This is a genomic window from Micromonospora coerulea, assembly GCF_016598485.1.
GTDB classification, from domain to species: Bacteria; Actinomycetota; Actinomycetes; order Mycobacteriales; family Micromonosporaceae; genus Micromonospora; species Micromonospora coerulea.
Map to the genome: position 1 here is coordinate 167876 of NZ_JAEMUW010000002.1, position 115343 is coordinate 283218.

At 74.6% G+C, this 115343-nt stretch carries 101 protein-coding genes, 3 pseudogenes and 2 riboswitches (1 of these 106 cut by a window edge); of the genes and pseudogenes, 44 read left to right on the forward strand and 60 right to left on the reverse strand.

The genetic code is table 11. The annotated features are described in order from the left end of the window. The first annotated feature begins 34 nt into the window (after positions 1 to 34). The 5 genes from I8N68_RS03190 to I8N68_RS03210 all read left to right on the forward strand — a co-directional run bounded on the left by I8N68_RS03190 (position 35) and on the right by I8N68_RS03210 (position 4449). Entirely contained in the window at positions 35 to 382 is a 348-nt protein-coding gene (locus I8N68_RS03190; RefSeq protein WP_200207349.1) for a TcmI family type II polyketide cyclase, read from the forward strand. 213 nt (positions 383 to 595) lie between these two features. After that, positions 596 to 1525, forward strand: coding sequence for a helix-hairpin-helix domain-containing protein (locus I8N68_RS03195; RefSeq protein WP_200207351.1), 930 nt, complete (start codon positions 596 to 598; stop codon positions 1523 to 1525). Between the two features lie 250 nt (positions 1526 to 1775). After that, positions 1776 to 2987 carry a low temperature requirement protein A gene (locus I8N68_RS03200; RefSeq protein ID WP_200207353.1) on the forward strand — a complete coding sequence of 404 codons (1212 nt, stop codon included), beginning with the start codon at positions 1776 to 1778 and terminating at the stop codon, positions 2985 to 2987. A 113-nt stretch (positions 2988 to 3100) separates the two neighbouring features. Next, a complete protein-coding gene (locus tag I8N68_RS03205) occupies positions 3101 to 3307 on the forward strand; it encodes a hypothetical protein (protein WP_200207356.1) in 207 nt (68 codons plus the stop codon). A 182-nt stretch (positions 3308 to 3489) separates the two neighbouring features. Next, positions 3490 to 4449 (forward strand): TIGR03557 family F420-dependent LLM class oxidoreductase, encoded by a 960-nt coding sequence (locus I8N68_RS03210; protein ID WP_200207358.1) that lies wholly within the window; start codon positions 3490 to 3492, stop codon positions 4447 to 4449. Positions 4450 to 4530: 81 nt separating this feature from the next. Here the strand turns inward: I8N68_RS03210 and I8N68_RS03215 are convergent, their stop codons facing one another. The 4 genes from I8N68_RS03215 to I8N68_RS03230 form a co-directional block, all read right to left on the reverse strand. After that, positions 4531 to 6636 (reverse strand): APC family permease, encoded by a 2106-nt coding sequence (locus I8N68_RS03215; protein WP_200207360.1) that lies wholly within the window; start codon positions 6634 to 6636, stop codon positions 4531 to 4533. Between the two features lie 127 nt (positions 6637 to 6763). Then, positions 6764 to 7210: a hypothetical protein gene (locus I8N68_RS03220; protein WP_200207362.1), complete on the reverse strand. Its 447-nt coding sequence runs from the start codon at positions 7208 to 7210 to the stop codon at positions 6764 to 6766. Between the two features lie 167 nt (positions 7211 to 7377). Next, the gene (locus I8N68_RS03225) at positions 7378 to 8148 is read right to left on the reverse strand and encodes a DUF5995 family protein (RefSeq protein WP_200207364.1); all 771 of its coding nucleotides are present in this window, start codon (positions 8146 to 8148) and stop codon (positions 7378 to 7380) included. Between the two features lie 109 nt (positions 8149 to 8257). Then, positions 8258 to 11224 (reverse strand): ATP-binding protein, encoded by a 2967-nt coding sequence (locus I8N68_RS03230; RefSeq protein ID WP_200207366.1) that lies wholly within the window; start codon positions 11222 to 11224, stop codon positions 8258 to 8260. Between the two features lie 247 nt (positions 11225 to 11471). Here I8N68_RS03230 and I8N68_RS33500 point away from each other — a divergent pair, with 247 nt between their 5' ends. Continuing rightward, complete coding sequence (locus I8N68_RS33500) at positions 11472 to 13859, forward strand: AAA family ATPase (RefSeq protein WP_307812542.1); 2388 nt, start codon at positions 11472 to 11474, stop codon at positions 13857 to 13859. A 115-nt stretch (positions 13860 to 13974) separates the two neighbouring features. Here I8N68_RS33500 and I8N68_RS03240 read toward each other — a convergent pair whose 3' ends face one another. From I8N68_RS03240 to I8N68_RS03255, 4 genes are all read right to left on the reverse strand, one after another. Further along, positions 13975 to 14541, reverse strand: coding sequence for a dienelactone hydrolase family protein (locus I8N68_RS03240; protein WP_200207368.1), 567 nt, complete (start codon positions 14539 to 14541; stop codon positions 13975 to 13977). Between the two features lie 131 nt (positions 14542 to 14672). Next, a complete protein-coding gene (gene paaI / locus I8N68_RS03245; protein ID WP_200207370.1) occupies positions 14673 to 15092 on the reverse strand; it encodes a hydroxyphenylacetyl-CoA thioesterase PaaI in 420 nt (139 codons plus the stop codon). 1 nt (position 15093) lies between these two features. Beyond that, the gene (gene paaK, locus I8N68_RS03250) at positions 15094 to 16494 is read right to left on the reverse strand and encodes a phenylacetate--CoA ligase PaaK (RefSeq protein WP_443673255.1); all 1401 of its coding nucleotides are present in this window, start codon (positions 16492 to 16494) and stop codon (positions 15094 to 15096) included. A 68-nt stretch (positions 16495 to 16562) separates the two neighbouring features. Further along, positions 16563 to 17006, reverse strand: a complete 444-nt coding sequence (locus I8N68_RS03255; RefSeq protein WP_200207372.1) for a DUF6766 family protein — start codon at positions 17004 to 17006, stop codon at positions 16563 to 16565. A 170-nt stretch (positions 17007 to 17176) separates the two neighbouring features. Between I8N68_RS03255 and I8N68_RS03260 the strand changes: the two genes are divergently transcribed. Both I8N68_RS03260 and crcB read left to right on the forward strand, forming a co-directional pair. Next, positions 17177 to 17695: a FluC/FEX family fluoride channel gene (locus I8N68_RS03260; RefSeq protein WP_200207374.1), complete on the forward strand. Its 519-nt coding sequence runs from the start codon at positions 17177 to 17179 to the stop codon at positions 17693 to 17695. Next, positions 17692 to 18054 (forward strand): fluoride efflux transporter CrcB, encoded by a 363-nt coding sequence (gene crcB, locus I8N68_RS03265; RefSeq protein WP_200207376.1) that lies wholly within the window; start codon positions 17692 to 17694, stop codon positions 18052 to 18054. The genes I8N68_RS03260 and crcB overlap by 4 nt, the downstream gene beginning before the upstream one ends. Here the strand turns inward: crcB and cobA are convergent. From cobA to I8N68_RS03345, 16 genes and pseudogenes are all read right to left on the reverse strand, one after another. Continuing rightward, complete coding sequence (gene cobA, locus I8N68_RS03270) at positions 18024 to 19715, reverse strand: uroporphyrinogen-III C-methyltransferase (RefSeq protein WP_200207378.1); 1692 nt, start codon at positions 19713 to 19715, stop codon at positions 18024 to 18026. The two genes, crcB and cobA, sit on opposite strands and share 31 nt — an antisense overlap. Beyond that, entirely contained in the window at positions 19715 to 20308 is a 594-nt protein-coding gene (locus tag I8N68_RS03275; RefSeq protein WP_200207380.1) for a precorrin-8X methylmutase, read from the reverse strand. Before I8N68_RS03275 ends, cobA begins: the two co-directional genes overlap by 1 nt. Continuing rightward, positions 20305 to 21384: a HoxN/HupN/NixA family nickel/cobalt transporter gene (locus I8N68_RS03280; protein ID WP_372433670.1), complete on the reverse strand. Its 1080-nt coding sequence runs from the start codon at positions 21382 to 21384 to the stop codon at positions 20305 to 20307. Before I8N68_RS03280 ends, I8N68_RS03275 begins: the two co-directional genes overlap by 4 nt. Next, positions 21381 to 21569 (reverse strand): DUF362 domain-containing protein, encoded by a 189-nt coding sequence (locus I8N68_RS03285; protein WP_200207384.1) that lies wholly within the window; start codon positions 21567 to 21569, stop codon positions 21381 to 21383. Before I8N68_RS03285 ends, I8N68_RS03280 begins: the two co-directional genes overlap by 4 nt. Beyond that, on the reverse strand, positions 21557 to 23287 hold the full coding sequence (gene cobJ, locus I8N68_RS03290; RefSeq protein WP_200207387.1) for a precorrin-3B C(17)-methyltransferase: 1731 nt from the start codon (positions 23285 to 23287) through the stop codon (positions 21557 to 21559). The genes I8N68_RS03285 and cobJ overlap by 13 nt, the downstream gene beginning before the upstream one ends. Positions 23288 to 23496: 209 nt before the next feature. Continuing rightward, positions 23497 to 24840, reverse strand: coding sequence for a precorrin-6y C5,15-methyltransferase (decarboxylating) subunit CbiE (gene cbiE / locus I8N68_RS03295; RefSeq protein ID WP_200207389.1), 1344 nt, complete (start codon positions 24838 to 24840; stop codon positions 23497 to 23499). A gap of 143 nt (positions 24841 to 24983) precedes the next feature. Beyond that, positions 24984 to 26129 (reverse strand): cobalt-precorrin-5B (C(1))-methyltransferase, encoded by a 1146-nt coding sequence (locus I8N68_RS03300; RefSeq protein ID WP_200207391.1) that lies wholly within the window; start codon positions 26127 to 26129, stop codon positions 24984 to 24986. Then, on the reverse strand, positions 26126 to 27082 hold the full coding sequence (gene cobM / locus I8N68_RS03305; protein WP_307812543.1) for a precorrin-4 C(11)-methyltransferase: 957 nt from the start codon (positions 27080 to 27082) through the stop codon (positions 26126 to 26128). The genes I8N68_RS03300 and cobM overlap by 4 nt, the downstream gene beginning before the upstream one ends. After that, positions 27079 to 27816 carry a precorrin-2 C(20)-methyltransferase gene (gene cobI / locus I8N68_RS03310; protein WP_200208088.1) on the reverse strand — a complete coding sequence of 246 codons (738 nt, stop codon included), beginning with the start codon at positions 27814 to 27816 and terminating at the stop codon, positions 27079 to 27081. Before cobI ends, cobM begins: the two co-directional genes overlap by 4 nt. A gap of 140 nt (positions 27817 to 27956) precedes the next feature. Next, the gene (locus tag I8N68_RS03315; protein WP_307812544.1) at positions 27957 to 29324 is read right to left on the reverse strand and encodes a cobyrinic acid a,c-diamide synthase CobB; all 1368 of its coding nucleotides are present in this window, start codon (positions 29322 to 29324) and stop codon (positions 27957 to 27959) included. Next, entirely contained in the window at positions 29321 to 29932 is a 612-nt protein-coding gene (cobO, locus tag I8N68_RS03320) for a cob(I)yrinic acid a,c-diamide adenosyltransferase (protein WP_200207393.1), read from the reverse strand. Before cobO ends, I8N68_RS03315 begins: the two co-directional genes overlap by 4 nt. Before the next feature lie 80 nt (positions 29933 to 30012). Beyond that, positions 30013 to 32379: pseudogene (locus I8N68_RS03325) on the reverse strand (VWA domain-containing protein); the annotation flags it as partial. Next, the gene (cobN, locus tag I8N68_RS03330) at positions 32376 to 36101 is read right to left on the reverse strand and encodes a cobaltochelatase subunit CobN (protein WP_372433673.1); all 3726 of its coding nucleotides are present in this window, start codon (positions 36099 to 36101) and stop codon (positions 32376 to 32378) included. The pseudogene I8N68_RS03325 and the gene cobN, both read right to left, overlap by 4 nt. Positions 36102 to 36247: 146 nt before the next feature. Continuing rightward, positions 36248 to 36406, reverse strand: coding sequence for a hypothetical protein (locus I8N68_RS03335; protein ID WP_200207399.1), 159 nt, complete (start codon positions 36404 to 36406; stop codon positions 36248 to 36250). Between the two features lie 26 nt (positions 36407 to 36432). Next, positions 36433 to 36609, reverse strand: a riboswitch (cobalamin riboswitch). A 550-nt stretch (positions 36610 to 37159) separates the two neighbouring features. Beyond that, the gene (locus I8N68_RS03340) at positions 37160 to 37495 is read right to left on the reverse strand and encodes a hypothetical protein (RefSeq protein WP_200207401.1); all 336 of its coding nucleotides are present in this window, start codon (positions 37493 to 37495) and stop codon (positions 37160 to 37162) included. A 155-nt stretch (positions 37496 to 37650) separates the two neighbouring features. Continuing rightward, entirely contained in the window at positions 37651 to 38868 is a 1218-nt protein-coding gene (locus I8N68_RS03345) for an MFS transporter (RefSeq protein WP_200207403.1), read from the reverse strand. Between the two features lie 167 nt (positions 38869 to 39035). Between I8N68_RS03345 and I8N68_RS03350 the strand changes: the two genes are divergently transcribed. Next, positions 39036 to 40025, forward strand: a complete 990-nt coding sequence (locus tag I8N68_RS03350) for a LacI family DNA-binding transcriptional regulator (RefSeq protein ID WP_200207405.1) — start codon at positions 39036 to 39038, stop codon at positions 40023 to 40025. Positions 40026 to 40265: 240 nt separating this feature from the next. After that, positions 40266 to 40958 carry an alpha/beta hydrolase gene (locus I8N68_RS03355; RefSeq protein WP_200207407.1) on the forward strand — a complete coding sequence of 231 codons (693 nt, stop codon included), beginning with the start codon at positions 40266 to 40268 and terminating at the stop codon, positions 40956 to 40958. 6 nt (positions 40959 to 40964) lie between these two features. Here the strand turns inward: I8N68_RS03355 and I8N68_RS03360 are convergent, their stop codons facing one another. Continuing rightward, positions 40965 to 42086, reverse strand: a complete 1122-nt coding sequence (locus I8N68_RS03360; RefSeq protein ID WP_200207409.1) for an FUSC family protein — start codon at positions 42084 to 42086, stop codon at positions 40965 to 40967. A 92-nt stretch (positions 42087 to 42178) separates the two neighbouring features. Next, on the reverse strand, positions 42179 to 42352 hold the full coding sequence (locus I8N68_RS03365; RefSeq protein ID WP_200207412.1) for a hypothetical protein: 174 nt from the start codon (positions 42350 to 42352) through the stop codon (positions 42179 to 42181). Here I8N68_RS03365 and I8N68_RS03370 point away from each other — a divergent pair. After that, positions 42351 to 43288, forward strand: a pseudogene (locus I8N68_RS03370) (AraC family transcriptional regulator). The gene I8N68_RS03365 and the pseudogene I8N68_RS03370 sit on opposite strands and share 2 nt — an antisense overlap. On the opposite strand, the gene I8N68_RS32650 reads toward I8N68_RS03370, so the two are convergent. Next, on the reverse strand, positions 43261 to 43572 hold the full coding sequence (locus I8N68_RS32650) for a TetR/AcrR family transcriptional regulator (protein WP_234038673.1): 312 nt from the start codon (positions 43570 to 43572) through the stop codon (positions 43261 to 43263). The pseudogene I8N68_RS03370 and the gene I8N68_RS32650 overlap by 28 nt on opposite strands. Positions 43573 to 43709: 137 nt before the next feature. Here I8N68_RS32650 and I8N68_RS03380 point away from each other — a divergent pair, with 137 nt between their 5' ends. From I8N68_RS03380 to I8N68_RS03400, 5 genes are all read left to right on the forward strand, one after another. Continuing rightward, the gene (locus tag I8N68_RS03380; RefSeq protein ID WP_234038674.1) at positions 43710 to 44231 is read left to right on the forward strand and encodes a nitroreductase/quinone reductase family protein; all 522 of its coding nucleotides are present in this window, start codon (positions 43710 to 43712) and stop codon (positions 44229 to 44231) included. A 305-nt stretch (positions 44232 to 44536) separates the two neighbouring features. Further along, positions 44537 to 45712 carry a DUF6745 domain-containing protein gene (locus I8N68_RS03385; protein ID WP_200207414.1) on the forward strand — a complete coding sequence of 392 codons (1176 nt, stop codon included), beginning with the start codon at positions 44537 to 44539 and terminating at the stop codon, positions 45710 to 45712. Between the two features lie 10 nt (positions 45713 to 45722). Next, entirely contained in the window at positions 45723 to 46169 is a 447-nt protein-coding gene (locus I8N68_RS03390) for a DUF8820 family protein (RefSeq protein ID WP_200207416.1), read from the forward strand. A 283-nt stretch (positions 46170 to 46452) separates the two neighbouring features. Further along, entirely contained in the window at positions 46453 to 50598 is a 4146-nt protein-coding gene (locus tag I8N68_RS03395) for a SpoIIE family protein phosphatase (RefSeq protein WP_200207424.1), read from the forward strand. Between the two features lie 114 nt (positions 50599 to 50712). Continuing rightward, complete coding sequence (locus I8N68_RS03400) at positions 50713 to 51432, forward strand: HD domain-containing protein (RefSeq protein ID WP_200207432.1); 720 nt, start codon at positions 50713 to 50715, stop codon at positions 51430 to 51432. Positions 51433 to 51601: 169 nt separating this feature from the next. Here the strand turns inward: I8N68_RS03400 and I8N68_RS03405 are convergent, their stop codons facing one another. Continuing rightward, on the reverse strand, positions 51602 to 54511 hold the full coding sequence (locus tag I8N68_RS03405; protein WP_234038675.1) for a M36 family metallopeptidase: 2910 nt from the start codon (positions 54509 to 54511) through the stop codon (positions 51602 to 51604). Between the two features lie 395 nt (positions 54512 to 54906). Between I8N68_RS03405 and I8N68_RS03410 the strand changes: the two genes are divergently transcribed. Both I8N68_RS03410 and I8N68_RS03415 read left to right on the forward strand, forming a co-directional pair. After that, entirely contained in the window at positions 54907 to 55689 is a 783-nt protein-coding gene (locus tag I8N68_RS03410) for a hypothetical protein (RefSeq protein ID WP_200207436.1), read from the forward strand. An 80-nt stretch (positions 55690 to 55769) separates the two neighbouring features. Continuing rightward, positions 55770 to 58550, forward strand: coding sequence for an AAA domain-containing protein (locus I8N68_RS03415; RefSeq protein ID WP_200207438.1), 2781 nt, complete (start codon positions 55770 to 55772; stop codon positions 58548 to 58550). A 6-nt stretch (positions 58551 to 58556) separates the two neighbouring features. On the opposite strand, the gene I8N68_RS03420 is transcribed toward I8N68_RS03415, so the two are convergent. Together I8N68_RS03420 and I8N68_RS03425 are read right to left on the reverse strand one after the other, a co-directional pair. Beyond that, positions 58557 to 59489: an HNH endonuclease gene (locus tag I8N68_RS03420; protein ID WP_307812545.1), complete on the reverse strand. Its 933-nt coding sequence runs from the start codon at positions 59487 to 59489 to the stop codon at positions 58557 to 58559. 105 nt (positions 59490 to 59594) lie between these two features. Next, on the reverse strand, positions 59595 to 59834 hold the full coding sequence (locus I8N68_RS03425; RefSeq protein WP_200207440.1) for a winged helix-turn-helix domain-containing protein: 240 nt from the start codon (positions 59832 to 59834) through the stop codon (positions 59595 to 59597). A 301-nt stretch (positions 59835 to 60135) separates the two neighbouring features. Here I8N68_RS03425 and I8N68_RS03430 point away from each other — a divergent pair, with 301 nt between their 5' ends. Together I8N68_RS03430 and I8N68_RS03435 are read left to right on the forward strand one after the other, a co-directional pair. Beyond that, on the forward strand, positions 60136 to 60381 hold the full coding sequence (locus I8N68_RS03430; protein ID WP_200207442.1) for a DivIVA domain-containing protein: 246 nt from the start codon (positions 60136 to 60138) through the stop codon (positions 60379 to 60381). 2 nt (positions 60382 to 60383) lie between these two features. Continuing rightward, on the forward strand, positions 60384 to 60677 hold the full coding sequence (locus I8N68_RS03435) for a hypothetical protein (RefSeq protein WP_307812546.1): 294 nt from the start codon (positions 60384 to 60386) through the stop codon (positions 60675 to 60677). A gap of 284 nt (positions 60678 to 60961) precedes the next feature. Here I8N68_RS03435 and I8N68_RS03440 read toward each other — a convergent pair whose 3' ends face one another. From I8N68_RS03440 to I8N68_RS03450, 3 genes are all read right to left on the reverse strand, one after another. Further along, positions 60962 to 61414: a VOC family protein gene (locus I8N68_RS03440; protein ID WP_200207444.1), complete on the reverse strand. Its 453-nt coding sequence runs from the start codon at positions 61412 to 61414 to the stop codon at positions 60962 to 60964. A gap of 232 nt (positions 61415 to 61646) precedes the next feature. Next, positions 61647 to 62204 (reverse strand): hypothetical protein, encoded by a 558-nt coding sequence (locus I8N68_RS03445; protein WP_200207446.1) that lies wholly within the window; start codon positions 62202 to 62204, stop codon positions 61647 to 61649. Positions 62205 to 62440: 236 nt separating this feature from the next. Then, entirely contained in the window at positions 62441 to 63127 is a 687-nt protein-coding gene (locus tag I8N68_RS03450) for a VOC family protein (protein WP_200207448.1), read from the reverse strand. Positions 63128 to 63312: 185 nt separating this feature from the next. Between I8N68_RS03450 and I8N68_RS03455 the strand changes: the two genes are divergently transcribed. Beyond that, a complete protein-coding gene (locus I8N68_RS03455; protein WP_200207450.1) occupies positions 63313 to 63789 on the forward strand; it encodes a hypothetical protein in 477 nt (158 codons plus the stop codon). Between the two features lie 90 nt (positions 63790 to 63879). On the opposite strand, the gene I8N68_RS03460 is transcribed toward I8N68_RS03455, so the two are convergent. Further along, entirely contained in the window at positions 63880 to 65673 is a 1794-nt protein-coding gene (locus tag I8N68_RS03460; RefSeq protein ID WP_443673256.1) for an ABC transporter ATP-binding protein, read from the reverse strand. 78 nt (positions 65674 to 65751) lie between these two features. Here I8N68_RS03460 and I8N68_RS03465 point away from each other — a divergent pair, with 78 nt between their 5' ends. Both I8N68_RS03465 and I8N68_RS03470 read left to right on the forward strand, forming a co-directional pair. Beyond that, positions 65752 to 66168 (forward strand): MarR family winged helix-turn-helix transcriptional regulator, encoded by a 417-nt coding sequence (locus I8N68_RS03465; protein ID WP_200207461.1) that lies wholly within the window; start codon positions 65752 to 65754, stop codon positions 66166 to 66168. Positions 66169 to 66311: 143 nt separating this feature from the next. Next, entirely contained in the window at positions 66312 to 66740 is a 429-nt protein-coding gene (locus I8N68_RS03470) for an SRPBCC family protein (RefSeq protein ID WP_200207463.1), read from the forward strand. A 47-nt stretch (positions 66741 to 66787) separates the two neighbouring features. Here I8N68_RS03470 and I8N68_RS03475 read toward each other — a convergent pair whose 3' ends face one another. The 9 genes from I8N68_RS03475 to I8N68_RS03515 form a co-directional block, all read right to left on the reverse strand. Next, complete coding sequence (locus I8N68_RS03475) at positions 66788 to 67414, reverse strand: TetR/AcrR family transcriptional regulator (RefSeq protein WP_200207465.1); 627 nt, start codon at positions 67412 to 67414, stop codon at positions 66788 to 66790. A 174-nt stretch (positions 67415 to 67588) separates the two neighbouring features. Beyond that, positions 67589 to 68860, reverse strand: coding sequence for an ABC transporter substrate-binding protein (locus I8N68_RS03480; RefSeq protein WP_200207467.1), 1272 nt, complete (start codon positions 68858 to 68860; stop codon positions 67589 to 67591). Between the two features lie 53 nt (positions 68861 to 68913). Then, positions 68914 to 70050, reverse strand: coding sequence for a branched-chain amino acid ABC transporter permease (locus I8N68_RS03485; RefSeq protein WP_200207469.1), 1137 nt, complete (start codon positions 70048 to 70050; stop codon positions 68914 to 68916). Further along, the gene (locus tag I8N68_RS03490) at positions 70047 to 70925 is read right to left on the reverse strand and encodes a branched-chain amino acid ABC transporter permease (RefSeq protein ID WP_200207471.1); all 879 of its coding nucleotides are present in this window, start codon (positions 70923 to 70925) and stop codon (positions 70047 to 70049) included. Before I8N68_RS03490 ends, I8N68_RS03485 begins: the two co-directional genes overlap by 4 nt. Before the next feature lie 28 nt (positions 70926 to 70953). Beyond that, a complete protein-coding gene (locus I8N68_RS03495; RefSeq protein ID WP_200207473.1) occupies positions 70954 to 71670 on the reverse strand; it encodes an ABC transporter ATP-binding protein in 717 nt (238 codons plus the stop codon). After that, entirely contained in the window at positions 71667 to 72494 is an 828-nt protein-coding gene (locus I8N68_RS03500) for an ABC transporter ATP-binding protein (protein WP_200207475.1), read from the reverse strand. Before I8N68_RS03500 ends, I8N68_RS03495 begins: the two co-directional genes overlap by 4 nt. Positions 72495 to 72736: 242 nt before the next feature. Further along, positions 72737 to 72949 (reverse strand): hypothetical protein, encoded by a 213-nt coding sequence (locus I8N68_RS03505; protein ID WP_200207477.1) that lies wholly within the window; start codon positions 72947 to 72949, stop codon positions 72737 to 72739. Between the two features lie 36 nt (positions 72950 to 72985). Beyond that, on the reverse strand, positions 72986 to 77602 hold the full coding sequence (locus tag I8N68_RS03510) for a hypothetical protein (protein ID WP_200207479.1): 4617 nt from the start codon (positions 77600 to 77602) through the stop codon (positions 72986 to 72988). 251 nt (positions 77603 to 77853) lie between these two features. Beyond that, positions 77854 to 78606, reverse strand: coding sequence for an SDR family NAD(P)-dependent oxidoreductase (locus tag I8N68_RS03515; protein ID WP_234038676.1), 753 nt, complete (start codon positions 78604 to 78606; stop codon positions 77854 to 77856). Between the two features lie 121 nt (positions 78607 to 78727). Here I8N68_RS03515 and I8N68_RS03520 point away from each other — a divergent pair, with 121 nt between their 5' ends. From I8N68_RS03520 to I8N68_RS03550, 7 genes are all read left to right on the forward strand, one after another. Beyond that, complete coding sequence (locus tag I8N68_RS03520) at positions 78728 to 79942, forward strand: acyl-CoA dehydrogenase family protein (protein ID WP_200207490.1); 1215 nt, start codon at positions 78728 to 78730, stop codon at positions 79940 to 79942. After that, on the forward strand, positions 79939 to 80667 hold the full coding sequence (locus tag I8N68_RS32660) for a TetR/AcrR family transcriptional regulator (RefSeq protein WP_200207492.1): 729 nt from the start codon (positions 79939 to 79941) through the stop codon (positions 80665 to 80667). The genes I8N68_RS03520 and I8N68_RS32660 overlap by 4 nt, the downstream gene beginning before the upstream one ends. Further along, a complete protein-coding gene (locus tag I8N68_RS03530; RefSeq protein ID WP_200207494.1) occupies positions 80664 to 82178 on the forward strand; it encodes an acyl-CoA carboxylase subunit beta in 1515 nt (504 codons plus the stop codon). Before I8N68_RS32660 ends, I8N68_RS03530 begins: the two co-directional genes overlap by 4 nt. 259 nt (positions 82179 to 82437) lie before the next feature. Then, positions 82438 to 83184, forward strand: coding sequence for a lysozyme (locus tag I8N68_RS03535; RefSeq protein WP_200207496.1), 747 nt, complete (start codon positions 82438 to 82440; stop codon positions 83182 to 83184). A gap of 64 nt (positions 83185 to 83248) precedes the next feature. Further along, positions 83249 to 83920, forward strand: coding sequence for a peptidoglycan recognition protein family protein (locus tag I8N68_RS03540; RefSeq protein ID WP_200207501.1), 672 nt, complete (start codon positions 83249 to 83251; stop codon positions 83918 to 83920). A gap of 95 nt (positions 83921 to 84015) precedes the next feature. Next, on the forward strand, positions 84016 to 84378 hold the full coding sequence (locus I8N68_RS03545; RefSeq protein ID WP_200207506.1) for an ArsR/SmtB family transcription factor: 363 nt from the start codon (positions 84016 to 84018) through the stop codon (positions 84376 to 84378). Next, positions 84375 to 85016 carry an SRPBCC family protein gene (locus I8N68_RS03550; RefSeq protein ID WP_200207507.1) on the forward strand — a complete coding sequence of 214 codons (642 nt, stop codon included), beginning with the start codon at positions 84375 to 84377 and terminating at the stop codon, positions 85014 to 85016. The genes I8N68_RS03545 and I8N68_RS03550 overlap by 4 nt, the downstream gene beginning before the upstream one ends. 38 nt (positions 85017 to 85054) lie before the next feature. On the opposite strand, the gene I8N68_RS03555 is transcribed toward I8N68_RS03550, so the two are convergent. Further along, positions 85055 to 85417 carry an ADP-ribosylation/crystallin J1 gene (locus I8N68_RS03555; RefSeq protein WP_200207509.1) on the reverse strand — a complete coding sequence of 121 codons (363 nt, stop codon included), beginning with the start codon at positions 85415 to 85417 and terminating at the stop codon, positions 85055 to 85057. Positions 85418 to 85536: 119 nt separating this feature from the next. Between I8N68_RS03555 and ybiA the strand changes: the two genes are divergently transcribed. From ybiA to I8N68_RS03575, 4 genes are all read left to right on the forward strand, one after another. After that, the gene (ybiA, locus tag I8N68_RS03560; RefSeq protein WP_200207511.1) at positions 85537 to 86103 is read left to right on the forward strand and encodes a riboflavin biosynthesis intermediates N-glycosidase; all 567 of its coding nucleotides are present in this window, start codon (positions 85537 to 85539) and stop codon (positions 86101 to 86103) included. 17 nt (positions 86104 to 86120) lie between these two features. Further along, positions 86121 to 86651 (forward strand): DUF2199 domain-containing protein, encoded by a 531-nt coding sequence (locus I8N68_RS03565; RefSeq protein ID WP_200207513.1) that lies wholly within the window; start codon positions 86121 to 86123, stop codon positions 86649 to 86651. A 40-nt stretch (positions 86652 to 86691) separates the two neighbouring features. Further along, the gene (locus I8N68_RS03570) at positions 86692 to 87207 is read left to right on the forward strand and encodes an NUDIX domain-containing protein (RefSeq protein WP_200207515.1); all 516 of its coding nucleotides are present in this window, start codon (positions 86692 to 86694) and stop codon (positions 87205 to 87207) included. Positions 87208 to 87394: 187 nt separating this feature from the next. Next, complete coding sequence (locus tag I8N68_RS03575; RefSeq protein ID WP_307812553.1) at positions 87395 to 88696, forward strand: sulfite oxidase; 1302 nt, start codon at positions 87395 to 87397, stop codon at positions 88694 to 88696. Between the two features lie 59 nt (positions 88697 to 88755). Here the strand turns inward: I8N68_RS03575 and I8N68_RS03580 are convergent, their stop codons facing one another. The 4 genes from I8N68_RS03580 to I8N68_RS03595 all read right to left on the reverse strand — a co-directional run bounded on the left by I8N68_RS03580 (position 88756) and on the right by I8N68_RS03595 (position 92707). Further along, positions 88756 to 89295: an RNA 2'-phosphotransferase gene (locus tag I8N68_RS03580; RefSeq protein ID WP_200207519.1), complete on the reverse strand. Its 540-nt coding sequence runs from the start codon at positions 89293 to 89295 to the stop codon at positions 88756 to 88758. A 48-nt stretch (positions 89296 to 89343) separates the two neighbouring features. Further along, the gene (locus I8N68_RS03585) at positions 89344 to 89517 is read right to left on the reverse strand and encodes a hypothetical protein (RefSeq protein WP_200207521.1); all 174 of its coding nucleotides are present in this window, start codon (positions 89515 to 89517) and stop codon (positions 89344 to 89346) included. Positions 89518 to 89610: 93 nt separating this feature from the next. Continuing rightward, positions 89611 to 90660 (reverse strand): aldo/keto reductase, encoded by a 1050-nt coding sequence (locus tag I8N68_RS03590; RefSeq protein WP_200207531.1) that lies wholly within the window; start codon positions 90658 to 90660, stop codon positions 89611 to 89613. Between the two features lie 100 nt (positions 90661 to 90760). Next, positions 90761 to 92707, reverse strand: a complete 1947-nt coding sequence (locus I8N68_RS03595) for an ABC transporter ATP-binding protein (protein WP_200207537.1) — start codon at positions 92705 to 92707, stop codon at positions 90761 to 90763. 260 nt (positions 92708 to 92967) lie between these two features. Between I8N68_RS03595 and pgi the strand changes: the two genes are divergently transcribed. After that, positions 92968 to 94602 carry a glucose-6-phosphate isomerase gene (gene pgi / locus I8N68_RS03600; protein ID WP_200208112.1) on the forward strand — a complete coding sequence of 545 codons (1635 nt, stop codon included), beginning with the start codon at positions 92968 to 92970 and terminating at the stop codon, positions 94600 to 94602. Positions 94603 to 94737: 135 nt separating this feature from the next. Here pgi and I8N68_RS03605 read toward each other — a convergent pair whose 3' ends face one another. Next, on the reverse strand, positions 94738 to 95148 hold the full coding sequence (locus I8N68_RS03605; RefSeq protein ID WP_200207539.1) for a type II toxin-antitoxin system Phd/YefM family antitoxin: 411 nt from the start codon (positions 95146 to 95148) through the stop codon (positions 94738 to 94740). Between the two features lie 71 nt (positions 95149 to 95219). Next, positions 95220 to 95762 carry a GNAT family N-acetyltransferase gene (locus tag I8N68_RS03610; RefSeq protein WP_200207541.1) on the reverse strand — a complete coding sequence of 181 codons (543 nt, stop codon included), beginning with the start codon at positions 95760 to 95762 and terminating at the stop codon, positions 95220 to 95222. A 68-nt stretch (positions 95763 to 95830) separates the two neighbouring features. On the opposite strand from I8N68_RS03610, the gene I8N68_RS03615 reads away from it, so the two are divergent. Further along, positions 95831 to 97165, forward strand: a complete 1335-nt coding sequence (locus I8N68_RS03615) for an SWIM zinc finger family protein (protein WP_200207543.1) — start codon at positions 95831 to 95833, stop codon at positions 97163 to 97165. After that, on the forward strand, positions 97162 to 99708 hold the full coding sequence (locus tag I8N68_RS03620; RefSeq protein ID WP_200207545.1) for a hypothetical protein: 2547 nt from the start codon (positions 97162 to 97164) through the stop codon (positions 99706 to 99708). The genes I8N68_RS03615 and I8N68_RS03620 overlap by 4 nt, the downstream gene beginning before the upstream one ends. 144 nt (positions 99709 to 99852) lie before the next feature. On the opposite strand, the gene I8N68_RS03625 is transcribed toward I8N68_RS03620, so the two are convergent. The 3 genes from I8N68_RS03625 to I8N68_RS03635 are packed head-to-tail and all read right to left on the reverse strand — an operon-like array spanning position 99853 to position 103439. Then, positions 99853 to 101574, reverse strand: coding sequence for an acyl-CoA dehydrogenase family protein (locus tag I8N68_RS03625; protein ID WP_200207547.1), 1722 nt, complete (start codon positions 101572 to 101574; stop codon positions 99853 to 99855). Then, positions 101571 to 102146 (reverse strand): PadR family transcriptional regulator, encoded by a 576-nt coding sequence (locus tag I8N68_RS03630; protein ID WP_200207549.1) that lies wholly within the window; start codon positions 102144 to 102146, stop codon positions 101571 to 101573. Before I8N68_RS03630 ends, I8N68_RS03625 begins: the two co-directional genes overlap by 4 nt. A gap of 42 nt (positions 102147 to 102188) precedes the next feature. Continuing rightward, entirely contained in the window at positions 102189 to 103439 is a 1251-nt protein-coding gene (locus I8N68_RS03635; RefSeq protein ID WP_234038678.1) for a hypothetical protein, read from the reverse strand. A gap of 315 nt (positions 103440 to 103754) precedes the next feature. On the opposite strand from I8N68_RS03635, the gene I8N68_RS03640 reads away from it, so the two are divergent. The 5 genes from I8N68_RS03640 (at position 103755) to I8N68_RS03655 (ending at position 108281) form a co-directional block, all read left to right on the forward strand. Continuing rightward, entirely contained in the window at positions 103755 to 105314 is a 1560-nt protein-coding gene (locus I8N68_RS03640; RefSeq protein ID WP_200207551.1) for an NAD(P)/FAD-dependent oxidoreductase, read from the forward strand. A 149-nt stretch (positions 105315 to 105463) separates the two neighbouring features. Then, positions 105464 to 105575, forward strand: a riboswitch (SAM riboswitch). Between the two features lie 32 nt (positions 105576 to 105607). Further along, entirely contained in the window at positions 105608 to 105739 is a 132-nt protein-coding gene (locus I8N68_RS33510; RefSeq protein ID WP_267909502.1) for a hypothetical protein, read from the forward strand. A gap of 101 nt (positions 105740 to 105840) precedes the next feature. After that, positions 105841 to 106698: an ABC transporter substrate-binding protein gene (locus I8N68_RS03645; RefSeq protein ID WP_200207553.1), complete on the forward strand. Its 858-nt coding sequence runs from the start codon at positions 105841 to 105843 to the stop codon at positions 106696 to 106698. A 30-nt stretch (positions 106699 to 106728) separates the two neighbouring features. Further along, entirely contained in the window at positions 106729 to 107532 is an 804-nt protein-coding gene (locus tag I8N68_RS03650) for an amino acid ABC transporter permease (protein ID WP_200207555.1), read from the forward strand. Further along, complete coding sequence (locus I8N68_RS03655) at positions 107529 to 108281, forward strand: amino acid ABC transporter ATP-binding protein (RefSeq protein WP_234038679.1); 753 nt, start codon at positions 107529 to 107531, stop codon at positions 108279 to 108281. The genes I8N68_RS03650 and I8N68_RS03655 overlap by 4 nt, the downstream gene beginning before the upstream one ends. Before the next feature lie 153 nt (positions 108282 to 108434). Here the strand turns inward: I8N68_RS03655 and I8N68_RS03660 are convergent, their stop codons facing one another. The 7 genes from I8N68_RS03660 to I8N68_RS03690 all read right to left on the reverse strand — a co-directional run bounded on the left by I8N68_RS03660 (position 108435) and on the right by I8N68_RS03690 (position 114220). After that, positions 108435 to 109127, reverse strand: a complete 693-nt coding sequence (locus tag I8N68_RS03660; protein WP_200207557.1) for a RibD family protein — start codon at positions 109125 to 109127, stop codon at positions 108435 to 108437. Then, complete coding sequence (locus I8N68_RS03665; protein ID WP_200207559.1) at positions 109124 to 109777, reverse strand: GTP cyclohydrolase II; 654 nt, start codon at positions 109775 to 109777, stop codon at positions 109124 to 109126. Before I8N68_RS03665 ends, I8N68_RS03660 begins: the two co-directional genes overlap by 4 nt. 65 nt (positions 109778 to 109842) lie before the next feature. Then, positions 109843 to 110784, reverse strand: coding sequence for a lysylphosphatidylglycerol synthase domain-containing protein (locus tag I8N68_RS03670; protein ID WP_200208117.1), 942 nt, complete (start codon positions 110782 to 110784; stop codon positions 109843 to 109845). Positions 110785 to 110987: 203 nt separating this feature from the next. Continuing rightward, complete coding sequence (locus tag I8N68_RS03675; RefSeq protein WP_200207561.1) at positions 110988 to 111803, reverse strand: methyltransferase domain-containing protein; 816 nt, start codon at positions 111801 to 111803, stop codon at positions 110988 to 110990. After that, positions 111800 to 112837, reverse strand: a complete 1038-nt coding sequence (locus tag I8N68_RS03680; protein WP_200207563.1) for a glycosyltransferase family 4 protein — start codon at positions 112835 to 112837, stop codon at positions 111800 to 111802. The genes I8N68_RS03675 and I8N68_RS03680 overlap by 4 nt, the downstream gene beginning before the upstream one ends. Before the next feature lie 3 nt (positions 112838 to 112840). Further along, on the reverse strand, positions 112841 to 113239 hold the full coding sequence (locus tag I8N68_RS03685; protein ID WP_200207564.1) for a 6-pyruvoyl trahydropterin synthase family protein: 399 nt from the start codon (positions 113237 to 113239) through the stop codon (positions 112841 to 112843). A 3-nt stretch (positions 113240 to 113242) separates the two neighbouring features. Further along, positions 113243 to 114220 carry a zinc-dependent alcohol dehydrogenase gene (locus tag I8N68_RS03690; protein ID WP_200207566.1) on the reverse strand — a complete coding sequence of 326 codons (978 nt, stop codon included), beginning with the start codon at positions 114218 to 114220 and terminating at the stop codon, positions 113243 to 113245. A 91-nt stretch (positions 114221 to 114311) separates the two neighbouring features. Here I8N68_RS03690 and I8N68_RS03695 point away from each other — a divergent pair. Both I8N68_RS03695 and I8N68_RS03700 read left to right on the forward strand, forming a co-directional pair. After that, positions 114312 to 114882, forward strand: a pseudogene (locus I8N68_RS03695) (CDP-alcohol phosphatidyltransferase family protein); the annotation flags it as partial. 325 nt (positions 114883 to 115207) lie between these two features. Continuing rightward, positions 115208 to 115343, forward strand: the 5' portion of a protein-coding gene (locus tag I8N68_RS03700; RefSeq protein ID WP_200207575.1) for a sulfatase-like hydrolase/transferase. It continues 1577 nt past the right edge of the window; 136 of the gene's 1713 nt are visible here — the first part of the coding sequence; it begins with the start codon at positions 115208 to 115210; its stop codon lies beyond the right edge, outside the window.

The window sequence follows — 115343 nt, forward strand, 5'->3', positions numbered from 1 at the left end:
TGGATCTGGGGCACCACCGGCGAGAGGGGTCCCGATGAGTCGCCTGTTGATCGTCAGCCGCATCGTCCCGGGCGCAGAGGGGCGAGTCGCGCAGATCTTCGCCGAGTCCGACGCCACGGAGCTGCCCGGCCTCACCGGCGTCCGGCACCGGTCGCTGTACTGCCTGCACGACCTGTGCGTACATCTGATGGAGACCGTGGACGTCGACCCGGACGCGGCGACGGGGGTCCGCAACCACCCGCTCTACCGGCAGGTCAACGAGCGGCTCTCCGCCCACACGGCGCCGTACCTGCCGACCTGGGGCTCCCCGCGGGACGCCGTCGCCGGCTGCTTCTACACCTGGGACGCCGCCGACGCACCGGCGTCCGGCCCGGCGCGCTGAGACGGCGTTCCGCAGCCGCACCCGCAGCGCGGTCCCCTACTCCGGTCCGCCCGGACGGCACACGCTGGGTCATCCCGTCACCACCCGCCGGTACGGCGTGTCCCAGCAGGGACTCGAGCCGCCCACCTCCCTGTCGTCGACGACGTACGTGTGCGAAGCTGCCCCCGGTTTTTCTCGCGACTGTCGTTCACGTACATAAGAGGGAGGTTTGCCGTGCCGTCGACTTTCGGGCAATGGCTGATCCTGATCCTGGCCCTGCTGGTGGGCCTCGCGGGCGGGTGGGTGCTGCGCGACCGCCAGGCGGCCGCCAGCCCGACGGCGCCCATCGTGGAGGGTGACCCGGTGGCCGGAGCCGCCGACACTGGTGTCCCGGCGACCGCCACCGTCGACCACGAGCGGCCGGCGGCCGTCGTGGACGACGTTCCCCCGCCCGCCGCGGTCACGGAGGAGCCCGCCCCGGCCGAGTACGACGCTCCCCCGGCCGCCGCCACCCTGGCCGCCAACGCCACCACCCTGCCGGCGGCGGACACCGACACCACCCCCGACGACGCCACCGAGCCCGCGCCGGTCGACACCGCCCCCGCCGCGGCCGACGCCACCCCGGTGGCCGTCGAGCCGACCGGTCCGGCCGTGACCGGTGACGTCGAGCCCGCCCCGGTCGCCGAGACCGAGGCCGAGGTCGAGCCGGCCAAGGACGACGAGCCGGTGGCGCGTCCGGCCACCGTGGTCGCCGACGCCGAGCAGCCGACGCCCGAGGCCGAGCAGGTCGCCGCGCCGGCCGTCGTCCCGGCACCCCGGGCCGCCGTGGAGGACGAGGTCACGACCACCGCGGTCGAGCCGGAGCCCGTAGCCGCGCCCGCCGTCGTGGCGACGAACGGTGCCACTCCCGTGGCTGCCGTGGACGACTTCCGGCGGATCCAGGGCATCGGGCCGAAGCTGGCCGCCGCCCTGCAGACCGCCGGGATCCACACCTACCGCCAGCTCGGCGAGCTGGACGAGGCGGCGCTGCGGGAGACGATCCGGGCCGCCGGCCTGCGCGCCGCGTCCAGCCTGGCGACCTGGCCGCAGCAGGCCAGGGTGCTGGCCGGCGCGCCCGCCGAGGCCGACCGGGTGCTCCCGGCAGGGGCCAGCGAGGACGCCTGAGTCACGTCCCGGGCCGGTGGTGACGATCCGTCGTCGCCACCGGCCCGCGGTCACCGGGCGACGGAAATCGCGTACTCAACCAGCGGTGCGTGGCGGCGGGGGCATCGCCGTGCAATGGAGTTGCCGGGCGGCCGGCGCCACCGCCGGCGAGCGGCGTAGCCCCGAAACCGGGAACACCGTGCGGCCGTCGTCGCTACGGTCGGTGGGGGCCACCGGCCCGCCGCGCCGACCCCGCACCGCAGGAGCAGCCGTGTCCTTCGCCAAGCCGGAGCAGCCCGCGAAGCGGGACCGGCCGCCGATACGCGACCCGGAGTCACCCCGCCGGGTGACGCTGCTGGAACTCTTCTTCGACCTGGTCTACGTCGTCGCGCTGGCGCTCGTCTCGCGCGGCATGGTCGTCGATCTCAACTGGGAACGGGCCCTGCAGTCCCTCATCATCCTGATGGCGCTCTGGTGGACCTGGGCGATCACCACGCTGGTCACCGACATGTACGACCCCGAGCGCCCCGAGATCAAGATGTTGATCATCGCGGTCATGTTCGGGGCGCTGCTGATGACCACCGCCATCCCGGACGCCTTCACCAACCGGGGAATGGTCTTCGCCGCGACGTACGTGGCGATCCATCTCGGTCGCGGGCTCTTCCTCATGCCGACGGTCCGGGGGCACCGGCAGACCCAGCGCCGGGCGGCCCGGATCTTCACCTGGTTCGCCGTCTCGGCGGTGCCGTGGATCATTGGCGGGCTGGTCGCGGGCCGCGCCCGGGAGGCGCTCTGGGCGCTGGCGCTCGCCATCGACTACATCGGCTTCCGGCTCGCGTATCCGGTGCCCGGCCTCGGCGCGGTGCCAGACGCCCAGCGCAACGTGGCCGCGGAACACCTCTCCGAGCGCTACCAGCAGTTCTTCATCATCGCGCTGGGCGACGCCATCCTGACCATCGGCACCATGTTCAGCATGTACCACTCCGAGAAGGAGAACATTGGCGCCTTCACGGTCGCCTTCGTCAGCACCCTGCTGCTGTGGCGGATCTACGTGCACAAGTCCGGGGAACTGCTGCCGCGCGCCATCTCCAGCTCGAAGCAGCCGAGCCGGTTCCTGAACACCGCCCCCTACACCCACCTGCTGATGGTGGCCGGGGTGGTGACCACCGCGGCCGGCTTCGACCTGGTGCTGCACCAGCCGGCGGGGGGGCGGACGCCGCCCGCCTGGGCGGCGGTCATCCTGGGTGGGCCGGCGCTGTTCCTGATGGGCCGGGCCTTGTTCGAGTACGAGGTGTTCAGCCGGGTCTCGCTGTCCCGCCCCGGCGGGCTGCTGGCGCTGCTCACCGTCGTCGCCCCGGTCGCGCTCTTCCTGCCGCCGCTGTTCGCCTCGCTCGGCGCGACGCTGGTGCTGGCCGGGGTGGCGGTCGCCGATTACCTGCGCAGCCGCGGGCGGCCGCCCGAGGACCCGTCACCGCCACACTGAGCCGAATCGGTCGTACCCGGCCGGACGTCCGGTGTTCGACACCGTTAGCCGAAAGCCCGGACTGGGTACAGGGGTGGCACCTCGAAATCACCACACCCCCGTGGAGGCAACCCATGCGCGGCACTTCGATAGTCGGCGTCCTGGTCGTCATCTGGCTGATCATCGGCGCGATCGCTGCCGGTCAGCGCGGCTACTACGGCAACGACGAGACCAACTGCGCCGAGGCGGGCACCATCCTGGTCACCATCGTGGCCGGCCCGCTGAACTACGTCGGCGCCAACCCCAAGGTGGACTGCAAGCTCCCCGAGCCGTCCAAGTAGCCGACCCCGCTCTTCCGGCCCGCGCCTGCTCCCCCGAGGCGCGGGCCTTGTCGTGCCCGGGCCGCTCGGGTCACTATCCGTAAGGCGTCCTAGGAGGCTGGGCTCCCGGGTCGGAGCGTTTGTCGGCGGTCGGGCCGGGAAGGGCCCTGCTCCCAGCGGCGGACGGAACGGGAGAACCGGCGATGCAGATCGGCTACAAGCTGGCCTCGGAGGCCTTCGGGCCGCAGGAGCTCATCCGCCAGGCGGTCCGCGCCGAACAGGCCGGCTTCGACTTCGTGGAGATGAGCGACCACTTCCACCCCTGGCTGGAGGTGCAGGGCCACTCGTCGTTCACCTGGAGCGTGCTCGGCGCGATCGCCGCGAAGACCAACACCCTCGGGCTCGCCACCGGCGTCACCTGCCCCAGCGTGCGCTACCACCCGGCGATCATCGCCCAGGCCGCCGCCACCATGGCGCTGGTCTCCGACGGCCGGTTCACCCTCGGGGTGGGCGCCGGCGAGCGGCTCAACGAGCACGTGGTCGGCCAGGGCTTCCCGAGCGTGCGCGGCCGGCACGAACGGCTCCGCGAGGCCCTGGAGATCATCCGGCTGCTGTGGCAGGGCGGCTACCAGTCGTACGAGGGAAAGCACCTCCAGCTGGAGGACGCCCGCGTCTTCGACCTGCCGCAGAGGTTGCCGGTGATCGCCGTGGCGGCCAGCGGCCGGTCCTCCGCCGCCATGGCGGCCGAGCTGGGCGACGGCCTCTTCGCGACCGAGCCGAAGTCGTCGATCGTGGCGCACTACCGGGAGGCCGGCGGGCAGGGCCCGCGCTACGCGGAGGTGCCGATGGCCTGGGCGCCCGACGAGCAGCAGGCGGTCAACGCGGCCAAGGAGACCAGCCGGTGGGCGGTCACCGGGTGGAAGGTGATGAGCGAGCTGCCCAACCCGGTGAACTTCGACGCCGCCACCACCTGGGTGGAGGACCACCACATCCGCCAGCAGTTCTCGGTCGGCCCGGACCCGGAGGTGCACGTGGCGAAGGTGCGCGCCTACGTCGAGGCGGGCCACGACCACATCGTCCTGCAGAACGCCGGCCCCGACCCGGACGGTTTCCTGGACTTCTGCGCCGGCGACCTCAACGCCCGGCTGCGCGCGCTCGGCTGACCCCGACCGCGTGGACGCTGGTGCGGGCGTACCCGCGAGGCGGCCGGACCGGGGCGGACGGCGGCGCGTCCGGCGCCGACCTCAGCCGCCCACGTGAATCCCGGGGCGGCGGGCGGGATCCCGCTCGGACTTGCGGATGATCTCCCGAACCACCGGCGGCGTGTCGCCGCGGCCGAGGATCAGGTAGCGCAGCAGGTGGGCGAGCGGGTTGCCCTCGGACCACTCGAAGTGCGCGTGCGGACGGAGCCCGGTGGCGTTGCGGAGCGCGAGCAGGATGGCGGCGATGGCGTTCGGGGCGGCCGGGCTGCTGGCCCGCAGGATCCGGTAGCCGCCGACCTCCACGCCGTGCACCCGCAGCACCTGGCTGAACTGGGACGGGTCGACCACGTCGATCTCCAGGAAGAGCACGTCGGCGGCGCCGGGCACCGGGTTCATCCCGCGCTGCGCCCGCTCCTTGAGGCGGTACTCCTTGAGCGAGCCGGTCTGGCGCTTGTTCGCGATCAGGTGCAACCGGCCGTCGTGCGCGATGGAGTCGGCGATGAACCGCCGGGCGGGCTCGTCGAACTCGATCCGCTCGGCCCGCAGCTCGGTGGTGCGGGTGACCCGGGAGATCAGCGAGACGGCGATGATGCCGGCGATGAACAAGCCGGAGATGGTGATGCCGTCCGGCTTCTCGATCACGTTCTCGGTGAGCGCGTAGAGCAGCACCAGGGTCAGCACGGCGAAGCCGGCCCCGGCGAACGGGTGCCGCGCCCGGTACGCCGAGATGGTCACCGCGATGGCGCCGGAGACCATCATCGCCAGGATGCCGGTGGCGTACGCGCCGGCCTGGGCGTTGACGTCGGCGCGGAAGGCGACGGTGATGGCGATGCTGATCAGCGTGTAGACGAGCACCACGGGACGGACGGCCCGGCCCCACTCCGGCGCCATCCCGTACGTCGGCAGGTAGCGGGGCACGATGTTGATCAGGCCGGCCATCGCCGAGGCGCCGGCGAACCAGAGAATCAGCACGCTGCTGATGTCGTAGACCGTGCCGAACCCCTCGCCCAGGCGCTCGTGCGCCAGGAAGGCCAGGGCCCGACCGCTGGCCGCCCCACCCGGCTCGAACTCCTTCGCCGGGATCAGCACGGTGGTGACGAACGTGGTGGCGATCAGGTAGACCGACATGATCAGTGCGGCGGCGGTGAGCAGCTTGCGGGTGTTGCGAACCCGGGCTGCCAGGCGGGCCTGGGGGTCGGTGCCGCCCCCCTTGACCAGCGGCATCATGCTCACCCCGGTCTCGAAGCCGGAGAGCCCCAGCACGAGCAGCGGGAACGCCAGCACCGCCGGGCCGGCCAGCTCGGTGAAGCTGGACCCCCGCTCGGTGAGCCGGGACGTCCAGTCGCCCAGCAGCGCCGGGTCGGCGGCGACCTCCGCCAGCCCGGCGACCACGATCACCGCGTTCAGCCCGAGGAAGACCGCCACCAGCGGGATGGCGACCTGCACCGCCTCGCTGAAGCCCAGCAGGAACACGCCGCCGAGGATGAGCAGCAGGACCACCGTCACCACGACCGCCGCGGTGGTGCCGTGCGGGAACGACGCCGGCAGGATCGGGTTCTCCAGCAGGTGCACGGTGGCGTCGGCGGCGGAGAGGGTGATCGTGATGATCCACGAGGTGGCCACGAAGCCGAGCAGCACCAGGACGAAGACCTTGCCGCGCCAGAACGGCAGCAGTCGCTCCAGCATGGCGACCGAGCCCTGCCCGTGCGGGCTCTCCCGGGCCACCCGCCGGTACATCGGCAGCATCCCGAACAGGGTCAGGGCCACGATCAGCAGGGTCGCCAGCGGCGACAGCGCCCCGGCGGCCACCGCCGCGATGCCGGGCAGGTACGACAGGGTGGAGAAGTAGTCGACGCCGGTCAGGGTCATCACCTGCCACCAGGGGTGCGACTTGGCCTCCGCCTCCCGGGTCTCCGGGCCGACCGGCTGCACCCGGTGCTGGAACAGCCAAAGACTCAGCCCGCTGGCCGGCTCGGGTGGCCGTACCGGGCTCTCCACGGACGCCGGGACGCCCACCGGGCCACGCCCGGCGCGCTCGCCGTGCTCCGGATCGCGGGCGGCACGCAGCGCGCGCTCCGACCCCGACGGCGCCTGCTGGCGCCGCCCCCGCGTACGCCGGGGCTGCGCCCCGTCCCGCCCGTCCGCCATGTGCAACCCTTTCCGGCCCTGACCCGACCGTAGGCGGTACCCACGGCGTCACCCCGCCGAACCGGGCAAGCCGCGAAGATCGTCAGGGCTTGAGGGATGGTACGCCGGGCGGGCGCGACCCACCCGGTCAGCCCGGGCTGGGGGCGCCCAGGGCGCGGACCAGCCCGTCCGGATCGGCGACGGTCACCGTCAGGCCGGGGTGGCGCAGCCGGGCGGTCGGCAGCAGCGCCGGCACCGGGCTCGCGAAGCGGACACAGACCCCGGCCGTCGTGGTGGTGCCGAAGCTCACCCCGCGGTCGACCTGCGAGATGTGCGGCCCGATCACCCGCCACCAGCGGTACGGCCCGGCGCGCTCCACGCCGGTGATGTTGCTGCGGGCGGTGCGCAGCCGCCAGGGGCCGAACCGGACCGTCAGCGTGTCGGCGTCGAGCTCGACCACGGCCGTCCCCGGCCGGACCCCGAGCAGCGCCAGCGGCAGCCGGAACACCGGGTCGAAACGGAACTCGTACCGGCGGGCGGTGTCGCTGCTAATCGGGCGGGCCGGCGCGGGCCGGCCCGGTTGGCTGGTCGTCATGCGCCGGTCGTACCCGTTACGGGAGGACCGACACCCGCCCGCACCGGCGGTCTCCGCGTCGACCGTGTTGCTCGCCAACCAGCCGGACCGGCTGGCGCCCCGCGCCGGGCACGACGATGTCCCCGCGCCCCGCCGTGCGGCGGAACGCGGGGACCCCCCGTCCCCGGCTACTGCAGGAACGCCCCGAGGGGCGAGAGCAGCAGCCGGCCGAGCAGCGCGGCGTTGTCGTCCAGCCGCGTCCGCTCACACTCGCGGGCCTCCGGATCGTGGCGGCAGCGCCAGATCTTCTGCGCGTTGCGCCAGGCCACGTTCCGGGTGTACTCGACCAGTTCGCCCTGGTACCAGTCGTCGATGTCGCCGTTCACCATGTCGATCATGAGCTGCCAGTGGTCCAGGTAGCCGCGGCGCAGCGCCGGGATCCGCTCGGCGAAGATCTGGTTGATCTCCAGGTAGTCGCGGTGCTGGTCGCTCTCGTCGACCGGCTCGGACTCCAGGCTCTCCAGCGTGGTCACCAGCGCGAACGGCAGGTCGAAGTTGATGTGCGCGTTCACCCCGGCGGCGGCCGACGGCAGCGGCCGGGCGTCCGGGCCGCGCATCCGTTCGAACAGGCAGCTCCAGGCCTTCGGCGTGCTCGGGCTGGACTCCGTCCAGAACCGCAGGGCGTCGAAGTAGCGGGCGGCGAACTCGACGTCCAGCCGGGCCAGGAAGGCCGGGTCGGCGAAGCGGTCGTCGTAGAGGCCGTCCAGCACGCTGCTGGTGATGGTCAGGTAGAGCTTGTTGAAGTCCGCGAGGGGACAGCTCGCCTCCAGCGGCGGCAGCCGGACCAGCAGATCCTGCAGCTTGGTGAGGTGGTCGACGACCGCCGGCACGTCGGCCGGATGGTCGGCGAGCAGCCCGACGATGTCGTCGTGCACTGGACCCCAGACCGGTTCGGTCATCTCTCCTCCACTGTGGCCGGTCACCCCCGTGCCGCCGGTGACGTGGGACAGCCTTCCAGCCGCGCGGCGTGGCGGGATCAGTAGAACGACGTATGTCGGGTGGCCGGTCCTACGACTGTTCGCCGCGGTTGCGCAGGAAGATCGCGCTCGCCTGGACCCGGGTCCGCACCTGGAGCTTGTCGAAGATGTGCGAGACGTGCACCCCGATGGTCCGTTCGCTGATGAACAGCCGCTGGCCGATCTCCTTGTTGGTCAGCCCCTCGGCCACCGCGGCCAGCACCTCCCGCTCCCGCGCGGTCAGCACGGCCAGCTCGTCCACGGCCGGCTCGACGGGCGGCGGCGCGGCGGGCCGCTGCCGGGCCGCCGCCGGCCCGGCACCGGCGGGCGCCGGCCGCTCCTCCAGCGTCACCCGGGCCCGCCCGGCCAGGGTACAGATCTCCGAGCTCAGCGGCACCGCGCCGAGGCCCTGCGCCATCTGGTACGCCTGCCGCAGAAGCTTCCCGGCGGTGGCCACCCGGCTGCGCCGGGCCAGCAGCGCCTCGGCCTGCCGCAGCCGCGAGTACGCCGCCGGGTACGGGTGGTGGCGCCGATCCCACTCGGCCGCCGACCGGGCCCACAGCTCCGGGTCGCCCCGGCCGTCGAGGCGGCTCAGCTCGGCCGCGCAGAGCGCGAGAAACCCGTCCACGATGTACCGCACCGGACGCCCGGCGTGTTCGCTCTTGCGGGCCACCCGGTCCACCACCTCGCGCAGCCGGCGGACCGCCGTCTCGTCCACCGCGATGGTGCGGCTCGCGTGCGCCTCCGCCTCGGCCCGCAGGCCGTGCCAGGCCAGCGTGGCCAGCACGATGACGTCGTCGGACCGGCTCTCGGTCAGGCCCCGCTGGACGGCCTGCCGGGCCAGGTCGTGCCGTCCCTCCCACATCGCCAGCCCGGCGCGCAGGATCAGCATCGGCAGCACGTGCCGGGCGCCCCCGCCGGCCAGCACGGTGGCCACCGCCTCCAGGTCCCGGTCCGAGGCCTCGATGTCGCCGTATCCGACGGAGAGCCGGCAGCGGGCCAGCAGCAGCTCGACCGCGTCGGCGCCGGACGGGCGGTGCCGCAGCGCCGCCGCGACCACCTTCTCCGCCTCCGACCACTGCCCCACCCGGAACAGGCCGTTGGTGGCGATGGCCAGCAGCCGCGTCTCCCAGGTGCGGCCCAGCCCCAGCTCGGCCACCCGCTCCGCGCCCCGGCGCGCGACGACGACACCCTCCTCGAGGATGTTCAGCGGGCCGGTCAGCAGCTCCGCCAGGTGCAGGTACGCGCAGGCCACGTCCTCCGGCCGGCCGGACCGTTCGGCGACCTCCACCGCCTCCCGCATCACCGCCAATCCGGCGTCGGGATCCTCCAGGAAGGCCTCGCTGAAGCCCAGCGCGGCGCTGGCCAGCACCACCTCCGAGGTGGAACCGTCGACCGCACCGGCGAGCTGCAACGCCTCCCGGGCCTGCACGCCGGCCTCGGCGTACCGGCCCAGGTGCAGCAGCAGCTCGGCGAGGTGGGCGGCGGCGGTGGCCTGCTCCCGGGGCGTGCAGTCGGCGGCTTCGAGGGCCCGGCGGTACTCCGCCTCGGCCGGCGCGGACCGGCCGGCGGCGGCCAGGTAGCGGGCCCGCCGGATGTGCAGGGCGCAGGTGGCCGGGCCGGCCGGATGCCGGGCCAGTTCCTCCAGCAGCGCCAGCGCCCGGGCGTGCTCGCCGCAGTGGTGTGCCGCCTCGGCGGCGTGTTCGAGCAGCTCGGCGCGGTCCACCTCGACCGGGGTGACCCGATCGGAATCCGGCGGGAGAGCGGCCGGGGCGTCGGCCAGTTGCAGCACCACCGACCAGTGCCGGTGCGCCTCAGCGTAGCCGTGCAGCCGTTCGGCCTCTCGCGCGGCGGCCATCGCGGCCGGCAACGCGCGGGCCGGTTCGCCGGCGAGCCGCCAGTGGTGGGCCAGCCGGGCCTGGTGCAGCTCCGCGGTGGCCGAGGTCAGCGCCTCGGCGTAGCGCCGGTGCAGCGCGGACCGCTCGGCCGGCAGCAGCTCGTGCGCCAGCACCTCGGCGACCAGCCGGTGCCGCAGCCGGTACCCGTCGTCGGCGCCGACCAGCAGCCGGTGCGACACGGCGGCACGGACCGCCTCGATCAGCTCCTCCTCGGGCAGCCGGACGACCTGGGCCAGCAGCCAGTGCTCGACCGGTTCGACCCCGGCCGCGACCGCGTGCACCACCGCGTGCGCGTGCTGCGGCAGGGCGTCGACCCGGGCCAGGAAGATCTCCCGGAGGGTGTCGGAGACGTCGTCGCGCCCCTCGCGCAGATCCCGGGCGAGTTCCTCGACCACGAACGGGTTGCCGCCGCTGCGCTGCCACATCAGCTCGGCCGCCTCGGGCGTCAGCGGCCGGCCGACGATGGCCGCGGCCAACCGGTCGGTGTCCGCGCGGTCCAGCGGGGCCAGGTCCAGCACCCGGACCGACCGCAGCCGGCGCAGCTCGGTGAGGACGCGGCGCAGCGGGTGGGCCCCCTGCAGCGCCTCCCCCCGGATCGCCGCGAGCACCGACAGTTGCAGGTCACCGAGGCCGGCGAGCAGGTAGAGCAGCAGCTGGCGGGTGCTCCGGTCGACCCACTGGAGGTCGTCCAGCACGATCACCAGCGGACGACCGGCGGCGACCAGGTGCAGCCCGCGGGACACCCGCTCCAGCAGCGCGCCCGCGCCGTCCGGCCCCGGAGTCTCGTCGTCGAACATCTGCAGCAGGCCGCGTACCGCCGAGGAGGTGCGGGCCTGCGCGGCGGTCAGCTCGGCGTCGAACCGGCGCAGCGCCTGGCGCAGCGGGTGCAGCGGGGAGGCGTCGCCGATGTCCAGGCAGGTGCCGGTCAGCACCAGCGCGCCCGCGTCCTGCAGCCGGGCGCTGACCTCACCGAGCAGCCGGGTCTTGCCGACCCCGCTCTCCCCGGTCAGGAACACCGCGGCGGTGTGCCCCTGCGCGACGTCGTCGAGCAGCGCCGACCGCAGCGCCGCGAGCTGGTCGGCACGGCCGACCAGCGGTGCGGTGTCCACATCGCTGGCCATGGCTCGCAGCCTAATCACATACTCCCGGACCGTTCTACGGGCTCAGGCCCCTTGTGGTACTCCTCGCGTCGACATTGCGACTAAAGGTTGCGGGTGGCCGACATACGTCGTTCTGCCGATCCCCCGAGAACCCGGTGGTGGAACTCTCCGAAGGTCGTCAGGCACCGGAGCGGGGGGAAGGGTGGGTGCGATGCCAATGTCCACGACGGTGGGACAACGCGATGTCGTCAGTTCGCCACGATGGCCGGTGCCCGAGGAGAGACGCACGGTCACCGTGCTCTTCGCCGACATCGTCGGCTCGACCGGCCTGATGGAACGGCTCGACCCGGAGGACGTACGGGCCCTGCAACGGGCGTATTTCGACACCGTCGCCGCGGTGCTGCGCCGGTGGGACGGCGTGGTGGAGAAGTACATCGGCGACGCGGTGATGGCGCTGTTCGGTGCGCACTCCTCCGACGGCTTCGACGCGTACCGGGCGGTGCGGGCCGGGTTGGAGATCCAACGGGCCGTCGACCGCCGGGTGCCGGCCGGCACCCGGCTGCGCGTCCGGGTCGGCGTGGCGACCGGCGAGGTCCTGGTCGACCTCGCCGCCACCCGGGACGGCGGGCACGGCACGGCCAGCGGCGCGGTGATCACCACCGCGGCCCGGCTCCAGGAGTACGCCCCGCCCGGCGCCGTCGTGGTCTGCGCCGCCACCCGGCGGGCCACCGGCGGACTGGTGGAGCAGCGGCCGCTGGCGACCATGACCGTGGCCGGCAAGGCGGTGCCGCTGGACGTCTGGCGGGTGACCGGGGCGCCCCGCCCGCGCCCCGCCCGGCACCACGGTCCCCTGGTGGGCCGGCGCCGGGAGCTGGCCACCGCGGGCGAGGAGATCACCCGGGCGGTACGGGACCGCCGCCCCCGCTGGATCTCGCTGGCCGGACCGGCCGGCAGCGGGCGCAGCCGGCTGCTGCACGAGCTGACCCGGGCGGTGTCCACGGTGGACGGGACGCCGGTGCGCTGGTGCGTCGCGCACTGCCCGCCGTACGCCCGCGGGGGTGCGGCGCCGCTGGCCGACATGGTCCGCGGGTTCGCCGGGATCCGCGACACCGATCCGGCCCCGGCCGTCCGGCGGCGGCTGGACACGGCGCTCGACCCGGTGCTGCCGCCGGCCCGGCGCGCTCCGGCGGCGCAGGCGCTGGCCGAGCTGCTCGCCGCGCCCGAGGACGCCGCAGGCGCCGAGCGGGGTGCCGAGGCCTGGCGACAGGTGCTGCTGGCGCTGGCCGCGGCGGAACCGGTGGTGGTCGCGGTGGACGACCTGGACCGGGCGGCGCCGGCGGTGAACCGCTTCCTGCACCGGCTCTTCGTCGCGGCGACCGAACGGGGGCTGCCGCTCGCGGTGGTCGCCACCCACGGCCCCGGCTGGGCGGACGTGCTGCCGGGCGCCGGCGACCGGCGGCGGCGGGTGCCCCTGCCGCCGCTCGGCACCGTCGAGACCGGACGGTTGCTGCGGCACCTGCTCGGCCGGGCCGGCCGGCCCGCCGCGCTGGCCCGGGAGCTGCTCGCCCTCGTCGGCGGGAACCCGGCGGTGGCCGAGGCGTACGTGCGGGCGCTCGACGAGGAGTGCGGCGCCCCGGCCGGGCAGGTGCCCGACCCGGTACGGCGCATCGTCGACGCCCGGCTGGACCGGCTCGACGGCGACCACCGCGCGGCCCTGATGGCCGGCGCGGCGCTCGGCACCCGGTTCCCGGCCGGCGCGGTCGAGCGGCTGCTCGGCTGGGCTCCCGGCCGGGCGGAGCCGGTACTGCGCGGCCTGGTCGCCGGCGGCCTGCTGGGGCGGCCGGCCCGCGGCGGGTACGAGGTGGCCGAGCCGGCCGTGGCCCGGGTGGCGCACCGCCGACTGCCCCGCGCGGTCCGGGCCGAGTTCGCCCGCCGGGCCCGGACGGCGTGCGCGCCCGGTGCCGGCTCGCCGCTTCACGGCGGTCCCGGACCCGCGCGCCCGGCCGGCGTCGCCACCGCCGCCCGACCGCTGCGCACCGCCCGGGCGGCCGCTGTGCCGGCCGTCGCCCGCCCCGTACACCGCCCCGCCGGCATGCGACCGGCCACAGTGGCCACCGGTGCCCCCGATGCCGGTTCCTCCCGAGGTGGGCACCCGGTCAGCGACGTGCGCGGAAACCGGCGCCCGGCGGAGGTGCGCGCCCTGCGCGCCGCCGCCGACGTCCGCGCCCGGCCGACGCCGGGCCGCCGGGCCGCGCGCCCGGAGCCCGCCACGCTGTCGTGGACCGGACCCGACCGGGTCGGGGCCGGGCCGGCGCGCGCGACCGGGGAACGCGGAGGTCACCCCGGGTTCGCACCGACGCAGCAGCCCCGCCGGTCCCCGTCCCGGCCCCGGGCGTCCGGCGAGGTGAGCCGGCGCGGCCTCGCGACCGTCGGGCCGCCGACGGCACCGCGCGAGCCGGACGTCGCACCCGGCGGATCGCCGTACTCGACATCGCCGTCCGACCGACCACGCTCCGTCGCCCGATCCGGGGCGCCCACCACGGCGCCGTCCACCGCGGCCGGCCGGGCGGCCGCCCGAAGGCTGGCCGGCGGCACGCCGCTGCCCCGCCGGCCCGGGCCCGCCGAGGGCGTACCGGCCCGCCTCGTCGCCGCCTGACCTCCGCCCGGGCGGCACGGACTCGGGGACCGGAGCACGGCCGGGTGCACGTTCGGCGCGGCGGCGCGGGCGTCGAGCGCGGGGACGGTCCGCGCAGGGCCGGCCGGCGGTCGGCTCAGAGGCGGGCGAGGAACGCCAGCGCGCGGTCCCAGGTCTGCTCGGCGGCGACCGGGTCGTGGTCGGGCAGATCCGGATCGGTGAAGAGGTGCCCGGGCCCCGGGTAGCGGTATACCGACAGGTCGGCACCGGCGGCGGTCATCCCCCGCTGCCACTCGTCCACCTCGTCCTGCGGGTCGTACTCGTCGGGTTCGGCGAGGTGCAACTGCACCGGCAGCCCCGGACGGACCGCGTCCGGCGCGCCACCGGTGCCGTGCAGCAGCAACAGGCCCGCGGCGGCGGGGCGCTCGGCGAGCAGCACCCCGGCCACCCCGGCCCCCAGCGAGAAGCCGGCCAGCACCGTCTCGGGCGGCAGGTCCCGCGCCGCCGCCCGGGCCCGGTCGAGCACCGCGTCCTCGCCGACCTTGCGGAGCAGGGCGAAGCCCTCCTCGACGGTGTCCACGGCCGGCAGGCCGTACAGGTCGGGGGTGACCACCTGGTGCCCGGCGGCACGCAACCGGTCGGCGGCGGCCAGCACGGCGGGGCGCACCCCGTAGACGGAGTGGAAGAGCAGTATCTGTCCCATCCGGCCATCCTGCCCCAGGGCACGCGGGCCGGCGGCAGTACCGGGCCGTGTCGAAACGGCCGGCTCCCAGCCGCGTCCCACTCGGGCCGAGAGGGCCAGCCAGCGTCGCACGCGGGCCGGAAGGGGCCGGCTCAGCCGGCGTCGGCGGAGGGCGCCAGGGTGCGGCTGCGGCCCCGGAACTCGGCGACCACCTCGGTGTCGCGCCAGACGGTGACGTCGTAGATGCCGCTGCGCCCGTAGCGGGTGCGTTCGGTGGCCCGGGCCTCTAGCAGGTCGCCCTCGCGCACCGGCCGGAGGAAGCTGATCTCCCCGCCGGCGGCGACGGTGACCGGCCCGTGGCTGTTGCAGGCCAGCGCGAACGCGGTGTCGGCGAGCAGGAAGACGAAGCCCCCGTGGCCGATGGCGTGGCCGTTGAGCATGGCCGCGGTGACCCGCATCCGGGCCACCGCCGCACCGTCGGCGGCCGAGACCAGTTCGATGCCGAGCGCCTTGGAGGCGACGTCGGCGTCGAACATGTCGTGCGCCGCGTTGCGGCCGTCGGGCTGCCCCATGTCAGCGGCCCCGCCGCTGGTCCACGATCCGGCGCATCTTGCCCATCGACCGTTCCACCCCGTCCGGCTCGACCACCCGCACCGCGATGCTGACCCCGATGGTGTTCTTGACCTGCTCGACCAGCGCCGCCCCGGCCCGCTCGGCCTCGTCCGCGGCCACCCCGACCCGGCGTTCGACCCGGACGGTGAGGGTGTCCATCCGGCCCTGCCGGTCCAGCACGCACTGGAAGTGCGGCGACAGTGCGGGCGTACGCAGGATCAGCTCCTCGATCTGGGTGGGGAAGACGTTCACCCCGCGCACGATCATCATGTCGTCGGTCCGGCCGGTGATCTTCTCGATCCGGCGCATCGACCGGGCGGTGCCGGGCAGCAGCCGGGTCAGGTCGCGGGTGCGGTACCGGACCACCGGCATGGCCTCGCGGGTCAGCGAGGTGAGCACCAGCTCGCCCTGTTCGCCGTCGGGCAGCACCACGCCGGTGACCGGGTCGATCACCTCCGGGTAGAAGTGGTCCTCCCACAGGTGCAGGCCGTCCTTGGTCTCCACGCACTCGACGGCCACGCCCGGCCCCATCACCTCGGACAGGCCGTAGATGTCCACTGCGTGCATGTCGAGCCGCTGTTCCATCTCCCGGCGCATGTCCTCGGTCCACGGCTCGGCGCCGAAGATCCCGACCTGGAGCGCGGTGGACTTCGGGTCGACGCCCTGGCGCTCCATCTCGTCCACGATGGCCAGCATGTAGCTAGGGGTGACCATGATGACGTCGGGCTCGAAATCGCGGATCAGCAGCACCTGCCGCTCGGTCATGCCACCGGAGACCGGGATGACCGTGCAGCCGAGTTCCTCGGCGCCGTAGTGGGCGCCGAGGCCGCCGGTGAACAGGCCGTAGCCGTACGCCACGTGCACCCGGTCGCCGGGGCGGCCGCCGGCGGCGCGGATGGACCGGGCCATCAGGCGGGCCCAGGTGGCCAGGTCGTCGCTGGTGTAGCCGACCACGGTGGGCCGGCCGGTGGTGCCGGACGAGGCGTGCAGCCGGGCGATCCGCTCCCGGGGCACGGCGAACATGCCGAACGGGTAGTTCTCCCGCAGCTCGGCCTTGCCGGTGAACGGGAAGCGGGCCAGGTCGGCCAGCTCCCGGCAGTCGTCGGGGTACACGCCGGCGGCCTCGAAGGCCCGGCGGTAGTGCGGGACGTTGTCGTACGCGTGCCGCAGCGACCAGCGCAGCCGGTCCAGTTGCAGCGCCCGCAGCTCGTCGACGCCGGCCCGCTCGACGGGCTCCAGCTCCTCGGGACGAGGGGTGCGGTCCTGCACGGTGACCTCCTGCGTGACGGTGTCCCGCCACCGCTGCGGCGCCGGGCGCTGCTGCGTACCGTACGCCCGGCACCGGCTGGGTTGCCAGGTCACGGGCCCGGCAGCGGCCGGCGTCGATGGCCGCGCCGACCGCGGCCGGGCCGGCCCGGATCAACCCACCGTCACGGGTTCTCCGGGTCGAGGTCGCGCTCGCGCAGCAGCGCGTCCAGCTTGGCCTCGATGCGCTCGTCGGACTCCCGGGACTGCGACGAGCCCCAGTAGTAGAACAGCGCCAGGCCGGCGGCCTGCCAGATCAGCTGGAGGAACTCCGACTGCCAGTTCTCGAAGGTGCTGGCGAAGAACTGCGGCAGGAAGTCGCTCCAGGCGAAGGACTGCCCGTGCTGGCTGGCCTCGTTGCTCTCCACGGTCATCTGGAAGAAGAACTGGCCGAGCCAGGAGAAGAGGAAGAGCGCGCCGGTGACGAGGGCGAAGGAGTACGCCTTTGGCCACGGCGGCTTGCGGAACGGTGGACCCGCACGGCGTGTCCCGCGCCCCGACCCGGCCTTCTTGTCGGCCGCGCGGGACCTGGACGAACGCGTGCCGGTCGCGGTGCTGTCTCCCGCCATCAGCGACCCCCTCTCCACGGAATTGATCGCTGCGAGATGTGCCCCGGCGCGGGAGGATCGAAACCGACGCCCGGCCCGGGGTTATGCTCGGCGGTGACCGGCGGTGGGGCCCGCCGTCCCGGGGTACGCCGGGAGAACCGCGACAGGCTCGCCAACGGTCCCTGCCAGTGATGCCCGTCCTGGTGGGGAGGCACGTGACACCGCCCGAGTTCCGCGTCGACCCCGACGTCGACCTGCACGTCCCCGCCGACCGGGGTGAGCTGGCCGCCCATCCCACCGCGGTGCTCGGCACCATAGCCGCCGGCGGCGTGCTCGGCGCGCTGGCCCGGGCCGGCGTCCAGGCCGCCTTCCCGCACGCCCCGACCGGCTTCCCGTGGGCCACCTGGGGTGTCAACGTCACCGGCTGCCTGCTGATCGGCGCGCTGATGGCGGTGCTCACCACGCGTCCCACCGGCCCGCTGGTCCGGCCGTTTCTCGGCGTCGGGGTGCTCGGCGGCTTCACCACCTTCTCCGCGTACGCCGTGGACGCGCAGCGGGCGGTCGCGGCAGGGGCGGTCGGCACCGCGCTGGCGTACCTGGCGGCCACCCTGGTCGGCGCGCTGCTCGCCGTCTGGGCCGGGGACGCGGCGACCGGCCGGCTGCTGGCCCGCGCCCGCCGGCGACCCGAGCCCACCGGGGAGGGCCGGTGACCGTCCTGCTGATCGCGCTCGGGGCGGCGCTCGGCGCACCGCTGCGCTACCTGACCGACCGGGCCGTGCAGGCCCGGCACGACTCCCCGTTCCCGTGGGGGACCCTGACCGTCAACGTGGCCGGGTCGCTGCTGCTCGGCGCGATCGCCGCGATCCCGGCCGAGGCCGCGGTGACCGCCCTGGTCGGCACCGGCTTCTGCGGCGCGCTGACCACCTGGTCCACGCTCAGCTACGAGACCCTGCGGCTGACCCGCCAGGGTGCCCGCTGGCACGCGGTGGCCAACGCGCTGGGCAGCGTGGTGGCCGGCCTGGGCGCGGCCACCCTCGGCTACGCCCTGGTCCGGGCCCTGGCCGGCTGACCGGTACGCCCGGTGCGGGCGGCCGGCCCGGCGAGGGCGACCACCGGCCCGAGGACGAAGACCGCCGGCGGCCGGATGCCCTGCCGGACGGCCAGCTCCCCCACCTCGCCGAGGGTGGTCGGCAGGGACCGCTGCGTCGGGTGCCCGGCGTCCTGCACCACCAGGACCGGGGTGTCCGCCGCCCGGCCGTGGGCCACCAGCGTCTCCGCGATCAGGCCGATGGTGTCGACCGCCATCAGCAGCACCACCGTGCCCCGCGATCGAGCCAGCGCCGGCCAGTCCACCAGCGATCCGGGGTGCTCCGGGGGCAGGTGCCCGGAGACGACGGTGACGTCGTGGGCGACGCCGCGGTGGGTGACCGGCACGCCGGCCAGGGCGGGTGCGGCCACCGCGCTGCTCACCCCGGGCACCAGCACCGTGTCGATCCCGGCGGCCGCGCAGGCCTGGACCTCCTCGTGGCCGCGCCCGAAGACGTACGGGTCGCCGCCCTTGAGCCGGACCACCCGCTTGCCGGCGCGGGCGTGCGCGACCAGGGTGTCGTTGATCGTGTCCTGCCCCATCGACGGCCCGCGCGGCACCTTCGCCGCGTCGATCACCAGCACGTCCGGGCGCAGCCCGGCGAGCAGCCCGGTCGGGGCGAGCCGGTCGGCCACCACCACGTCCGCGGCGGCCAGCAGCGCCTTCCCCCGTACGGTGATCAGGTCGTCGGGGCCGGGCCCGCCGCCCACGATGGCGACCTGGCCGGGGCGCAGGCCCGGGTCGTGGTGGTGATCGTGATGGTGGTGGTGGCCGGGACCGCCGGCCGGGTCGTCGGGGTGGTGGTGCGGGGTCTGCGGCCGGCCGACCTTGTCGGCGAAGCCGGGCAGCGCCACCCGGTACGCGCAGGTGTCACAGTTCATCCGGATGTCCCCGCGCCGCGCCTCGGTGTGCCGCTGCAGCACCAGGTCCGCCAGGGCGTCGCAGTCGCCGATCAGGTCGGCCACCCGCACGTCCAGCTCGGGGTGGTCGGCGGCGTACGCGTCGGTCTGCGCGACGATCCGGTCCGGCAGCACGCCGGCGAAGAGGAAGTACGGGGCGACCACGATCCGCCGGGCGCCGAGCCGGCGCAGCCGCTCCAGCACGGCCGGCACGGACGGCTCCGCCAGGGAGATGAACCCCGGCTCGACGCCGGCGTAGCCGCGCCCCTCCCAGAGCAGGCGGGCCACCTTGGCGACCTCGGCGTTGGCGTCCGGGTCGGTGGAGCCGCGCCCGATCAGCGCCACCCAGGTGCCGGCCCGGTCGGCGCCGTCCGCGACGGCGTCGATCCGATCGGCGAGGATGTCGTGCAGCAGCGGGTGCGGCCCGAGCGGCCGGCCGTAGGCGTACCGCAGCCCGAGGTGGCGCTGCCGCTCCCGGGCCAGCGCGGCCGGGATGTCGCCCTTGCCGTGCCCGGCGGCGGCGAGCACCAGGGGCAGCGCCACCAGGTTCCGGTGTCCCCGGCCGGCCAGCGCGCCGACCGCGTCGGTCAGCGGCGGCCGGGACAGCTCGATGAAGCCCCCCTCGACGTCGTCGACGACGCCCCGGCGGCGGATCCGGTCGACCAGCGCGGCGAACTGGGCGACGCCGGCGGCGCTGCGGGTGCCGTGCCCGACGATCAGCAGCGGGGTGCGGTCGGGGGTCATCACGTCTCCTCCAGGTAGAGCAGGGCGTTGAGGGCGGCGGCGGCCACCGCGGAGCCACCCTTCTCGCCCACGTTGGACACCGCGGGCAGGCCGCTGGCCCGCAGCGCGGCCTTGGACTCGGCCGCGCCGACGAAGCCGACCGGCAGCCCGACCACCAGGGCGGGCGCCGCGTCCAGGGCGATCAGCTCGACCAGCGCGGTCGGCGCGCAGCCGACCACCCAGACCGCGCCGGGTCCGACCCGGTCGTACGCGATCCGCACGGCCGCTGCCGAGCGGGTCAGGCCGGTGGCGCGGGCCAGCGCGGCGGCGGTCGGCTCGGCGACCGGGCAGACGATCTCCCGGTCCGCGCGGGTGATGCCGGCGGCGACCATCCACACGTCGGTGACCACCGGCGCGCCGGCGCGCAGCGCGGTCAGGCCACCGGCCAGGGCGGCCTCAGCGCAGACCAGGTCGGTGACGTAGTCAAGGTCGGCGCTTGCGTGCACCACCCGCTCGGTGACCGCCCGGGTCAGCGGCGGCAGGTGCGACAGGTCGACCCGGTCCTGCAGGATCCGGTAGGACTCCTGCTCGATGGGGTGCACCACCCGGCTCACGAATCCACCTGCCCGTAGCGGCGGTCGTAGCCGCGCAGCCGCCAGAGGGCGACCGCGCCGCCCCAGGCGAGCACGAAGAGTGCCACCACGGCGTAGCCGAGCTGCTCGAAGTGGTCGCCGATCGAGGCGTACCCGGCGAGCGCGGTGAGGCCGAACCGGTCGGTGAGCAGCCCGGCCAGGTAGACACTGGCGACCAGCCCGCCGACCACCACGGTCATCGCCGTCGTGGCCAGGTTGTACCAGAGTCGCCGGGCCGGCTGCCGGTAGGCCCACGAGTACGCGCGGGTCATCAGCAGGCTGTCCGCGGTGTCCATGGCGGACATCCCGGCGGCGAAGAGCAGCGGCAGGGTGAGCAGCGCGAACACGGGCAGCTTGCCGGCCGCCGCGGTGCTGGCCGACAGCGCCAGCAGGGTCACCTCGCTGGCCGTCTCCAGGCCGAGACCGAAGAGGAACCCGACCGGAGCCATGTGCCAGGAGGAACGGACCAGCGTCCGGGCGCGGGCGCCGAGGATCCGGTTCAGCAGACCCCGGTTGAGCATCAGCAGGTCCAGCTCCGACTCGTCCAGCGTCCCGCCGCGCAGCCGCCGCCAGAGCCGGGCCAGCCCGGTCAGCACCACGGCGTTGAGCACGGCGACCAGCGCCAGGAACACGGTGGCGGCGACCACGGCGACGGTGGCGCCGACCTCGCGTATCCGGTCCATCCCGGTGCTGGTGAAGTGGGCCGAGGCGAGGCCGACCATCAGGGCCAGCAGCAGCACCACGGTGCTGTGCCCCAGGGCGAAGAAGAAGCCGACGCCGACCGGCCGCCGACCGCGCAGCAGCATCAGCCGGGTGGTGTCGTCGATCGCGGCGATGTGGTCGGCGTCGAAGGCGTGCCGGATGCCGAGCACGTACGCGAGGGTGCCGGCACCGGCGAGGCCGCCGGCCGCCACGGGCTGGTGGTTCCAGTACAGGTAGAGGCTGACGCCGACGATGTGCAGCATGGCTACGGCGCAGACGATGCCGCCGAGGCGTACCCGCTCGGCTCGGCTCCACCGGCCGGCGGGCGGGGCGGTGGCGGTCGGGGTGGCGGTCATCGTTCTCCTCGGGGTTCGGGTTCGACGCGGATGGCGTCCACGGGGCAGATCTCCAGGCATTCCAGGCAGCCGGTGCAGCGGTCGGTGACCCGCAGGCCGCCGGCGGTGGGGCGGATGGCGTGCACGGGGCAGGTGAGCAGGCAGGCGCCGCAGCCCTGGCAGGCGCCGATGGTCACGATCGCCACCGGTACCCCCGTGGGGTGACCATCCGGCCGGCCACGACCCGGGTCTGCGTGCTGCCGACCACGACCACGCTGTACATGTCGACCAGCGCCGGGTCGAGGGTGGCCAGGGTGGCCAGGTGCACCCGTTCACCGGGACGGCTGGCGTTGCGCACCACGCCGACCGGGGTGTCCGGCGGGCGGTGCGCGGCGAAGGTCTCCAGCGCCGCGCCGAGCTGCCAGTCACGGGTGCGGCTGCGCGGGTTGTAGAGCAGGGCCACGAAGTCGCCCCGGGCGGCGGCGGCGACCCGGCGCTCGATCACCGCCCACGGGGTGTGCAGGTCGGACAGGCTCAGGTAGGCGTGGTCGTGCCCGAGCGGCGCGCCGAGCAGCGCGGCCGCGGCGAGGGCGGCGGTCACCCCGGGCACCCCGACCACGTCGATCCGGTCGTCGGCGTGGTCCAGGGCGGGGCTGGCCATCGCGTACACCCCGGCGTCGCCGGAGCCGAGCAGCGCGACGGCGTGCCCGGCGGTGGCCTCGGCGACGGCGGCCCGGGCCCGTTCCTCCTCCGCGCCGAGCCCGCTGGCCAGCACCCGGGTGCCCGGCCGCAGCACGTCGCGGACCTGGTCGACGTACTGGTCCAGGCCGACGACCACGGCGGCCCGGCGCAGCTCGGCCACCGCGCGCGGGGTGCGCAGGTCGGCCGCGCCGGGCCCGAGGCCGACGATCGCCAGCCGGCCGCGCGAGGCGTGCCGGGCGACCGCGACGGTCGCCATCGCCGACGCGGTCTTGGCCACCAGCAGCGCGCCGCCGCCGCGCAACGCGGCGGCCTCCGCGACGCTGGGGGTGCCGACCACGGCCCGGACCACCTCGCTGGGATGCGGCACGTCGATCGCCGCCAGCTCCCCGGCCGGCCAGGTCTCCAGGGGTACGCCGAGGGCGTCGGCGGTCGCCACGATGCCTGCCTCGTCGGCCTTGAGGTCGACGCTGGCCAGGCAGCGCAGGCTCGCCGGGCTCAGGCCGGCGTCGGCGAGGACCCGGTGCAGCAGCTCGGTCACCTCGGCGGTGGGGACGCCACGGCTGGCGCCGATGCCGGCGACCAAAGACGGCGGGCGCAGCACGGCGGTCCGGTCGTCCAGCGGCACGACCCGGTCGGTGACCAGCAACCGGTAGCCCCGGTGCTCCCCGTCGGCACCGGTCGACGGCCGGTCCGGGGCGGCGAGCTGGACGTTCGGCGGCAGGGCGGGCAGCGGCCAGGTGGCGTCGGCGACCAGCCGGACCGGCTCGCCGTCGAGGATGGCGCGGGTCACCGCGGCCATCGCCCCCTCGACGGGCCAGCCGAGGGTGTCCAGCCCGGGCAGGCCGGCCGCGTCGGTGGCGGTGCTGACCACCGGCCGCGCGTCGAGCAGCGCGCCGACCTCGGCGGCGAGGGCGTTCGCGCCGGCGGCGTGCCCGCCGAGCAGGGCGATCGCGTGCCGGGCCGCCTCGTCGACCACCACCACGGCCGGGTCGGTGCGCTTGTCACCGAGCAGCGGGCCGAGGATCCGGACCACCGCCCCGGTGGCGAGGAACGCCACCACCGCGTCGCAGCCCGTCCAGGCGGCGCGCAGCGCGTCGGCGACGGTCTCCCCGTCGACGAGCTGGGCGTGCGGCCAGGCGTCGGCGAGGATCCGGGCGTGCCGCCGCCCGGCGCCGGTGGCCGCGACCAGCCCGACGGACGCCCGACCGTTCGGTGCGGCCACGCTCGTCGGCCGCGTTCGGCCGGTCGGGTCGCCGGGCCAGGTCGGGTCGGTCGGGACAGGGCTGGCCGGCCCGGTCGGGGCGCTGCTTCCCGTCGGGCCGCCGCTCCCGGTCGGAGCGCCGGGTCCGGTCGAGACGGCGGTAGCGGTGGTCGTGGTGGACGGGCCGGTGTGTGGCACGCATGCTCCCGGGCGGAGTTTCCGGTGGTGGGTCACGGTCGCTGTCCGGTGAGGACGACGACGGGATTGGTGGCCGCGAGCCGGATCGACCCGCCGGGCAGGTCGGCGAGCCGCGCGGCGGAGAGCTGGCTGCCCTCGACGGCGTAGCCGGCTTCGCGGAGCAGCCGCACGGCCGGCGCGACCCGGTCCAGCGCGGCCAGGGTCACCACCACCCGCTCCGGGCGGCGGGTCGCCACGGCGGCGAGCACGTCCGCGCCGCCCCCGCCGACGAAGACCGCGTCCGGGTCGGGCAGCCCGTCGAGCGCGGCGGGTGCCCGGCCGGCGACGAGCCGGAGCTCGACACCGTGCCGGGCGGCGTTGGCGCGGATCAGGTCGACCGCCGCCGGGTCCCGTTCGACCGCGACGACGGCCGCGCCGAGCAGGGCGCACTCGATGCCGACCGAGCCGCTACCGGCCCCGATGTCCCAGAGCAGCCGGCCCAGGCGGGGCCGGAGTCGGGCGACGGCGAGGGCGCGTACCTCCGCCTTGGTGATCATCGAGTCGCGGTGCGCGTACGCGGATTCGGGCAGCGCCCACCCGCCGGCGGGCGCGGCGGCCGGCTGGTTGTCCACCCGCATCGGGCCGACCCCCGGCTCGCCGCACTCGGCGGGACCGGCGGCGGCCACCTCCGCGTCCGGGGTGCCGGGGGCGGCGGCCCGGGCCGGATCGGCGGTGGACGCGCCCGGGGCAAGGCTGAGCAGGACGTGCGGGTCGGCCCAGCGGCGTCCGGCGGCCTCCGCCGGCGTGGTCCAGGTGACCCGCTCGTCCGGGGTGCCCAGGTGCTCGGCCACCAGCAGGCGGCGGGACCAGCCGACCAGGCCGGCGCCGAGTTCGGCCGCGCCGGCGCCCGGGGCGGTGAGCACCGCGACTGCGGGCAGCGCCCGGCAGGCGTTCAGCGCCGGACGCGGGTCCCGCCCGTGCGCGGTGACCACCGCCGCCCCGTCCCACGGCAGCCCGGCGCGGGCGAACGCGGCGGCGACGCTGGACACCGCGGGCAGCACCCGCAGCGGCAGCCCGACCGCCCGCAGCCGCCGGACGATGCCGAAGAATCCGGGGTCGCCGCTGGCCAGCACGACGGCCGGGGTGCCCGCCGCGACGGCGCCGGTGAGCCGGTCCAGCGCGGCGGCGAGGGGGCCGAGGGCGACCGTGGCGCAGCCGGGCGGCACCGGCACGGCGGCAAGGTGCCGGGCCGCCCCGACCACCAGCCCCGCGCCGCCCAGCGCCCTCGCCAGGCCGGGATGGGCCGGGCGCCCCGCCGCGTCGATCCCCACCACGGTCACGACCGCTTCGCCGGACCCGGACGGCACTGCGTCGCTGGCCCCGACCATCCCGGCCATGCCCGACGTGCCGGCCGCGCCGGGACCCGGGCCCGATATACCTGTGAGGCATAAATATGCCGGAGAGGTATATCGCTCTCCGGCGGACTGGCCTCCGCCGCCGTCACCGACGGTCATCGCTGGTCCGAACTCGGATGGGGTGCTCACGCGGCCCACCGCCCCGAGGAGGCGACGGTGCGGGAGCCGGCGAAGTCCACCATGGCCACGTCGACCGTGACGGCGTGCCCGGCGAAGCGGAGCAGCACCTGCCGGACCCGGCGGCAGAGCAGGTCGCCCGCGGGGCCGAGCAGGCCGGCGGCCTCCCACAGCTCGTACGCGTGCCGCCCGGTGTTCGCCGCGGTGACCGCCGCGACGAGGTCGGCGTCGCCGCCCGCCTCGGCGGTCACGGCACCGAGCAGGGACAGGTCAACCTTCGACCGGGTGTAGTGGGTCATCAGGACACCAGCGGCCAGCTTCGCAAGCTTGCCCGCCATGCCGACGAACACCACCCCGGTCATCCCGTCCCCCACGGCGGCGGTGATCGCCGCGCCGGTGAAGTCGCCGACCTCGACGAAGCAGACCTCGGGCAGCTCCGGGAGCAGCGCCCGGGCGGCCCGTTCGGTACGGCCACCGGTGCAGAGCACCACCGTCCGCTCCCCCTGGGCCGCCATCACGTGCACCGCCTGGACCACGCTGGCCCGCCAGGAGGCGGTGGAGAACGGCCGGACGATGCCGGTGGTGCCGAGGATCGAGATGCCGCCGAGAATGCCGAGCCGCCGGTTGGTGGTCTTGCGGGCCATCACCTCGCCGCGCGGCACGCTGATCACCACCCGCACGCCCACCTCGGTCAGGTCGACCACCTCGGCAACGGCCTGCCCGATCATCCGGCGCGGGGTCTCGTTGATGGCCGGCCCGCCGACCTCCAGGCCCAGCCCTGGCTTGGTGACGGTGCCGACGCCGGGGCCGCCGTCCAGGCGCAGCCCGGGGCTGTCCCGCCAGTCCACGGTGGCGGTCAGCTCCGCGCCGTGGGTGACGTCCGGGTCGTCCCCGGCGTCCTTGACCACCACCGCCTCGGCCCGCCGCCGCGGCTCCACGTCGCAGCGGGCCACCGGGAAGGTGACCCGGCGGCCGGCCGGCAGCCCGATCTCCACGTCGCCCTGCGGCACGCCGGTGACCAGGGCGGTGACCGCCGCCTTGGCCGCGGCGGTGGCGCAGGCGCCGGTCGTCCAGCCGGTGCGCAGCGCGGTGGGGCGGACCTTCGCGGTACGCGGCAGGTCCGGCTCGCGCAGCGGCGGCTCGGCGTACGTCATCGGGGTCGCCCGTCCCCGGCGGCGTCGGTCGCGGCCGGGCCACCAGCGGCGCCGGACGCGGCGGGCGCGGCGGCGGCGGGCGCGGGCGCGGCGGGTGCGGCGGCGGCGCCGGCGGGCGCGGCAGCGGGCGCGGGCTCGGCGACCCGGTCGGCGCGGACGCGGCGCAGCTCGGCCCGGGCGGTCGGCTCGGCCCGCCGGAAGGTGTGGAAGTGCCCGGGGTGGTAGAGGTGCGAGCGGGTGCCACCGGCGGCCAGCGCCGGGCCGACCAGGAAGAGGGTGTGCTTCCAGAGCCGGTGCTCCTTGACGGTGGCGGCCAGCTCGCCGAGGGTGCAGCGGACCACCAGCTCGTCGGGCCAGGTCGCCTGGTACGCGACCACGACCGGGGTGTCGGCCGGGTAGCCCCCGGCGAGCAGCTCGGCCTGCGCCTGCCCGGAGCGGGCGGCGGACAGGAAGAGCGCCATGGTGGTGCCGTGCCGGGCGAACTCGCGGACCCGCTCCCCCGGCGGCATCGGGGTCTTCCCGCCCTCGAGGCGGGTGAGGATCACCGACTGGGCCACCTCGGGGATGGTCAGCTCCCGACCGACGATGGCGGCCACGGCGGTGAACGACGACACCCCCGGGACGATCTCCACGGCCAGGCCGAGGGCTTGGCACAGGTCGAGCTGCTCCTGCACCGCGCCCCAGAGCGCCGGGTCGCCGGAGTGGATCCGGGCCACCGTCAGCCCGTCGGCGGCGGCCCGCTGATAGAGCGGCAGCACCCCCTCGATGGGCAGCTGCGAGGAGTCGACGAGCTGGGCGTCCGGCCGGGCGTGGGCGAGCACGTCGGCGTGGACCAGGCTGGCCGCCCAGACCACCACGTCGGCCTCGGCGATGACCCGGGCGGCGCGCAGGGTGAGCAGGTCGGCGGCGCCGGGGCCGGCCCCGACGAACCACACCTTTCCGGTGGCGGTCACAGTTTTCCTCCCCGCCGGTCCCGGTAAGCCGGGATCAGCAGCGTCGACAGGTACGGCAGGTCGTCGGCGTCGGCGTCGACCGGCCCGATCCGCTCGCCGGGCAGGCCCAGCGCCCGGCCGAGCACGGCGGCGTCGAGCCGGCCCTGCCGGCGCAGCTCGGCGACGAGTTCGGGGTGCCGCCGCCAGCCCTTGTAGGCCACGACGGTGCCCGGGCCGGCGAGAGCGTCGGCGAAGAGCGCCAGCCCGGCGGTCGCCGGCAGCAGGGTCAGCGGCTCCCGGCCCTCGCAGAGCGGGACGCCGCTGCGCGCGGCCAGCTCCTGCATGGCCGTCACGCCGGGGACGGTCCGTACCTCGACGGCCGGCCGCAGGGCGCGCACGCCATGGGCCAGGTAGCCGAAGGTGGAGTAGACGTTCGGGTCGCCGATGGTGGCGAAGGCGACCGACCGGGCGCCCCCGTCGAAGGCGGCCACGACCGCGCGGGCGGCGGCGTCCCAGGCCCGCTCCCGGCGGGCGGTGATCCCGCCCCGGTCGTCGAGGGCGAACGGCAGCCGGCGCAGCCGGTCCGCGCTCACGTGCGCGGCCACCGTGGCCTCGGCCCGGCCCGGGGCCGCGTCGCCCTCGGCGGCCGGTCGGTCCATCACCGGTACGAAGACCGCGTCGGCCTCGCGCAGCACCCGGACGGCCTTGAGAGTGAGCAGTTCCGGATCACCGGGACCCACGCCGACCCCGGTCAGCGTGACGCCCCCGGTCGGCCCGCTCCCGGCGCCGGCGCGGACCCCGTGCGGGCCGGCGGGGCGGTCCGCCCGCCTGGAGCCATCGGTCACCGGGCCGGCGGCAGCGTCGCGGCCCGCGGACCGGTCCGCGTTCGGCGCGGTCACCGGCTCGCCGCCTCGACCAGCCGGCGGGCGGCGTGCGGGTGGCCCGCCCAGTGGGTGTGCAGGTAGGAGGCGTGCACCCGGCCGGCGACGAAGCCGTGTGCGGCGTCGTCCCAGCGCCAGGCCGGACGATCGCCGTGGCCCGGGTCGGTCGTGGTGCGGTGGAACTCGTGACCGCGTACCGGGTCACCGGCGCGGTGCACCGGGGAGTCGGTGGCGGCGACGGCGTCGCGGTAGCCGAGGGTGAGCCGGCCGGTCATCCGGGCGGTGTGCGGCAGGCGCCCGCACATCGGCACTCCGTCGAGCGCCCGGCCGAGGTAAAGCAGGCCGGCGCACTCGGCGACGATCGGGCCGTCGAAGCCGGCCAGCTCGGCGCGGAGCCCGGTGTTGCCGGCGAGGGCCTCGGCGTGCACCTCGGGGAAGCCACCGCCGATCACCACGGCGCGGGTGCCGGTGGGCAGCGCCGGGTCGCGCAGCGGGTCGACGGTCACCACGTCCGCCCCGGCCGCGGCGAGCAGTTCGGCGGTCTCCGCGTACGAGAAGGTGAAGGCCGGACCGCCGGCGACCGCGACGACCGGGCGGGCCGTGCCAGCGGGGCCGCCGACGGCGCCGGCCGGATCCCAGGCCGGGACGGTCAGCGGCGGGGCGGTCCCGGCCAGGTCGAGCACCGCGTCGAGGTCCACGGTGGACTCGACCAGGTCGGCCAGCGCGGCGACCACGGCGAGCGATTCGGGGGCCCGCTCGGCGACCGGCACCAGCCCCAGGTGGCGCGACGGGGCGGTCACCTCGGCGGCCCGGGTGACCGCCCCGAGCACCGGTACGCCCACCTCGGCCAGCGCGTCGCGAAGCAGGGTCTCGTGCCGGGGCGAGCCGACCCGGTTGAGGATCACCCCGCCGATGCGCACAGCCGGGTCGAAGGCCCGCATGCCGAGCGCGAGGGCGGCGGCGCTGCGGCCCTGGGCGGTGGTGTCGAGGACCAGCAGCACGGGTGCGTCGATGAGCCGGGCGACGTGCGCTGTGGAGGCGTACCCGCGGTGGCCGACCGCGCCGTCGTGCAGCCCCATCACCCCTTCGACCACCGCGATGTCGGCGGGCGTGGGCCGGCTGGCGCCGTGCCGCAGCAGCGGCGCGATCCGCTCCGGTCCGACCAGCCAGGGGTCGAGGTTGCGGCCGGGGCGGCCGGCGGCCAGCGCGTGGTAGCCCGGGTCGATGTAGTCGGGTCCGACCTTGTGCGGGCTGACGGTGCGGCCGCGGCGGCGCAGCGCGGCGAGCAGCCCGGTGGCGACGGTGGTCTTGCCGTGCCCGCTGGCCGGGGCGGCCAGCACCAGCCGGGGCAGCGCCCAGGCGCCGGCCGGGTCGGGGCTCACCACTCGATCCCCTTCTGGCCCTTCTGGCCGGCGTCCATCGGGTGCTTGACCTTGGTCAGCTCGGCGACCAGGTCGGCGACCGCCACCAGGCGCGGGTCGGCGTCCCGGCCGGTGATGACGACGTGCTGGAAGCCCGGCCGGTGGGTCAGGGTGTCGACCACCTCGTCGACGTCCACCCAACCCCACTTCATCGGGTAGGTGAACTCGTCGAGCACGTACAGGCCGTAGCGCTGGGCGGCCAGGTCGCGCTGGATCTGCCGCCAGCCCTCCCGGGCGTCGGCGGCGTGGTCGGCCTCGCCGCCGCGCTGGATCCAGGACCACCCCTCGCCCATCTTGTGCCAGGTGACGGGCGCGCCCTGGCCGGTGCGCGTGTGCACCTCGTCGAGCGCGCGGAAGGCGTTCTCCTCCCCCACCCGCCACTTGGCGCTCTTGACGAACTGGAACACCCCGATCGGCAGCCCGGCGGTCCAGGCCCGCAGCGCCAACCCGAACGCGGCGGTCGACTTCCCCTTCATCTGTCCGGTATGGACCATCGTCAGCGGCCGGTTCCGCCGCTGCCGGGTGCTCAACCCGTCAGCGGGCACGTGCAACGGCTTCCCCTGCGGCATCAGGCAACGCTCCTGTCGGTGGTGGTGGCAGCGATCTTGGAAGGATGAGGCCCCTCCGGGGGCCTGTTCCCGCCAAGATCTCCGGCGGCCCGGCTGCGGGCGGGGTGGTTTCCGGCGAGGTGGGTGAGCGAGTCGGTGGCGACCTCGGACAGGGGGTGGTGAGCGGCGCCGAGTTGGGCGGCGAGGCGGCGGGCCAGGCCGAGCCGGACGGGGCCGCTCTCGCAGTCGACGACGACGCAGGGGGTGCCGGTGGCGGCGAGCACGGCGGCCGCCCGGGCGGCCCGGGCGAGGGGACGCTCCCCGGCGGTGGCCCGCCCATCGGTGACGACGAGGACCAGGGGGCGGCGCTTCGGGTCGCGCAGCCGCTCCACCCGCAGCAGCTCCGCTGCGGTGAGCAGGCCCTCGGCGAGCGGGGTGCGCCCGCCGGTGGGCAGCTCGGCCAGGCGCGTCGAGGCGGCCAGCACCGAGGAGGTGGCCGGCAGCAGGGTCTGCGCGCCGGTACCCCGGAAGGCGATCACCGCGACCTTGTCCCGGCGCTGGTAGGCGTCGGTGAGCAGGGCAAGCACCGCATCCTTGACGGCGGTCATCCGCTGCCGGGCGCCCATCGACCCGCTGGCGTCGACCACGAAGAGGACAAGGTTCCCCTCCCGCCCCTCCCGGACGGCCTCGCGCAGGTCGTCCGGGCGCAGCCGCAGTGGCCCGGCCGCCCGACCCCGGGCGGCCTGATGCGGGGCGGCGGCGCGCAGGGTCGCCGGCAGGTGCAACGGGCCGGGCCGCCCGGCGGGCAGCCGCGCGCCGGTGGTCCGGCCCCGGCCGGTCCGGGCCCGGGACCGCCGGCCCGGCACGCCGTCGCCGATCCCGGGCGCGATGAGCAGCCGGGCCCTCAGGCCCCCTCGGGGTACGGCCACCACCGGTGACCCGGCGGCCCGCCGCTCCCCGGTCGGGCCGCCGTCGGCGTCGCCCCGCCGGCCGGGCGCGCCCGACCGGCCGTCGGGTCCACCGTCGAGGCCGGCGAAGGACCGGTCGGGGAGGCGGTCCGGCCAGCCGTCGTCACCGCGCGCCACCCGGTCGTCGTGGCCGGGTCCCCGGTCGTCGTTCCCGGCTCCCCACCCCGGGTGGCTCCGGGCGCCGTCGGCGCGGGCTGGATCGGACCGGTCGTCGTCGTCCGCCGGGCGGGTCGCCCCGGGGCCGGCGGCGCCGTGCCGCCCGGCGCCGCCGGCCCGGTCGGCACCGTCGGCACGCTCGGTCGGTCCACCGTCGCCGTGCTCGGTCGGTCCGCCGCCGGGTCCGCCGCCATCCGGTCCGGAGCCGTCGGGTCCGGAGCCGTCGGGCCCGCCGGTCGGGTCGCCGTCGGGTGGGTCGTCGTCGGGGTGCTCGTCCCGCGCCCGTTGCAGCGCCTCGTCGAGGCGTTTCTCGTCCAGGCCGGGGCTGTCGAACGGGTCGCGGCGGCGCCGGTGCGGCAGGGCGAGCCGGGCGGCGACCCGGACATCCTCGCCGGTCACCCGGTCCCGGCCCTGCCAGGCGGCGTGCGCGACGGCGGTGCGGGCGGTGACGATGTCGGCGCGCATGCCGTCGACGTCGAACGCGGCGCAGACCTCGGCGATCTGCCGCAGCGCCGGGTCGGGCAGCCGGACCCGGTCCAACCGGTCCCGGGCGGCGGCGACCCGGCGGGCCACGTCCGCGTCGGCCGCCGCCCATCGCCCGGCGAAACCGGCCGGGTCGGCGTCGGCCGCGAGCCGGCGGCGGACCACCTCGACCCGGACGGCGGGGTCGCGGCTGGCCGCCACCTCGACGGTGAGCCCGAACCGGTCGAGCAGCTGCGGGCGCAGCTCGCCCTCCTCCGGGTTCATGGTGCCGACCAGCAGGAACCGGGCGGCGTGGCTGACCGAGACGCCCTCCCGCTCGACGTGGCAGCGGCCCATCGCGGCGGCGTCCAGCAGCAGGTCGACCAGGTGGTCGTGGAGCAGGTTGACCTCGTCGACGTAGAGCACGCCGCGGTGGGCGGCGGCGAGCAGGCCCGGTTCGAAGGCGCGTACCCCTTCGGCGAGCGCCTTCTCCAGGTCGAGCGAGCCGACCACCCGGTCCTCGGCGGCGCCGACCGGCAGCTCGACCAGGCGAGCCGGGCGGCGCTCGGCCACCGACCCGGCCGGGTGCGGGCCGTCCGGGCAGGCCGGGTCGGGCGCGGCCGGGTCGCAGCCGAACCGGCAGCCCGCCACCCGGTCGACGGCGGGCAGCAGCGCGGCGAGCGCCCGGACGGCGGTGGACTTGGCGGTGCCCTTCTCGCCGCGGACGAGCACCCCGCCGATGGCCGGGCTGACCGCGTTGAGCAGCAGGGCGAGGCGCATCTCGTCCATGCCGAGCACCGCGCTGAACGGGTAACTGGTCACTGCGCCGCCTTCGTTCGCGACTGCGGGGCTCGCAATCCGGGGCTCACTCCTCGCGCTCACTGCCGGTCCTCCAGGTCGCCCTCGCTGGCCAGGTACGTCTCGCGGAGCCGGTCGAGGACGGCCGGGTCGGGTTCGGCCCACAGTCCCCGCTCGGCGGCCTCCAGCAGGCGTTCGGTGATCCCGCGCAGCGCCCACGGGTTGGACCGCTCCAGGAAGTCGCGGGTCTCCGGGTCGAACAGGTACGCCTCGGCGAGCCGGGCGTACATCCAGTCGTCGACCACGCCGGCGGTGGCGTCGTAGCCGAACAGGTAGTCCACGGTGGCGGCCAGCTCGAAGGCGCCCTTGTAGCCGTGCCGGCGCATCGCGGCGATCCACTTCGGGTTGACCACCCGGGCCCGGAACACCCGCCGGGTCTCCTCGCCCAGCGTCCGGGTCCGCACGTCGTGCGGCAGCGCCGAGTCGCCCACGTACGCGGCCGGAGTGGCGCCGGTGAGGTGGCGGACCATCGCCACCATCCCGCCGTGGTACTGGAAGTAGTCGTCGGAGTCGACGATGTCGTGCTCCCGGGTGTCCTGGTTCTTCACGGCGACGGCGATCCGGGCGAAGGAGCGTTCCATGTCGACGCGGGCCTCCCGCCCGTCCAGCCCGCGGCCGTAGGCGTACCCGCCCCAGACGGCGTACACCTCGGCGAGGTCGGCGTCGGTGCGCCAGTTCCGGGCGTCGATCAGCGGCAGCAGTCCCGCCCCGTACGCCCCGGGCTTGGAGCCGAAGATCCGGGCGGTGGCCCGCCGCGCGTCGCCGTGCTCGGCCACGTCCGCGGCCACGTGGGCCTTGACGTAGTTGTCGGAGGCCGGCTCGTCGAGGGCGGCGACCCGGCGGACCGCGTCGTCGATGAGCGCGACGACGTGCGGGAAGGCGTCCCGGAAGAAGCCGGAGATGCGCACGGTCACGTCGACCCGGGGGCGGCCCAGCTCCGAAAGCGGCACCACCTCGACGCCGGTGACCCGGCGGGACCGGTCGTCCCAGGTGGGTCGGCAGCCGAGCAGGGCCAGGACCTCCGCGATGTCGTCGCCCTGGGTACGCATGGCGCTGGTGCCCCAGACGGTCAACCCGACGGAGCGGGGGTACGCCCCGGTGTCGGCGACGTGCCGGGCCAGCAGCGAGTCGGCCAGGGCCACCCCGACGTCCCAGGCGTTGCGGCTGGGGATGGCCTTCGGGTCGACGGAGTAGAAGTTCCGGCCGGTGGGCAGCACGTTGACCAGGCCACGGGTGGGCGACCCGGAGGGACCTGGCGGGACGAAACGGCCGTCGAGCGCGCCGAGCAACCGGTCGAGCTCGTCGGTGGTCCGGTCCAGCCGGGGCACCACCTCCCGGGCGGCGAAGCGCAGCACCTCGGCAACGTCGGGAACCGCGCGGCCGGTGACCTCGCCGACGACGGTGTCCGCCGTGGCCTCGTCCCAGCCGAGGGTCTCCATGCCGACGACGAGGCGGCGGGCCACGGCCTCGATCAGGTCGACGGCGTCCGCGGCGGTGGCGGCCGGCCCGTCGACCGCCTCGGTCAGCGCCGCCGGCACGGCCAGCCGTTCTCCCGGCGCGGCGAGCAGCGCCTGCTCGTCCAGGCCGACGCCGGCCGCGAGGGCCTGGCGCAGGCCGGGCAGGACGCGGACGCCGCCCCAGACCTGCGGGGCGCGCAGCACGGCGAGGACCAGGTTGACCCGGGCCTCGCCGGTGGGCGCCTGGGCCAGGACGTGCAGCCCGTCGCGGATCTGCACGTCCTTGACCTCGCAGAGGTACCCGTCGAGGTGCAGCACAAAGTCGTCGAATTCGGCGGCGTCGGGCATCTGCTCGGTGTGCAGGTCGTGGTGCAGTTCGGCGGCGCGCACCAGGTCCCAGATCTGCGCCTGGACGGTCGGGGTCTTGGCCGGGTCCAGCGCCTGCACGGTGGCGTACTCGTCGAGGAGCTGCTCGAGCTTCGCCAGCTCGCCGTACGTCTCGGCGCGGGCCATCGGCGGCACCAGGTGGTCGACCACGACGGCGTGCGCCCGGCGCTTGGCCTGGGTGCCCTCGCCGGGGTCGTTGACGATGAACGGGTACACCAGCGGCAGGTCGCCGAGGACGGCGTCGGGCGCGCAGTCCGCGGCCAGCCCGAGCCCCTTGCCGGGCAACCATTCCAGGGTGCCGTGCTTGCCGAGGTGCACCACCGCGTCGGCGCCGAAGCCGCCCTCGGCGGCGGGCGCGGCGAGCCAGCGGTACGCGGCCAGGTAGTGGTGGCTGGGCGGCAGGTCCGGGTCGTGGTAGATGGCGATCGGGTTCTCCCCGAAGCCGCGCGGCGGCTGGATGAGCAGCACCACGTTGCCGAAGCGCAGCCCGGCGAGGACGAGGTCGCCGCCGTCGGTGTAGAGCTGGCCGGGCGGATCACCCCAGTGGGCGGCCATCCGCGCCCGCAGCTCGGCCGGCACCGTGTGGAACCAGCGCCGGTACGTCTCGCCCGGCACCCGGGCCTCGGCGGCGGCGAGCTGCTCCGGGGTGAGCCACTCGACGTCGTGCCCGCCGGCCGCGATGAGGGCGTGGATCAGCGCGTCCCCGTCGGTGGGTACGGGCGCGTCGCCGAGGTGGTAGCCGGCGTCGGCGAGGGCGGCGAGCAGCCGTACCGCCGAGGCGGGGGTGTCCAGGCCGACGGCGTTGCCGACCCGGGAGTGCTTCGTCGGGTACGAGCTGAGCACCACAGCCACCCGCTTGTCGGCGTTCGGGACGTGCCGCAGCCGGGCCTGGCGGACCGCGATGCCGGCGACCCGGGCCGCCCGCTCCGGGTCGGGTTCGTAGACCGAGAGCCCGTCGGCGTCGATCCGCTTGAACGAGAACGGCACGGTGATGATCCGCCCGTCGAACTCGGGGATGGCCACCTGCATCGCGGCGTCCAGCGGGGACAGGCCGGCGTCGCCGGCCGCCCACTGGTCGCGGGTGCTGGTCAGGCAGAGCGCCTGGATGACCGGTACGTCGAGGGCGGCGAGCGCGCCGACGTCCCAGGCGTCCTCATCGCCTCCGCCGGAGGCGTTCGCGGCGACGGTCCCGCCGGCGGCGAGCATCGTCACGACGAGCGCGTCGCAGCGGGCGAAGAGGTCGAGCGGCCCGGCGCCGGGGGTGAGGCCGCGCAGCGAGCCGCAGAAGATCGGCAGTGGTCGCCCGCCGGCGGCGGTGACCGCGTCGGCCAGGGTCTCGACGAAGCCGGTGTTCCCGGCCAGGGCATGCGCCCGGTAGAAGACGATCCCGACGGTCGGCGCATCGGTATCGGCATCGGCGTCGGCGTCGGCGTCGGCGTCGGCGTCGGCGTCGGCGTCGGCGTCGGCGTCGGCGTCGGCGTCGGCGTCGGCGAGGATGCCGTGCGGCGGGGTGGGCGCGGGCGGAGCGAAGCCCTCGCCGGTGCACAGCACCGTGTCGGAGAGAAAGCGGGCCAGCTCGGCGAGGTTCGCGGGACCGCCCTCGACCAGGTAGGCCAGCGCCCCGGTGGCCAACCCGGCGGCCACGGTGGACGCCGCCATGAGTTCCGCGTCGGGCAGCGCCTCGCCGCCGAGCACCACCGTCGGTACCCCGGAGGCGAGCACCGCGGCGAGCCCGTCCGGCCACGCCTGCCGGCCGCCGAGCAGGCGTACGACGGCCAGGTCGACGCCGTGGAGCAGCGCGGGCACGGCATCGGGGGCGACCCGGGCGGGGTTGGCCAGCCGGTAGTCCGCGCCGCTGGCGCGGGCGGCGAGCAGGTCGGTGTCGGCGGTGGAGAGCAGCAGGATGCGCACGGACAGCTCCGGAGAGTGACGCCCGAGGTCGGCTCGACCGTCGGCGGGCGGGGGTGGGTGCGGCGGTGCGCCGCCCGGCTACCGGCGGCGCGCGGAGACGCGGGCGCGGCCGGCGAAAGGCCGGGGCGGGGCGGTTGTCAGCAGTCGGCGGTGCGCCGGACGGGCCGGGTCAGGCGGTTGGCGACGCGGCGGAGCGGGCGGCCGGGGGCACGCCCGGCGGGGTACGCGGTCGTCGGCGCGTCGGTGCGCGCCGGCCGGATACGACGATCAGCGTCGACGGCGAAAGTGCCGTGCATCGGGTCCTCCTCGGGTGTCCACGCCCTGGGGTCAACTCCCGACGGCCGAAGTATCCTGGCTCCCGGATCGACGCTCTCCCCCGGCCTTCCAACCGCAGACACACGGCCGTGACTCACGAGGGGGGATCGCTCCCCGGTGACAGTGGCGGGACCGCGTCGGAATCGCACCGACTTCCTTCACTGCCGTCAGGCCGCGAATGCTGCCACACCCGCCCGCCGCCGGTCAACGGCGGGCACCGGAGCGCCGCGCCGGCCGGGGGCATGGGTGTGGGTCGATTGCTCCGCCCGCCCCCGCACACCATTCGCAATGACCGCGGCCGATCGCCGGCTACGGATGTTCCCGCTCGCCGGAACGCTTTTCCGCCGCGATTCCCGCGCCCGCGGCGCGGTCCGTCCTTCCCCGTTCGCCCTGACCGGAGGGCCGTGCCGGCGCGGACCGGCCCGCATCAGGGTCCGCATCGGGCCTCCGCCGACCGACTCGTGAGAAATTGCCGCCATCGGCGCTGGCGCACCCCGACATCTCGCCGGCCGGGTCCGACTGGTTCCCGGCCATCCCGACCCGGGCAACACGCGGCCGGGCGTGGCGGTGATCCCCGACGACCGAGGAAGTGTGATCGTCGACGCGGGGCAGAGCCCGGCGCACGCCCGCGAGATCCAGGCCGCGATGCGGGCGGCCGACCTTTCCCCGTGGCTCGCTGGCCGAGGCGCGGGCGGCGCTGGCCGGCTGACCGGGGTACGCCGCCCGGGGCCGGCTCAGCGGGCCCGGCGTTCCGGGTGGGCCCGGTTCCAGGCCCGCATCCGGGCGGGATAGCCAGTCCTGGCGGCTTCGTACAGGGGGACGGCGTGCCGGTTGGCGAGCTTCGCGGCGGCGCGCGGCGAGCCGGTCCGCCGCCGGATCCACTCGCCGTCGTGGGCGATGGCGACCACGGTGGTGTCGGTGGCGGTGGTCTCCGGCTCCAGGTAGAACTCCACGCCCCGGCGGCTGGTCACGAACGCCTCCAGCGCGGCGAGATCCTCGCCGGTCGCCTCGCGGTCGAGCTTGGTCGGGGTCGGGTCGGCGGCCCGGGGCCGTCGGCTGAACCAGCCCATCTCCGGCTCCTCTCCTCGGCGTCCACCCAGTGCAGCACCGTTTCCTGGCAACCGACTGGACGCGGGGTGGGAAGGCGCTGACCGTGCCCGGACCGGCAGGTGGCGGTATCAACCGTGCGCGGACACCACCACCTCGCCGCTCCGACGGGGCGGGCTCAGCGGGCCGGCGGGCGCAGCACCGGGACGAGGGCGAGGGTCGGCAGCAGCAGGATCGGCACGACCAGCAGCGCCCGCAGCGTGCCGACGTGATCGCCGAGCAGGCCGAGCAACGGCGGCCCGGCCAGGAACGCGGTGTACCCGATCACCGCGACCACGCTGACCCGGGCCGGCGCCCGGTCCTCGTCGTCGGCGGCGGCGCTCATCCCGACCGGGAAGCCGAGCGACGCGCCGAGGCCCCAGAGCGCCACGCCGGTGACCGCCAGCGGACCGGAGCCGGCCAGCACCGCCAGCGCGGCCCCGGCGGCGGCGAGGCCGATGGTGCCGAACAGCACCGGCACCCGCCCCCAGCGGTCGATGGCCACCGTCCCGGCGGTCCGGCCGAGGGTCATGCCGATCACGAAGACGCCGAAGACGCCGGCGCCGACCGCCTCGCTGACCCCGTACCCGTCGACGAAGGCGACCGCCAGCCAGTCGTTGGCGCTGCCCTCGGTGAACGCCATCACCAGCACCAGCAGGCCGATGAGCAGGGTGCGCGGCTCCCGCCAGGCGGCCAGCAGCGTTCGCCGCCGGTCGGCCGGCCGCGCCGGGCCGTCGGCCTCCACGGGGGCCGGCAGGAACGACCGGGCGCCGAGCAGCGTGCCGACCAGCACCACCGCGGCCAGCGCGGTCAGGTGCACCCCGACCGGTAGTCCCACCCGCGCCGCCCCCGCACCGATGCCCGCCCCGGCCACCGAGCCGAGGCTCCACGCGGCGTGGAAGCGGGGCAGAATGGTCCGGCCCAGCCGCTTCTCGACGGCCGCACCCTCGATGTTCATCGCCACGTCGCAGGCGCCGGAGCCGTAGCCGAAGGCGAACAGCCCGACGGCGACGCCGGGCAGCGAGCCGGCCAGCCCGGCGGAGAGCCCGATCACCGTCATGCCGACCGCGACCAGCAGGGTGGACGTGGCGACCGTCCGGGCCGGCCCGAGCCGCTGGGTGACCAGGCCGGCGGTCGGCATCGCCAGGAGCGCGCCGGCCGACATGGCGAGCAGCAGCAGGCCGAGCCGGCCGGCGCTCAGCTCGAGGGCCTCCTTGACGGCGGGGACCCGGGAGAACCAGGTGGCCACCGCCAGCCCGTTGAGGGCGAACACGACCGCCACCCCGGTACGGGCGGCCAGGACCGGCCGCGGTACCGCCCGCGGGCCGGCGGTCGGCGTGTCGGTGGTGCTGCTCACAGCGCTGTCGTCCTCTCCCCGGTGATCTGCCTCGACGACGATCGCACACCTGAGAGCGCTACCACCACAAGCCGGATCCGCCCCTTACCGGGGACCGCCCCGACCCGGCATGATGCGGGTGTGGGCCGGACGCGGGGGGCGCGGGGCGTGGACGGGTGGAGGACGAGATGAGCACGCCGACGGCACGCCCGGCCACCCTCGACGACGTCGCCCGGGCCGCCGGGGTGTCCCGGTCGACCGCCTCGCGGGTGATCGCCGGCACCGGGTTCGCCTCACCGGCCGCCCGGGACCGGGTGGGCGCCGCCGCCGACCGGCTCGGGTACGTGCCAAACCCGGCGGCCCGCGCCCTGGTGCGCGGTGCCGGGGTCCGACTGGTGATCGCCGTCTCCGGCGAGGACGCCGGCGTCCTCGACGACCCGTACGTCGACCGGGTGGTCGGGGCCGCCGCCCGGATCTGCGCGCCGCACGGCGTCGGGGTGGCTCTGGAGTGGCTGCCGCTGCGCGGCCCGAACGCCCTGCGGCGGCTCGGCGAGGACCGGGGCGTCTGCGGGGTGGTGCTGGTCAACACCACCCACCCGGTGCTCGACGCGGTGCCGGCGCGCCTGCGCGGTCGGGTCGCCTCGATCGGCATCGGCTCGCCGACCGTGCCCTCCTTCGACGTGGACAACGGCGGGGGTGCCGACGCGGTGCTGCGCCACCTGTACGACTCCGGCCGCCGCCGGATCGCCATGGTCACCGGCCCCCGCTGGCTCACCTGCGCCGGGCGGTCGGTGGCCGCGTACCGGGCGCTGATGCGGTCCGCCGGCCTGCCGGTGCGACTGGTCACCGGCGACTTCAGCGCCGCGCGGGGCGGCCGGGCGGCGCTGGAGACCCTCACCCGGTGGCCGGACACGGACGCCATCTTCGCGGCCAGCGACGCCACCGCGCTGGGCGCGATCTCCGCGCTGCGCGGGCGCGGCATCCGGGTGCCCGGCGACGTCGCGGTGGCCGGCTTCGACGACATCCCGTACGCGGCTGTCAGCACCCCCGCCCTCACCACCGCCACGCATCCGGTGCGCCGGATCGCGGCGGCCGCGGCCACCGCGGTGCTCGACGGCCGCCGGGTACCGCCGGTCACCGCGTTCCCGTCGACGCTGGTCGCCCGCGAGAGTGCCTGACCGGCGCGGCCCACCCGGAGCCGTCGCGGCCCGCCGCGCCCGAACTGACCAGGCGCGGGACCGGCCCGGCAAGGCGCGGGACCGGCCCGGCAAGGCGCGGGACCGGCACCGGGCCGAACGGGCGGAGCGCGGGACCGGCGGAGTGCCGGACCGGCCGGAGTGCCGGACCGGGTGGGCGGTTGACCGGCGGGAAGCGGGGTAAGCGTCGGCGGATCCGCCGACGGGAGGGGGCGAGACGAGGTGACCGAGCCCGCGGCGCCGCACCGGCAGCCCGACGAAGGCCCACGGCACGGCCGGTTGAGCGCCCGGCCGGCCCCACCGGCGGCCCGGGGCGCCACCGGCCTGGTCCCGTTCACCCCGCCGGACGGCGGGCCGCCCGCGCTGGCGTACGCCCCGCCCGGCGACGGGCCGTACCGACTGGTGGTGCTGCTGCACGGGGCGGGCGGGACCGCCCGGCAGGGGCTCGACCTGCTGCTGCCGCTGGCCGACGCGCACCGGCTGCTGCTGCTCGCCCCGCAGGCCACGGCGAGCAGCTGGGACCTGGTCGGCGAGGGGTTCGGTCCCGACGTGCACCGGATCGACGGGCTGCTCGGCACGGTCTTCGCGGCGTACCCGGTGACGGGCGTGGCGATCGGCGGCTTCTCCGACGGCGCGTCGTACGCGCTCTCCCTGGGCCTGACCAACGGCGACCTGGTCGACGCGGTGCTGGCCTTCTCCCCCGGTTTCGCCGCGCCGCTGGTCACCCACGGCCGGCCCCGGGCCTTCGTCTCGCACGGCACCGAGGACCCGGTGCTGCCGATCGACGTGTGCAGCCGGCGGCTGGTCCCCCGGCTGCACTCCCTCGGCTACCCGGTGGAGTACGCCGAGTTCCCGGGCGGCCACGAGGTGCCCACGGAGATCCGGCAGCGGGCGGTGTCCTGGCTCGCCGGCTGACCCGGGTCAGGCCGGCCCGGCGACCGCCGCGTCAACCCGGCCCAGCACGGTGGCGTCGTCGTCGACGCCGACCCCGCGGAGCAGGTCGATCGCGGTGGCCCGGACCTGCCCGATGATCATGGCCAGCGGCAGGGTCTGGCCCGGGGTGAACAGCCGCCCGGCGGCCCGGACCGCGGCCAGCGCCGCCGCATCGGCCCGCTCGGCGTGCCGGTCGGCGAGCTCGTCCTGCCCGCTCAGATCGGCGGCGAGCGCGTCGCCGGCCGCGCGGACCGCCTCGGCCAGGGTGCGGACGGCCGCGCCCAGGTCGGGCGGCGCGCTCGCCGGTCCCCGGACCTGGGTGACCGCCGCCCGGGCGAGCACCCGCACGTTACGCACCGCGTAGTCGATCTGCCGGATCGAGCCCTGCACCGAGCGCAGCCGCCCGATGTGCCGGCGCCGCCGCACGTTGAGCCACAGCGCCTCGCCCGCGGCGAGCACCGCACCGCGCAGCCGCTCCACCCCGGCGTCCGCGTGCCGGGCCCGATCCAGCGCGGCCAGGGCAGCCGCCTCGTCGCCCCGGTCGAGGGCCGCCGCGATCTCGTCGAGGAGCCCGGCCAGCTCCTGGAAGGTCTGCCGGAACTCGGCGACCAGCGGCGCGAGCGGCCGCCGGGCGTCGATGAGCTGACTCGCCACGACGGCCACCGCGCCGCCGATCAGCGCGTCGACGAACCGGAACGGGACCAGCGACTCGGTCGGCGGCGCGACCACCACCAGATAGAGCGCGGAGACGGCGGCCTGCACGACGGAGACCGAGCTGGCGCCGATCGCCACCGCCAGGGCGACGGTCAGCAGGATGACGGTGAAGACCGTCCAGGTGGTCCGCGGGCCGAGCGCCTGGACGACCAGGTCGGCCACGAGCACCCCGGCGGCCACCCCGAGCAGCACCTCGACGGCCCGGCGCAGCCGCTGGCCCCGGGCCTGGCCGAGCACGATCAGCGCGGCGGCCGGGGCGAAGAACGGCTGCGGGTGCCCGACCAGCCGGGTGGCCAGCACCCAGGCGACGGTCGCCGCGAGGGTGGCCTCGACCACCGGCAGCCAGCCCCGCCGCAGTCGCCCCGCGGCCTCCGGGAACCAGCCCTTGCGTGCCATCGCCGCCTCCTCCGCCGGGTCGAACCTCCCCATGGTGCGCCGGCCCGGCCCGGACGACAGCGCCCGCGGCCGCCCTTGTCGGGTGGCGCCGGTCACCTCCGGGCAGCGGTGACGTGGCGGAGTTGCCGGCCCAGCGCCCGCGACACCCCGCCGGTGCCGCCGAGCACCAGGTGGTGCAGCACGCCGACCAACCGCGCCACCCGGGCCGAGACGCCGAGTGGCCGAAGTGCCCTGGGACATGCGCCGGCGTCTACGATCGGCCGCATGGATCCGCTCACCGGGCTGCTGGACGGCCCGCGGGCGCGCGGCGCGTTCCTGCTCCGGTCGCTGCTCGATCCGCCGTTCGCGCTCCGCATCGAGGACCGGGCGCCGATGACCGTGGTCGCGGTGGCGCGCGGCTCGGCCTGGGTCGTCCCGGACGAGGGCGATCCGGTGCCGGTGCGGCCCGGTGACGTGACGGTGCTGCGCGGGCCGGACGCCTACCTGGTGGCCGACGACCCGGCCACGCCGCCGCAGGTGGTGATCCATCCGGGGCAGCGCTGCACCACCCGGTACGGCGAGCCGCTTGCCGAGACGACGGGACTTGGCGTGCGCACCTGGGGCATCGGGCGGCCGGGGTCGACCGTGCTGCTGACCGGGACGTACCCGAAGGCCGGCGAGGTCAGCCGACGGCTGCTCGCCGCGCTGCCGGCGTTGTTGACGGTCCGCGCCGAGGAGTGGCCGACCCCGCTGGTGGGGGTGCTGGCCGACGAGGTCGTGCGGGACTCCCCGGCCAGGCGGCGGTCCTCGACCGGCTGCTCGACCTGGTGCTGATCACCGCGCTGCGCACCTGGTTCGATCGCCCCGGCGCCGCCCCCGCGTGGTACGCGGCGGCCGGCGACCCGGTGGTCGGCCCGGCGTTGCGGCTGCTGCGCAACGACCCGGCCCGACCGTGGACGGTGGCCCGGCTGGCCGCCGAGGTCGGGGTGTCCCGGGCGGCCCTGGCCCGCCGCTTCACCGAGCTGGTCGGCGAGCCACCGATGACCTTCCTCACCGGCTGGCGGCTGGCTCTCGCCGCCGACCTGCTCCGCGAGCCGGACGCGACGCTCGCCGCGGTGGCCCGCCGGGTCGGTTACGGCAGCCCGTTCGCGCTGAGTACGGCGTTCCGACGGGAACGCGGGGTGAGCCCGCGCGCTCACCGGGAACGGTCCACGGTGGCCTGACCCCGTCCCGGCTCAGCCGCCGGTGAACGCCCGCAGCAGGGTACGCAGCCGAGCCGCCCGCCCGGCGCCGGTTCCGCCGTCCGGCCCCCGTCCCGCCCCTGGCCCGTCGCGGCCGGCGGCGGCTCGGTGGGCAGGTCGTGGGTCGCCAGGTCGGCGCGGTCGAGGTCGGCCAGCCGGCGCACCACCGCCTCGATCAGCGCCTGCCGGGTCCGCAGGTACGCCGAGGTGGTGCCGGCGGGCACGCCGGCACGGGCGTCGACCGCACGGTGGGTCAGTGCCCGCATCCCGCCCTCGGAATCCGGCCAACCTACTGCCTGGCGCCCGCCGGCACGGTCCCGGCCGGGCCGGGCCGGTCGGCCCTTCCGCGCGGCGCGCCCGGGGTCACCAATGGAAGGTGGCGGCCGTTCACGAGGAGGTTCCAATGCCAACGACAGGTGGCCCGCACCGCGCCGGGATCTGGCGCCGGCTGGCGCGGTGGATGTACCGGGGCAGCCGGCCGAACGCCCTGGCCCGGCTGCTGAACGGCCTCTCGGCGCGGCAGTACGCGGCCGGGCTGGCGCCCGGGCACTGGGTGACGCTGGAGGTGCCGGGCCGGCGTACCGGCCGGGTCGTCTCCGTCCCCCTGGTGGTGGCCGACCACGACGGCGGGCGGTACCTGGTGGCGATGCTCGGCGAGCGGGCCAACTGGGTGGCCAACGTCCGGGCGGCCGGTGGTCGGGCGGTGCTGCGCCACGGCCGGCGGGAGCCGGTTCGGCTGGTGGAGGTGGCGGTGGCCGACCGGGCGCCGATCCTGCGCCGGCACCTGGCCCTCGCCCCCGGCGCGCGAACGCACGTGCCGGTGGACCGGCACGCCCCGCCGGCCGATTTCGCCCGGGTCGCCGTCGGCTTCCCGGTCTTCCGAATCCTCCCGGACACCCGGTCCGTCGCGGGTCGGACCGACTGAGCCGGCCCGACCCGGGGCGGCCGGCCGGTCGGCCCCCGGCTGACCGGTTCGGCCGACCACGGAGCGGCTCCCGACCTCGGCCTCAAGTCTCCCCGTCCGGCAGCGAGGGAGGTGGCCATGGCAACCTGGCCGGCGTCGCCCGCGGGGCCGGCGTGCACCGGCTCCGGCCCGATACCGCCTTGCGGGAAGGGCGCGGCTCTGCCAGCATCGGGTCCATGATCGAGAGAAAGGGCGTGCGCGCCCTCGCGCGATGAGCGCCAGTAGCCGGCAGCGGGCGAGACGCCGCGCCGGAATCGGCCGGGACCATGCGGCCCACCTCGACCGCTGGCACCGGGCGGCGGAGATCCGCGACGAGTGGTTGCGGGCCGCCCTGCACACCGAACCCGCCGACCGGGAACGCGGAACGGGCCATCACCGGCCTGTACGCCCTGCTCGGCCGGCGCCGCCCCCGCTTCCACTGGGCGGCCAGCCCCCGGCAGGCCGTGGACCTGCTCGACGAACCCCCGCTCCGGCTCGGCGGGCCGGTCGATCCCGCCGCCCCGTGGCACGTGGCCCACCAGCTCGCCGACGCGGCGCACCGGCTCGCCGGCCGGCTCGACGAGCGGGCGGGCCCGGTCGGGACGTTCTGGTGGACCACGGAGCGGATCGTCCGCACCCGGCCGCCGGCCGACGCGCTCGCCGCCGGCGTCAGCCTGGCCGAGCTGCTCGTCGTCGGGGTGCGTAACTCGCTGGGCCGGTCGGTGCACGACGGGCTCCGGACACCGCTGCGGGCCGCGCTCACCGAGGCGGTCGGCGAACCGCCCGGCCTGCGCTGGCACGGGCAGCACGACGCGCCGTGGGTGGCGTACCACGACGTGCGGCGCCGGCTGCGGCCCGGGCTGTTCCACCCGGACGACGACCGGCAGGTCGACCTCTGGGCCGACATCGCCCGCTCCTGCGGCTGGTGGTGGCCGCGGGAGGACGTCTGCGTGGTGACCGAGCGGACCGGCGTGGCGCACACCGAGGCGCTGCCGGGGGCGCTGCACGGCGAGGTCCGGACGCACAACCGGCACGGGCCGGCGGTCGGGTACGCCGACGGGTGGGGCGGCCACTCCTGGCACGGCACCGCCGTACCGGCGTGGGTGATCGAGGAGCCGACCGTGGAGCGGATCGGGGCGGAGCGCAACGTCGAGGTGCGCCGCTGCGCGATCGAACGCCTCGGCTGGGACGCCTACCTCGACCAGGCCCGGTTGACGCTGGTGGCCGAGGCGGCCGACCCCGGCAATCCCGGCTGCCGGCTCCAGCTCTACGACCTGCCGCAGCACGTCTGGGGCACCCCGGCCCGGGTCCTGCTGGCGGTCAACGGCTCCGTCGAACGCGACGGCCACCGCCGCCGGTACGGCCTCAGCGTCCCCGCCGACCTCGACGACCCCGTGGCCGCCGCCGGCTGGTCGTACGGCCTCTCCGGCGAGCAGTACGCCCGACTCCTCCGACGAACCTGAAGGTGATCACATGAGCATGACCCTCGAAGAGCTGACCGACCGCACCGGGCTGACCGTCCTCGACCACCTGGAGCAGCAGGTGCGCATCCCCGTCGTCGACGGACTCCAGGCCCAGGGCGACCTGATCGTCATCCCGCTCGCGGTGCTCGACGACGTCGACGTGCCGGCACGGGCGCGCTGGCGTCCGGTGCCGCCGTCGGGCGTGGAGCTGCTGCGCGGCGCGGCCGGCGGCAACCCGCACACGCTGGTCGCCGAGCCGGGCGCCGCCGAGTGGACCACCGAGGTCCATGACCGGCAGCGGCTCGCCGTCGGCGTGCTGCGGGCGACCCGGCCCGCGTACCTGATCCATTCCGAGCACGGCGGCTCCGGCATCGCGCCGGGGACGTACCTGGTGCGCCGGCAGCGCGAGCGCAGCACCCAGCGCGGCGGCCAGGCCGACTTCCTGGTCGCCGACTGACGGGGGGTCGGGCCGCCGCCGCGACAGCGAGCGTGGCGGCGGCCCGACGAGGTGACCGGTTTATCCGTCGATGGTCACCCCGTCGGGAGGTCCACAGCCCCGCGTCACCCCACCCGACGTCCTCCTGCCCAGCCCGGCAGTGCGGCCCCGCCGACGGGACGGCTGGAACCGGCCGGGTCGAGGAATGAATCGCGGGCCGGCCGGGGACAATAGCCGCCGACGGGAGGGTTACAGCGCGAGCGAGCGCCCAGGCCCAGGGACGTGGACGGGACGGGGGCCGGACGTGGAGGGTGTGAGCGGCGCCGACGAGCTGTTTCCCGGCGACGACCCGACCAGCGCCGCGCACCGGGCGACGGACTGGGCGGCGACCCCGCTGGGGCCGATCGACACCTGGCCGCCCGAGCTGCGGGCCGCCCTCCGCACGCTGATGCCCTCCCGGATCCCGATGCTGCTGTGGTGGAGCCACGAGCTGGTGCAGATCTTCAACGAGGCGTACACGCCACTTCTCGGGGACAAGTTCCCGGCGGCCGTCGGGCAGCGCGCGGCGGACTGCTGGGCGGAGATCTGGGACGTCGTCGGTCCGCTGACCGAGCGGGCGCTCGGCGGGAGCTCCACCTACTCCCACGATCAGCCGCTCTTCATGCTCCGGCACGGCTACCTGGAGGAGACGTACTGGACCTTCTCCTACAGCCCCATCGAGGACACCGCCGGGCGGGTCGGCGGCGTCTTCGTGGCCACCACTGAAGTGACCGGCCGGGTCGTCGGCGACCGCCGGCTGGCGCTGTTGCGCCAACTCGGTGAACTCTCCATCGCCGAGGCGGACAGCGCGACGGACGCGGTCCGGGCGGCCGCCCGGATCCTGGCCGGCGGGCCTGCTGATCTGCCGGCCGGCATGGTCTACCTGCGGGAAGACCAGCTGGCCGACGACGCCGACGGCCCGGCGGGGAACGACGACGACCTGCGCCTGGTGGCGTCGTTCGGCCTCACCGGCGAGGCCGGACCGGTCGCTGCCGCAACGCCGGCCGAGGTGGCGGAAGTGCTCAAGACGGGGCGGCCGCTGCGGATCACCGGCCTGGCCGGGACGACGTGGCCGATGGTGCACGCGGATGGTGCCGGGGTATCGGCCGCCGTCGACGAGGCGGTGGCGCTGCCGCTGCTGGCCACCGGGCGCAGCCGGGCGGTGGGCGTGCTCGTCCTCGGCGTCAGCCCGTTCCGGGCGCTCGACGAGCCGTACCGGCACTTCCTCGACCTGGTGGCCAGCCGGGTCTCCACCGCGCTGACCGACGTGCTGGCGTACGAGGCACAGCGCCGGCGGGCCGCCGCCCTGGCCGAGCTGGACGCGGCCAAGACCGAGTTCTTCACCGACGTCAGCCACGAGCTGCGCACCCCGCTGACCCTGATCGCCGGGCCGGTGCAGGAGAGCCTCGCCGACGAGCGCGAGCCGCTGCCACCCGCCCAGCGGGAACGGCTGGAGTTGGTCCACCGCAACACCGGCCGGCTGCGCAAACTGGTCAACGACATGCTGGACTTCGCCCGGATCGAGGGCGGCCGGCTGGAGGCGGAGCGGGTGCCCACCGACCTGGCGGCCCTCACCCGGGGCGTCGCCGAGTCCTTCGGGTACGCGATCCAGCAGAGCGGGCTGACCTTCGAGGTGGATGTCCGGCCGCTGCCCCGCACCGGCTACGTGGACCGGGACATGTGGGAGAAGGTCGTGGTCAACCTGCTCTCCAACGCGCTGAAGTACACCCTCGAAGGCACCGTCCGGCTCCGGCTCGACGGCGACGAGGAGAGCGTCACCCTCTCGGTCAGCGACACCGGCGTCGGCATCCCGGCCGACCAGCAGCCGCTGCTCTTCCGCCGCTTCCACCGGGTCCGCGGCGGCGGCGGGCGGTCCCAGGAGGGCGCCGGCATCGGGCTGGCCCTGGTTCAGGAACTGGTCCGGCTGCACGGCGGCGACGTCGGCGTACGGTCCGTCGAGGGCGAGGGCTCGACGTTCACCGTACGGATCCCGTACGGCCGCCCCACCGCCGCGCGAGCCGGCGGTGGCGAGCCGACCCCGGGGTCGTACGCCGAACAGGCCCGGCGTTGGGTGCCCGATACCGCACCGGGCCCGACGGCGGCCGACCGGGTCGGCGGCCAGGCCCCGCCGGCGGGCGCACCGACGGTGCTGGTGGTGGAGGACAACGCGGACCTGCGCCAGTTCCTGGTCGGCCTGCTCCGGCCCGCCTACCGGGTGCTCGCCGCCGGGGACGGCCGGGCGGCGCTCGACCTGGTCGCGGCGGAGCTGCCGGACCTGGTGCTCACCGACGTGATGATGCCCCGGATGGACGGCATCGCGCTGCTCGCGGCGCTGCGCGGGGACCGGCGCACGGCCGGCGTACCGGTCATCCTGCTCTCCGCCCGGGCCGGCGAGGAGGCCACGGTGGAGGGGCTGCGGGCCGGCGCGGACGACTACCTGCCCAAGCCGTTCTCCTCGCTCGAACTGCTCGCCCGGGTCCGCGCTCATCTGGAGCTGGCCCGGCTGCGCAACCAGGAGGCGACCTGGCGTACCGCCCTGATCGACTCGCTCCAGGACGCCTTCGTGGTCTACGACGCCGACATCACGGTGCTGGAGGCCAACCACGCCTTCCAGCGGCTGCTCGGCCTCGACCGGCTGGAGCTGCCGGCACGGTCTCCGCATCCCTGGTGGCCGGACCCGCGAGCCGAGCCGGCGGAGTGGCGACAGCTCGATGCCGCGTTGCGGCGGATGCGGTCGGTCGACGGCGGGCGGATGACGGTGCCACTACGGCACGCCGACGGGCATCGGATCTGGGTGGAGGCGGTCTACAACGCGCTCCGGGATCCGGGCACCAACCAGCGGCTGCACGTGGCGACGCTGCGCGACGTCACCACCGAGGTCCGCGCCGCCGCCCGGCAGGCCGCGGTCTCCGCGCTGGCGCGCCGACTGGCCAGCGCCAGCGACATCACCGAGGTGCTGGAGGGCGGCCTCGCCGAGCTGGGCGGGCTGCTCGGCGGGGCGCGGGGCGTCGCCGTCTCCCCCGACCCGGCCGGGACCCCGGTGGTGGTCGGTGCCGGCCTGGAGCTGACCCCGGAGATCCGGCGGATCCTCGACGCGTCGGGGCCGGAGAGCGACCCGTACCTGGCCCGGGACGAGGCCGGCCGGGTGACCGCGGTCGGGGCGCGGATCGGGCCGGGGGTCGGCACTGGCGGGATCTGGCTGGAGCCGAGCGAGCCCCGGCCGATGGCCACGGTGGACGCGCCGCTGGTCCGGCAACTCTGCGCGGCGCTGACCCAGGCGCTGATCCGGGCGCACGCCTACGAGACGCAGCGGGGCGTCGCGCTGGCCATGCAGCGGGCGATGCTCGGGCCGACCGCGCTGCCGGCCGGCTTCGCGGTCCGCTACGAGCCGGCGGTACGCCCCTTGGAGGTGGGCGGTGACTGGTACGACGTGGTGCCGCTCCCCGGCGACCTGGTCGGCGTGGTGGTCGGCGACTGCGTGGGGCGGGGGCTGTCGGCGGCCACGGTGATGGGCCAGCTGCGCAGCGCCTGCCGCGCCCTTCTGTTGCAGGCCAAGAGCCCGGCCGAGGTGCTCTCCGCGCTGGACGGCTTCGCCCGGCTGACCCCGGGTGGCGCCTGCACCACGCTCTTCTGCGCGATCATCGACTGCGCGCAGGGCGAGGTCCGCTACTCCTCCGCCGGGCACCCGCCGGGCATCCTGACGCACCCGGACGGCGTGACCGAACTGCTGGACGGGGCCCGTTCGGTGCCGCTGGCGAGCGTGGCGGTCGACCGGCGCCCGGAGGCGGTCGCCGCGGTGCGGCCCGGCTCCACGCTGCTGCTCTACACCGACGGTCTGGTGGAGCGGCGCCGGGAGCTGATCGACGCGGGCATCGCCCGGGCGGTGAACGTGCTCACCGAGGGCCGGACCGTGTCCGAGGGGGAGTTGGTCGACCGGCTGGTCCGGGACCTGCTGCCCGCCTCGGGTAGCGACGACGCGGCCGTGCTGGTCTACCGGCACCGGGCGCCGACGGTCTTCACCGCCTCGCTGCCCGCCGACCAGGCCCAGCTCGCCCCGGCGCGGGAGCGGCTGCGTCGCTGGCTGCACGACCTCGGCGTGGACGAGTGGGACGTCGAGTCGGTGTTGATCGCCACCGGGGAGGCGTGCGCCAACGCCATCGAGCACGGCTACCGCTTCGCCCCCGGCGCGCTCGCCAGGATTCGTGCCGAGTTGCGCGCGGGCCGGCTGGAGATCGAGGTACGCGACCGGGGCGGCTGGCGGGCGAGCGACCCGTCCGGCGGAGAGGGCGCGGACCGCGGCCGGGGCCGGGGCCGGCTGATCATGGCGCGGGTGATGGACGAGGCCACCATCGTCGGCACGCCCGAGGGGACGACGGTCCGCCTGGTGAAGCGGCTCTCCGGCGAGTCCTGACCGCCGGCCACGCGCGGCGGCCGGCCCGGGCCGGCCGGACGGCCGGTGTCCCGTTCCCGTCGCAAGGCCGACGGCAGGGCCCGGCGGACGGTGAAGATCAGCTATAAGTGACGGATGGACTTTCCCGCGTACCTGGCCACCATGCCGATGCACGCGATCACCGAGATCCACGGCGAACCGGGCCTGCTGGAGCGGTTCCGGTTGGAGATCCGGGCGTTCGACGCGCCCGCGCGGCAGCGGCTGACCGAGGCGCTGGAGCTCGCCGCCGACCTGCACCGCGACGACCGGCGGGTGCGCGAGCCGTACCTCAACCACCTGCTCCGGGTGGCGATCCGGATGATGCACCACTACCAGGTCCGCGACGTCGACGCGATCGTCGCCGGCCTGCTGCACGACGCGGTGGAGGACCACCCGGCGGAGCTGGCCGACCCGGACGCCGCGGGCGACCCGACGGAGGCGGCGCTGGCCGCGCTGGCCGCGCGGTTCGGCCCGCGCGTCGCCCGCCTGGTCGGCGCGGTCACCAACCCGGCGTACGACCCCGCGCGCGACAAGTACGTCCAGTACCGGGAGCACGTCGCGGCGAGCCTGGACCGGGAGCCCTGGGCCCGGGTGATCAAGGTGTCCGACTTCACCGACAACGGCGTCGGCGTGATCCACACCGTCGGGCCGAAAGTCATCCGCTCGGCCACCAAGTACCGCCCGCTCGTGCCGGTCTTCCGGGACCTCATCGCCCGACCCGACACCCCACTGTCCGCACCGGTGAAGCGGCACATCCTCGCCCAGCTCGACCTGGCCGAGGAGCGGTTCAGCGCGATCCTCGACCAGCCAAACTGACCGGTTCAGCGCGGGCACTCAGCCGAATCGGCTGGTGATCCTCGCCGCCGTACCGCCTGCGGCGGAAACTGATCCACAACGCCGACGAACGGTTGCCGATGCCTGGCAGGGCTCGACGAGCGGGTGCGGGTGGGCGGCGTACCCCCCCCCCCCCACCCCGGTCGGTCGCCTACTGGGCGAACGCCTGGAACTCGGCGATCCGGACGTTGTTCGCCTGGACGCTGGCGGTCGCGCAGTCGGTCGCCGCCCGCGGATCGTTGTCCTGCTCACCCGCGTAGTCCGGCGCGCCGGTGCACTGGTTGGTCAGCACCTCGACGCGCAGGTGGGTCGCCGTCGTCCGCGGAATGTCGAACGACCGGATGATCAGCTCCGGCGCCCGAGGCCGGGGCGCCACCGACGGGAAGGCGTCCGCCGCGCTGGTGTAGACCGCGCGGAAGTCACCGGCGTCGGCGCAGGTGACCGCCCCCTCGGCCGTACACGCCAGGACCCGGAACTGCCGAAGCGCGGAGAACCGGCTCTGGGTGCCCGTGTCCGGGTCGTCGGCGACGGGCGGGCGCAGCATCGCGCTGACCTGCACCCGGCGTACCTGCTGGGGGCCGCCGGCCAGGTCGACGGTGACCTGCCGGCCGGCGACCGGGCTGCCGAGCGAGGCCCAGTTGGTGGCCTCGTCGTCGTCCGCGATCCGGGGCAGGTTGACCCCGTCACCGGTGACCGCCGCGCCGGCGGCGGTGGAGGCGAGGTTGACCCCCAGCGACACTGGCAGATCACGCACCTGCCCGGCCTTCACGGTGACCGGACCGACGCGGACATGTCCGTGGCCCGGCGCCCGGACGACGAACTCGTACGTGCCGGGGACCAGGCGCACCTGGTCGGTCAGCGGGGTGGCCTCGTCGGTGTCGGCGACCGGCACGGCCCGGGCCTGGTAGCGGCCCACGAAGAGCTGCGCGCCCGGTACCACCACGTTGTCGACCACCGGCCGGAACGTCAGCGTCGCCTCGTTCGCGTACGGCGAGGTGAAGCCCGGCGTCGGGTTGACGTCGGTGCTGCCGTTGCTGGCCGCGGTCTCGCCGAGGCCGCGGGCGGCGAAGGCGTTCCAGAGCAGATCCTGGTTCGCCCCGCCGAAGCGGATCCGGTCGGCGGCGAGCATCGCGTCCCGGGCGTCCACCATGCTCACCCGGCTGACCGCCATCATCAGGAACGAGTCGAAGACGAGCTGAACCCAGCGCCGGTTGCCCGGGCACGCGGTTACCGGCGTGGCGCCGTTGGCGCAGGACTTCTGCAGCGCCGCGTCGCCCGCGCCGTACCGCCGCATCATCGCGGCCCGGATGTCGACGTTGGTGGCGCTCCACACCTCGCCGGAGGCGTGCACCTGCAGGCCGACGAAGTCGTAGTCGACGCTGCTGTAGTTGAGCGGGCTTTCGCTCATGTTGTAGTTGCGGATGCCGGCGTCCGGGTCACCGGTGGCGTACTCGCCGATGGTGAACCCGGCGCGGCCGGCGGGGGCGTACCCGTGCTCGTAGAGGTACTCCATCGCCAGCTGGTCCGACCAGCTCTCGCTCATCCCCTGCGGGGAGCTGACCCCGGCGTTCGGGCCGGCGATCATTCGGTTGGTGATCGCGTGGGTGTACTCGTGGGCGATCACCGACATGTCATAGTCACCGTCCACGCAGGGCGCGTAGAAGGAGCCGGCGATCGGCTGCCACAGGTACATGTTGGTGATCGGGGCGACGCCGTCGGCCGGGGTGATCTGGTTGGCGTTGTCCCGGGCCTCGAAGTTCGGCGGGCCGCCGCTGACCCCACCGGCCTGGGCGTTGCCCTGCTCCCCGTCGGCGCCGAGACCGCCGCGGCCGAAGTTGTCCTGCTGAAGGTTCCAGGTCGCCTCGGTGAAGCCCAGGTGGTACGACCAGTCGTGCATCCGGTTGTGCATCCCGAACAGGTTGGCCCGGGCCGCGTCGATGTCGTTGGCCTGCGGTGAGGTGAACGTGTCCGGGCTGCACTGCTGCTCGTACCACTGGTTGGTCCACGGATAGGCGTAGGTGCGGTCCGCCCGCGGCGAGGCCGTCTCGGTGCCCACGCTGAACGGGTCGTTGCTGAACCAGTTGTGCACCGCGATGGCGTTGTTGCCGCGGGTGGTCTGCGTCGACGTCCCCGTGGTCGGGTCGACGTCCCAGGGCAGCGGCGACGCCGACGTGCCGACGGTCTCGTCGCAGCCGGCGGCGGACTGGAAGCACCAGCGCGCCCGGGTGTCGGTCGACGAGTGGTCGATGGCCGGGGAGTTGGGGAAGACGTCCCACTCCGGGTTGTCGGCCTCGTGGTCGACCAGGTTCTCGCTGACCAGCACGCTGCCGTTCCGGGCGTCCACGTAGGTGGAGAAGGCGACCGGGTCGGCCCCGCCGAGGTCCGCGCCGAGGATCACCTCGTACGCGGCCCGCGCGCCGCGGTCGACGGTGGGCACCGCGACCAGCGAGGTACGCAGGAACCTCGGGTTCGTGAGACCGGCGTCGGCCGCCGCCGCCCGCTGCGCCTGCGCCGCAGTGAGGGTGGCCGGTGCCGGCGCGGCCCCGTCCCGGGCGAGGGAGGAGCTGACGTGCCAGACCACGCCGTCGCGGACGCCGACCGCGAGGACGCCGTCCACCGCGGCCGGCAGGTCGCCGAAGCGCTGGCGGAACAGGACGGTGGCGCCGTCGCCCATCGGTGCGACGGTCAACTGCTCCAGGGCCGCCGCGCCGCTGGGGGTCAGCCCCAGCAAATCTCGGTTGGCGGCCACGTAGGCCCGCGCCGCGGTGGCCGGGTCGGCGGGCAGGCCGGTGGCCAGCGGCTTGCCCGTCGAGGTGAGCGTGGCGGGTGTGCCGAAGGCGGTCCACCGGGCGCGGGCGCCGAGCGCGGCCGCCCGGTCCCGCTGCCGGTCGGTCGGGGCGATCCGCCCCGTACGGTTGTCGGTGGTCTTGTTGTCGTGGGTGTCACCCGGCAGGTGGCCGGGTGGGGCCTGGGTCGGGGTCTCCCGGGGTGCCGCCTGGCCGCCAGCTCCTGCGGTCAGGACCAGCCCGGCCGCGAGTAGCAGCGCGGTGGTCCCCGTCAACGCACGGGATGGTGTGCGCACGGTCCCTCCTGTCTTCGAACGGCAATGTCCGTCCTGCCATCCGAACAGCTCACAGTGGACGTGTGGATAGGCCGAACATCCACACATGGGCAGGATTCGATCGCCGGCCGGCGCAGAGAAAGGCCATTTGTCCGAATATCCGAACGGCACACGGCGGAGCCGGCGGCGGTGACCGACAAATCGGTCATCCCTGGTTACCGTGGGGCATGGACGGCGGTCTGGCAGCGCCCACCGAAGACGGGGACGAGTCTGTTCGGCGGGACTCCCCCGCCCGGGCGCCAAGCCCGCGCTCGCCGAATGCGGAAGAGCCGACCGACCGGAGTGCATCCAAGCCACCAGAAGCGCCGGGCGACACGACCGACGCCTCCGCCACCATGCCCAGGTCGGACGGCGATCGGTGGCGCCTGGCGGACCGGTCCCGGAAGCTCTGGGAGCAGGCCCTCCCGCTGCGGCAGTGGCTGGCGGCGCTCTGGGAGCAGCTGGTTCGCGCCCTGCAGGACACGGCACCAGTCTCGGCGGCCGACCCGACGGCGCCCACCGCACCCACCACGCCTGGCCCACTGATCGAACGACTGGACACCCCGATGCCGATCCGGGTGTCGGGTCAGGGCCGCAGGTTCAACTTCCACATCCACGCCCGGTGCTTCTGGTCAGCCGAGCAGGTCCCGCGGGAAGTGCTGCTCAGCACCGCGCACTACTGCATGACGTATGCCATCCGACGGCTGACGCAGCTCGCGGCCGAGCACGCTGTCAACTTCGCCGTGTACCAGGCAGCGGAACTGGAGTCCGAGCTGCAACAGGAACTGTCGGAGGCCAGCCCTTGGCGCTACCGGCGAGGTGACACGGTGGTCACGTGCCAGCCCCACGTCTGGGTGGACGTTGACGAGCAGGTGCGGAAGGTCGTCCTGCCGTACCGGGATGAGCTGCTCAAACTCGACTGCGAGTTCGAGGTGGACCGGACAAAGGCCGCGTACGCGGACCAGCTCGGTCGACCGCGGGCGACCAGCGCCGCGAGTGCCACCGACGGCACCGCCGCGGGCGAAGCCGCCCCGGCGACCGGTGCGGACCTGGCCGGCGACGTGCGGCGGGCGGTGGCGGAGCTGAGGGCCACCGCGCAACGGCTCGAAAATTCACTCCACGACGGCGACATCTCCTAGCGGCCGTGCTGCGGGCTGAGCGGCGGCACAGCTTCGGGCCGTCGGCCGGCGCGTCCCCCGTACGGCAGAATCGGCGGGCGATGGAGGCGGCGAGAATCCTCACCGCGCTCGCCGACCTGGCCCCGGCCGGCGCCGAGCGGGTCTTCGACGTGTCCGGGACAGGCCGGCCGCTGGTCTGGCTGCCCGAGCCGGACCGGGGGCCGCGCGGCGCCCGGCTAAACCGGTTGGCGGCGCTGGACGCGCTGCACCGCGACGAGCGGATCCTGCGCCGCGGCCTGGCCTTCGTGGTGGGCGGGGCCGACCTGGACGGTGGACGACGCCGGGTGCGGCTGCCACTGCTGGCCCAGCCGGTACGGCTGGAACGCGCCCGGCGCGGCTACCGGGTCGTCGCGGCCGGGGACCTGGAACTCACCCCGCTGATCGAGGACCGGGAGCTGGCCGCCCGGCTGGAGGCCGCCCCGGGGCTGGCCGGGCCGGGCTGGCTGGCCGCGGCCGGCACCACGGCCTGGCTCACCGCCGCCGCCGAGGCCGCCGGGCTCAAGCTGGACGGGGTGGTCGCGAAGCCGCCCCGCAGCGTCGACGACACCGTCCTCACCGGAGTGGCCGCCGCCGCGATCTTCGTGACCCGCGACGTGCTCGCCGGCCGGCTCCGCGACACCCTGCTGAGCTGGGCGGCCCGCCCCGGCCTGGCGACGACCGCGCTGACCCGGCTCTACGCCGACGCCGCCGGCCGCCGGGACCCGAGGCCCTCTGACGACGACCCGGACCGCCCCGACGGGGATGACGTGCTGTCGCCGCTGCCCCTGAACGCGGCGCAACGGGACGTGGTCCGGCGGACCCGGACGGAACCGGTGGTGGTGGTCTCCGGTGCGCCGGGCAACGGCAAGAGCCACACCCTGGTCGCCGCCGCCCTGGACACGGTGGACCGGGGCGGGTCGGTGCTGGTGGCGACCCAGTCGGTGCACGCCGCCCAGGTCCTCGGCGACCTGCTGGGCCGGCACCCCGGGCCCACCCCGGTGCTCTTCGGCGACGCGGAACGGCGCGCGGCGATCGCCGCCGACCTGGCCGGCGGCGCGGCGGCCGGGGCCGACGACGGCCAACTCCGGGCCGACGCCGCGGCGGTCGAGGCCGCCCGGAGCCGGGTCGCCGCCGTCCGGGCCGGGATCGTCGCCGCCCTCGACGAGGAGCGTATGGCCGCCACGCTGCCCGCTTGGCAACCGCTACTGCCCGCCCTCAGCCATGACGCGCCGGGTGCGTTCGACCCGGACGCCGAGCTCACGGCGATCGGTACCGCGCTGACCGACGCCACCCGGGGCGGCGCCGGATGGTGGCGCCGGTGGCGGCGGGCCCGCGCCGCCGACCGGCTGCGGCGGCTGGCGGGCGCCGGTCCGGACGTACCCGAGGAGCGGTTGCGGGCCGCGGTGGAGGCGGCGACCGCGGTACGGGCGGCGGCGCGGCTCGCCGCGACCGGCGGCACCGACCTGACGCCGGCCTGGCGGGCCCTGGCGGAGGCGGACGCCGCGCTCGCCACCGCCGTCGGCACCGCCATGCGGCACCGGTCGACCAGCGCCCGCCGGTGGAGCGGCGACGCACGGCGGGCCGCCAGCGGTCTCGGCGCGGCGCTACGGGCCGGCCGCAACCGCCGCCGCGAGCTGCTCGCCGGGCTGGACGCCGGGGCGCTGGTCCGGGCGCTGCCCCTCTGGGTGGGCACGGTCGCCGACGTGGAGGACCTGCTGCCGCCGGTGGCCGGCATGTTCGACCTGGTGGTGCTCGACGAGGCCGCGCACATCGACCAGCTCCGGGCCGCCCCGGTGCTGGCCCGGGCGCGGCACGCGCTGGTCGCCGGCGATCCGCGGCAGCTGCGCTTCGTGTCGTTCGTGGCCGACGTGGACGTGACCGCAACGCTGCGCCGACACGGCCTGGACCGCTTCGCCGACCGGCTCGACGTGCGCCGGTCGAGCGCGTTCGACGTGGCGACCGGCGCCGCGCCGGTCACCTGGCTCGGCGAGCACCACCGCTCGGTGCCGCACCTGATCGGCTTCTCCGCCCGCCGGTTCTACGACGACCGGCTGGAGCTGGTGACCCGGCACCCGCGCAACGAACGCGCCGACGTCATCGACGTGGTGACCGTCGCCGACGCGACCGTGGCCGACGGCGTCAACCAGGCCGAGGTGGCTGCGGCGCTCGACCTGGTCCGGACGTTCGCGGCGGACCCGCCCGCGGGCGGGATCGCGGTGGTCAGCCCGTTCCGGGCGCAGGCCGACGCGCTGGAGGCGGCGCTGCTGGCCGCGTACGACGTCGACGAGATCGAACGCCTCCGCCTGCGCTCCGGGACGGTGCACGCGTTCCAGGGCAGCGAAGCGGACGTGGTGATCGCGTCGCTGGGGCTGGTCGACGCCGACCCGCCGACCCGGCACCGGTTCGTGGCCGAGCCGAACCTCTTCAATGTCCTGGTCACCCGGGCCCGGAACCGCCTGACCGTGGTCACCTCGCTGCGGGCGCCGGAGGGCCTGGTCGCGGACTACCTCGCGTACGCCGCCCGGCCACCGGCCGCCGCCCCGGACGCGGGCCGGGCGGTGGGCTGGACCGCCGAGCTGGCCGAGGAGCTGCGCCGACTCGGAGTGCCGGTACGGCCGGAGTACCCGGTCGGCCGCTGGCGGCTCGACCTCTGCGTGGGCGCGGACGCGGACGCGGTCGGGGTGATCTGCGGCGTGCACCCGGACGGCGTCGCGGCGCACGTGGAGCGGCAGCGGACGCTGCTGCGAGCCGGGTGGCGGCTGGTGGACGTCTTCGCCAGCCGCTGGTCGGACGACCCGATCCGGGCGGCCCTCGACCTCACCTCCCGACTCACCCGTCCATGACGTGGTTCACGCAGCCTTGAAGACCGTGTCGAGATGCCACTCCAGGAACTCACCGTTCGGCCGATCACCCCGCCGCTCAGGCACAGCAATCTGAGTTCCCGCCTTGGCGTAGAACTGCTCACCATTGCCGAACTCGCTGCGCAGCCTAGGGCTGACCATCAGACGGTGCTTCGGATCGACACCGAGGTATCCCCGGTCAAAGAGGATGTGCACGTCGGATTTGAGCAGCAGGCCGTTGTCCAACCGGTGCTCACCACCCTGCGGAAGGGGCCGAATGTGAGCAGCCTGCAACACAGGCTGAACCCTGTTACCGGTGATGGCACAGCGCCGACCGTACGCACCGAGCACAACGGCTTTGAACGACTGCTGGCCGAGGCGCTGAGGCACCAGCCGGGGATCGCCGTACGTCGGCCCTGGACGATGCCATGGCGCGCTCAGGTCCAACTCGACGGTCGTACCTATCAGCCGGTGAATCAGGAGCCGGAAGTATTCGGCTGAGCCAGTATCGGAGAGGTCGTAGGTCTTTCCCTGCACGACGTTGGGCGCGAACCCCGGCGGCGGATCGACGGTGGAGTCGTTGGGGAAGAACCTCGTGTCCCGAACAAAGATGCATCCGATGACCGGATCCTCGTCCGGACCGATGGCCTGCTTGCGGTATCTACCAACGCTGCGTCGCATCTCGTCCAGGCTGACAACACCGTTGGCCTCGCCGAACAGCTCCCAGGCTTCCGAGATCCGTAGCTGAGTGAAACCACTGAAGAACCCGCCGCCGACAACCCGGTTGAGCGGATGGTGTGCTTTGAAGAAGAAGGGCTCGCCGGGCGTCAGCGCCCGGAAGCCTCCGCCGGACGGCCGCCAGAAGTTGACCTCGCCCAGCTCAGGTCGTTCCGCCAGGAAGCGGTACCACCTTTCATCCGTGACCCCAACGAAAGCCCTCACCCGAACCAGCCTGCCGTGCAGTGGATCTCTGAGCCAGTGCCCGAACGGTCAAGAGCTTCGCTGCTCGACACCGGGGCTGGGGCCGAGGACGCTTCCGGGAGAGGTCTACGGCTCGCGCATCCAGAGCTTCGGATCGTTCACGAAGATGCCCTTGCCCTGGTGGCGCCAGATCACCCGTAGGGCTTCGAGCCGCACATAGACCTGCTTGACCGTGGACGGGCTGACCTTATGAGTTGCCGCGAGTTGCGCGATCGAGGGCAGCTTGTCGCCCGGCTTCAACTTCTTGGCTCTGACGTCGGCGACGATCTCATCGGCGATGCGGATGTAGTCGGCGGTGATCGGCATGACTCCCCCTGCGTGGCACGCCAATTCGATCACGCAAGGACATCCTCCAACAACTCTATGTTTGACTAAGCCGACTGGGACGTCTAAGTTGGAGATCGCCTCTTCCTTGCGTGGCAACAAGGAGCAGAGGAATTCCCCCCTGGTCGGGGCGGGTGTGCGTGCCCGTCCCGACCCACTGGACCACTCCGTCGTCGTACCGCTGATCCGAGCTGCGGCGGCGGAGCGGGCGGGGCGCCCGCAGCCGGCGTGTGGACGCCCCGCCCTTCCCAGACCCTCTAACGGCACTCAGGAGAGGACCGTCGTGCCCCAGGTGCACCCAGCCCGGCTGACCCCGCACGAGGTGCGGACCCACGCGTTCGCGCCGCGTCGGCGCGGCGTCGACCCCGATCAGGTACGCGAGTTCCAGGCCCTGGTCGCCGACGAACTGACCGACCTGCACCAGCAGGTCCGCCTGCTCGGTCAGGAGAACGACCGGCTCAAGCGGGCGCTGCGCGACTGGCAGACCATGCACGCCCGGGAGTGCCGGCCGAACGAGGGCCACTGGTAGCGGTGCGGCCGGAGCTCGGAGACCTGCTCCGGGTCGACGGCCGCGCCTCGGTGCAGTTCGCCGGGGAGCGCGCCCTGACCTTCCGGGTCGTCTCGGTCTGCGACCGGCCGACGTATGCCGGATGGCTCTGGCTCACCGGCTACGTCCTCGACCGGCGCGGCCTGGCGACCGCCCGACGCGAGATCTACGTCCAGGCCGCCGGCCTCCGCCGCGCGCAGGCCGCATCCTCGGGTGTCGGCGGTGTCGGCCGTGTCGGTCGTCGCCGTCGCGGTACCGATCCGGGTCCTCGTCAGTGACGGACGTCGGCGTGATCGGCGGTCAGGCCGCGCGCGCTTCGAGCACCGCGAGGTCGCGCGACGCGTAGCGGCGGTGCTCGCAGTGTTCGTTCAGCACGCGGAGACAGTCGCCGACCGAGTGCGACTCCACACCCACTCCGGTGCCGGCGCCGCGGGTCGGATCTGATCAAGCTCGCCGTCGGTCAGGGCCTCGACGACGCATTGACACTTCGCATCAGAGCTGGCCAGACCGCAAGCCATGACGCCCTGCGCCATCCTGCGTCGCAGCCGAAGGGCCGGCCCGATCAGCGTGGGAACGGGCCCAGGGGTGACTTGTCGCCTACGGACCACTTGTGACCGAACGGGTCCGTGAAGCCACCTTGACGGTGCGTCCCCCAGGGCACGTGGTGATCCTCGATTCCCGTTCCGGCGATAGCGCCCGCGGTGACGGCGCGCTCGATGAAGGTGTCGGGATCGTCGGCAAACACCTCGATGCGGGTACTTGTGACCCCCGCCTGGCCGGGACTGGTCTCTGTGGGGCTCTCGGGATTGCCCTCATGGAGGAAGAAGGCGGCGCCACTGATCTCAAGGCCGGCCACGCTACCAAGGTTCCACAGCTCTGTCGCGCCCAGTGCAGTCTTGTACCAGGCAACCGCAGCGTCTGCATCTTCGACGATCAGCATCACAGAGATCACTGGTGGCGAAGCTGACACCGTGTCGCCGGACGGGGCGGAACGATTTTTCAGTTCCTCAGTCATGCCCACAGCATGCCGGACGGCATCAGCAACGTCTCCCCGGTCCGGCCGACAGCCAGACTCCACCAGCCCAACGACCAGCAGATCGCGAAGTGTCAGCGCCGTCCAACCCTGCTGAGATCACTTCACTCCGCCGCCATCACGCCATGGTCCCTGATCGAGCGAGTGGTGCGCGAGGTCCAGATGCCGACCCCTCCAGCAATCCATAACAATCACCGGCAACGGCTGGTGCACGTCAACAGGAATCGCAGATGCCGCTGAGCGGGAGTTGGACGAAGCACGTCGGGCAGATCGGCGGGCGAGGTTGCGACATCTGGGAGCGGCGCCGGACAAGTGCCTGCAGCCTCGGTGCCAGCGCTGGCACCCCGCCATCAGGTGGCAGCGCACCAAATTTGCGGTAGCAGGACAGTCGGGAGCCCGCAGCGTGTTCCTCCCGGGCCATCTCATCTTTTGCCGCTGGCTCACCGACAAGGCGTATCACCTCGTCGTACCCCTCGCCCACCATGCCGTCGTCGAGGCGCACGACGAGCGACGACAGCGGCGGGTCGGCGCGACGGCGCGACTCCTGGATCACCCGGTTGAGCACCTCGCCGATCCAGTTCTGCAACAGGGCGGACGTCCGGACGCCGGAAGCAGCGAAGAGCCTGTCGCGGAGCTCGCCATAGGTGATCGTCGCGTGGTACGTCCCGGCGACGTCGACCAGGACGTCGTACGCGTGCCGTGCCCAGATGTCCCAGGCCTCCTGGGCAGTGATCCGTTCGCCACCCTCCCGCCAGTACCCGCGTCGCTGCACCGCCGCCTCCTCTCCGGCCCCGAACGCGTGGCCCCGAGCGGAGGGTACGGCCCACGTACGACGGTCGTCGGTACGGGCGAGCCCTGCCGTCTTCGCGCACGGCCCGTCCGGCTGGAGCCTGGACACCTTCCCCCAACCAGCGAGACCTGGCCGACCGCTGGCAGGCTCACCTATCCCCAGATTGGACGTGGACGTTAAGGCGCTCATCGCCTGCGCCGCGATGTACTGAGCGGCCGTCAGCCCTGTCCGGCCCGGTCCGGCTGGGGCTGGCGGGCCTGGAGGAACGCGCCGAGGCCCCTGCTGTCCTCGGTGGCCAGGAAGGCGCCGCGGGCGTTGAGCAGCGCCTCGTCGGCGTGCGCCATGCAGCCCCACACGGTGTCGCCCCACCCGTCGGCGAGCTTGACCTCGGCCGGCTCCGGGCACGGCTCGCCACGCGGGCCGCCGATTTGGCAGCGCTCCGGCGCGCCGCCCCGGCGGCTGACCGCCTCGGCGGCCTCGCGGATCAGCGAGAAGCGCGGCTCGCCGCCGGTCCGCTCGACACGGGCCTGCTCGGGGACTGCCCGGCGCTGCCCGAAGAGCACCACGTTGCCGTCCGGGTCGGTGGTCCGGCACTCCCCGCCGGGGGCGTGTTCGGGGTAGCCGGCCCGCTCGACGGCGTGCCCGGCCGTGGTCAGCCGCTCCCGCGTCGCCTCCAGGTCGTCGACGTAGAGGTAGATGAGCAGCGGCAGCTCGACGGTGAACAGGCGCGGCTTCACCGCCGCGAGCAGCAGGGTCAGGTCACCGCACTGCAGGTACGACCAGCGCGACTCGCCGTCGCCGCCGGAGCGGTGCTCGGAGTAGCCGAAGAGCTGGTAGAACTGCTGCGCAGCGTCGGCGTCCGCCACGTACAGCACCGGCACCTGAGCCTGCACTCCGTTATGCACCCCGCCACTCTACCGACGGTGGAGCTGCAACTCACGTTTTGCAGATCGGGTTTTCCGAGCGTTGTTCCGTCGGCCACCTCGGCTGGCCTCGCCGGCCATGACGATGATCCGATGTTCGCCGGACCGTGGGCTGCCGGGCGTCTTGGCGCCCCCACGGGATCACGCAGCGCCCGTACGATCCCGCCATGGCCCTCATCGACCGACATGACAGCGACGACTGGACGCCGCCGCAGCGGCCCAACTGCTCGTGTACGGAGCACGACGACGAGCTGGCCGGCCTGGCGTTGCCGGTCACCGAGCACGGCATGGAGCCACTGACGGTCCGGGACCTCGTCGAGGCGAATGCGCTCGGTGTCACGCCGGCGCAGTCTCGCGACCGGTGGCTGGAGATCTACGACGAGACGGACAGCGGCCCGAACGTCATGGGCCCGTTCCACTGGGGGCTGTGGCTCGGCGACGAGGCCCGGTCGTGCTACGACGACGACGCCGCGCGCACGCTGGACCAGGCGCTGCTGGACCAGCCCGGCATCGAGCGGGTCGAGTGGATGGAGCGCGAGGAGTTCCTGGTCGGCGCGCCCGACCTCTGCGCCAGCGGGATGCTGGCCGCGATGGCGCGCGCCCTGGCGGACCCGCGCGTCCGCGCCGCCGCGCTCAGTCCGTAGCCCGGGGGCCGCCCGGCCCGGCGGTCGAGACGGTGGGGGTAGGCGCTGCCCGGCCGGCGGTCGGGACGGCGCCGGATCGGGGCGGCCTGGTCAGGCGGCCAGCGCCGCATACCGGCCGGCCCGTTCCAGCAGGCTCTGGTGGGTGCCGGACTCGACGATCCGGCCGTGGTCGATGACGGCGATCTGGTCGGCGTCGCGCACGGTGGAGAGCCGGTGCGCGATGGTTACCACGGTGCGACCCTCCGACAGCGCGTCGAAGGCCCGCTGCACGGCGCGCTCGGTCTCGGTGTCCAGCGCGCTGGTCGCCTCGTCCAGCACCAGGATCCGCGGGTCGCGCAGCAGCGTCCGGGCGATCGCCAGGCGCTGCTTCTCGCCGCCGGAGAAGCGGTGGCCGCGGGAGCCGACGACCGTGTCGTACCCGTCGGGAAGGGCGGCGATCAGGTCGTGGATCTGGGCGGCGCGGGCCGCGGCCTCGATCTCGGCGTCGGTGGCCTCCGGCCGGGCGTACCGCAGGTTCTCCCGCACGGTGGTGTGCAGCAGGTAGGTCTCCTGGCTGACCACGCCCACCACCGCGGCCAGGTCGGCCAGGCGCAGGTCGCGCAGGTCGACGCCGTCGATGGTGACCCGGCCGGCGGCCGGGTCGTGGAACCGGGTGATCAGCGCGGCGAGGGTGCTCTTGCCGGAGCCGGTCTCTCCCACCAGCGCCAGGCTGGTGCCGGCCGGGACGTCCAGGCTGACGCCGGCCACGGCGGCGGTGTCGCTGCCCGGGTAGCTGAAGGTGACGTCCTCGAACCGCAGGTGGCCGCGGACCCGGGTCGGGTCGATCTCGACGGGTCGGGCCGGGTCGCCCACCTCGACCGGCAGGTCCAGGTATTCGAAGATCCGGGCGAACAGGGCCAGCGAGGCGGTCAGCGAGACGCCCACGTTGAGCAGTCCCATCAGCGGCCGGAACAGCCCGCCCTGCAGCGCGGTGAAGGCGACCAGGGTGCCGATGCTCAGGGTGCCGGCGGTGGCCGGCAGGCCGGCGCTGAGGTAGATGACCGCCGGGATGGCGGCGAAGATCACGCTCATCGCGGCCATCCGCCAGCGGCCGGCCAGCTCGGAGCGGAGTTCCAGGTCGACCAGCCGGGCCGAGGAGGCGGTGAACCGCTCGACCAGCTTGGGCCCGGCGCCGAGGGTCTTGCTGAGCTGCACGCCGCTGATCGACAGCCCCTCCTCGATGGTCACGTTGAGGTCGGCCAGCTCGCGCTGCCGCCGCGCGGTGATTTCCCGGCGCATCCGGGCCACCCGGCGGGTCAGCCAGATCGCCGGGGGCAGCACCACCAGCGAGACCAGGGAGAGGCGCCAGCTCAGCGCCACCATGGCGACGGCGGTGGCCACGACGGTGGTGAGGTTGGCCGCGATCGAGGTGGCGGTGGAGGTGACGACGGTCTGCATGCCGCCGATGTCGTTGGTGATCCGGGACTGCACCTCGCCGGTGCGGGTGCGGGTGAAGTAGGCGATCGACTGGCGGTGCAGGTGGGCGAAGACGTCGGTGCGCAGCCGGTGCATGACCTCCTGCCCGACCCGGGTGGAGATCCAGGTCTGCACGACGCCGAGCACCGAGGTCACCGCCGCGACGGCGACCATGCCGAGGACCAGCCAGACCAGCAGGGTCAGGTCGCGCTCGGGCAGGGCCCGGTCGATCACGGTACGGAGCAGGAACGGCGTCGCCATCGCGATGACGGACGACGCCACGATGATCGCCACGACGACGGCCAGCGGACGGCGGTGTGCGGCGAAGAGTCGGCCGACCCGACGCAGCGACACCTGGCGGGCCTGCGCCTTCTCGGCGGCGCTGACGGTGCGGGGGCCGCCGCCGCGGCCGGTACGGGGTGCTTCCAAGGGATATTCACTTCCTGTCGACATACTGAGGTTACCTCATCATGAGGGAACAACAGGAAGTGCTGCTACCGTATTCCGGTGACCGGCGACGACGAGGAGAGCCTGGCCGAGCTGTTCTGGGCGGTGGCCCGCCGGCTGCGCCACCAGTCCCGCCGCACCCTCGAACCCTGGGAGATCAACCCCGGGCACGCCCGGGCCCTCGCGGTGCTGCTGCGACACGGCCCGATGCGGCTCAGTGCGCTCGCCGAGCACCTGCACATCGCGCCCCGCTCCACCACCGAGGTGGTCGACGGGCTCCAGGAGCGCGGCCTGGTCGAGCGCCGCCCCGACCCCGAGGACCGGCGCGCGACCCTGGTCGCGCCGACCGCCGAGGGCACCCGGGTCGGCACCGCCATCCGCGCGGCTCGGGACGCCGAGGCGGAACGCTTCTTCGGCGACCTCGGCGAGACCGACCGGGCCGACCTGGCCCGCATCCTGCGCACGCTGCGCGACTGACCGGCCGCACCCGACCCGTCACGGAAATATGCAGCGCTCTTGCCGACCGCCCGGCCTGCCGGCGTGTCCGTCGCATGCTGCTCGGGTTGAAAGAGTAGTGGAACGGGCAGGACTGTTCAGATCGCGAGAGAAAGGAGAGGCACGTGGCGCAGAAGTTGACGGCAACGACGAGCGGGGTCATCAATGCGGAGCCGGCGGGGGTGTGGGCGGTGCTGACCGATCCTGAACTGCTGAGTCAGGCATTCTTCGGCGCAAAGGTCGAGACGGACTGGCGGGCCGGCAGCCCCATCACCTTCAGCGGCGAGTGGAACGGGAAGTCCTTTCAGGACAAGGGAGAGATCGTCACCTTCGAGCCGGACAAGCTGCTCCGATTCACCCACTACAGCCCGCTGAGCGGCCAGCCCGACCTCCCGGAGAACTACCACACGGTGACCTTCGCCCTGACGCCGGCCGAGGGTGGCACCGAGCTGACCATCAGCCAGAGCAATGCGGGGAGCGAGGAGGAACGAACGCATTCCGAGGCCAACTGGGCGCAGGTGTTGGGCACAGTCAAGCAGCTCGCCGAGCGCTGAGGTTCCGCCATTGAGCGCCGCCACCGACTGAACTCGTCGACCGCCGGTCAACGCAGGCCGGCGGCGATGGCGTCGACGAGGAGCGCGCCGAGAGTCCGGGCCAGGATGGCCCGCGCCGCCTCGGCGTCGAGGCCCATCGCGTCGCGCATCATCGACCAGGCCGCCCAGGTGCTCGCCACCGTCAGCGCGTCGAGCAGCTGCTCGCGCCCCTCCCCCGCCTGCGCCAGCTCCGGGCCGAAGACCAGCTCGATCTCGCCGCGCGCCCGGCCGATGGCGCCCCCACGGTTGCGCCGCAACTGGGGCGAGAACGGCTCGCGCAGCGCCGAGGCGCGGGCCGTGGGCGCCAGCATCTCCAGCAGCTGGACCCGCTGGGCGCAGAACTCCGCGATCCGCCGGCCCAGCGGCCACTCCGGCGGGATCGGGCGGAACAGCGCCTCCTGTCGCTCCCGGACCCGCTGTCCGGTCGCGGCGTACAGGGTCTCCATGTCCTTGAAGTTGGTCCACAGGGTACGCAGCGACACCCCCGCGCGTTCGGCGATGCGCTCCCCGGTGGGCTTGAGGTCGCCCTCGTCGATCAGCGCCAGGTGCGCCTCGACTATCGCGCCGCGGGTGCGTTCGGCCCGCGCGGCCCGCCCGTCCATCCGCGTCGGCGCGTCGTCGTCCAGGTCGATCATGTGACGTCCCCTGTCGATACGGGCGGCGGCGCCGGAGAGAGCGGCACCGGAAGCGTAGCGACACCTGCCGGGTGCCTCGGAAGCCGCCGCGATCCGGCGGAGCCGGGCCGCCACAACGCCGTGGCGGCCCGGCTCCCACTGGCCCGCCGGCCCGGTGGCCGGCGGTCGCGCCGGTCAGGTCGTCGGGATCGCGTCCGCCGGGGGCGCCGTCGGCGTCTCGGTGAACTCCTTGACCTCGCCGTCGCCGTCGTCGGTGGTCCAGGTCGGACCGAAGTAGCTCTGCACGCCGCCCGAGACCTTGTTCATCCGTACGCCGCTGTAGCCGGCGTGCACGTCCTGGCTGTACCGGAACGGAGTGAGGCCCGGCCCCTTGAAGCCGCCCTTGTGCACCGCGTCGACCAGCTTCTCCCGGGTGAGGTCCTTGCCCGCCGCCAGCAGCGCCTGCACGAAGGTGTACGCCATCGAGTAGCCGTAGACGGCGTTGCCGTCGATCGGGTTGGCCGCGTTGTACTGCTGGTGGATCTTCGTGAACGCCTGGATCCACGGGTTGCTCGTGTCGCCCGCCATCGGCAGGTAGTTGTCGGCGAGCATCCCCTCCAGGATCACCTTCTTGTCACCGAGCTGCTTGGCCAGCGTGGTGTAGTCCGCGCCGACGTTGGACACCACCCACTGCGCCCGGAAGCCCTGGCCGGCGGCCTGGCCCATGGCCAGCGCGGTGAAGCCGGGAATGCTCGCCGAGATGACCACCTGGCAGCCGGCCGCCTTCAGCGCCCCGATCGCCGGGCCGACCTGCGGGTTGGTGGGGGTGTAGGTCTGCTTGGCCACCACCGGCCCGAGGACCTTCTCCACGCCGGCGAGGCTGTCGCGGCCGAAGTCGTCGTTCTGCCCGAAGTGGCAGACCTTCTGACCGGGGAACTGCTGCTTGACGTAGGTGGCCAGGATCTTGCCCTCGACGGTGTAGTCGGGCTGCCAGCCGAAGGTGGTGGGGTACTTGTCGGGCTGGTTCCAGTTCCGGCTGCCGGAGGAGACGAAGAGGTCGGGCACCTTCTGGGCCTTGACGAACTCCAGCACGTTGGTGTGGGTGGGGGTGCCGAGGCCGCCGAGGAGCGCGAAGACCTTGTCGTCGAGGACGAGCTTGCGGACGACGTTGTCGGTGTTCGCCGGGTTGTAGCCGTCGTCCATCACCTTGTAGACGATCTTCCGGCCGTTCACGCCACCCTTGCTGTTGACGTGTTCGAAGTACGCCTTGGTGGCGGCGGAGATCTTGGAGTAGCCGGCCGCGGCGGGACCGGTGAGCGGCTGGTGGGTACCGATCACGACCTCGGTGTCGGTGACGCCCGGGACGTTCTCGGCCGCCTGCTGTTCGTCGTTGGCGCAGGCCGATGCGCCGACCAGCAGCGCGAGGCCGGCGGCGGCCGCGAGTGCGCGGCGTGCGGTGGGATGCATGGTTCTCCATTCCGGTGCGACGGGGGCGAACGGTTGGGTGGAACCGGGGTGGATCAGCGGCGCGTGGCGGGGCGGCCCGGCCGGAGCCGTGCGGTGAGGGTGCGGGCGGCACCCTGGAGGCCGCCCGGGGCCACGAGCATGACGACGATGAGGATGAGACCGAACACGGCGAGGGCCAGGTTGCCCTCCAGCCGCTGGGCCAGGCCCGACGGCAGGGTGAAGGTCTCGGTGATGAGGCTCGGCAGGTCCTGCAGCGCCACCAGCAGGACCGCGCCCCAGACCGCGCCGGCGAGGCTGCCCAGGCCGCCGATCACGATCGCCATCAGCAGGAACAGCGACAGGTCGAGGGAGAACTTGCCCGGCGCGACGGTGGCGGTGAGCACCGCGTACACGCCGCCGCCGAGGCCGGCGCAGGCGGCGCTCACCACGAAGGCGAGCACCTGGTTGCGGGCGACGTGGATGCCGGCCAGCCGGGCGGCCACCTCGTCGTCGCGGACGGCGCGCAGCGACCGGCCGAACCGGCTGCGCACCAGGTTCGCCATCAGCAGCATGGTCAGCAGCGCGGCGAGCAGCGCGACCCAGGCCAGCCAGCGTTCCGGCTGGAAGTACGCGCCCAGGAACGCCGGCGGCGTCTCCGCCGGGAACCGCAACCCCTGCTCGCCGTTGAACAGGTCGGTGAAGATCGTGGTGAGCGCCGGCACCAGGGTCGCCACGGCGAGGGTGACGCCGGCCAGGTACGGCCCGCGCAGCCGGGCGGCGGCCAGCCCGATGACCAGGCCCGCCACCGCGGTCACCGCGGCGGCGAGCAGCAGCGACAGGGGCAGGATCCAGCGGCCCTGCACCGCCCGCTCCTCGAAGCCCTGCTGCACCAGGGCGACCGTGTACGCGCCGGTCGCCATCAGCGCCCCGTGCCCGAGGGAGAGCTGGCCGTTGAGCCCGACCAGGACGGTGTAGCCGGCGGTGACGCAGAGGAACGCGCAGACTCGGGCGACCTGCAGGTTCTGGTACGGCGGCAACTGGTTGGTCAGCAGCACCACCGCCGTGCCGGCGAGCACGGCCAGGACGAGGTGGCGCAGCAGCGTCGACCCGCGCGGCCCGGCGGCGCCGGGCGGACCGGGCAGCAACCGGCGCAGCGGCGACGCCGCGGCGGGCCGGGGGTCCGGGGCGACCTCGGGTTGGGTGGCGGTCACACGTGCCTCGCTCTCACGCTGGAGAAGAGCCCGCCGGGGCGGACGAGCAGGACCGCCAGCAGCAGGACGAGGACGGCCAGCGGCGTGGTGTCGGGGCCGAGGTAGCCGGTGACGTACGACAGGATCAGGCCGACCAGCAGGCCACCGACCACGGCGCCGGCCGGGCTGTCCAGGCCACCGACCACCGCGGCGGTGAACGCGACGACGAAGACCAGGTCCATCGCGTGCGGGTGCAGCCCCAGCCCGGTGGGGACGACCAGCATGCCGGCGAGGGCGCCGACCGCGGCCGCGAGGGCCCAGCCCACCGTGAGCATCCGGCCGACGTTGACGCCGAGCAGCCGGGACACCTCGGGCGCGAAGGCGGACGCCCGCATCCGCAGACCGATGGGCGTGCGGGTGAACAGCAGCCCGAGCAGCGCCACCACCACCAGGACAGCGCCGAGGACCCACAGATCGTACGGGGACATCGCGGCGATCCCGCCGACGGTGAGCGCGTCGGTGTCGAACGGCGCGGCCGCCGGCCGGTACTCGTTGCCGAAGACGATGCCGAGCACCGCCTGGATCAGCAGCACCAGGCCGAGAGCGACGATGACGTCGTTGAGCGGGTTGGCGTGGCCGACGAAGCGCATCAGCACCCGCTCGACGAGGGCGCCCAGCGCGAGGCCGGCGAGGACGGCGGCGCCGAGGCCGAGCCAGTAGGAGCCGGTGACGGAGACGACGGCGTAGCCGACGTAGGCGGTCGCCACCGCCATCGCGCCCTGCGCGAAGTTGACCAGACGGGCCGCCCGCCAGATGAGCACCAGGGCGAGGGCGAACGCCGCGTAGACGGCGCCGGTGGACAGTCCGTCGAAGGTGAGGAACAAGAACCGGTCCAAGCGCGGATCCTTCCTACGTGGCGGGCGGTCAGAACCCGAGGTACGCGTGGCGGAGCGTGACGTCGTCGCGCAGCTGGGCCGCCGGGGTGGCCGTCACCACCCGGCCGAGGGACATCACCACGCCCTGGTCGGCGACGGAGAGGGCGCTGCGGACGTTCTGCTCGACGAGCAGGACGGTCAGGCCGTCGCTGTCGCAGAGCCGGCGCAGCAGCGCCATGATCTGCGCGGTGACCCGGGGGGCGAGCCCGAGCGACGGCTCGTCGAGCAGCAGCAGCCGGGGGCGCGCGATCAGCGCCCGCCCGAGGGCGAGCATCTGTCGTTCCCCGCCGGAGAGCTGGTGGCCGGCGTGCCGCCGGCGCCGGGCCAGCGGCTCGAAGAGCTGGTACACCTCGTCCTGCGCCCGGCGGGCGTCGGCCCGGTCCCGGCGCCACAGGCCGCCGAGGCGCAGGTTCTCCTCGACGGTCAGCTCGGCGACGATGCCGCGTCCCTCGGGCACGTGGGCCAGGCCGCGCCGCACCAGGTGTTCCACCCGTACGCCGCGCAGGTCCGCGCCGTCGTAGCGGACCCGGCCGCCGGTGGGGCGGAGCAGGCCGGACAGGGTCCGCAGCAGGGTGGTCTTGCCGGCGCCGTTGGCACCGAGCACGGCGGCGATGCTCCCGGTGGGCACGCTGAACGTGACGTCGCGCAGCACCGGGACCGGGCCGTATCCGGAGCTGAGCGCCTCCACCTCGAGGATGGCGGTCATGATCCGGCCCCCGGGCCGGGCGGTGTCGCCCCGGCCGGTACGTCGGCGCCCAGGTACGCCTCGGTCACCAGCGGGTCGTCCCGCACCTGTTCGGGCGTGCCGGCGGCGATGACCCGGCCGAAGTCGAGCACCACGATCTCGTGGCAGACGGACATCACCAGGTCCATGTGGTGCTCGACCAGCATGATCGAGCAGGCGCCGCCCGCCCGGTCGGGCAGCGCCGTGACGAGCTCGCCCAGCTCGGCGATGTCCTCGGCGCTCAGGCCGCCGGCCGGCTCGTCGAGCAGGAGCAGGCGGGGCCGGGCGATCAGGGCGCGGGCGAGGGCGACGCGTTTGCGGACGGCGTACGGCAGGGTGCCGGGGGCCGCCGCCGCGTGCGCCGCGACGCCCAGCTCGGCCAGCAGGTCGAGGGCCTCGTCCCGCAGCCGCCGTTCGTCGCGGTCGCTGCGCGGCAGGCCGAACAGGGCGGCGGCGAAGCCGGCCCGGGCGCTGTGGGTGGCGCCAGCCATGACGTTCTCGACGACGCTGAGGCCCGGGAAGAGGCCGACCCCCTGGAGGGTGCGGGCGATGCCGAGGCGGGTGAGTCGGTGCGGGCGGGGACGGAACGGCCGGCCGTCCAGGGTGAGCGCACCGCTGGTGGGCGGGACGAACCCGCAGACCACGTTGAACAGGGTGGTCTTCCCGGCGCCGTTCGGGCCGATCACGCCGACGATCCGGCCGGGTGGTACCCGCAGGGAGACGTCGTCGAGGGCCACCAGCCCGCCGAAGCGCACGCCGACGTGGTGCAGGGCCAGGTCGATTCCGTCGGTGGGTGGAGGGCTCATCTTCACCTCTTGCAAAGACGCGGCGGCGGGGGATGCGCGGGGCGGCTCGGGCGAAGCATGGGGCGGGTTATTACACCGGGAGTGTAACTTTCGAGCGGAGCTCGTCAATGACGCGTTACGACGCTGTGACGTCCGCGTGTCCCGACGGGACGCTCGCACCCGGCCGGCCGGCGAGCACAGCGGCGCCGATGCGACCCTCGGTGGCTACCGGGGTAGGGGTGGTCAGCCCACGCCCTGACTCGTTACGTCGCCTCGTCGCCGGCCTTCAGAACGCGGGCGAGCGCTCGGTGGCCGCCATCGAGGACCTCTGGTGCTCGTGCCTGGAGTGCCTGCACGATGCGTTCGAGACGACGTTGCAGCACGCCGCGCTCGTCACGGGGCAGCCGCAGCAGTCCGTGCAGCTCGGGAATGAGGTTTTCGACAGGCATGGGACGCGCTCCGGCGACGTGCGTCATCGTGTCGTAGCTTCGCCACCAGCGTCGTCGGATTGGTCAGCGCAGCGAAACGATGGCGTCGACGTCCACCCGGGGCCGGCCGCTCGTTCCCGCCACGGAGATGACGACGGTGTGGGTGCCGGTCGACGCCCACGAGTACGCGTAGACCAGCGTCGCCGGCTGGACCGTCGAGGCGTACAGGTCCACCGTCGTCACCGCGGTTCCGTCGACGTACACGGTCGCCTTGCCGCGGCTGGGGCCGCGGACCGCGACCCAACCGACGGCGCGGGTGCTGGTGGTGAACGTCGCGCGTGCGCCGGCCTGGGTGGAGTACCGGACGTAGCCGCCGGAGGCGCCGGTCAGCGCCGTCCGGGTCCAGGTCCCGGACCAGGTCAACGAGGTGGAGGTCTCCTGGTAGAGAGCCGGTGTCAGCACGGGGCCGTACTGCCAGCCGCTCCACAGGCCGGCGTGGTCGCTCGACCGGGCCCGGAAGCGGTAGGTGTGACCGGACGCTAACGTCCGGACGACGGTGGTGGTGAGGGCCGTCGGGAGGGAGATACTCGTCCATGTTCCGCCGTCCATGCTCTGCTGGAGCTGGTGGGCGGCCACTCCGCTGGTCGCGTCCGTCGCCGACCAGGTCACCCGGGTCGGCACGCTGCTGGTCACCTGGCTGGAGGTCGCCGGCACCGCGACGGGAGCCGTGATGGCGGGGGCGACCGTGTCCAGCACGATGGCGTCGGACTGGACCGGCGACCAGTTGCCGGCCCCGTCGCGGAACTGCACGTACACGGAGCGGGTCCCGTTGGCCGTGGAGCCACCGTAGGCGGAGTCGGCGAGCGACCACGACTGCGGGGTGGCGGTCCACTCGCGGACCGCGCCGTAGGTGAGCAGGCCACCGGACGTGTCGGAGCGGTTGGAGATGCGCACCTGCGAGACGCCCGTCCCGGTGTCCGACGCCGGCATGCTCAGCGACACCGAGGTGCTCGTCGTGTAGGACGTTCCGGAGTTGATCGTCACCGAGCCGGTCGGGGGCAGGGTGTCCCCGATCGCCGGCAGGTTCGCCACGATGGTGTCGCTCGCCACGGGCGACCAGTTTCCCTGTTCGTCACGCCACTGCGCGTACACCGTCTTGGTGCCGCCGTCGTTGGTGCCGCCGCGATAGAGATCGGTCAGCGACCAGGCGACCGCGGCCGGGTTGCCGTCGAGGTCCTCGGCGTTCCTGAGCACCGACTGGGTGCCGCCGTTGCCGCTCGGGTCGCTCCAGGCGTCGACCGCCGGGGAGTTGGAAACCCGTACGCCGGTGACCCGGGCGTTGTCGGTGGCGTTCAGCGTCAGCGTCACCAGCCGCTGGGCGGTCGCGCTCGCACCGCCGTCGACGACGACGGTTCCGCTCGGCCTGGTCGGGTCGGTGTACTGCGACCAGCGCAGTCGCAGGGCGCCGCCCCCGTACGGGCCGCCGTCGGCGACGATCAGGTAGCTGGTGCCGCCGACCGCGTCGAACCGCAGGTCGTGCCAGGTCTCCCACCCGGTGCGCCCGAGCTGGGTCAGCGATCCGTACCCGGTCCCGGTGTAGACGGCGAACATGTTCGTCGTGTTGGCCTCGCCGACCTCGAAGGTCACCGGTCCCGAGGCCGGTGCCGTCCACCGGAACCAGACGGTCGCCGCCGGGGCGCGGTCCGGGTCGTGACGCGGCTCGGCCGTCTCGGCGGTGGCGCGGAGGGAGGTGGCGTACCAGTCGCCGGCCGGGGAGACGCCCGCCCGGCCGGAGAGCGGGGCCGCTGAGGCGAGGTCGTCGTGCGGCGGTCGCAGCATGCTCCAGAGCATCCGGAACCGGCTGTTCACGTAGTCCGAACCCTGTACCTGGATCGCGTAGATCGTTCCAGCTGTCACCCGCACGGTGACGCGCGCACCGGGGTGGACCTGCTCGTCGCCGGGCGAGACCTGCTCGGCCACGGTCAAGGCGTTCACGGCACTGCCGGAGTACACGTCGACCATTGGATACAGCTCGCCGTCGGTGACCCAGAAGGACACGCTGCCGCTGGACGGCGCGGTCCACCGGTACCAGACGGAGGCGACCGGCCAGCCGTTGCCCGTCGGCTCGGCGGGCTCGCGGGTGGCCCATTCCGAGTTGCCGTCGACGCTGCCCGTGGCACCCGAGATGGCTGTCGCCGCGGCAAACGCGTCGTTGGCGGGCGCGGGTGGCGGCGGTTCCCACCTCAGCGTCGCGGTGCCCGGCCACTGGACGGAGGAGCCGTCCCAGGCGGCCAGTCGGATCCGGTACGTCGTGCCGGCCGTCACCGTGAGGTCGAGCCGGGACCCGGGGGTGGCGATGCCGTACCCGTTCTCGCCCAGCAGGGTGAGCGCGGACAGGGTGCTGCCGGTGTAGACCGACAGCAGGGGGTGCCGGGCCGGATCGGCGCCGGTCCAGAACCGGACGGGGCCGCTGGCCGGCGCGGTCCAGGTGTACCAGATCGAGCCGTACGCCTCACCCGGCTCGCCGACCTCGACAGTGCTGTCCGCCAGCCGCCCGCTCACCGACCCGGAGCCGCCGGTGAGGGCCTGCGCGGCGGCGAAGGCGTCGTTCGGCGGGCGCCACGAGGTGGCCGGCGCCCAGCGCAGCCGGAAGCGGCCCTGCATCGTGGCCGGACCGGCTAGCAGGATGGTGTAGACCTGACCGGCGACCGCGGTGAATCCGGCGGCGCTGGTGTGGTCGGCCCCGACCACGCCGCGGAAGTCGTCGGGGTCGTCCCGCAGCGTGACCGCGTTGTCGTTGATGGTCACCCGCGGAAGCGGTGCCAGGGAGGTCCCCCAGCCACGGTAGATCCACAGCTGGGTGTCGAAGTCGCTGGTGATCGTGTCGAAGACGTAGAGCCCGCTCGACGGGGCGGTCCAGCGGTAGAACACCGAGGAATCGAGGGGCTCGTCCACCTCGGACGTGGTCGCGCCCACGTCGTGGCCGTCGACGGTGCCGCTCGATCCGCTGATCAGCGTCGCGTTCGCGACGTAGTCGTTGGGCGGGCGTGGCGGGAACAGCGACCAGGTCAGCTCGGCGATGTCCGGGCCGTGGACGAGGTCGGTCACGTCGACCGCGATGGAGTACGTCTCTCCGGCGACGAGGTCGACGTCGAGGGCGATCGGCGCCAGCCCGGCCTGCCGTGCGCCCGTGACACGCGTCAGCGTGCCGACCGTGGACCCGCGGTAGACCGACAGCACGGTGTAGTCGCCGCTCGACACGAGGTGCAGCCGCCCCGCGGCCGACGCGCGGTAACGCCACCACACCGACCGTCCGCCCGGGGCCCCCTCATGCGCCGGTTCGCCCGCCTCCTTCGTGGCCGACCAGGTGTACGACTTCGAACTGCCCTGGGCACCGTTGATGACGATGGCGGCGGCGAACATGTCGTTGGGAGGTGCCGGGATGTCCAGCTGCCAGGTGAGCTTCACCTGCCCGAAGACGCCGGACCGACCGTCGACCGCCACGAAGTACGTCCGACCGCCAACGCCGGGGAACGACACCCGGCTGGCGCCGCTGCCCGCCGAGTCGTCGTCCGCGACCACCCCGGTGAGCGCGTCGACCGTCGTGCCGGTGTAGACGGCGAGGACGGTGTCGATGCCCGACCCGGCCGTGGAGACCGTGACGGTCGCTCCCACCGGCGGCGTGAGCTGCCACCACAGCGAGTGACTGGCGGGGGAGCCGGCGTGCGCCGGCTCCCCCGCCTCGGCGGTCGCCCCGATGTTGTCGGTCAGTTCGCTGCCGCTCAACGGAAGCGGCACCCCGGACGTGAGGCCGGTGGCACAGGAGAAGGCGTCGTTGCAGTGTGGGAGCTTGATCATCGACACCCGGAATGGCGGCTGCGGGCCGACGATCCCGAACGGGGGGTTGCCCTGGCTGTCCACCTGGATGCGGTAGGTGATCCCCACCTGGGCCGTGAACTCGGTGCCGTACTCCCCGTGGACGTTGGCGCTGCGGGCGACCCGGGTCAGCGCGCCGGGCGACGATCCGGTGTACACGGTGACGATGAGATGCTGTGGAACGTCGCGCACCGCCTCCCGGACGGTGACGCCCGGCGTCCAGGAGAACCACACCGTCCGCCGGCTGGTGTACTCGTCCAGCGGTTCGCCGGATTCGGCGGTCGCGGCGCAGTTGTCCCCCGCCAGCGCCGGTTCCAAGGTGGTCACCACGGTCGCGGCGGCGAAGGCGTCGTTCGCCGGCCGGGCGTGCGGACCCCACCGCAGGGTGGTGGCGCCCGGCGCCACGTTGGCGGAGTAGCCGGTCAGGGAGATGACGTAGCTGGTGCCAGCGGCCGCCGGGAGCACGTAGACCGCGCCGTCGTACGCCGTCGGCGGGCACCAGTCCGTCGCCGGGCGCTGGAGGGTGGAGAGCGAGGTCCCCGTGTAGATCGCCATGCCGGGTTTGAAGACGCCCGTCGTGGCGTCGAACCGGTACAGCCCCGACTGCGGTGCCGTCCAGCGGTACCAGATGGACGGCTGCGCCGTGTCGCCGCCCGGCTCCCCCGGTTCGGTGGTGGCACCGGCGATGTTGCCGTCGACGCTGCCCGAGGTGCCGGTGACGACCTGGGCGGCGGCGAAGGCGTCGTTGGGCGGAGGAGCAAGGGCCGCACCGGCGCGCCCGGGAACGCCGAGCAGCGCTCCGACCAGGAGGAGTACGACGAACAACGTTCGATAGCGCCACATTGGCGACCCCCACGAAGGCCCCGGGACGGGCGCGGCACGAAGGTGGGGCCAATCCAGACAGTAGCCAGGTCAGAGCCGGTTGAAAAGATTTCGAGCGCCACGAAACCCTGGTCGCCGGCGAGCTGTGAGGTCCTCGTCGCCGCAACCCGGCCGGCCGAAGTTCTTGCACTTGCTGTGCAAGGTTCGTATCGCGTGGCTGCGGGGGCCACCCGGTCCGGACCATGCCGCGGGCATCAGGGCATGACGAGGCCCCCGTCGACGGGCACGGTCACCCCGGTCACGTACGACGAGGCGTCGCTGGCCAACCAGATCAGGGTGGCGGCCAGCTCCTCGTGCTCACCGAGGCGGCCGGCCGGCGCCAGCGCCTTGACCATCTCGAAGGTGCTCGGCTCGAGCTGGTCACTCATCTCGGACTGGAAGAAGCCGGGGGCGATGCAGTTCACCCGGATGCCCTTGCGGCCGGTCCACTGGGCGGCCAGGTCGCGGGTTAGGCCGATGACGCCGGCCTTGCTGGAGGCGTACGCGGCCTGCGGGATGCCGCCGGGACGCAGGCCGATGACGCTGGAGATGTTGACGATCGCCCCGCCGTTCGTGGCGGCCCGGGCGAAGGCCTGCGCCATCCAGTAGCTGCCCATCAGGTTGATCTCGACGACGGAGCGGAACTGGTCGGGCGTCTCCCGGGTGGCGGGGACGGCGGTGCCGACCCCGGCGTTGTTGACCAGCACGTCGACCCGTCCGAAGTGCTCGATCGCGGTGGCGATCAGCGCCTCGCAGTCCTCGGGCCGGCTGACGTCGGTGGCGCGGGCCGCGTACCGGCGGCCGGCCCCCTCGACCAGCGCGCCCGTGTCCGGCAGCCGGTCGACCCGGCGGGCGCCGAGCACCACGTCGGCACCGGCCTCGGCGAGCGCGCGGGCGAAGGACACCCCCAGGCCGGACGAGGCACCGGTCACCACGGCCACCTTCCCGTCGAGGCGGAATCGGTCCATCACGCTCACCCTGGCGCTCCTCACGTTCACGTTGCTCTGGACGCCATACCGACCAGCCGGTATGTTCGGCGTCCGGCGACGGTAGCGAGCCGCCGACATGCGCGTCAATGGGGAGGCAGCCATGGACTTCGAACCGACCGCACGCGGGGCCGAGCACCTGAAGCGACTTCAGGAGTTCATGGACGACCACGTCTACCCGGCCGAGCCGGTCTACGCGGCGCAGCGCGCCGAGCTCGCGGCGGCCGGCAAGCGGCACCACCTGCCCGCCGTCGTCGAGGACCTGAAGGCCGAGGCCCGCCGCCGGGGGTTGTGGAACCTCTTCCTGCCCGCCGTCTCCGGGCTGACCAATCTGGAGTACGCCCCGCTCGCCGAGCTGATGGGCCGCTCCATCGAGCTCGCCCCCGAGGCCACCAACTGCGCGGCGCCGGACACCGGCAACATGGAGATCCTGCACATGTTCGGCACCGCCGAGCAGCAGGAGCGCTGGCTGCGTCCGCTGCTCGACGGACAGATCCGGTCCGCCTTCGCGATGACCGAGCCGGACGTGGCCTCCAGCGACGCCACCAACATCTCCACCCGGATCGAACGCGACGGCGACTCGTACGTCATCAACGGCCGCAAGTGGTGGACCACCGGGATCGCCGACCCGCGCTGCCGCATCATGATCGTGATGGGCAAGACCGACCCGTCCGCCGACACCCACCGGCAGCAGTCGATGATCCTGGTGCCGGTGGACACCCCCGGCGTCGAGGTGGTGCGCTCGCTGCCCGTCTTCGGCTACCACGACCAGCACGGCCACGGCGAGGTGGTCTTCACCGACGTCCGGGTGCCGGCGTCGCACCTGCTCGGCGAGGAGGGCGGCGGCTTCGCCCTCGCCCAGGCCCGGCTGGGCCCCGGTCGCATCCACCACTGCATGCGCGCCATCGGCCTGGCCGAGCGGGCGCTGAGCCTGCTGGTGCACCGCGCCGCCTCCCGAGTCGCCTTCGGCCGCAAACTGGCCGAGCAGGGCGTGGTGCAGCAGCAGATCGCCGAGTCGCGGATGGCCATCGAGCAGGCCCGGCTGCTGACCCTCAAGGCGGCCTGGATGATCGACCGGTACGGCGCCAAGGCCGCCCGCACCGAGATCGCCGCCATCAAGGTGATCGCTCCCCGGGTGGCCCTCGACGTGCTCGACCGGGCCATCCAGGTGCACGGCGGGGCCGGCGTCTCCGACGACTTCCCGCTCGCCTCGATGTACGCGGGCACCCGTACCCTGCGCATCGCCGACGGGCCGGACGAGGTGCACGTACGCGACGTGGCCCGGCGCGAGATCCGCCGCCAGCTGGAGTCGCGGTGAGCGTGGCGACCGAACCGGCCGCGCCGATCGGGCGGCGGCGGGCCCCGCGCGGCTCGGCCCGCCGGAGCATCGTCGCGGCCGCCACCGAACTCTTCGCCCGGCAGGGCTACGAGGCGACCAGCGTCCAGGAGATCGTCGCGGCGGCGGACGTCACCAAGGGCGCCCTGTACCACTGGTTCGGGTCGAAGTCCGAGCTGCTCACCAGCATCTACCGGGAGCTGCTCGCGGAGCAGACCGCGCGGCTGCGGGAGATCGCCGACGGTCCCGCACCGGTCGGCGAGCGGCTGCGCACCGCGGCCCTCGACGTCGTGGAGCACACCGCCGCGCACGTCGACGAGCTCACCGTCTGGGCCCGGTCGGCGCACCTGCTCGACGACGAGCAGGCCGAGGCGACCCGCCGGGAACGCCGCCACTACCACGATCTCTTCCGCGACCTGGTCCGCGAGGGCCAGGAGCGTGGCGTGGTCCGCACCGACGTCTCCGCCACGGTGATCACCCACACCTTCCTCAGCGCCCTGGGCAACACGCACACCTGGTTCCGTCCCGACGGGCCGCTGACCTTCGCCGAGGTCGGCCACCAGCTCGTCGCGCTCTTCCTCGGCGGCCTGCGCCCGCCGGGACCGGAGCCGGTGGCGCCGCGCTCCCCCGAGCCGGTGCCGGCCGGGCGGCGCACGGCCGGCGGCGCGCGGCGGCCCCGGCGGGGCCCGGTGGGCAAGAACCCGTGAGCGGACAGGAGCCCCCGGCCGCCGAATCCGGCCAACCCGTTCGGGCCGAGCTGGCCGAGGTGCTCCAGCGCCAGGCCGCGCTGCACGACGAGGCCCGCGCGGAGGCGACGGCGAAGCGGCACGCGGCCGGGCGGCGCACCGTACGGGAGAATCTCGCGGACCTGATCGACGAGGGCAGCTGGCTGGAGTACGGCGGCCTGGCCGTGGCGGCACAGCGGTCCCGGCGGCCGCTCGCGGAACTCGCCGCGGCGACCCCCGCCGACGGCGTCGTCGTGGGCGTCGGCCGGGTCGGCGGTACGCGCGTCGGCGCGGTGGCGTACGACTACACCGTCCTCGCCGGCACCCAGGGCGTCACCGGTCACCGCAAGACCGACCGCCTCCTCGACGTCGCCGCCCGGCAGGAGCTGCCGGTCGTCGTCTTCGCCGAGGGCGGCGGCGGTCGCCCGAGCGACACCGACCATCCGACCGTCGCCGGTCTGGAGCTGACCACCTTCGCGTCGTTGGCCCGGCTGCGCTCGCTGCGGGTCGGGATCGCGGCCGGCTACTGCTTCGCCGGCAACGCGGCGCTGCTCGGCATGTGTGACGTCGTCATCGGCGTCGCGGAGGCCAGCATCGGCATGGGCGGACCGGCCATGGTGGAGGCCGCCGGGCTCGGCGCGGTCGCACCGGGAGACGTCGGCCCGCTCGACGTGCACCTGGCCAGCGGCGCCGTCGATCTCGCCGCGGCCGACGACGCCGACGCGGTCCACCTGGCCCGACGCGTCCTCGGCCTCGCGGCCGGCACGCGCACGGACGGCCGCTGCGCGGACCAGCGCCGGCTACGCGACGTCCTGCCGGACAACCGCCGGCGCGCCTACGACGTGCGGGCCGTCCTGCGCCTGCTCTTCGACGTCGACTCGGTGCTCGAACTGCGCGAGCGGCACGGCCGGTCCCTGGTGACGGCCCTGGCCCGCCTCGACGGTCGGCCGGTGGGGGTGCTCGCCAACAACCCACTGCACCGGGCCGGGGCCATCGACGCCACCGCCGCCGGCAAGGCCACCCGGTTCCTGCGGCTCTGCGAGCGGTTGGGCCTGCCCGTGGTGAGCCTCTGCGACACCCCCGGAATCATGGTCGGGCCCGACGCCGAGCGGACCGGGCTGATGCGCGCGGTGGGCGACCTGTTCACCGCCGGCGCGTCGCTGCGTACGCCGCTGGCGGCCGTGGTGCTGCGCAAGGCGTACGGACTCGGCGCGATGGCGATGGCCGGCGGGAGCTTCCACACCACCCGCCTCACCCTGGCCTGGCCGACCGGCGAGGTCGGCGCGATGGGCCTGGAGGGCGCGGTGCGGCTCGGTCACCGCCGGGAGCTGGCCGCGATCGCCGACGAGGACGAGCGCCGGCGCCGCTACGACGAGCTGGTCGCCGACGCCTACGACCGGGGCCGGGCGCTCTCCGCCGCGGCGAGCTTCGAACTCGACGATGTCGTCGACCCCGCCGACACCCGGCACCGGCTCCTCGCGGCGCTGTTCTGACCGGGTACGGCGCTCAACCCGCCGCCGGCACCGCCGCGGTGCTGGTCAAACGGGCCACCCCCGGATCGACATGCCGCTCGGAATGATTTCCTCGGGGCGCCGACGTGCTCGCCGCCGTCCCCGGCTGGGCCGCGCCGCCCCCCTCGCATGGAAAATCTTCCATACATCTATTGAAGTTAATCTTCATCCTGTGACCTAATACTGACAGTTCCTTTCGCCCCTCTCCCGCCGCCGACGCGGCATCCCCCAGGGAGGAAAGATGAACCGTCCCCTCCGATCGGCGCTGCGCACCGCCGCGGCCGCCCTGCTCGCCACGGTGACCCTGGCCGCCTCGGCCACCCTCGGCGCGACCCCCGCCAGCGCGGCGCCGGCCGGCCTGCCCGGCATGGACGTCTCCAGTCACCAGGGCAACGTCAACTGGTCCGCCGCCTGGAACAACGGCGCCCGGTTCGCGTACGTCAAGGCCACCGAGGGCACCTACTACACCAACCCGTACTTCGCCCAGCAGTACAACGGCTCCTACAACGTCGGGATGATCAGGGGCTCCTACCACTTCGCCCGTCCGGACACCACCAGCGGCGCCACCCAGGCCAACTACTTCGTCGACCACGGGGGCGGCTGGTCCAAGGACGGCAAGACGCTGCCCGGCGCGCTCGACATCGAGTACAACCCGTACGGCTCGACCTGCTACGGGCTGAGCCAGGCCTCGATGCGCAGCTGGATCGCCTCGTTCGTGAACCAGTACTACTCCCGCACCGGCCGGTGGGCCACCATCTACACCACCACCGACTGGTGGACCACCTGCACCGGCAACACCTCGCAGTTCGCCGCCAACAACCCGCTCTGGATCGCCCGGTACTCCAGCAGCGTCGGCACCCTGCCGGCCGGCTGGCCGACGTACTCGTTCTGGCAGTGGGCCTCCTCCGGCATCTTCCCCGGCGACCAGAACGTCTGGAACGGCACCCTGGACCGGCTCAGGGTGCTGGCCTGCAACGGACCCTGCTGACGCACCGCCCGGTGGCGGGCCGGCCGGCCCGCCACCGGCACCGCTCTTCGTGAGGAGGTCCCCGATGTCCGTCCCCGTACCCCGGCGAGCCGTGCTGCGCGGCGCCGTCCTGCTCGGTGCCGCCGCCGGCGTCACCGCCCTCGGCCAGCTCGCCGGCGACCGCGGCGCCCGAGCACTGGGCACCCGGGTCGACCAGCCGACGATCGCCAACTGCGCGACCTGGGGCGCCCGGCCGCCGTCGTCGGCGGTGACCGTGGTGCAGAACCGCCCCAACAAGATCATCATTCACCACACGGCGTTCCCGAACTCGACCGACTACAGCCTGGCCCACGCGTACCAGAACTCCCGGGACATTCAGAACCTGCACATGGACACCAACGGCTGGCTCGACTCCGGGCAGCACTTCACCAACAGCCGGGCCGGCTACCTGACCGAGGGGCGGCACGGCAGCCTCTACGGGCTGCTGCACGGGCAGACCATGGTGCAGGGGGCGCACTGCGTCGGACAGAACAGCCAGGCCATCGGCATCGAGAACGAGGGCATCTACCTCGACGTGCAGCCGCCGCAGGCGCTCTGGGACAGCCTGGTGCTCTTCTGCGCGTTCACCTGCCAGCAGTACGCCATCCCGGCGACCGAGATCTACGGGCACAAGGACTTCAACAGCACCCAGTGCCCGGGGCTGCTGCACGGCCGGCTCCCCGAGCTGCGCAGCGCGGTGGCGGCCCGGCTCGGTTGACCACGGCCGGCCCGGCCGGCGGGGCGCGGCATTGGCACCCGCCGGCCTTACCGCCACTGCTCGCTTATATAAGCCCGATCTGATAGAAAGAGGTCGTGCACGCCTTCGACGTCCTCGGGGACCCGGTCCGCCGCCGGATCCTGGAACTCCTGGCCGAGGGCGAGCAGACCGCCGGCAGCATCTGCGCGGCGGTCCAGCGGGAGTTCGGCATCTCCCAACCGGCCGTGTCGCAGCACCTCAAGGTGCTGCGCGACAACGGCTTCGCGACCGTACGACCCGAGGGCACCCGCCGCCTCTACGCGGTGGACCCGCAGCCGCTCCGCCAGGTCGACGCCTGGCTGGACCATTTCCGCCGATTCTGGACCCCGCCGCTGGAGGCGCTCGCCACCGAACTGGCCCGGGGCCGGCGGGAGCGGCGGCTGCGCGGAAGCGGCCCCGACGAGAGGAAGACACCATGATCGACGTGATCGGGCAGATCAGCGCCGTCGAACGCACCGTCGGCAGCCGTACGCTGCCCGCCGGGCAGGCGCGCGTGAGCATCATCAGCCAGACGTACGACGCGCCGCTGGAGGACGTCTGGGACGCCTGCACCAGCGCCGAGCGGATCCCCCGCTGGTTCCTGCCGATCTCCGGCGAGCTGCGGCTCGGCGGCCGCTACCAGCTGGAGGGGAACGCCGGCGGCACCGTCGAACGCTGCGACCCGCCACACAGCTTCGCCGCGACCTGGGAGTACGGCGGCGAGGTGAGCTGGATCGAGGTACGGCTCAGCCCGGCGGGCGCGGGGCGTACCCGGTTCGAGCTGGAACACGTCGCGCACGTGGACGACCAGCGCTGGGCCGAGTTCGGCCCGGGCGCCACCGGCGTGGGCTGGGACATGGGCCTGCTCGGCCTGGCCTCCCACCTGGCGGGCGACGGCAGCGGGGTCAGCCCCGACCAGGCCGCCGCGTGGATGGGCTCCGACGAGGGCCGCCGGTTCATGACGCTGAGCAGCGAGCGCTGGAGCGAGGCGAGCGTGGCGGCCGGCACCCCGGCCGACGAGGCGCGGGCGGCGGCGCAGCGGACCACCGCCGCGTACACCGGAGTGCCGGCCTCCTGACCCACGGCGCGGGGCGCCCGGTGACCCGGGCGCCCCGCTCAGCCGGCCGTGACCGGGTCGGCGCGGAACTCGTGGACGACCTCGATCCGGCCCACGATGTGCCGGTTGAACAGCTCCAGCTCCTCGGCGGGCACCCAGAGTTCGAGAATGTCCCGGCCACCCACCTGGCGTATCGGGTAGCGCGCGGCGAAGTCACGCTCCACCTCGAAGCGGGTTACGTAGCCGACGCCCGAGGCCGGCACGTTCCAGTCCCGGGCGATCATGACCGCGTACGCCTCGTTGAGCACCGGGTAGAAGATCGGCTGGTCCGGCAGCCGGGGCGGCCAGGCCCGCCGCCCGGACGCCTCGACCAGGGCCAGCTCCTGCGGCCCGGTCGGCCGCCACAGCGTGCTGGTCTCCATCGTCTCTCCTTCCCCTCGGTGGACGCACGCTACCGGCTGGGATCTCCGCCTCACCAACCGTTTCGCCCGTCGGGAAACGCGGCGGCGGGTTGTCGGTGCCCTCAGGCAGACTGTCGGCCATGTCGCCACGATCCGTCGCCGACCTCATCGAGACCGTCCAGACTGGACGGCGCGTGAAGTACCTGCACTTTTGGGGGCACCAGCCGCAGCGCGACGGCAGCGTCGGCCTCGGCTGCCTGAGTCAGTGGTGGCCGGCGCCGTTCGCCGTGGACGGCCGGACGTACGCCACCGCTGAGCACTGGATGATGTGGCACAAGGCGGCCCTCTTCGGGGACACCGGGATCGCCCAGCGGATCCTCACCACCGCCCACCCGCACCGGGTCAAGTCCCTCGGCCGGCAGGTACGCGGCTTCGACGAGGCGACCTGGGTGGCGCACCGCTACGACATCGTGGTGGCTGGCAGCGTCGCCAAGTTCGGGCAGCACGCCGACCTGGCGGCGTACCTGCTCGGCACCGGGGACCGCGTGCTGGTCGAGGCCAGTCCGGTGGACCGGGTCTGGGGCGTCGGCCTGGCCGCCGACGACCCGCGGGCCGACGACCCGACCCGGTGGCGGGGCGCGAACCTGCTCGGCTTCGCGCTGATGGAGGCCCGCGCCGTTCTGTGCAACCGACGCGGCCGGGAGTGATCGGCTAGGGTCGGCCGGTGCGTGACACCCCCGGATACACCTGCGTGACCTGCGGCCGGCGGCACGACGACCTGCCGCTCTCCTACCGCACCCAGGCGCCCGCGTTCTGGTCGCAGGAGCTGGCGGCGGACGACGAGAGCGAGCTGACCCCCGACCTCTGCGTCATCCGTGGTGAGCACTTCTTCGTCCAGGGCAGTCTGGAGATCCCCCTACAGGACGCGGAGGGGAGCTTCTCCTGGGGAGTGTGGGTCTCGCTGAGCGCCGCGAACTTCGGCCGCACGGTGCAGCTGTGGGAGACCCCGGGCCGGGAGTCGGAGCTGCCCTACTTCAGCTGGCTCTCCACCGAGCTGCCGTTCTACGGGGTGAGCACCCTGGAGCTCAAGACCCACGTGCACACCCGGCCGGTGGGCGAGAAGCCGGCGGTGGAGGTGGAGCCGACCGACCACCCGCTGGCGGTGGCGCAACGGACCGGCATGACCATGGCGGACGTCCAGCGGATCGCCGAACAGCTCCGCCACCCCGAGACGCGCCGCGAGCCGGCCGGGTGACGGGAGCGCCCCGCCGGCCCGGCGGGTAACGTGCTGCGGCGTGACCAGCGCACCGTACTCGCACTGCTCGTACTGCGGTGCGGCCTACCGGGCGGAAGCCGGCTGGCCGCGCGTCTGCGCGGTCTGCGGCCAGACCGTCTGGCGCAACCCGTTGCCGGTCGCGGTGGCGATTCTGCCGGTACGCACGGCGACCGGTCTGGGCGTGGTGGTGGTCCGCCGCGACATCGAGCCGGCCCGGGGCCGGCTCGCGCTGCCCGGCGGGTTCATCGAGTACGGCGAGGAGTGGTCGGAGGCGCTGGTCCGGGAGCTGCGCGAGGAGACCGGCCTGCTGGCCGAGCCCGAGCAAGCACGGCTCTTCGCGGTGCACGGGGCGCCGGCCGGCGGCACCATGATGGTCTTCGGCGTGCTGCCCGAGCGGGCGGCCGAGGAGTTGCCGCCGTCCGCGCCGACCGAGGAGGCCACCGAGTGGCTGGTGCTCACCGAACCGGTCGAACTGGCCTTCTCCACCCACACCCGGGCGCTGGCCGACTTCTTCGCCGGTCGGCCCCCGGTCTGATCCCGGTCACCCCGTGCCGCGGCCGGCCGCGCCGGGCGTGGTGCAACGTCGACCCGGCTCCGGGCGCTCGTGGTCACCGGGTGCTGACGCTGATCGACGCGACCTGAGGGGCCGCCACCGGCTCTGATCGACGGCTATTTCTACTGATTGAATAGGAATGCAGCGTCGCCGAGCCCGGAGGTCCCCCGTGTCACGCCCTCAGTTCCCAGACGAAGTCGAGCACGACGCCCACCGGACCCGGCAGTGGCTCGCCGGGGAGGCCCGCTGCGACGGGGTCTCCCGCCCGGAGCTGCTGGAGCTGGGCGCGGCCATGGCCGCCGTCACCGCCGCCGCCGAGGAGCGCGAGCCGGTCGCCGTCACCCGCGCCCCGGTCGGCGTCGACCCCGGAGCCGGAGCCGCCGCGGCGCCCATCGCCAAGCCGCTGCCGCCGCAGCTGTTCCGGCGGCTGGACACCAACGCCGAGATGCGCTGGGAGGCGATGGCCGGACGGGGGCACGTCGTCCCCAACGACCGGTTCTTCGTCCGCAACCACACCGTGACACCCAGGCTGGACGCCGACGCCTGGCGGCTGCGCCTGTTCGGCACCGGGCTGCGCGGTACGCCGACCCGGCACGACCCGGTCGAGTTCGACCTCTCCGACCTGCGGGGGCTGCCTGCCGAGGAGCACACCGCGCTGATCGAGTGCGCGGGCAACGGACGCCGCTATTTCGCCGAGCAGCAGGACGATCCCGCCCCCGGCGTGGCCTGGGGCCTCGGCGGGGTCGGCGTCGCGCGCTGGCGGGGCGTACGGCTGGGCACCGTGCTCCGGCGGGCCGGCCTCACCGACGCGGCGGTCGACGTGATGCCCGAAGGGCTGGACCCGGAGTACGTCACCGGCGGGGTGAACCTCGGCCGGGTACGCCGGCCGATCCCGATCGGCAAGGCCCTCGACGACGTGCTGCTGGCGTACGAGATGAACGGCGAGCCGCTCCCGGCCGACCACGGCTACCCGGTGCGGGTGGTGGTGCCCGGCTGGATCGGCATCTCCTCGATCAAGTGGGTGGGGGCGGTGGAGGTCTCCGCCACTCCCCTCTTCTCGCCCTGGAACACCCAGTTCTACCGGATGTTCGGCTCCGGGCATCCCACCGGGGGTGGGGTGCTGGCCGCCCAGTCGGTGAAGAGCGCCTTCGAGCTGGCCTGGGACGCCCGCATCCCGGCCGGCACCGGGGTGCTGCTGCGCGGCCGGTCCTGGTCGGGCCAGGGGCCGATCGCCCGGGTCGAGGTCAGCGCGGGCGACGACGACTGGCGCCCCGCCGAGCTGGTCGACGCCGACCGGGGCGGGGCATGGCAGCGCTGGACGGCGGTGTGGCGGCCGCCGGCACCGGGTCGGTGGACGCTGCGCGCCCGGGCCACCGACGTGACCGGCGCCGGCCAGCCCGACACCGCGGGTCACAACGACCTCGGGTACCTCTTCGACGGCGTCGTCCGGCACCCGGTGACCGTGGCCTGACCCCGCGACCCGCCCGACCCGAAGGGACGCTACGGGGAGGGACCCCCGGCGGGTGGGGGTCAGCCGGTCAGGTAGGCGGCGGGGACGGCGTCGGCGAGCCAGACGCCGTTCGCGCTGCGGTAGAAGAGGTGGCCGTCGCGGGCCATCGCCGCCGCGTCGACGGTCAGGATCGCCATCGGGCCGCCCCGGCGGGCGCCCACCCGCCGGGCGGTCTCCACGTCCGGCGACAGGTGCACGTGGTGCCGGCCGCCGCGCCGCAGTCCCTCCGCCATGATGGCCGGCACGACGGCGCCGCTGGTGCCGTGGTAGAGCCGGTCCGGCGGTGGCGCCGGGGCCAGCCCGAGGTCGACGGGGATGGAGTGGCCCTGGCTGGCCCGGATCCGCTCGACGCCGTCGGCCCCCCGGACGACCGCGAAGCGCTGCTTGTCGTTGCCCGCCACCACGGCGTCGAGCACGGCGCGGCCGACCCGCAGCGCGCCGAGCAGGTCGGCGACCGGCACCCAGCCGCCCGGGTCCGGCGTCAGCCCGAACCGCTCCGGCCGGTGCCGCAGCGCCAGGGACATCTTCTTGCTCACCCGGACCAGGTCGCGATGATCCACGGCGACAGTGTGTCCCACGCCGCCCCTCCCGTCGACGGATATCGGTGCTCAGCGGGTGGCGCCCGAGGTCCGGCCGACCATCAGGCCGGCCGCGTCCACCACCTCGAAGTCGCTGCCGCGCAGGCCGCCCAGCGTCCGCAGGGCGTCGTTGTCCCACCGGTCGTCGGGCGCCCCGGAGAGGAACCAGGCCGAGCCGGTCGGCTTGCGGGCAGGCCCGCTCAAAGGCTACCGGGCCGACGTTTCGGGTCCGGCGGCCTCGCGGCCACCGGACTGGCGGGTTCGCCGCCGCCGGCCCTGCGGGCGAGGTCGGCGCAGTCAGGCGGCGGCGCGGTCCGGCAGCGGACGCCGCCGGCGGGCCGGGTCGGTGAGCACCCGCGGCGACCAGGCCCCGTCCGGCTGGTAGAGGTTCACCCCGGGCGGGACGATCTCGTCGATCCGATCGAGGACCGCGTCGTCGAGGGTGAGCGCCGCGCCCTTGAGCAGCCCCTCCAGCTGCTCCATGGTGCGGGGTCCGATGATCGCCGAGGCGACCGCCGGGTGCGCCACGGTGAACGCCACGGCCAGCTCGGGCAGGGTGCAGCCGACCTCGTCGGCGAGCGCGAGCAACTGCTCGACCGCGGCGTACTTCGCGGCGTTGCCGGCGATCGCCGGGTCGAACCGGGCCGGGGTGAGGGCGGCCCGGCCGGCGGTGAGGTCGACCGCCTGGCCCGGGCGGTACCGGCCGGAGAGGAACCCCGAGGCGAGCGGGCTCCAGACCAGGACCCCCATGCCGTACCGCTGGCAGACCGGCAGCACCGCGGCCTCGATTCCCCGGGCCAGGATCGAGTACGGCGGCTGCTCGGTGCGGAACCGCCCGAGCGCCCGCCGCTCGGCGACGTGGTGCGACTCCACGATCTCCTCGGCCGGAAACGTCGAGCAGCCGAAGGCCCGGATCTTGCCGGCCCGGACGAGGTCGCTGAGCGCGCCCAGGGTCTCCTCGACGTCGGTGGTGTGGTCCGGCCGGTGCACCTGGTAGAGGTCGATCCAGTCGGTATCCAGGCGGCGCAGGCTCTCCTCGACCTCGCGGACGATCCAGCGCCGGGAGTTGCCGCTCCGGTTGGGCCCCTCCCCCATCGGGAAGTGCACCTTGGTCGCGAGCACCACCTCGTCCCGCCGGCCCCGCAGCGCTTTGCCGACGATCGTCTCCGACTCGCCGGCGGAGTACATGTCGGCCGTGTCCACGAAGTTGATCCCCTGGTCTAGGGCGGCGTGGACGATCCGGACGCAGTCGTCGTGGTCGGGGTTGCCGACCGCGCCGAACATCATTGTGCCGAGACAGTGGACGCTCACCTCGATGCCGGTGCCGCCGAGCACGCGGTAACGCATGGGTCCTCCCCGAGGGTGTGCGCCGCGCTGGCCGGGCGGCGGGGCCGGTCCGGCCAACCTACGAATTCGAGTGCACTCGAGGTCAAGGCGGCGGCACCGGTCAGCCGGTGGCCTCCCCCGCCCCCGCCAGGTAGCCGGCGGCCTGCAGCTCGAACAGCTCCCGGTAGGGGCCGTCCTGCGCCATCAGCTCATCGTGGTTGCCCTGCTGGATCAGCCGGCCGTGGTCCAGCACGAAGATCCGGTCGGCATGCCGGACGTTGGCCAGCCGGTGGGTGATCAGCACGATCGCCCGCTCGGGGTGCCGCCGCAGGTGCTGGAAGAGCGCGTGTTCGGCCCGGGCGTCGAGGGCCGCGGAGGGCTCGTCGCAGATCAGCAGCGGTGCGTCCCGGTAGAGGCCGCGGGCGGCCACGAGGCGCTGCCACTGGCCGCCGGAGAGGTCCTGGCCGTCCTTGAACTGCCGGTCGAGCAGTGTGTCGTAGCCGTACGGCAGATCGGTGATCATGTCATGCGCGGCCGCGCCGCGGGCGGCGTCCTCGACGCTCGGACCGGGCCGGTCGGCCGGCCGGTCGTGCCGGCCGACCCGGATGTTCTGCCCGGCGGTGAACGGAAACCTCCACCAGTCCTGGCTCATCACCGCGACCTGGGCGCCGGTCTGCCGCGGGTCCAGCTCGTCGACATCGACGCCGTCCCAGCGGATGGCCCCGTCGGTCGGCCGGTAGAGACCCGCGATCAGTTTGGCCAGCGTGGTCTTGCCGGAGCCGTTCTCACCCACCAGGGCGACCACCTCGCCGCGCCGGATGCTGAGGCTGACCCCGTCCACGGCGGCCTTGTCGGTGTCCGGGTAACGCAGGGTCACCCGGTCCAGCTCGATCCGGTCGAAGCCGTCGACGGGCCGGCCGCCGCCGATCGGGACGCGCTGCCGGGCCCGGTCGAGGAAGTCCCGGTAGTCCTGGTAGTAGAGCGCGTCCTCGTAGAGGGAGTTCGTGGCGAACACTGCGATCCGCAGCGAGGACCGGGCGGACTGCAACGCCAGCAGGGCGGTGGCCGCGGCGGCCAGCGCGACCACGCCGCCCAGCAGCAAGCCGCCGAGTACCGCGTAGACGCCGAAGGCGGCGATGCCGGTCACCGACATGCCGGCCGCCCGGGTGGTGCTCTGCGAGCGGGCCAGCCGCAGCTCGGCCCGGGTTTCCGCCGCCATCATCCGGCGGAACTCGGTGAGCAGGAACTCCCGCATCTGGTACGCGCGGACCTCGGCGGCCGTGCGCCGCTCCGCCATCAGGTGAGCCAGCATCCACATCCGACGGCGGCGGGTGATCCGGGCCAGCATGGCGAGGTACTGGCGGCGGGCCATCCGCACCGCCGTCACCGCCTCCGGCACCGCGGCGAGCAGCAGGCAGGGCAGCAGCACCGGTTGGACCACCGCCACCGCGGCGGCGGTGGCCAGCACGCCGACCACCCCGGTGACCAGGTTGACGGTGTGGTCGACGATCGACGCCGCCTCCGCCATGCCGCGGTCCCGGGCGCGGTCCATCTCCTCGGCGAACCCGGCGTCGTCGAACGCTGCCAGCTCCACCGCGGTGGTCGTCTCGAAGAGCCGCAGCTCCACCTGGTAGTTGATCTGCGGGATCAGCCGGGCCTGCGCCCAACCGGCGGTCACGGTCAACGCGCCCTTGACCGTCACCGCGATCGCGGCGAGAGCCAGCGCGGGCAGCGCGGCGCGGATCCGGTCGGGCGTCGGGCCGGTGGCGAAGAGCTGACGGAGTACGCCGGTCGTGGCCAGCAGACCCAGGGTGGTCATCACGCCGGCCGCGACGTTGAGCCCGATGGAGGCGACGGTGTCCCGGCGGCTGGTTCCCCAGGCCAGCACGACCGCCTCCCGGACCAGCGCCGGCAGGCGCCGGGCCACGGACTTGAAGCTGGTGTGCGCGAACTCGGTCGCCCGGTGCATCCAGTGACCGTCCTCCAGCTCCGGCAACGCCGGGCCGACGTCGCCGTCGGCTGGGTCGTCCTCCTCGGCCGGGTGGCGGGGACCGATCACCGTCGCCATGGCGCCTCCTCACCGGTACGAACCACAACCGACCCGCAGCTTACGTTCCGCGACTGGCTACTGTCTCCGGGTGATCGGCGTGTCGAACAGGCGTCCCAACCACGTGCCGCCCGGCGACCACCCCTGGGCAGTTCTACGGGGTGCGCGATGTCGGGTCGCGTCGCGCCGACCCGCGCCGGGTGGCAGGCTGGTGGAGTCGCCGGCAGCGGGCGCGACGACGGCCCGCTGACAGACCCGTCGTGAAGGAGAAGATCGACCCGATGGCTGTGGACGTCACCACCACGGACGAATGGCAGGCCCTGCGCAAGCACGCCGAGGCGCTGCGCGGCACCCACCTGCGGGAGCTGTTCGCCGCCGACGGGCAACGGGGTGAGCGGCTCACCGGCGACGTCGCCGACCTGCACGTCGACTACAGCAAGAACCTCGTCACCGACGAAACGTTGACCCTGCTCACCGCCCTCGCCGAGCGGGTCCGGCTGACCGACCGGATCGCCGCGATGTTCGCCGGTGAACACATCAACTCCACCGAGGACCGGGCCGTGCTGCACACCGCGCTGCGGCTGCCGCGCGACGCGTCGCTGACGGTGGACGGGCAGGACGTGGTCGCCGACGTGCACGCCCTGCACGACCGGATGTCCGCCTTCGCCGAGCGGGTCCGCTCCGGCAACTGGCGCGGGCACACCGGCGAGCGGATCAGCACCGTGGTGAACATCGGCATCGGCGGGTCGGACCTCGGCCCGGTGATGGCGTACGAGGCGTTGAAGGCCTACCGGGACGCCGGCATCAGCTGCCGCTTCGTCTCCAACATCGACCCCACCGACATCCACGACAAGACCACCGACCTGGACCCGGCGACCACGCTGTTCATCGTGGCCAGCAAGACGTTCTCCACCCAGGAGACGCTGGCCAACGCCGACCAGGCGCGCCGCTGGCTGCTCGCCGGACTGGACGCCGACGACTCGGCGATCGCCCGGCACTTCGTCGCGGTCAGCACCAACGAGCAGCGGGTACGCGACTTCGGCATCGACCCGGAGAACATGTTCGGCTTCTGGGACTGGGTGGGCGGCCGGTACTCGCTGCCGTCCGCCGTCGGGCTGTCGGTGATGCTGGCCATCGGGCCGGCCCGGTTCCGGGAGATGCTGGCCGGCTACCACGCCGTCGACGAACACTTCCGCAGCACGCCGGTGGAACGGAACGTGCCGGCCCTGCTGGGCCTGCTCAACGTCTGGTACACCGACTTCCTCGGCGCGCAGACCCACGCGGTGCTGCCGTACTCGCAGTACCTGCACCGGTTCCCGGCGTACCTCCAGCAGCTCACCATGGAGAGCAACGGCAAGTCGGTGACCGTCGATGGCAGGCCGGTCACGTACCCGACCGGGGAGATCTTCTGGGGCGAGCCCGGCACCAACGGCCAGCACGCCTTCTACCAGCTCATCCACCAGGGAACGCGGCTCATCCCGGCGGACTTCATCGCGTTCAGCAAGCCCAATCACGACCTCGGCGACATGCACGACCTGTTCATGTCGAACTTCTTCGCGCAGACCGCGGCGCTGGCCTTCGGTCGTACCAAGGAGCAGGTCGAGGCGGAGGGCACCCCGGCCGACGTGGTGCCGCACCGGGTGATGCCGGGCAACCACCCGACCACCTCGATCATCGCGCCGAAGCTCACCCCGGCCACCCTCGGCCAGCTCATCGCCCTCTACGAGCACATCGTCTTCACCGAGGGCACGATCTGGGACATCAACCCGTTCGACCAGTGGGGTGTGGAGCTGGGCAAGGTGATGGCCAACCAGCTCGCGCCGAAGCTGACTGGGACCGGCCCCGACCTGGCCGACGTGGACTCCTCCACCGCGGCGCTGATCCGCCGCTACCGCAGGCAGCGCGACCGGGACTGACGCGGACCGCGCCGGTGGTGGCGGCCCGCTGTCGGTCGCCACCGTCGGCGGTGTCAGCGCGGATCGGACGGGACGGCGTCCCGCGCGGGCACCGGACGGCGACAGCGGCCGAGCGGTGACCCCATCGTGTTCGGGTCAGTCGCGCAGCAGGTCGGCGTGCGCGGCGCGCAGCCGGGCCAGCGCCGGATCGCCGGCCGGCGCCCGGCGGTCCAGCTCGGCCCAGACCTCGGCCAGGGCGTCGGTGACGGCGCGCAGCTCGGCCGCGTGCCGCCGGCTGCTCTGCCGGTGCAGCTCCTCCAGGCGGCGGGCCCAGCCGGCGGTGACCGCGGCGACCCGTTCGGCGTCGGCGCGGGCCTGGGCGGCCGTGCGGGCGGCGGAGGCGGGCACGATCGCCGCGACCGGGCGGGGATCACCGTCGCGGGTGACCACGGTGACCGTGTCGGTCAGCTCGGCCAGGGCGACGAGCTGGGTGAGCCGGGTGCGGACCTCCCGCAGCGGCAGGGCGCGCGGCGGGTCGGTCCGGTGGGCCAGGGCGGGGAGAGCCATGGACGCATGTTGACGTCCGGGTACGACAAAACCTCGCGTCGTCCGTCGCCGGGGCCGGGAGGCGGGGTGGGTCAGGCCGTCCACTCCGGGGCCAGCACCGACCAGATCTGCACGTCGATCCGGCCGTCGGGGCCGGGCAGGAGCTGGCGGAGCGTACCGTCGTGGCGCATGCCGAGGCGGCGAGCCACGGCGATGCTGGGGGCGTTGCCCGCGTTGGTGTGCCACTCCACCCGGTGGATGCCGCGCTCCCGGATCGCCCAGTCGATGATCCGGCGGGCAGCGAGCGTGGCCAGACCGCGGCCCTCCGCGCCCGGCTCCAGCCAGCAGCCGGCTTCGCAGACCCCGGTCGTCACGTCGAAGGACACGAAGAGCACGCCGCCGACCAGGGTGCCGTCGAGCCAGATGCCCCAGATGCCGCCGCCGTCGCGGGCCCACCGGTCGGCGTAGTTCTGCAGCACCCGGCGCGCCGACGCCGGGTCGGTGGCGACGAAGGACGGCGACACCCAGGGGGCGATGTGTTCCCGGCACCGGTCCAGGTTGGCCAGGAACTCGTCGGCCCGCCAGGGGTCGAGCGGACGCAACTCGGCGTCAGGGGTCAGGGGCAGCGCGAACACCCGAGCAAACTAGCAGCCCGGCGGCCAGGCGCCGGACGTTGTCGGTCGGTGGCCCTACGGTGTGCGCCGTGAACGCCGTTCAGACCTACCGATACCTCCAGCCGTCCGCGTTGCACCCCGCCGGTCTCGACCTGCAGACCTGCGGCGGCCCGGCGGCCAACCCGCGGTTCTTCTCCGGGTTCCTCACCGCGCCGGCGGCTGCGGCCGCCGGGCTGCTGGCCGTCGCGGAGGTGGCCCGCACCCGCTACCACCAGCCGGTCAATCCGGCCAGCCTGGACCCGGTGGTGACGGGCAGCCGCGACCGGCTGCGCTTCGAGTCCTTCTCCGGCTGCTGCGGGGTGTACGCCCGGATGGACGTGCTGCCGGCCGGCTTCGACGGCGAGATCGTCGGGCACGGCACCACCAACGTCGACGTCAACCCGCCGTTGCGGGAGGCGCTGGCCCGGGTCGGCGGGATCGAGCCGCTGCACGTGGCCGTCGGCCCGGACGACCTGACCGTCTGCACCATGGACGGCGCGGTGGTGGAGAAGAAGGTCCCGCTGCCGGGGCGTTGGCTGCGCGGCTTCGCCGAGGTGCAGGTGCTCACCGCGGCGTTCGAGCCGCGCGCCGAGATCCCCGCCGCGGAGGCCACCGCCTTCCTGCGCCGGCTTCCCGGTGGCACCGACCGTTCGGTGCTCTGGGCGGTGCCCGCCGGGCGTACGCTGCGGCTGACCTCGCGACCCGCGCCGGGCGCCGTCTGCCTGGCCGGGGCGGGCCGGCTCGCGGCGCTGCGCGGCCTGCTGCGGCACGCGCGCACCCTGCGGGTGTACGGCCCGCCGGTGCGGGCCGGCTTCCCCGCAGTGCCGAGCACCTGGGAACTCGACACCGGGGCGCTGCGGCTGTCGCTGACCCTCTCCCCCGAGCCGTACCGGGGGTTCTCCGGCGAGGGGGCGGCCCTGCTCGCGCTCGCCGGTGACGAGGTGGTCGACGACGCGGAGCTGATCGGCGCCCTGCTCTCCTGGGATCCGACGATCGACGTCGCCGCGCTCGCCGACGGGGCCGGCCTGCCCGACGACCGGGTACGCGCCGCGCTGGCCCAGCTCGGCACCGCCGGGCGGGTCGGCTACGACGTGGCCGAGGGCGGGTACTTCCACCGGGTCATGCCGTACGACGCGGGGCGCGCCGAGCGGGACAACCCCCGCCTGGTCGGGGCACGGGTGCTGGCCGAGCGCGGCGCGGTCGTCCGCGAGGGCGAACACACCACGGTACGCAGCGGCGACGAGGTCTACCGGGTGCGCCGGCTGCCGGACGGGACGTACACCTGCTCCTGTCGATGGTGGGCGCGGCACCGGGGGCAGCGCGGTCCGTGCAGGCACGCCCTGGCGGTGTCGATGGTCGCGGCTCCGGCGGAGGTGACGGCGTGACGGACTTCTTCGAGTCCCTGGTCCGCGGGGACGTGCCCGCCGTCCGGGCGGTGCTCGAAGGGCTGGACGAGCCGGCCCGCCGGGCGCTCGGCGACGAGCTGGTCGCCCACGTCCGGCGACGGCGGGACAACTGGTGGTGGGGGAAGGAAGCGACCGCGCTCGCGGTGGCGGCCGTGGGCACCCTCACCACCGCGACGAAGGCCGCTTCGCTGCTCGGCCGGCGCTCGGTCATGCTGCGGGACGCCGACCCGGAACCGGTAGTGGCCATGGCCCGTCGACGGCGCCTGACCTGGCTGGCCGCCCTGGCGTACAAGCTGGCCGACCGGCTGTCCCGCAGCGAGCCGTGGGACGGCTGGCTGTTCCTCGAAGGGCTGCTCCTGGCGGAGAAGGCACCGCCACCGACCGGGGACGCGTTCGTGGCGGGCTGGGCCCACGCAATGTGGGATCCGTTCCGGGGTCGGCAGCACGTCCCGCTGGTGGACCGGCTGCGCGCCGACCCGTTCCTGGACGTGCTGCTCCCCCGGCTGTTCGAGGTGGACGGCGTCGGCCACGACCTGACACCCGGCTACGGCGCCGACCGGCACCTGGTGCCCGAGACACTGGCCGCGCTGGCGGCCGAGGGACGGCTCGACCGGATGGCCCTGCTGGACGGGATCATCGGCCGGCTCCTGCGCGGGGACCGGCCGGCCGCGCTGCGCCCGTTCCTCGCCCTGCACGACCTGCTGGCGCCCACCGCGGACGAGGTGACGGAGCGGGCGGCGGCGTACCTGCGGCTGCTCGCCGACGCGCCCGGGCCGGTCGCCACGACGGCCCAGCGGGCGCTGCGCGAGGTGGGTGACGCCGTGGAGCTGGCGGCCCTGGCGGAGGCCGCCCGGACGGTGCTGACCCGGCCGGAGAAGGCGCTGGTGCGGGCGCAACTGTCCTGGCTGGACCGGCTCGCCCGGCAGCGGCCCGACGGGGCGGCGGAGATCGCAGCGGTCCTCGCCGTGGGCGGCGACCACCCGGCGGCCGACCTGCGGGACCGAGCGGTGGCGCTTGCGGAGCGGCACGGGCACCGTCCGGTCCGGTCCGTCGCGGTGACGATGGCCGGCGACGAGCTGCCGCCGCCGGTGCCGGCGGCGGATGCCCCACCCCCGATCACCGAGGTGGACGAGCTGGTCGAGGAGGTGTCGGCGCTGCTCGGCCGGCGCTGGCCGGCGCCGGCGGTCGAGAGAGTCCTCGACGGGCTGGTCCGGCTGAGGACCACCGACCGGGGCCGGCTCGAGGGGGCCCTGCTGCCGGTGCTGCGCCGCGAGCAGGTGGGGGCGTACGACCACATGTGGGCGGTGTTCAACCTGTCGGTCCAGCTGCACGGGGTCCTGCTGGCCGCCGCCGCGCCGGCCGAGGCGGCCACCCGCCGGGACCAGTGGGTCGGCATCCTCACCGAGTCCCGCCCCCGGACACTGCGCCCGTTCCGGGGCCGGCCGACCGTCGAGGCGGCCCGCCGGCCGGCGTTGACGCAGGTGTACTGCGCCCGGCTCGCCGAGATTGGGCAGCGGCTGGACGGGCGGGACGACCCCGGCCTGCTCGCCGCGCCCACCTCGGCCACCGGCGCCGTCGACCCGATCGCGCTCTACGAACGATTGGCCGCCCTCGGCGGCCGCCCGGTCTGGCGATGGGATCTCACCCAGGCGCTGCTGCGGCTGCCGGCCGGCGTGGACGAGGCGCTGGCGGCCCGGGCCGCGGCGCTCGGCACACCGGCCGGCGCCGAGCTGGCCGGCTGGCTGCGCGGGGACGCCCTCCCGGCGCCGGTCCAGGACGTGGTGACGGTCGGCCGCCGGGAACCGATGGGCAACTACGACTTCCGGTACGACCGGTTGCCCGGACGGCGGACCGTCGTCGCCACCAGCCCACCGGAGGGCGTGGCGGACCCGCTCGGCCTGCTCACCGTGCCGGCGCACCAGGTCGGGCGGGGGCACGGCGGCTGGGCCGACCTATGGCCGGCCCTGTTGCCCGGGCACCGGGGCCTGGTCGCCGCACACCTGCTCCGCGAGGTCGCTCAGGCCGCGCAGGAGGACGTCCGGGGGGCCGCCACGTTCCTGCCGGTCCTGGCCGAATGCACCGGCGCGGGCGGCCCGGCGCTCGACCTGGCACTGGCTTACGGGCTGTGCGCCCGGCACGAGGTGGACCGCGTCGCCGCGGTCGACGCCCTGCTGATGCTGGCGGCGGCCGGGGACCTGGACGCGCCGGCGATGGGCGCGCAGCTCGGCGCGCTGGCGGCGGACGGCCAGGTGACGCTGACCCGGGCGGCGACCCCGCTGCGCGACGCGGCCGCAGCCGGTGCCCGGCTGAGCACCTGGCGGCTGCTCGCCGGGGCGCTGCCGGCGCTGCTGGCCGCGCCGACGCCGCCCCGCGGCACCCCGGACCTGCTCACCCTCGCCGCGGAGACCGCCACCGCGACCGGGGTACGGATCGAGGTGCAGGGTTTGGCCGACGTGGTGGCCCGGGGCGGCGGCAGCCGGCTGGTGACCGAGGCCCGGCGCCTCGCCACCGCCCTCACCTAACCGGCCGGGACGCGGTTCGGGCCGGGCAACCCGTTCCCCTGCTCCGCCTACGAACCTGATGACGTGAACGGATCGGCGGTCACCCCCGGAGGTGATCCGTCCACATCATCAGGTTCGCCGCGCCGGAGGGGCAGTCGGGACCGGTCAGGGGTGCATCTCGTACGCGCCGGCGAGGGCGACCACCCGCTCCCACACCCGGGCGGTGCGCTCGGCGTCGCCGACCGGGCGGCGGACGTGGGCGAGCGCCCAGGCGGCCTGCTCGGCGCTGCTGGCCGGCTTGCCGTGCAGCTCGGTCGCGTACCCGGAGAAGTCCCGGACGAGCAGGTCGAAGATCTCGTCGAGCACGTCGCCGTCCAGCCCGGTCAGCTCGGCCTGCTCGAGGATGAGGTGGCCGTAGACGACCAGCGCGAAGAGCTGCCCGAGGGCGAGCAGGAAGTCCAGGTCAGTTTGCTGGGCCTCGTCGGGCGCGTGCGCGGTGAGCAGGGTGCAGAGCCCGTCGGCCTGCTCCCGGAACCGGGCCACGTTCGGCACGTGGGCGTGGGCGTCGTACGCGGCGCGCCAGTCGTGGAAGCGGATCGCGCCGAGGCCGCGGGCCGGGCCCTGCCGGAACAGGAACTCGTCGTCGGCGGCGTCGTGGCGGGTGGGCACCGGGGGGAACTCGGCCGGCTGGAACAGGTAGTTCGCCATGAACTTGAGGATCAGCGCCAGGTTGACGTGCACCGTCCCCTCCAGCTTCGGCAGGCCGCGGATGTCCTTGGCGGCCTTGTCGAAGTAGGTGTCGGCCTCGAAGCCCTTGGCGGCGATGACGTCCCAGAGCAGGTCGATGACCTTCTCGCCCTCGGTGGTGACCTTCATCTTCGTCATCGGGTTGAACAGCAGGTACCGCCGGTCGTCCGGGCCGGCCGAGCGGAAGTAGTCGACCGCCCGGTCGCTGAACAGCTTCATCGCCACCAGGCGGGCGTACGCGTCGGTGAGCTCGCGGCGGACATGCGGGAAGTCGGTGACGCGCCGGCCGTAGAGCACTCGATTGTGGGCGTGGCTGACCGCCTCGTACGTGGCGTGCTCGCAGATGCCGATGGAGGCGGTGCAGAGGTTGAACTTGCCGACGTTGACGGTGTTCAGGGCGGCGTCGAAGGCGGCCTTCCCGGTGTGCAGCACGTCCTCGGCGCGTACCGGGTAGTCCTCCAGGCGGAACTCGCTGACGTACATCTGCCCGTTCACCACGTTGCGGACCAGGTGGTATGCCGGGTGGCGGCTGTCGGCGGCGAAGAAGACGTACCCGTCGGGGCCCTCGACGTCGGCCCGGCGGCCGAAGACGGAGACCAGCCCGGCGACGTTGCCGTTGCCGATGTAGAACTTGCCGCCGGTGGCGCGGAAACCGCCGTCGCCGTCGGGGGTGAGCAGCATGTCGGTGGAGTAGATGTCGGCGCCGTGCGGCCGCTCGGAGAGGCCGAAGGCCATCACGTGCCCGGCGTCGAGCAGCTCGGCGGCGCGGGCCCGGGCGGCGGCGTTGTCGCTCTGCCAGACCGGGCCGAGGCCGAGCACGGTGACCTGCCAGGTGTACCAGTAGCCGAGGCCGTAGAAGCCGAGGATCTCGCTCAACGCGGCGTTGCGCGCGGTGTCCCAGCGCTTGTCCGGGTGGGCGCCGCCGTCAGCCGCCGGGGTGAGGAAGGTGGCGAAGAGCCCCTCCTTGGCGGCGAAGTCGAGGAAGTCGCCGTACCACTCGCGGCGGTTGTAGCTGTCGACGAGCGCCTGCTTGCCGCGCGACTCGAACCAGTCGACGGTGGCCCGCAGCAGCCGGCGCGACTCGTCGTCGAGGTGCGCCGGGTCGTAGGTGCGGGGGTTGAACAGCAGCGGGTCGGTCACGGCGTTGCCTTCCGGTCGGGGGCGGGGTCGAGGCCGCGGAGGGTGGCGAGGACGTCGTCGAGCCAGGCCAGCACCATTCGCTCGTACGCGATGCCGCCGCGCAGCACGACGTGCTGGAGCGACCCGCGGGCGTCGAGCGGGTCGGGGTCGGGAAAGTCGCGGCGCTCGCCGGCCAGGTAGCCGGCGAGCGTGCTCTCGTGGTCGGCGCGGTAGCGCTCGACCTCGGCGACCAGCGCGGCGCGGCCGGCCGGGTCGGCGAACGCGGCGCCGCGGATCTTGACGGCCAGCTCGTGCCGGACCGCCTCGGGCTGCACCGGGGCGCGCAGCCAGGTGACCAGCGCGGCCCGGCCGGCCGGGGTGGCCGACCAGACCTTCTTGTCCGGCAGCCCGTCCTGGCCGATCTCCTCGCCCGCGATCCAGGCGTCCGCCGCCATCCGCTTGAGCACCCGGTAGATCTGCTGGTGGGTGGCGGTCCAGAAGCGGCCGATCGAGCGGTCGAAGCGCCGCGCCAGCTCGTATCCGGAGGCGGGCCGCTCCAGCAGCGAGACCAGGATGGCGTGCTCCAGGGACATGCCAGGCATCCTGCTATGCAACTCGTTGCATAGCAACCCCGGTCAGATGATGAAGTGCGTCCAGTAGGTCAGCCAGATCACGAACAGCGCCCCCTGGAGCACGGCCAGGGCGGCGGTCAGCCAGGTGTCGAGGGTGACCCGGCGGGCCCAGCGGGCCAGCACCAGAGCGACCGGGAACGCGGCGAGCAGGTAGCGCAGCAGGCTCTTGTGCACCGGCGGCCCCATCGACAGCGGCACCAGCACCACGATCACCGTGTAGACCAGGTACGGCAGCTCGGCCCGGCGAAACCCGGCCAGGACGACCGCCAGGACCGCCACGGCGCACCACACCCGCAGCGCGTCTGCGCTGTTCTCCCCGGTCAGTGCTCGGTACGCCACCGCGAACGGGTTCTGCACGCTGATCCCCCAGCCCTTCTCCTGGGCGTGCTTGTACGCGTACCAGTCGCCGGACTGCCACCGGCAGAACGCCATGAAGGTCAGCCAGCCGGCCGGCACCAGCAGCAGCGGCCAGCCCTGGCGCAGGTAACGCAGGAGCGTGCGAGGGTCGAGCCGGTAGCCGTGCTGGCGCAGCAGGACCAGGGCGAGCGGGACGACCACCAGGAAGCCGACCGAGCGGCTCAGCGCCAGGAAGTAGCCGGCGATCCCGACCAGCAGCCAGCGGCGGCACTCGGCGTACCAGAAGGCGGCCAGCGCCAGGCAGACGAAGAGCGACTCGGTCAGCGCCGCCTGGAACAGGAACGCGGTCGGCAGCAGCAGCAGGTAGCGGACGAACCGGCGCCCCGCCGCGGGGTCGTCCCCCGCCGCGCCCCCGCCGAGCAGCCGGGCGCCGAGCTGGTGGGCGTAGTAGAGCTGGAGGATCAGCGCCACGTTGCTGATCACCAGCAGGGCCCACGCGGTGTGGCCGCCGAGCAGCGGGGCGACCGGCCGGGCCAGGAAGGGGTAGAGCAGCGGGAAGCCGAAGTCCCGCCAGGGCTGGTCGAGCGGGAGCTGGACCAGGTGGTCGTAGAGGAACGAGTCCCAGGCGAACCAGAGCGAGATCCACCGGTACGGCGTGACGGCGTGCTGCTGGGCCAGCATCATCGTCTCGTCGGCCGGCGGCGCCCCGGGTACGTCGTCCCAGGCGCTCAACGCGAGCACCCCGACCAGGCTGAGCACGACCTTGGAGCCGACGAACACCGCCAGCACGAAGCCCCACGGCGCGGGCACCCGGGCGGCGAGCCGGGTCACGCCTCGCCCGGCACGGCGGAACCGGGCGGTCGGTCCCCGCCGGTCCGTGGCGGGACCGCCGGCCACGCCGGCCCCTCGCCCGTCCACCATCAGTCCCCCACGCGTCGGCCCGCCCGCGACCACCCGGACCGCGAACCGTCGCCCCGCATCCCCGTTCCGCGGCCGTTGACACCCGCGGAACGAGGGGCATCGTCCGCGGGCGGCGGCCGGGCCGATGTCCCGAGGCGTCCGAGCCCCGCGACACCGGCGATCCGGCGGCGCGGGGCGGCGCGGGCGGCGCCGACCGGCGAGAATCGCCCGGCACAAACAGGTGAGATCGGGGGCAGGCCGGGTAACCGCGCTGCCGCAACTGACAGGCGGGCGGCGGAGGGCGCGGACAGCATGGGCGACAAGAACGGCACCGTGGTCATCGGGGCGGGGCCGGCGGGGCTCACCGCGGCTTACGAGCTGCTCCGGTACGGCGAGCCGGTCCGGGTCTTCGAGGCCGACGACGTGGTCGGCGGGATCAGCCGCACCGTCGAGCGGGACGGCTGGCGCTTCGACATCGGCGGGCACCGATTCTTCACCAAGGTGTCCCGGGTGGAGGAGTTCTGGCACGAGATCCTGGCCGACGAGGACTTCCTGCGCCGGCCGCGGATGAGCCGGATCTACTATCGGGGCGCGCTCTACGACTACCCGCTCAACGCCGGCAACGCCCTGCGCAACCTCGGTCTCCTCGAGGCGTTGCGCTGCGTCGGCTCGTACGGGCGGGCCCGGCTGCGGCCGCCGAAGGACCAGTCGCACTTCGAGGGCTGGGTGTCTGCCCGGTTCGGCTGGCGCCTCTACTCGATCTTCTTCAAGACGTACACCGAGAAGGTCTGGGGGATGCCGGCCGACCAGTTGCAGGCCGACTGGGCCGCGCAGCGGATCAAGAACATGTCGCTGTCCACGGCGGTGCTCAACGCGCTGCTGCCCCGGCGCAACCGCACGGACGTGACCAGCCTGATCGAGGAGTTCCAGTACCCGAAGCACGGGCCCGGAATGATGTGGGAACGCTGCACGGAGCTGGTGGAGAAGCGGGGCGGCTCGGTGCGTACCGGCACCGGGGTGACGGCCGTGCACCGCGACCCGGCGGCCCGGCGCGCGACCGGCGTGACGGTGGCCGACGGGGACGGGGAACGGACCGAGCCGGCCGACCACGTCATCTCTTCCATGCCGATCTCCGCGCTGGTCCGCGTGCTGCGCCCGGCGCCGCCGCCGGAGGTGCTCGCCGCCGCCGACGACCTGCGCTACCGCGACTTCCTGACCGTCGCGCTGGTGGTGCCGGAGGAGTTCTCGTTCCCCGACAACTGGATCTACGTGCACGACCCGGCGGCGAAGGTGGGGCGGATCCAGAACTTCGGCTCCTGGTCGCCGTACCTGGTCAAGGACGGGCGGACCTGCCTGGGGCTGGAGTACTTCGTCTTCGAGGACGACGAGATGTGGCGGACCCCCGACACGCAGCTGATCGCGCTCGCCACCGCGGAGCTGGAGCGGCTCGGCCTGGTCCGGCCCGGCTGTGTGGAGGCCGGCCACGTGGTCCGGATGCCGAAGGCGTACCCGGTGTACGACGAGCGGTACCAGCAGAACCTGGACGTGATCCGGGACTGGCTGGCCCGCGAGGTGCCCAACGTGCACCCGGTCGGGCGCAACGGCATGCACCGCTACAACAACCAGGACCATTCGATGCTGACGGCGATGCTGACCGCCGAGAACATCGCCCACGGCGCCGGCCACGACGTGTGGACGGTCAACGTGGAGCAGGACTACCACGAGCAGCGGGCGTCCGCCGCCGACGGCGGGCGCGCCGACGGCCGGCACGGCACCGGCCGGGACGCGCCGATCATGCCCGCGCGCCCGGACGGGCACCGACGGGTCGCCAAGGTCGGCACGGCCACCCCCGCGGCGGTGCGCCGGCCCTGAACCACCCGGCGGGACCCCGCCGGGGCCGGCGGGACCCCGCCCCCGCGCCCGACTCCGACTCCGCCGCCTGAGCCGCGGTAACGGGCGTACGTGAGGGTGGTCATAACGGCTGGACGATCACCGCGGTGCTGCTGCTAGCCTTCTCGGCAGGTCATGAGCGCCAGCGCCAAGCCCCGGCTCGCTGGCCGGCAACCCTCCTCCGCGGTGGGGTGCCCCGGGTGAGGACCAGGCACCGGCAGCACGCCGGTGCAAGCGTGGCCTGGTACCCAGGTCATCACCGACCCGAGGGAACCATGTCTGCTCACTCTCGCGCCCCGCTCGCCGACAACCTCGCGTACCCGGCCGGCTTCGCGCTGGTCAAGCGCCGGCACGTCGACCTGATGCGGGTGTGCAGCGACGCCTGTCGCCGCCCCGACGCGCGCTGAGCGCCACAACCCCCTTCTCGTACCACCCACTCCGGCTCGCCCGCCCCGGGCGCGCCGTCGGCGGCGTGCGCCCACGTCGCCCACCGACCCTGGAGACACCTGTGCGATTCCTCCCTGCCCTGACCCGCGTCGCCGCGCTCGGCGCCGCCGCCGTGCTCGCCGCGACCGCGCTCACCGCCTGCGGCGACGACGCCTCCACCAGCGAGGCGGCCAACCCGTACGGCCTGCTCCAGCCCGGCGTGCTGCGGGCCGGCACGCTCACCGACGCCCCGCCGAACGTGTACCTCAAGGACGGGAAGTTCACCGGCTTCGACAACGACCTGCTCACCGCGGTCGCCGCCAAGGCGGGCCTGAAGGTGGAGTTCGTCGGCACCGACTTCTCGGCGCTGCTGTCCCAGGTGAACAACCACAAGTTCGACGTCGGCAGTTCCTCGATCACCATCACCGAGGCGCGGAAGAAGACCGTCGACTTCGGCAACGGCTACGACTTCGGCTACTTCGGGCTCGACGTCCCGGCCGGCTCACCGATCACCGGCTTCGACCAGCTCGCCGGCAAGCGCGTGGTGGTCGTGCAGGGCACCGTGCAGGACGACTACGCCACCGGCCAGCACCTGAACCCGGTGCGGGTGCCCGACTACAACGGCGCGATCAACCAGCTCAAGGCCGGGACCGCCGACGCCTGGATCGCCCCCGCCGAGATCGGCGAGAAGTCGGCCGCCGACAGCAGCGGCAAGATCACCGTGGCCGCCAAGCAGCTCAGCCCGGCCCCGACCGCGTACGCGTTCGCCAAGGGCAACGACAAGCTCCGCGCGGCGCTGAACAAAGGCCTCGACGAGGTCATCGCCGACGGCACCTGGACGAAGCTCCAGGCGCAGTACTACCCGGGCCGGCCGATCCCGGCCGACTTCACGCCGGGCAGCGGCACCGTGCCGGTGCCCACCGCTTCGGCGGCTTCCTGACCGGCGGACACGAGCAGGGCGGACGGCGACATGGATTCACTGAGCACCCTCTGGGAGACCTTCTTCGACTGGGACTCCATGCGCGAGGCGCTACCCGACATGCTGACCGTCGGGTTGCCCAACACGCTGGTCCTGGCGGTCTCCGCCGCCCTGCTCGGCTCCCTGCTGGGCATGCTGCTGGCCATCGCCGGCATCTCCCGTACCCGGTGGCTGCGCTGGCCGGCCCGGGTCTACACCGACATCTTCCGGGGGCTGCCCGCCGCCGCGACCATCCTGCTCATCGGCGTCGGCCTGGCGCCGCTGGGCATGGAGGTCTGGGGGCCGAACCCGTACCCGCTGGGGATCCTGGCGTTGTCGCTGATCGCCGCCGCGTACATCGGGGAGATCTTCCGGGCCGGCATCCAGAGCGTCGAGGCGGCGCAGCTGGAGGGGGCCCGGGCGCTCGGCTTCTCCTGGGGCGAGGCGATGCGCCTGGTGATCGTCCCGCAGGGCGTCCGCCGGGTGCTGCCGGCCTGGGTGAACCAGCTGATCGCCCTGATCAAGGACTCCAGCCTGGTCTACTTCCTCGGCCTGCTGGCCAGCCAGCGGGAGCTGTTCCGAATCGGGCAGGACTACGCGGCGAACACCGGCAACCAGTCGGCCCTGCTGCTGGCGGGCCTCTTCTACCTGGCGTTGACCGTGCCGCTGACCCACGCGGTCAACGCGATCGACCGGCGGCTGCGGCAGGGTCGGGCGGTCACCGTCGACCCCGACGACGACGGTGGGCTGGCCGTGGCCGGCCAGGTCGCCCTGCCCCCGGAGACCGCCGCGCCGACGCGAGAGGACCAACGATGACCGCCACCACCAGCAACACCACCACCTCGGTCAGCCTCGGCGTCCGCGACGTGCACCTCGCCTTCGGCGCACACAAGGTGCTGCGCGGCGCCGAGCTGGACGTGGCCCGGGGCGCGACGGCCTGCGTGATCGGCCCGTCCGGTTCCGGCAAGTCCACCCTGCTGCGCACCATCAACCGCCTCATCGAGCCGGACTCCGGCGACGTGCTGCTCGACGGCCGCAGCGTGCTGCGCGACGACCCGGACGCCCTGCGGCAGCGGGTCGGCATGGTGTTCCAGCAGTTCAATCTCTTCCCGCACATGACGGTGCTGCGCAACATCACCCTCGCCCTGCGGAAGCTCCGGAAGCTCTCCGAGGACGAGGCGGTGCAGCTGGCCCGGGCGCAGCTCGACCTGGTCGGGCTGGCCGCCAAGGCCGACTCCCGGCCGGCGCACCTCTCCGGCGGCCAGCAGCAGCGGGTGGCGATCGCCCGCGCGCTGGCCCTGCGGCCGCAGGTGATGCTCTTCGACGAGGCCACCTCGGCGCTCGACCCGGAACTGGTCAAGGGCGTGCTCGGAGTGATGGCGGACCTCGCCGCCGGCGGCATGACCATGGTGGTGGTGACCCACGAGATGGGCTTCGCCCGCGAGGTTGCCGACACGGTGGCCTTCATGGACCGCGGCGTGGTCCTCGAGGCCGGCGAGCCGGCCGCGATCTTCGAGTCCCCCGAGCATCCGCGGCTACGCCGCTTCCTCTCCCAGGTGCTCTGACCCCGCCCTCGACCCGGCGGTGTGGACGTGGGCGGGGTCGGCTCCCGACATGCCTGGTGAGCGATATACCTGAGAGGCATATTTATGACGCCCAGGTATATCGCTCAGGAAGACGAGGCCGCCCGCGGACGGTTCCCCAGCTGATGTGCCGGGTCAGGGCCCCGGGCAGCGGTCGGAGAGGGCGTACCGGGTCAGCACGACGTCGTCGATCTGGCGGACCTCCAGCACCCGGGCCCGTCGGCCGGGATGCCAGGGGAAGCGGCCGTCCCCGACGAAGCGCGGCGCCCGGCCGTCGCCGACGAAGAACGGCGCGACCACCAGGTGCAGCTCGTCGGCGAGCCCGGCGCTGAGGAACTGGGCGTGCACGATGCCGCCCCCCTCGACCATCAGCCGGCGCACGCCCCGGGCGGCCAGGTCGGCCAGCACCGCCGCCGGCCCGACCGGCTCGCCGACGTCGACCACGGCGGCCACCGCGCCCAACCGCTCGCGGGTCTTCTCCAGCGCCCCGCTCGGGCAGTAGACCAGCTTCGTCGCCTCGCCCATGGTGAAGAAGCGGGCGGTCGGGTCGAGGTCCCCGCTCGCGGTGACGGTCACCTTCACCGGGGACGGCGGCAGGCCGCGGGCCGCCCGCTCGGCCCGGCGCCGATCGGAGCGCACCAGCAGCCGCGGGTCGTCCCGACGTACGGTGCCCGCGCCGACCAGGATGGCGTCGCAGCCGGCGCGGACCTCGTCGATCCGGTCCAGGTCCTCGGCATTGGACAGCAGCAGCCGCTCGGTCGAGGCGTCGTCGATGTACCCGTCGATCGACATGGCGCAGCTGAGCAGCACGTACGGTCGGGCGGTCACGGCACGAACGGCAGGTCGAGGGCGTGGTCGCCGCGGCTGACCTTCGCGGCCAGGTAGCCGGCGTTGGCCGGGGACAGGTGCACTCCCGTGGGCACCCGGTCGGCCACCGTGACGCCGAGCCGGTCGAGTTGGGCGGCCTTGTCCGGGTTGTTGCTGAGCAGGACGACGCGGGAAACCCCGAGCGCGGCGAGCATCTGCGCGGCCACCGTGTAGTCCCGCTCGTCCGCTCCCCGGCCCAGCGCCAGGTTCGCCTCGTACGTGTCCAACCCGGCGTCCTGGAGGGCGTACGCGTCGAGCTTGGCGTACAGGCCGATGCCGCGGCCCTCCTGGCGCAGGTAGAGCAGGAAGCCGTCGGCCTCGGCGATCCGCTCGACCGCCTCGCGCAACTGTGGGCCGCAGTCGCAGCGCTGGCTGCCGAAGACGTCGCCGGTCAGGCACTCGCTGTGCGGCCGGACCATCGGTGGCGGCCCACCGGCGGTGTGCCCGGCCACGGCCGCTGCCCACTCACCGAGGCCGAACGCGAGATGTTCCCGGCCGTCGACCAGGCCCTCGAACGAGAAGACCCGGGCCGTCGTGACGTACCCGTCGGGAAACCGCAGTGGAACCGTGACCTGGGTCCGGACCGTCGCCGCCGGCAGGGTTTCGTCCATCGTTCTCCTCCGTCCGGCGCTGCCGGACGTGCCGGCGGCGCACACCAAGGTCCACGGTATGCCGATCAGGGCGCGCAGTGGGTCCTCGGAATCCGGAGCTGGCGCCGCAGCAGCACGGCCGCACCGGGCAGGCTGGCGACGAGCACCAGCGCGCCGTACACCGTGGCGGCCGCGACGCCCTGCGCCGCGGTCAGCCCGGCGGCGGCGAACGCCCACGCGGCCACCCCCTCGCGCGGGCCGAAGCCGCCGACGTTGGCCGGTACTCCCATCGCGAGCAGGGCCAGCAGCGTCAACGGCACCAGTTGGGTCAGCGGCGCGTCGGCCCCGGCGGTGCGCGCCGCGACCACGAAGGTGGCCAGGTGCCCGGCCACCACCACCGCGGAGGCGACCAGCACGCCGGCCCAGGTACGCCGGGCGAGCAGTCCGGCCCGCACGTCGGCGATGCCGGTGCGCAGCGCCCGCCCCCACGCCGACGTCCCACCGCGGGGTGCCACCCGGGCGAGCAGGACCAGGCCGAGCCCGGCGGCCAGCAGCGCGCCGGCCACCGCGGGCAGGTACCGCCGCACCGGGGAGGGCAGCGCGGCCAGCACCAACACCGCGATGACGAGCTGGACGACCTGCCCGGCGGTGCGTTCCCAGACCACCGCGCGGACACCCCGGCCGACGTCGCCGGCGTCCCGGCCGTGCCGCACCGCCCGGTGCACGTCGCCGAGCACCCCACCCGGGAGCGTCGAGTTGAGGAAGACGGCGCGGTAGCAGTGGGCCACCGCCACGCCGAGCGGCAGCCGGATCCCGAGGCCCTCCGCGACCAGCGCCCACCGCCAGGCGCAGCAGACGGTGGTGACCAGGCCGATGGCGAGGGCAGCGGCGATCGCGGGCCCGTCGATCAGTCGCAGCCCGGCGAGGAACGGCCCGGTGCCCACCGACCAGACCAGCGCGGCGAGCACCGCGAGCCCGGCGAGGGTGCGCACCCAGGGCCACGGCGACCGCGCCACGCGGGCCGGCACCGCCGCGCCGGTCCCGGCGGGCGCGGGCCGCGGGGCGGACACCGGGGTGGGCGCGGGCACTGCGGCGGGCACCGGGGCTGCCGGCGCGGCGGGCGCGGGCGCGGCCGGCCTTGTCCGGGGTACGCCGGGCGGGGCGATGGTCGCGGGTGGCAAGCGGTCCTCCCTCGGTCCACCCGTTGTCACGCACCGCAGGGCGGTCCGGTTCACCCGCCGGCCAGCAGGTCGGCGTGGTGCAGCAGCACCCGCAGCCGCCCCTGCGCCGCCTCGGCGAGCCGCCGCCGCCGGTATGCCCGGGCCCGGCCGGCCAGCTCCGGCCGCTGCTCGCCGGCCGCGTCGAGCCAGCCGGTCAGCCATGCCGCGGTCAGCGCCGCCTGCTCCGGGCCGAGCCGCCACGGGCTGGGCCGGGTCCGTACGTCCACCCCCCGCCGGCCGAACGCGGCCCGGGTGGCCTCGACGGCGTCCGGCCCGAGGAGGGCGCGGCCGCCGACGGTACGGCGCTGGTGCGCGTTGAACGCCGCGGCGAACTCCGCGTCGAGCGGGTCGGCGGGGGTGAACTCGACCCGGCCGACCACGGTCAGCATGAACATCGTCGGGTGCCCGGCGCAGGCCGCCACCACCCGCTCGACCTCCTCGGCGGTGAGCATGTCCAGCAGCGCCGAGGCGGTGACCAGGCCGGCGTCGGCGAGGTCGGCGGCGGTCAACCGGGTGATGTCGGCGCGCCGGGTCTCCACGGTGACCGGGCTGCCGTCGGCGGCGGCGTCCACCAAGTCGGCGGCGGCCCGGTCCAGCAGGCCGGCGTCCTGGTCGTACAGGATCCAGTGCTGCGGGCCGGGCAGCAGCGGCGCCAGCCACCGCCCCATCGAGCCGGTGCCGGTGCCCAGGTCGTGCACCACCACCGGCCGGTCGCCGGTGAGCCCGCGGCGGACCGCGTCGGCCAGCTCGGTGGCCCGGGCCGCGGCGTCGGCGGGCTCGCGCAGCCGCAGCCAGTCCGCGAAGTCGGGCGGAAGTTGCGTGGTCATGCCGCCGTTGCCTCCTTCAGTACTGTCGCCAGGCGGTTCGTGGTGACCGTCCAGTCGGTGAGGGTGGCCCGCCGGTCCCGCGCCGACCGGCGCAGCCGGGCCCGCAGCGCGGGCTCGGTGAGCCAGCGGCGCAGCGCGCCGGCCAGCGCGGCCGGGTCGTCGGGCGGCACCAGCAGGCCGGGGCGGCTGCCGTCGGGAGCCTGCCCGAGCGCCTCGGGCAGCCCGCCGACGTCGCTGCCCAGCACCGGTACGCCCCGGGCCAGCGCCTCGGTGACCACCATCCCGTACGTCTCCCCGCGCGAGGGCAGCACCAGCAAATCGGCGGCGGCGTACGCGGCGGCCAGCGCCGGGCCGGTGCGCGGGCCGGCCAGCGGGACCCGGTCGTCGAGTCCGGTGTCGGCGAGCTGCCGGCGCAGCGCGTCGACGAAGGCGGGGTCCCGGGTCAGTGGGCCGACGAGCTGGCAGGTCCAGGGCAGGTCGGCGATCGTGGCCAGGGCGGCGACCAGCACGTCGTGTCCCTTGTGCGGGCTGACCGCCGCGACGCAGAGCAGCGCCGTGCCGGCGACCGAGGCGGCGGCCGGGGGCGCGGGGTCCACGCCGGGTGGGGCCGCGCGGACCCGGTCGGCGGGCAGCGGGTACCGGTCGAGCAGCCGGCGGCGGGTCCACTCGCTGGTGGTGACCACGGCGGTGGCGGTGGCCAACGCCCCCGCCTCGGCGTGGGTCTCCAGGGGCAGGTGCACGAGCACCACCAGGCGCAGCCGGCGGGCCTGTGGGCCGAGCACCTCCGGCACGGTGGCGGCGACGAGCCCGTCGAGCAGGACCGGCGCGCCGTCGGGCAGGGCGGCGAGCACCCCGGCGAGCGCGGCCCGCTCCCCCGCGCCCGGTCGTGGCCATCGGCCGGGCACCGGGTGCTCGCGGACGGTCCAGCCGGCCGCGGCGAGCCCGGCGCAGACCCGGCGGTCGTAGCGGTTGCCGCCGCTCGGGGTGGCCGGGTCGTCGATGTCGCCCGGCAGCACCACGTGCACCGCGGTCATCGGTTACAACGACCGCTCGTAGCTGGCCCAGGCGACGTGCGACTCGTGCAGGGTGACGGTGATCCCGGCCAGGCCGCGCGCGCCGTCGCCGAGCCGGCCGGCGCGCGCCCGCTCGGCGAGCCGGTCGGCGACCGTGCGGGCCAGCACCTCGGTGGTGGTGTTCACGCCCGTGAAGTCGGGCTCGTCGTCCAGGTTGCGGTAGGTCAGCTCGCCGAGGACGGCCTTGAGCTGCACGGTGGCCAGGCCGATGTCGACCACGATGCCGTCGGCGTCGAGGTCCGGCCGGCGGAAGGTGGCGTCGACGACGAAGGTGGCGCCGTGCAGCCGCTGGGCTGGGCCGAAGACCTCACCGGTGAAGCTGTGGGCCACCATCATGTGGTCCCGGACGGTCACGCTGAACACGGATCACTCCTCGTCGTAGGTGATGAGCTGGCACAGCGCGGGCAGCCGGCCCGAGCCGAGCCGGTCGAGCACGTCGGGCAGCTCCGCGAAGCGGGAGCGGCCGGTGAGCAGCGCGTCGAAGGCCGGGTCGGCGAGCAGGTCGAGCGCCAGCGCCAGCCGGTCGGTGAAACTCCGGTCGGCCCGGCGCGGCGACACCGTGCCCACCTGGCTGCTGCGGATGCTCAGCCGACGCGAGTGGAACGTCCCGCCGAGCGACAGCGTGATCGGACGGTCGCCGTACCAGCTCAGCTCCAGCACTGTGCCCTCCGGGCGGAGCAGCTCCAGCGACCGTTGCAGGCCGGCGGCGCTGGCGCTGGCGTGCACCACCAGGTCCCGCCCGCCGGCCGCGTCGGCGGGCAGGGCGAAGTCGACGCCGAGCGCGGCGGCCACCGCGGCCCGTGCGGGGTCGGCGTCGACCAGCTCGGCGCGTACGCCGGGGAAGCGGGCCAGCAGGGCGGCGACGCAGCAGCCGACCATGCCGCCGCCGACCACGGTGACCCGGTCGCCGACCAGCGGCGCGGCGTCCCACAGCGCGTTCACCGCGGTCTCCACCGTGCCCGCGAGGACCGCCCGGGCCGCCGGCACGCCCTCCGGTACGACCACCACCGCGTCGGCCGGCACGACGTACGCGGTCTGGTGCGGGTACAGGCAGAAGACCGTGCGCCCGCGCAGCGCGTCGGGCCCCTCCTCGACCACGCCGACACTGAGGTAGCCGTACTTGACCGGGGCCGGGAAGTCGCCCTCCTGGAACGGGGCGCGCATGGTGACGTACTGGTCGGCGGGAACCCGGCCGGCGAAGACAACGCTCTCGGTGCCCCGGCTGACGCCCGAATAGCGGGTGCGGACGAGGACCTCGTGGGGGCCGGGGTCGGGGACGGTCACCGGCCGGATCTCGCCCTCGCCGGGGGCGCGGAGCCAGAAGGCACGGGCGTCGCGGGTCACGAATTCCCTCTTTTCCGCATCCGGGCCGAACCGGACGGCCGTATTTCCCGTGTTGACTGGCAGGGTTGTCGATCATAGACACGGAGGCAGGGTGTCCACGGTTCGGAAGGGCCCGGTACTCGGGTTCGTCGCCCAGTTCGTCCTGCTGGCCGGGCTCGCCGGCACGGTCGGCCTCGGCCCGGCCGGTTGGCTGGCCGGCCTGGCGTACGGCGCCGCCCTGTGCGTCCTGTTGCGACGGGGCCTGCGGGCCGCCGGGGCGGACGGGCTGGGCCCGGCGGACCGGGTGACCCTGACCCGGGCGGTCCTGGTCGGCGGGGTGCTGGCCCTGACCGTGGCCGGCTGGGGACGGCCGGCGCCGGTGGCGGTGCTGGTGCCGCTCACCGCCGTCGCGCTGGCGCTGGACGCGGTCGACGGCCGGGTGGCCCGGCGTACCGGGACCGCGAGCGACCTCGGCGCGCGGTTCGACATGGAGGTCGACGCCTTCCTGATCCTGGTGCTCAGCGTCCACCTGGTGCCCGCTGTCGGCGGCTGGGTGCTGGCCATCGGCGCGATGCGGTACGCCTTCGTCGCCGCGAGCTGGCTGCTGCCGTGGATGCGGGGCACGCTGCCGCCGCGCTACTGGCGCAAGGTCGTCGCGGCCGCGCAGGGCGTGGTGCTGGCCGCCGCGGCCACGACGGCGCTGCCCCCGACGGCGACGGCCGTGCTGGTGGCGGGCGCCCTGGCCATGCTGGTCGAGTCGTTCGGCCACGACGTCGCCTGGCTGTGGCGGCACCGCCCGGCCCGCCGCGTCGTCGCCGTCCCGGGCGGACACGTCGCCGTCCCGGCCGGGCATGTCACCGGCCCGCGCGCCATGCGGGTCACCGTCACCCGCGTCAGGTCCGTCGCTTCCGCCGGCGAACCGGCCGCCGCCCGGTGGACGGCCCACCAGCCGGTCTGAGCCGACCGGCCCGCGAACCCGCCCGCCGGCACCGAAGGGAAGGACCGAGGATGTCACTCATCACCCGCCTGCGTCGATCGGGGACGGCGTCGGCAACCGACGGCGACCCCGCGCCCGACGACGCGCCGGTCGCGGCGTCCCGGGGCCGCCGGGTCGCGGCGGGCGTGCTCACCGGGCTCGCCGCGG

Coding starts and splice junctions, on each gene's coding strand:
- I8N68_RS03190 (WP_200207349.1), top strand. CDS start 35: ATGAGTCGCCTGTTGATCGTCAGCCGCATCGTCCCGGGCGCAGAGGGG.
- I8N68_RS03205 (WP_200207356.1), top strand. CDS start 3,101: ATGCGCGGCACTTCGATAGTCGGCGTCCTGGTCGTCATCTGGCTGATC.
- I8N68_RS03210 (WP_200207358.1), top strand. CDS start 3,490: ATGCAGATCGGCTACAAGCTGGCCTCGGAGGCCTTCGGGCCGCAGGAG.
- I8N68_RS03215 (WP_200207360.1), bottom strand. CDS start 6,636: ATGGCGGACGGGCGGGACGGGGCGCAGCCCCGGCGTACGCGGGGGCGG.
- I8N68_RS03220 (WP_200207362.1), bottom strand. CDS start 7,210: ATGACGACCAGCCAACCGGGCCGGCCCGCGCCGGCCCGCCCGATTAGC.
- I8N68_RS03225 (WP_200207364.1), bottom strand. CDS start 8,148: ATGACCGAACCGGTCTGGGGTCCAGTGCACGACGACATCGTCGGGCTG.
- I8N68_RS03230 (WP_200207366.1), bottom strand. CDS start 11,224: ATGGCCAGCGATGTGGACACCGCACCGCTGGTCGGCCGTGCCGACCAG.
- I8N68_RS03240 (WP_200207368.1), bottom strand. CDS start 14,541: ATGGGACAGATACTGCTCTTCCACTCCGTCTACGGGGTGCGCCCCGCC.
- paaI (WP_200207370.1), bottom strand. CDS start 15,092: ATGGGGCAGCCCGACGGCCGCAACGCGGCGCACGACATGTTCGACGCC.
- I8N68_RS03255 (WP_200207372.1), bottom strand. CDS start 17,006: ATGGCGGGAGACAGCACCGCGACCGGCACGCGTTCGTCCAGGTCCCGC.
- I8N68_RS03260 (WP_200207374.1), top strand. CDS start 17,177: ATGCCCGTCCTGGTGGGGAGGCACGTGACACCGCCCGAGTTCCGCGTC.
- cobA (WP_200207378.1), bottom strand. CDS start 19,715: ATGACCCCCGACCGCACCCCGCTGCTGATCGTCGGGCACGGCACCCGC.
- I8N68_RS03280 (WP_372433670.1), bottom strand. CDS start 21,384: ATGACCGCCACCCCGACCGCCACCGCCCCGCCCGCCGGCCGGTGGAGC.
- cbiE (WP_200207389.1), bottom strand. CDS start 24,840: ATGGCCGGGATGGTCGGGGCCAGCGACGCAGTGCCGTCCGGGTCCGGC.
- I8N68_RS03300 (WP_200207391.1), bottom strand. CDS start 26,129: ATGACGTACGCCGAGCCGCCGCTGCGCGAGCCGGACCTGCCGCGTACC.
- cobO (WP_200207393.1), bottom strand. CDS start 29,932: ATGCCGCAGGGGAAGCCGTTGCACGTGCCCGCTGACGGGTTGAGCACC.
- I8N68_RS03335 (WP_200207399.1), bottom strand. CDS start 36,406: ATGCACGGCACTTTCGCCGTCGACGCTGATCGTCGTATCCGGCCGGCG.
- I8N68_RS03340 (WP_200207401.1), bottom strand. CDS start 37,495: ATGGGCTGGTTCAGCCGACGGCCCCGGGCCGCCGACCCGACCCCGACC.
- I8N68_RS03350 (WP_200207405.1), top strand. CDS start 39,036: ATGAGCACGCCGACGGCACGCCCGGCCACCCTCGACGACGTCGCCCGG.
- I8N68_RS03360 (WP_200207409.1), bottom strand. CDS start 42,086: ATGGCACGCAAGGGCTGGTTCCCGGAGGCCGCGGGGCGACTGCGGCGG.
- I8N68_RS03365 (WP_200207412.1), bottom strand. CDS start 42,352: ATGCGGCCGATCGTAGACGCCGGCGCATGTCCCAGGGCACTTCGGCCA.
- I8N68_RS32650 (WP_234038673.1), bottom strand. CDS start 43,572: ATGCGGGCACTGACCCACCGTGCGGTCGACGCCCGTGCCGGCGTGCCC.
- I8N68_RS03380 (WP_234038674.1), top strand. CDS start 43,710: ATGCCAACGACAGGTGGCCCGCACCGCGCCGGGATCTGGCGCCGGCTG.
- I8N68_RS03385 (WP_200207414.1), top strand. CDS start 44,537: ATGCGGCCCACCTCGACCGCTGGCACCGGGCGGCGGAGATCCGCGACG.
- I8N68_RS03390 (WP_200207416.1), top strand. CDS start 45,723: ATGAGCATGACCCTCGAAGAGCTGACCGACCGCACCGGGCTGACCGTC.
- I8N68_RS03400 (WP_200207432.1), top strand. CDS start 50,713: ATGGACTTTCCCGCGTACCTGGCCACCATGCCGATGCACGCGATCACC.
- I8N68_RS03410 (WP_200207436.1), top strand. CDS start 54,907: ATGCCCAGGTCGGACGGCGATCGGTGGCGCCTGGCGGACCGGTCCCGG.
- I8N68_RS03415 (WP_200207438.1), top strand. CDS start 55,770: ATGGAGGCGGCGAGAATCCTCACCGCGCTCGCCGACCTGGCCCCGGCC.
- I8N68_RS03425 (WP_200207440.1), bottom strand. CDS start 59,834: ATGCCGATCACCGCCGACTACATCCGCATCGCCGATGAGATCGTCGCC.
- I8N68_RS03440 (WP_200207444.1), bottom strand. CDS start 61,414: ATGACTGAGGAACTGAAAAATCGTTCCGCCCCGTCCGGCGACACGGTG.
- I8N68_RS03455 (WP_200207450.1), top strand. CDS start 63,313: ATGGCCCTCATCGACCGACATGACAGCGACGACTGGACGCCGCCGCAG.
- I8N68_RS03475 (WP_200207465.1), bottom strand. CDS start 67,414: ATGATCGACCTGGACGACGACGCGCCGACGCGGATGGACGGGCGGGCC.
- I8N68_RS03480 (WP_200207467.1), bottom strand. CDS start 68,860: ATGCATCCCACCGCACGCCGCGCACTCGCGGCCGCCGCCGGCCTCGCG.
- I8N68_RS03495 (WP_200207473.1), bottom strand. CDS start 71,670: ATGACCGCCATCCTCGAGGTGGAGGCGCTCAGCTCCGGATACGGCCCG.
- I8N68_RS03500 (WP_200207475.1), bottom strand. CDS start 72,494: ATGAGCCCTCCACCCACCGACGGAATCGACCTGGCCCTGCACCACGTC.
- I8N68_RS03505 (WP_200207477.1), bottom strand. CDS start 72,949: ATGACGCACGTCGCCGGAGCGCGTCCCATGCCTGTCGAAAACCTCATT.
- I8N68_RS03515 (WP_234038676.1), bottom strand. CDS start 78,606: ATGGACCGATTCCGCCTCGACGGGAAGGTGGCCGTGGTGACCGGTGCC.
- I8N68_RS03520 (WP_200207490.1), top strand. CDS start 78,728: ATGGACTTCGAACCGACCGCACGCGGGGCCGAGCACCTGAAGCGACTT.
- I8N68_RS03535 (WP_200207496.1), top strand. CDS start 82,438: ATGAACCGTCCCCTCCGATCGGCGCTGCGCACCGCCGCGGCCGCCCTG.
- I8N68_RS03540 (WP_200207501.1), top strand. CDS start 83,249: ATGTCCGTCCCCGTACCCCGGCGAGCCGTGCTGCGCGGCGCCGTCCTG.
- I8N68_RS03550 (WP_200207507.1), top strand. CDS start 84,375: ATGATCGACGTGATCGGGCAGATCAGCGCCGTCGAACGCACCGTCGGC.
- I8N68_RS03555 (WP_200207509.1), bottom strand. CDS start 85,417: ATGGAGACCAGCACGCTGTGGCGGCCGACCGGGCCGCAGGAGCTGGCC.
- ybiA (WP_200207511.1), top strand. CDS start 85,537: ATGTCGCCACGATCCGTCGCCGACCTCATCGAGACCGTCCAGACTGGA.
- I8N68_RS03590 (WP_200207531.1), bottom strand. CDS start 90,660: ATGCGTTACCGCGTGCTCGGCGGCACCGGCATCGAGGTGAGCGTCCAC.
- I8N68_RS03595 (WP_200207537.1), bottom strand. CDS start 92,707: ATGGCGACGGTGATCGGTCCCCGCCACCCGGCCGAGGAGGACGACCCA.
- pgi (WP_200208112.1), top strand. CDS start 92,968: ATGGCTGTGGACGTCACCACCACGGACGAATGGCAGGCCCTGCGCAAG.
- I8N68_RS03605 (WP_200207539.1), bottom strand. CDS start 95,148: ATGGCTCTCCCCGCCCTGGCCCACCGGACCGACCCGCCGCGCGCCCTG.
- I8N68_RS03630 (WP_200207549.1), bottom strand. CDS start 102,146: ATGTCCCTGGAGCACGCCATCCTGGTCTCGCTGCTGGAGCGGCCCGCC.
- I8N68_RS03640 (WP_200207551.1), top strand. CDS start 103,755: ATGGGCGACAAGAACGGCACCGTGGTCATCGGGGCGGGGCCGGCGGGG.
- I8N68_RS33510 (WP_267909502.1), top strand. CDS start 105,608: ATGTCTGCTCACTCTCGCGCCCCGCTCGCCGACAACCTCGCGTACCCG.
- I8N68_RS03650 (WP_200207555.1), top strand. CDS start 106,729: ATGGATTCACTGAGCACCCTCTGGGAGACCTTCTTCGACTGGGACTCC.
- I8N68_RS03655 (WP_234038679.1), top strand. CDS start 107,529: ATGACCGCCACCACCAGCAACACCACCACCTCGGTCAGCCTCGGCGTC.
- I8N68_RS03665 (WP_200207559.1), bottom strand. CDS start 109,777: ATGGACGAAACCCTGCCGGCGGCGACGGTCCGGACCCAGGTCACGGTT.
- I8N68_RS03675 (WP_200207561.1), bottom strand. CDS start 111,803: ATGACCACGCAACTTCCGCCCGACTTCGCGGACTGGCTGCGGCTGCGC.
- I8N68_RS03680 (WP_200207563.1), bottom strand. CDS start 112,837: ATGACCGCGGTGCACGTGGTGCTGCCGGGCGACATCGACGACCCGGCC.